At 68.9% G+C, this 113,989-nt stretch carries 103 protein-coding genes and 1 riboswitch (2 of these 104 running past the window's edge); of the genes, 66 read left to right on the plus strand and 37 right to left on the minus strand.

Annotation, left to right across the window (positions count from 1 at the left end; translation table 11 throughout):
* The 3 genes from OB895_RS06440 to OB895_RS06450 all read right to left on the minus strand — a co-directional run.
* Positions 1–432: the 5' portion of an ATP-binding protein gene (locus OB895_RS06440; protein WP_311879519.1), read on the minus strand. It extends 654 nt beyond the left edge of the window; only the first 432 of its 1,086 coding nucleotides appear in the window; it begins with the start codon at positions 430–432; the stop codon falls past the left edge of the window.
* A 137-nt stretch (positions 433–569) separates the two neighbouring features.
* Positions 570–947: an SHOCT domain-containing protein gene (locus OB895_RS06445; RefSeq protein ID WP_311879521.1), complete on the minus strand. Its 378-nt coding sequence runs from the start codon at positions 945–947 to the stop codon at positions 570–572.
* 44 nt (positions 948–991) lie between these two features.
* A complete protein-coding gene (locus OB895_RS06450) occupies positions 992–1,249 on the minus strand; it encodes a DUF8691 family protein (RefSeq protein ID WP_079112478.1) in 258 nt (85 codons plus the stop codon).
* Positions 1,250–1,404: 155 nt separating this feature from the next.
* Here OB895_RS06450 and OB895_RS06455 point away from each other — a divergent pair, with 155 nt between their 5' ends.
* The 6 genes from OB895_RS06455 (at position 1,405) to OB895_RS06480 (ending at position 9,484) form a co-directional block, all read left to right on the plus strand.
* Entirely contained in the window at positions 1,405–3,969 is a 2,565-nt protein-coding gene (locus OB895_RS06455) for a winged helix-turn-helix domain-containing protein (RefSeq protein WP_311879522.1), read from the plus strand.
* Positions 3,970–4,032: 63 nt separating this feature from the next.
* A complete protein-coding gene (locus OB895_RS06460; RefSeq protein ID WP_311879523.1) occupies positions 4,033–4,188 on the plus strand; it encodes a hypothetical protein in 156 nt (51 codons plus the stop codon).
* A gap of 15 nt (positions 4,189–4,203) precedes the next feature.
* Entirely contained in the window at positions 4,204–5,658 is a 1,455-nt protein-coding gene (locus OB895_RS06465; RefSeq protein ID WP_311879525.1) for a hypothetical protein, read from the plus strand.
* 122 nt (positions 5,659–5,780) lie between these two features.
* Positions 5,781–7,079 carry a DUF2252 domain-containing protein gene (locus OB895_RS06470; protein ID WP_311879527.1) on the plus strand — a complete coding sequence of 433 codons (1,299 nt, stop codon included), beginning with the start codon at positions 5,781–5,783 and terminating at the stop codon, positions 7,077–7,079.
* 9 nt (positions 7,080–7,088) lie between these two features.
* A complete protein-coding gene (locus tag OB895_RS06475) occupies positions 7,089–7,865 on the plus strand; it encodes an ion channel (protein WP_311879529.1) in 777 nt (258 codons plus the stop codon).
* Entirely contained in the window at positions 7,862–9,484 is a 1,623-nt protein-coding gene (locus OB895_RS06480; protein ID WP_311879531.1) for an MFS transporter, read from the plus strand. Before OB895_RS06475 ends, OB895_RS06480 begins: the two co-directional genes overlap by 4 nt.
* Before the next feature lie 25 nt (positions 9,485–9,509).
* On the opposite strand, the gene OB895_RS06485 is transcribed toward OB895_RS06480, so the two are convergent.
* Entirely contained in the window at positions 9,510–10,493 is a 984-nt protein-coding gene (locus OB895_RS06485; RefSeq protein WP_376708836.1) for a LacI family DNA-binding transcriptional regulator, read from the minus strand.
* A 160-nt stretch (positions 10,494–10,653) separates the two neighbouring features.
* Between OB895_RS06485 and OB895_RS06490 the strand changes: the two genes are divergently transcribed.
* The 5 genes from OB895_RS06490 to OB895_RS06510 all read left to right on the plus strand — a co-directional run bounded on the left by OB895_RS06490 (position 10,654) and on the right by OB895_RS06510 (position 16,099).
* Entirely contained in the window at positions 10,654–11,571 is a 918-nt protein-coding gene (locus tag OB895_RS06490) for a carbohydrate ABC transporter permease (RefSeq protein WP_309686878.1), read from the plus strand.
* Between the two features lie 46 nt (positions 11,572–11,617).
* Complete coding sequence (locus OB895_RS06495) at positions 11,618–12,463, plus strand: carbohydrate ABC transporter permease (protein ID WP_042542215.1); 846 nt, start codon at positions 11,618–11,620, stop codon at positions 12,461–12,463.
* A 68-nt stretch (positions 12,464–12,531) separates the two neighbouring features.
* Positions 12,532–13,890, plus strand: coding sequence for an ABC transporter substrate-binding protein (locus OB895_RS06500; RefSeq protein WP_042542099.1), 1,359 nt, complete (start codon positions 12,532–12,534; stop codon positions 13,888–13,890).
* Between the two features lie 64 nt (positions 13,891–13,954).
* A complete protein-coding gene (locus OB895_RS06505) occupies positions 13,955–15,697 on the plus strand; it encodes a glycoside hydrolase family 35 protein (RefSeq protein WP_311879535.1) in 1,743 nt (580 codons plus the stop codon).
* Between the two features lie 36 nt (positions 15,698–15,733).
* Complete coding sequence (locus OB895_RS06510) at positions 15,734–16,099, plus strand: HNH endonuclease (protein WP_079113930.1); 366 nt, start codon at positions 15,734–15,736, stop codon at positions 16,097–16,099.
* Positions 16,100–16,104: 5 nt separating this feature from the next.
* Here OB895_RS06510 and OB895_RS06515 read toward each other — a convergent pair whose 3' ends face one another.
* Together OB895_RS06515 and OB895_RS06520 are read right to left on the minus strand one after the other, a co-directional pair.
* On the minus strand, positions 16,105–16,629 hold the full coding sequence (locus OB895_RS06515; RefSeq protein WP_311879537.1) for a GAF domain-containing protein: 525 nt from the start codon (positions 16,627–16,629) through the stop codon (positions 16,105–16,107).
* Positions 16,626–17,123, minus strand: coding sequence for a metallophosphoesterase family protein (locus OB895_RS06520; RefSeq protein WP_042542102.1), 498 nt, complete (start codon positions 17,121–17,123; stop codon positions 16,626–16,628). Before OB895_RS06520 ends, OB895_RS06515 begins: the two co-directional genes overlap by 4 nt.
* A gap of 147 nt (positions 17,124–17,270) precedes the next feature.
* Here OB895_RS06520 and OB895_RS06525 point away from each other — a divergent pair, with 147 nt between their 5' ends.
* Positions 17,271–18,731 carry an MFS transporter gene (locus OB895_RS06525; protein ID WP_042542103.1) on the plus strand — a complete coding sequence of 487 codons (1,461 nt, stop codon included), beginning with the start codon at positions 17,271–17,273 and terminating at the stop codon, positions 18,729–18,731.
* Positions 18,732–18,806: 75 nt separating this feature from the next.
* On the opposite strand, the gene OB895_RS06530 is transcribed toward OB895_RS06525, so the two are convergent.
* The gene (locus OB895_RS06530) at positions 18,807–19,838 is read right to left on the minus strand and encodes a S66 family peptidase (RefSeq protein ID WP_042542104.1); all 1,032 of its coding nucleotides are present in this window, start codon (positions 19,836–19,838) and stop codon (positions 18,807–18,809) included.
* Between the two features lie 93 nt (positions 19,839–19,931).
* On the opposite strand from OB895_RS06530, the gene OB895_RS06535 reads away from it, so the two are divergent.
* Together OB895_RS06535 and OB895_RS06540 are read left to right on the plus strand one after the other, a co-directional pair.
* Positions 19,932–20,138 carry a transcriptional regulator gene (locus OB895_RS06535; protein ID WP_079112468.1) on the plus strand — a complete coding sequence of 69 codons (207 nt, stop codon included), beginning with the start codon at positions 19,932–19,934 and terminating at the stop codon, positions 20,136–20,138.
* A 78-nt stretch (positions 20,139–20,216) separates the two neighbouring features.
* Positions 20,217–22,100: an ABC transporter ATP-binding protein gene (locus tag OB895_RS06540; protein ID WP_079112467.1), complete on the plus strand. Its 1,884-nt coding sequence runs from the start codon at positions 20,217–20,219 to the stop codon at positions 22,098–22,100.
* 151 nt (positions 22,101–22,251) lie between these two features.
* Here OB895_RS06540 and OB895_RS06545 read toward each other — a convergent pair whose 3' ends face one another.
* Complete coding sequence (locus tag OB895_RS06545; RefSeq protein WP_079112466.1) at positions 22,252–24,114, minus strand: phosphoenolpyruvate carboxykinase (GTP); 1,863 nt, start codon at positions 24,112–24,114, stop codon at positions 22,252–22,254.
* Between the two features lie 109 nt (positions 24,115–24,223).
* On the opposite strand from OB895_RS06545, the gene OB895_RS06550 reads away from it, so the two are divergent.
* Positions 24,224–25,666, plus strand: a complete 1,443-nt coding sequence (locus OB895_RS06550) for a helix-turn-helix domain-containing protein (protein ID WP_311879538.1) — start codon at positions 24,224–24,226, stop codon at positions 25,664–25,666.
* Between the two features lie 21 nt (positions 25,667–25,687).
* Here the strand turns inward: OB895_RS06550 and OB895_RS06555 are convergent, their stop codons facing one another.
* On the minus strand, positions 25,688–26,734 hold the full coding sequence (locus tag OB895_RS06555) for a winged helix DNA-binding domain-containing protein (RefSeq protein ID WP_311879540.1): 1,047 nt from the start codon (positions 26,732–26,734) through the stop codon (positions 25,688–25,690).
* Between the two features lie 34 nt (positions 26,735–26,768).
* Positions 26,769–28,217, minus strand: coding sequence for a glyceraldehyde-3-phosphate dehydrogenase (locus OB895_RS06560; RefSeq protein WP_042542109.1), 1,449 nt, complete (start codon positions 28,215–28,217; stop codon positions 26,769–26,771).
* Positions 28,218–28,380: 163 nt separating this feature from the next.
* On the opposite strand from OB895_RS06560, the gene OB895_RS06565 reads away from it, so the two are divergent.
* On the plus strand, positions 28,381–28,605 hold the full coding sequence (locus OB895_RS06565) for a DMT family transporter (RefSeq protein ID WP_376708828.1): 225 nt from the start codon (positions 28,381–28,383) through the stop codon (positions 28,603–28,605).
* Positions 28,606–28,648: 43 nt separating this feature from the next.
* On the opposite strand, the gene OB895_RS06570 is transcribed toward OB895_RS06565, so the two are convergent.
* Positions 28,649–29,179: a hypothetical protein gene (locus OB895_RS06570; protein ID WP_311879542.1), complete on the minus strand. Its 531-nt coding sequence runs from the start codon at positions 29,177–29,179 to the stop codon at positions 28,649–28,651.
* 66 nt (positions 29,180–29,245) lie between these two features.
* Here OB895_RS06570 and OB895_RS06575 point away from each other — a divergent pair, with 66 nt between their 5' ends.
* Both OB895_RS06575 and OB895_RS06580 read left to right on the plus strand, forming a co-directional pair.
* Positions 29,246–29,830, plus strand: coding sequence for a TetR/AcrR family transcriptional regulator (locus OB895_RS06575; protein ID WP_311879543.1), 585 nt, complete (start codon positions 29,246–29,248; stop codon positions 29,828–29,830).
* 135 nt (positions 29,831–29,965) lie between these two features.
* Positions 29,966–31,945, plus strand: coding sequence for a primary-amine oxidase (locus OB895_RS06580; RefSeq protein ID WP_311879544.1), 1,980 nt, complete (start codon positions 29,966–29,968; stop codon positions 31,943–31,945).
* Positions 31,946–32,024: 79 nt separating this feature from the next.
* On the opposite strand, the gene murQ is transcribed toward OB895_RS06580, so the two are convergent.
* Positions 32,025–32,960, minus strand: a complete 936-nt coding sequence (murQ, locus tag OB895_RS06585) for an N-acetylmuramic acid 6-phosphate etherase (protein WP_042542114.1) — start codon at positions 32,958–32,960, stop codon at positions 32,025–32,027.
* Positions 32,950–33,876, minus strand: a complete 927-nt coding sequence (locus OB895_RS06590) for a BadF/BadG/BcrA/BcrD ATPase family protein (RefSeq protein WP_311879545.1) — start codon at positions 33,874–33,876, stop codon at positions 32,950–32,952. Before OB895_RS06590 ends, murQ begins: the two co-directional genes overlap by 11 nt.
* Before the next feature lie 77 nt (positions 33,877–33,953).
* On the opposite strand from OB895_RS06590, the gene OB895_RS06595 reads away from it, so the two are divergent.
* Positions 33,954–34,808: a MurR/RpiR family transcriptional regulator gene (locus OB895_RS06595; RefSeq protein ID WP_042542116.1), complete on the plus strand. Its 855-nt coding sequence runs from the start codon at positions 33,954–33,956 to the stop codon at positions 34,806–34,808.
* An 11-nt stretch (positions 34,809–34,819) separates the two neighbouring features.
* Here the strand turns inward: OB895_RS06595 and OB895_RS06600 are convergent, their stop codons facing one another.
* Positions 34,820–35,926: a DUF998 domain-containing protein gene (locus OB895_RS06600; RefSeq protein WP_042542117.1), complete on the minus strand. Its 1,107-nt coding sequence runs from the start codon at positions 35,924–35,926 to the stop codon at positions 34,820–34,822.
* A 112-nt stretch (positions 35,927–36,038) separates the two neighbouring features.
* On the opposite strand from OB895_RS06600, the gene OB895_RS06605 reads away from it, so the two are divergent.
* Positions 36,039–36,995, plus strand: coding sequence for an AraC-like ligand-binding domain-containing protein (locus tag OB895_RS06605; protein ID WP_079112457.1), 957 nt, complete (start codon positions 36,039–36,041; stop codon positions 36,993–36,995).
* A 45-nt stretch (positions 36,996–37,040) separates the two neighbouring features.
* On the opposite strand, the gene OB895_RS06610 is transcribed toward OB895_RS06605, so the two are convergent.
* On the minus strand, positions 37,041–37,433 hold the full coding sequence (locus OB895_RS06610) for a hypothetical protein (protein WP_052493024.1): 393 nt from the start codon (positions 37,431–37,433) through the stop codon (positions 37,041–37,043).
* A gap of 216 nt (positions 37,434–37,649) precedes the next feature.
* On the opposite strand from OB895_RS06610, the gene OB895_RS06615 reads away from it, so the two are divergent.
* The 7 genes from OB895_RS06615 to OB895_RS06645 all read left to right on the plus strand — a co-directional run bounded on the left by OB895_RS06615 (position 37,650) and on the right by OB895_RS06645 (position 44,143).
* Positions 37,650–38,441 carry a MoaF C-terminal domain-containing protein gene (locus OB895_RS06615; protein WP_079112456.1) on the plus strand — a complete coding sequence of 264 codons (792 nt, stop codon included), beginning with the start codon at positions 37,650–37,652 and terminating at the stop codon, positions 38,439–38,441.
* A gap of 25 nt (positions 38,442–38,466) precedes the next feature.
* Positions 38,467–38,856: a nuclear transport factor 2 family protein gene (locus OB895_RS06620; RefSeq protein ID WP_079112455.1), complete on the plus strand. Its 390-nt coding sequence runs from the start codon at positions 38,467–38,469 to the stop codon at positions 38,854–38,856.
* Between the two features lie 38 nt (positions 38,857–38,894).
* Positions 38,895–40,064 carry an ABC transporter substrate-binding protein gene (locus OB895_RS06625; RefSeq protein ID WP_079112454.1) on the plus strand — a complete coding sequence of 390 codons (1,170 nt, stop codon included), beginning with the start codon at positions 38,895–38,897 and terminating at the stop codon, positions 40,062–40,064.
* A 73-nt stretch (positions 40,065–40,137) separates the two neighbouring features.
* Entirely contained in the window at positions 40,138–40,998 is an 861-nt protein-coding gene (locus OB895_RS06630) for a branched-chain amino acid ABC transporter permease (protein ID WP_079112453.1), read from the plus strand.
* Positions 40,985–42,757, plus strand: a complete 1,773-nt coding sequence (locus OB895_RS06635; protein ID WP_079112452.1) for a branched-chain amino acid ABC transporter ATP-binding protein/permease — start codon at positions 40,985–40,987, stop codon at positions 42,755–42,757. Before OB895_RS06630 ends, OB895_RS06635 begins: the two co-directional genes overlap by 14 nt.
* Positions 42,754–43,446 (plus strand): ABC transporter ATP-binding protein, encoded by a 693-nt coding sequence (locus OB895_RS06640; RefSeq protein ID WP_079112451.1) that lies wholly within the window; start codon positions 42,754–42,756, stop codon positions 43,444–43,446. Before OB895_RS06635 ends, OB895_RS06640 begins: the two co-directional genes overlap by 4 nt.
* A gap of 46 nt (positions 43,447–43,492) precedes the next feature.
* On the plus strand, positions 43,493–44,143 hold the full coding sequence (locus OB895_RS06645) for an HAD-IA family hydrolase (RefSeq protein WP_079112450.1): 651 nt from the start codon (positions 43,493–43,495) through the stop codon (positions 44,141–44,143).
* 256 nt (positions 44,144–44,399) lie between these two features.
* Here OB895_RS06645 and OB895_RS06650 read toward each other — a convergent pair whose 3' ends face one another.
* From OB895_RS06650 to OB895_RS06660, 3 genes are all read right to left on the minus strand, one after another.
* Complete coding sequence (locus tag OB895_RS06650) at positions 44,400–46,154, minus strand: HNH endonuclease signature motif containing protein (protein ID WP_311879552.1); 1,755 nt, start codon at positions 46,152–46,154, stop codon at positions 44,400–44,402.
* Between the two features lie 411 nt (positions 46,155–46,565).
* Entirely contained in the window at positions 46,566–47,381 is an 816-nt protein-coding gene (locus OB895_RS06655; RefSeq protein ID WP_042541621.1) for an SDR family NAD(P)-dependent oxidoreductase, read from the minus strand.
* Positions 47,382–47,491: 110 nt separating this feature from the next.
* Positions 47,492–48,298: an SDR family NAD(P)-dependent oxidoreductase gene (locus tag OB895_RS06660; protein WP_228385663.1), complete on the minus strand. Its 807-nt coding sequence runs from the start codon at positions 48,296–48,298 to the stop codon at positions 47,492–47,494.
* A gap of 185 nt (positions 48,299–48,483) precedes the next feature.
* Here OB895_RS06660 and OB895_RS06665 point away from each other — a divergent pair, with 185 nt between their 5' ends.
* The 3 genes from OB895_RS06665 to OB895_RS06675 are packed head-to-tail and all read left to right on the plus strand — an operon-like array spanning position 48,484 to position 52,462.
* Entirely contained in the window at positions 48,484–49,941 is a 1,458-nt protein-coding gene (locus OB895_RS06665) for an APC family permease (RefSeq protein ID WP_079112448.1), read from the plus strand.
* Between the two features lie 36 nt (positions 49,942–49,977).
* Positions 49,978–50,817: a molybdenum cofactor biosynthesis F family protein gene (locus tag OB895_RS06670; RefSeq protein WP_079112447.1), complete on the plus strand. Its 840-nt coding sequence runs from the start codon at positions 49,978–49,980 to the stop codon at positions 50,815–50,817.
* A 1-nt stretch (position 50,818) separates the two neighbouring features.
* A complete protein-coding gene (locus OB895_RS06675) occupies positions 50,819–52,462 on the plus strand; it encodes an amidohydrolase (protein WP_079112446.1) in 1,644 nt (547 codons plus the stop codon).
* Between the two features lie 78 nt (positions 52,463–52,540).
* Here the strand turns inward: OB895_RS06675 and OB895_RS06680 are convergent, their stop codons facing one another.
* The 3 genes from OB895_RS06680 to OB895_RS06690 form a co-directional block, all read right to left on the minus strand.
* Positions 52,541–54,004 carry a GMC family oxidoreductase gene (locus OB895_RS06680; protein WP_079112445.1) on the minus strand — a complete coding sequence of 488 codons (1,464 nt, stop codon included), beginning with the start codon at positions 54,002–54,004 and terminating at the stop codon, positions 52,541–52,543.
* Positions 54,001–55,446, minus strand: a complete 1,446-nt coding sequence (locus tag OB895_RS06685) for an aldehyde dehydrogenase family protein (RefSeq protein ID WP_042541626.1) — start codon at positions 55,444–55,446, stop codon at positions 54,001–54,003. Before OB895_RS06685 ends, OB895_RS06680 begins: the two co-directional genes overlap by 4 nt.
* Positions 55,447–55,593: 147 nt before the next feature.
* Positions 55,594–56,031, minus strand: a complete 438-nt coding sequence (locus OB895_RS06690) for an Lrp/AsnC family transcriptional regulator (protein WP_042541627.1) — start codon at positions 56,029–56,031, stop codon at positions 55,594–55,596.
* 150 nt (positions 56,032–56,181) lie between these two features.
* On the opposite strand from OB895_RS06690, the gene pdhA reads away from it, so the two are divergent.
* From pdhA to OB895_RS06710, 4 genes are all read left to right on the plus strand, one after another.
* Positions 56,182–57,282 carry a pyruvate dehydrogenase (acetyl-transferring) E1 component subunit alpha gene (gene pdhA / locus OB895_RS06695; RefSeq protein ID WP_079112444.1) on the plus strand — a complete coding sequence of 367 codons (1,101 nt, stop codon included), beginning with the start codon at positions 56,182–56,184 and terminating at the stop codon, positions 57,280–57,282.
* The gene (locus OB895_RS06700; RefSeq protein WP_311879555.1) at positions 57,279–58,307 is read left to right on the plus strand and encodes an alpha-ketoacid dehydrogenase subunit beta; all 1,029 of its coding nucleotides are present in this window, start codon (positions 57,279–57,281) and stop codon (positions 58,305–58,307) included. The genes pdhA and OB895_RS06700 overlap by 4 nt, the downstream gene beginning before the upstream one ends.
* Entirely contained in the window at positions 58,304–59,713 is a 1,410-nt protein-coding gene (locus OB895_RS06705) for a dihydrolipoamide acetyltransferase family protein (RefSeq protein WP_079112443.1), read from the plus strand. The genes OB895_RS06700 and OB895_RS06705 overlap by 4 nt, the downstream gene beginning before the upstream one ends.
* Positions 59,714–59,872: 159 nt before the next feature.
* Positions 59,873–61,192, plus strand: coding sequence for an MFS transporter (locus OB895_RS06710; protein WP_042539398.1), 1,320 nt, complete (start codon positions 59,873–59,875; stop codon positions 61,190–61,192).
* 56 nt (positions 61,193–61,248) lie between these two features.
* Here OB895_RS06710 and OB895_RS06715 read toward each other — a convergent pair whose 3' ends face one another.
* The 4 genes from OB895_RS06715 to dhaK form a co-directional block, all read right to left on the minus strand.
* A complete protein-coding gene (locus OB895_RS06715) occupies positions 61,249–62,544 on the minus strand; it encodes a sensor domain-containing protein (RefSeq protein ID WP_194286012.1) in 1,296 nt (431 codons plus the stop codon).
* Between the two features lie 162 nt (positions 62,545–62,706).
* Complete coding sequence (ptsP, locus tag OB895_RS06720; RefSeq protein WP_079112441.1) at positions 62,707–65,190, minus strand: phosphoenolpyruvate--protein phosphotransferase; 2,484 nt, start codon at positions 65,188–65,190, stop codon at positions 62,707–62,709.
* Complete coding sequence (gene dhaL / locus OB895_RS06725; RefSeq protein WP_311879560.1) at positions 65,190–65,843, minus strand: dihydroxyacetone kinase subunit DhaL; 654 nt, start codon at positions 65,841–65,843, stop codon at positions 65,190–65,192. Before dhaL ends, ptsP begins: the two co-directional genes overlap by 1 nt.
* Complete coding sequence (dhaK, locus tag OB895_RS06730; RefSeq protein ID WP_042539488.1) at positions 65,831–66,823, minus strand: dihydroxyacetone kinase subunit DhaK; 993 nt, start codon at positions 66,821–66,823, stop codon at positions 65,831–65,833. Before dhaK ends, dhaL begins: the two co-directional genes overlap by 13 nt.
* Before the next feature lie 117 nt (positions 66,824–66,940).
* Between dhaK and OB895_RS06735 the strand changes: the two genes are divergently transcribed.
* Positions 66,941–67,750 carry an IclR family transcriptional regulator gene (locus tag OB895_RS06735; protein WP_231567491.1) on the plus strand — a complete coding sequence of 270 codons (810 nt, stop codon included), beginning with the start codon at positions 66,941–66,943 and terminating at the stop codon, positions 67,748–67,750.
* A 5-nt stretch (positions 67,751–67,755) separates the two neighbouring features.
* Here the strand turns inward: OB895_RS06735 and OB895_RS06740 are convergent, their stop codons facing one another.
* Complete coding sequence (locus OB895_RS06740) at positions 67,756–68,367, minus strand: TetR/AcrR family transcriptional regulator (protein ID WP_042539394.1); 612 nt, start codon at positions 68,365–68,367, stop codon at positions 67,756–67,758.
* Positions 68,368–68,478: 111 nt separating this feature from the next.
* Between OB895_RS06740 and OB895_RS06745 the strand changes: the two genes are divergently transcribed.
* Genes OB895_RS06745 through paaK form a run of 6 tightly spaced genes read left to right on the plus strand, consistent with a single transcriptional unit; the run spans position 68,479 to position 75,127 of the window.
* Positions 68,479–69,666: a thiolase family protein gene (locus OB895_RS06745; RefSeq protein WP_311879564.1), complete on the plus strand. Its 1,188-nt coding sequence runs from the start codon at positions 68,479–68,481 to the stop codon at positions 69,664–69,666.
* Positions 69,663–70,394 carry an enoyl-CoA hydratase/isomerase family protein gene (locus OB895_RS06750; RefSeq protein WP_311879566.1) on the plus strand — a complete coding sequence of 244 codons (732 nt, stop codon included), beginning with the start codon at positions 69,663–69,665 and terminating at the stop codon, positions 70,392–70,394. The genes OB895_RS06745 and OB895_RS06750 overlap by 4 nt, the downstream gene beginning before the upstream one ends.
* On the plus strand, positions 70,391–71,320 hold the full coding sequence (locus tag OB895_RS06755; protein ID WP_311879567.1) for a 3-hydroxyacyl-CoA dehydrogenase family protein: 930 nt from the start codon (positions 70,391–70,393) through the stop codon (positions 71,318–71,320). The genes OB895_RS06750 and OB895_RS06755 overlap by 4 nt, the downstream gene beginning before the upstream one ends.
* A complete protein-coding gene (paaZ, locus tag OB895_RS06760) occupies positions 71,317–73,398 on the plus strand; it encodes a phenylacetic acid degradation bifunctional protein PaaZ (RefSeq protein ID WP_311879569.1) in 2,082 nt (693 codons plus the stop codon). Before OB895_RS06755 ends, paaZ begins: the two co-directional genes overlap by 4 nt.
* A gap of 5 nt (positions 73,399–73,403) precedes the next feature.
* A complete protein-coding gene (gene paaI / locus OB895_RS06765) occupies positions 73,404–73,787 on the plus strand; it encodes a hydroxyphenylacetyl-CoA thioesterase PaaI (RefSeq protein WP_052492903.1) in 384 nt (127 codons plus the stop codon).
* A gap of 44 nt (positions 73,788–73,831) precedes the next feature.
* On the plus strand, positions 73,832–75,127 hold the full coding sequence (gene paaK, locus OB895_RS06770; RefSeq protein ID WP_311879572.1) for a phenylacetate--CoA ligase PaaK: 1,296 nt from the start codon (positions 73,832–73,834) through the stop codon (positions 75,125–75,127).
* 29 nt (positions 75,128–75,156) lie between these two features.
* On the opposite strand, the gene OB895_RS06775 is transcribed toward paaK, so the two are convergent.
* Positions 75,157–77,277: a RecQ family ATP-dependent DNA helicase gene (locus OB895_RS06775; protein ID WP_311879574.1), complete on the minus strand. Its 2,121-nt coding sequence runs from the start codon at positions 77,275–77,277 to the stop codon at positions 75,157–75,159.
* Positions 77,278–77,393: 116 nt separating this feature from the next.
* Here OB895_RS06775 and OB895_RS06780 point away from each other — a divergent pair, with 116 nt between their 5' ends.
* The 8 genes from OB895_RS06780 (at position 77,394) to OB895_RS06815 (ending at position 84,075) form a co-directional block, all read left to right on the plus strand.
* Positions 77,394–77,813, plus strand: coding sequence for a hypothetical protein (locus tag OB895_RS06780; RefSeq protein ID WP_042539388.1), 420 nt, complete (start codon positions 77,394–77,396; stop codon positions 77,811–77,813).
* 87 nt (positions 77,814–77,900) lie between these two features.
* On the plus strand, positions 77,901–78,878 hold the full coding sequence (gene paaA, locus OB895_RS06785) for a 1,2-phenylacetyl-CoA epoxidase subunit PaaA (RefSeq protein ID WP_079112435.1): 978 nt from the start codon (positions 77,901–77,903) through the stop codon (positions 78,876–78,878).
* The gene (paaB, locus tag OB895_RS06790; protein ID WP_042539384.1) at positions 78,878–79,183 is read left to right on the plus strand and encodes a 1,2-phenylacetyl-CoA epoxidase subunit PaaB; all 306 of its coding nucleotides are present in this window, start codon (positions 78,878–78,880) and stop codon (positions 79,181–79,183) included. Before paaA ends, paaB begins: the two co-directional genes overlap by 1 nt.
* 29 nt (positions 79,184–79,212) lie before the next feature.
* Positions 79,213–80,022 carry a 1,2-phenylacetyl-CoA epoxidase subunit PaaC gene (paaC, locus tag OB895_RS06795; RefSeq protein WP_042539475.1) on the plus strand — a complete coding sequence of 270 codons (810 nt, stop codon included), beginning with the start codon at positions 79,213–79,215 and terminating at the stop codon, positions 80,020–80,022.
* Complete coding sequence (gene paaD / locus OB895_RS06800) at positions 80,016–80,510, plus strand: 1,2-phenylacetyl-CoA epoxidase subunit PaaD (RefSeq protein WP_079112434.1); 495 nt, start codon at positions 80,016–80,018, stop codon at positions 80,508–80,510. Before paaC ends, paaD begins: the two co-directional genes overlap by 7 nt.
* Positions 80,510–81,691, plus strand: a complete 1,182-nt coding sequence (paaE, locus tag OB895_RS06805) for a 1,2-phenylacetyl-CoA epoxidase subunit PaaE (RefSeq protein WP_311879580.1) — start codon at positions 80,510–80,512, stop codon at positions 81,689–81,691. Before paaD ends, paaE begins: the two co-directional genes overlap by 1 nt.
* Positions 81,692–81,701: 10 nt before the next feature.
* Positions 81,702–82,472 carry an enoyl-CoA hydratase/isomerase family protein gene (locus tag OB895_RS06810; protein ID WP_311879582.1) on the plus strand — a complete coding sequence of 257 codons (771 nt, stop codon included), beginning with the start codon at positions 81,702–81,704 and terminating at the stop codon, positions 82,470–82,472.
* 79 nt (positions 82,473–82,551) lie between these two features.
* Positions 82,552–84,075, plus strand: a complete 1,524-nt coding sequence (locus OB895_RS06815) for an ATP-dependent DNA ligase (RefSeq protein ID WP_311879584.1) — start codon at positions 82,552–82,554, stop codon at positions 84,073–84,075.
* Positions 84,076–84,082: 7 nt separating this feature from the next.
* On the opposite strand, the gene OB895_RS06820 is transcribed toward OB895_RS06815, so the two are convergent.
* From OB895_RS06820 to OB895_RS06835, 4 genes are read right to left on the minus strand one after another with little or no spacing between them, the layout of a single operon-like run.
* Positions 84,083–84,592, minus strand: a complete 510-nt coding sequence (locus OB895_RS06820; protein ID WP_042539374.1) for a phosphoribosyltransferase — start codon at positions 84,590–84,592, stop codon at positions 84,083–84,085.
* Positions 84,593–84,640: 48 nt separating this feature from the next.
* A complete protein-coding gene (locus OB895_RS06825; protein ID WP_042539373.1) occupies positions 84,641–85,486 on the minus strand; it encodes a transglutaminase family protein in 846 nt (281 codons plus the stop codon).
* The gene (locus OB895_RS06830; protein WP_042539371.1) at positions 85,483–86,409 is read right to left on the minus strand and encodes an alpha-E domain-containing protein; all 927 of its coding nucleotides are present in this window, start codon (positions 86,407–86,409) and stop codon (positions 85,483–85,485) included. The genes OB895_RS06825 and OB895_RS06830 overlap by 4 nt, the downstream gene beginning before the upstream one ends.
* Entirely contained in the window at positions 86,403–88,088 is a 1,686-nt protein-coding gene (locus tag OB895_RS06835; RefSeq protein ID WP_042539369.1) for a circularly permuted type 2 ATP-grasp protein, read from the minus strand. Before OB895_RS06835 ends, OB895_RS06830 begins: the two co-directional genes overlap by 7 nt.
* Before the next feature lie 204 nt (positions 88,089–88,292).
* Between OB895_RS06835 and OB895_RS06840 the strand changes: the two genes are divergently transcribed.
* The 3 genes from OB895_RS06840 to OB895_RS06850 are packed head-to-tail and all read left to right on the plus strand — an operon-like array spanning position 88,293 to position 91,398.
* Complete coding sequence (locus OB895_RS06840) at positions 88,293–90,047, plus strand: thiamine pyrophosphate-binding protein (RefSeq protein ID WP_042539367.1); 1,755 nt, start codon at positions 88,293–88,295, stop codon at positions 90,045–90,047.
* A 27-nt stretch (positions 90,048–90,074) separates the two neighbouring features.
* Complete coding sequence (locus tag OB895_RS06845) at positions 90,075–90,929, plus strand: PhzF family protein (RefSeq protein WP_042539364.1); 855 nt, start codon at positions 90,075–90,077, stop codon at positions 90,927–90,929.
* Between the two features lie 34 nt (positions 90,930–90,963).
* The gene (locus OB895_RS06850) at positions 90,964–91,398 is read left to right on the plus strand and encodes an NUDIX hydrolase (RefSeq protein ID WP_042539362.1); all 435 of its coding nucleotides are present in this window, start codon (positions 90,964–90,966) and stop codon (positions 91,396–91,398) included.
* An 18-nt stretch (positions 91,399–91,416) separates the two neighbouring features.
* Here OB895_RS06850 and OB895_RS06855 read toward each other — a convergent pair whose 3' ends face one another.
* Both OB895_RS06855 and OB895_RS06860 read right to left on the minus strand, forming a co-directional pair.
* Complete coding sequence (locus tag OB895_RS06855; RefSeq protein ID WP_042539360.1) at positions 91,417–91,797, minus strand: VOC family protein; 381 nt, start codon at positions 91,795–91,797, stop codon at positions 91,417–91,419.
* Between the two features lie 282 nt (positions 91,798–92,079).
* Entirely contained in the window at positions 92,080–93,951 is a 1,872-nt protein-coding gene (locus OB895_RS06860; RefSeq protein WP_079112426.1) for an FAD-dependent monooxygenase, read from the minus strand.
* 132 nt (positions 93,952–94,083) lie between these two features.
* Here OB895_RS06860 and OB895_RS06865 point away from each other — a divergent pair, with 132 nt between their 5' ends.
* Positions 94,084–94,785 (plus strand): IclR family transcriptional regulator, encoded by a 702-nt coding sequence (locus tag OB895_RS06865; RefSeq protein ID WP_042539356.1) that lies wholly within the window; start codon positions 94,084–94,086, stop codon positions 94,783–94,785.
* Positions 94,786–94,846: 61 nt separating this feature from the next.
* Here the strand turns inward: OB895_RS06865 and OB895_RS06870 are convergent, their stop codons facing one another.
* Entirely contained in the window at positions 94,847–96,226 is a 1,380-nt protein-coding gene (locus OB895_RS06870; protein ID WP_042539354.1) for an MFS transporter, read from the minus strand.
* A gap of 151 nt (positions 96,227–96,377) precedes the next feature.
* On the opposite strand from OB895_RS06870, the gene OB895_RS06875 reads away from it, so the two are divergent.
* The 8 genes from OB895_RS06875 to OB895_RS06910 all read left to right on the plus strand — a co-directional run bounded on the left by OB895_RS06875 (position 96,378) and on the right by OB895_RS06910 (position 104,903).
* Positions 96,378–97,847 (plus strand): fumarylacetoacetate hydrolase family protein, encoded by a 1,470-nt coding sequence (locus tag OB895_RS06875; protein ID WP_042539352.1) that lies wholly within the window; start codon positions 96,378–96,380, stop codon positions 97,845–97,847.
* Positions 97,844–98,530, plus strand: a complete 687-nt coding sequence (locus tag OB895_RS06880) for a GntR family transcriptional regulator (RefSeq protein ID WP_042539350.1) — start codon at positions 97,844–97,846, stop codon at positions 98,528–98,530. Before OB895_RS06875 ends, OB895_RS06880 begins: the two co-directional genes overlap by 4 nt.
* The gene (gene hpaE / locus OB895_RS06885; RefSeq protein ID WP_042539348.1) at positions 98,527–100,023 is read left to right on the plus strand and encodes a 5-carboxymethyl-2-hydroxymuconate semialdehyde dehydrogenase; all 1,497 of its coding nucleotides are present in this window, start codon (positions 98,527–98,529) and stop codon (positions 100,021–100,023) included. Before OB895_RS06880 ends, hpaE begins: the two co-directional genes overlap by 4 nt.
* 14 nt (positions 100,024–100,037) lie before the next feature.
* Positions 100,038–101,201, plus strand: a complete 1,164-nt coding sequence (gene hpaD, locus OB895_RS06890; RefSeq protein WP_042539346.1) for a 3,4-dihydroxyphenylacetate 2,3-dioxygenase — start codon at positions 100,038–100,040, stop codon at positions 101,199–101,201.
* Positions 101,202–101,275: 74 nt separating this feature from the next.
* Entirely contained in the window at positions 101,276–102,061 is a 786-nt protein-coding gene (locus OB895_RS06895) for a fumarylacetoacetate hydrolase family protein (protein WP_042539344.1), read from the plus strand.
* Positions 102,046–102,849 carry an HpcH/HpaI aldolase family protein gene (locus OB895_RS06900; RefSeq protein ID WP_042539342.1) on the plus strand — a complete coding sequence of 268 codons (804 nt, stop codon included), beginning with the start codon at positions 102,046–102,048 and terminating at the stop codon, positions 102,847–102,849. Before OB895_RS06895 ends, OB895_RS06900 begins: the two co-directional genes overlap by 16 nt.
* A 61-nt stretch (positions 102,850–102,910) precedes the next feature.
* A complete protein-coding gene (locus tag OB895_RS06905; RefSeq protein ID WP_079112422.1) occupies positions 102,911–104,158 on the plus strand; it encodes an MFS transporter in 1,248 nt (415 codons plus the stop codon).
* Between the two features lie 22 nt (positions 104,159–104,180).
* The gene (locus OB895_RS06910) at positions 104,181–104,903 is read left to right on the plus strand and encodes a DUF6882 domain-containing protein (RefSeq protein ID WP_079113921.1); all 723 of its coding nucleotides are present in this window, start codon (positions 104,181–104,183) and stop codon (positions 104,901–104,903) included.
* A 20-nt stretch (positions 104,904–104,923) separates the two neighbouring features.
* Here OB895_RS06910 and OB895_RS06915 read toward each other — a convergent pair whose 3' ends face one another.
* Positions 104,924–105,400: a DUF4188 domain-containing protein gene (locus OB895_RS06915; protein ID WP_079112421.1), complete on the minus strand. Its 477-nt coding sequence runs from the start codon at positions 105,398–105,400 to the stop codon at positions 104,924–104,926.
* A 66-nt stretch (positions 105,401–105,466) separates the two neighbouring features.
* On the opposite strand from OB895_RS06915, the gene OB895_RS06920 reads away from it, so the two are divergent.
* Together OB895_RS06920 and OB895_RS06925 are read left to right on the plus strand one after the other, a co-directional pair.
* Positions 105,467–106,027, plus strand: a complete 561-nt coding sequence (locus tag OB895_RS06920; RefSeq protein WP_311879596.1) for a TetR/AcrR family transcriptional regulator — start codon at positions 105,467–105,469, stop codon at positions 106,025–106,027.
* Between the two features lie 55 nt (positions 106,028–106,082).
* Entirely contained in the window at positions 106,083–106,661 is a 579-nt protein-coding gene (locus OB895_RS06925) for a hypothetical protein (RefSeq protein WP_311879598.1), read from the plus strand.
* Positions 106,662–106,798: 137 nt separating this feature from the next.
* Here OB895_RS06925 and OB895_RS06930 read toward each other — a convergent pair whose 3' ends face one another.
* A complete protein-coding gene (locus OB895_RS06930; protein WP_079112419.1) occupies positions 106,799–107,677 on the minus strand; it encodes a bifunctional methylenetetrahydrofolate dehydrogenase/methenyltetrahydrofolate cyclohydrolase in 879 nt (292 codons plus the stop codon).
* Positions 107,674–108,948: a serine hydroxymethyltransferase gene (gene glyA / locus OB895_RS06935; RefSeq protein ID WP_311879599.1), complete on the minus strand. Its 1,275-nt coding sequence runs from the start codon at positions 108,946–108,948 to the stop codon at positions 107,674–107,676. The genes OB895_RS06930 and glyA overlap by 4 nt, the downstream gene beginning before the upstream one ends.
* 36 nt (positions 108,949–108,984) lie before the next feature.
* Positions 108,985–109,069: riboswitch (ZMP/ZTP riboswitch) on the minus strand.
* Between the two features lie 52 nt (positions 109,070–109,121).
* Between glyA and OB895_RS06940 the strand changes: the two genes are divergently transcribed.
* From OB895_RS06940 to OB895_RS06950, 3 genes are all read left to right on the plus strand, one after another.
* On the plus strand, positions 109,122–110,639 hold the full coding sequence (locus OB895_RS06940; protein ID WP_311879601.1) for a beta-N-acetylhexosaminidase: 1,518 nt from the start codon (positions 109,122–109,124) through the stop codon (positions 110,637–110,639).
* Positions 110,636–111,802: an N-acetylglucosamine-6-phosphate deacetylase gene (nagA, locus tag OB895_RS06945; protein WP_311879603.1), complete on the plus strand. Its 1,167-nt coding sequence runs from the start codon at positions 110,636–110,638 to the stop codon at positions 111,800–111,802. The genes OB895_RS06940 and nagA overlap by 4 nt, the downstream gene beginning before the upstream one ends.
* 526 nt (positions 111,803–112,328) lie before the next feature.
* On the plus strand, positions 112,329–113,989 hold the 5' portion of the coding sequence (locus tag OB895_RS06950; protein WP_311879605.1) for a sigma-70 family RNA polymerase sigma factor. Its footprint extends 505 nt past the window's final position; the window shows 1,661 of its 2,166 coding nt (coding positions 1–1,661); the start codon lies at positions 112,329–112,331; its stop codon lies off the right edge, out of view.

Below are 113,989 nucleotides of genomic sequence, written 5' to 3' on the forward strand. Positions count from 1 at the left end.
GGCGTCGAAGTCCGTGGTGCTGACGGGCCAGTAGAGCAGGACGTTGTACTCCTCGGCATCGGCGATCGGGTCGATCTGCAGAACCGCGGCCTTGGCGGCCGGAGACAGATCGATGTATCGGGCGTGCAGCTTGTCTCCCTCTCCGTGACCCGATCGGAACACGCGGATGTCGGTCTGCGCGATGGCGGCCGCATGCTCGGTCGAAGCGCCTGCTCTCGTCTCCGCCAGCCTCACGAAGTCGGCATTCGGATCGAGGATGAGCATCGGCAGTTCGGTGTGCAGCAGGAGCTGCTCGAGCACGACGCCGAGCGCGTATGTCTTCCCGCTGCCGCTCTGGCCGCACCAGAACGTGTGTCGGTTGAAGCGGCGTGCGTCCAGCTGCACAGACGTTCCCGCATCATCCGTCATCGTGCCTATGGTCAGTTCGGTCATGCCCGGCCTCCCGCCCTTCGTCGGCCTCCAGCCTGCCTCGGACTCCCGACGGGGTCATCACACGTCTCGGGTGACGCGGCTCGCCCGTCCAGGTGGTCGACGGACGTCCTCCGCCCGTCGGCCGCTCCCCGGATCGGCTAGGACGCGAGCGCCTTCGCCTTGAGCGTCTCGAACTCGACCTGGGTGATCACGCCCGAGTCGAGCAGACCCCGCGCCTTCGTGATGTCGTCCGCCGGCGAAGAGCCTGCGGTCTCCCGGATGTAGGCGGTCTGAGCCGCTTGCAGTTCGGCGATCTGCTCGCCGCGCCGCTGCGCCATCCCCTGCCCGCGGGCGATGAGATACACGAGTGATGTCAGGAACGGGAGGAAGACGAGGAAGATGATCCACACCGCCTTCAGCCACCCGTTGAGAGAGCTGTCTCGGAAGATGTCGCCGATGATCGTGAAGACGACCATGAGGTACGAGATGAAGACGAAGGCCCAGAAGAACCAGGCCACGAGATCCCAGATGGACATGCGCGATGCCTTTCGGTCGGAGGTGGTGAGTACCAGCTCCGAAGCTAGCCACGTGCGGATGCGCCCGCGTCACCCTGCCCGGGTGACCCGTCCTGCACCGCGGGGACGGGATTCACCGAGATGACCTCGATGTGGAGGTCGTCGAAGGCTCCGAGAAGACCCAGCAGGCGCGGCTGATCGTCGACCGGTCCGAGGATGCTCGTGAGTCCGCCTGGTCGGTCCTGCACCGTGAAGCCGTCCAGCGCCTGTGCGAGCTGCGGGCTCATCCGTCCTCGGACGAGCACTTCGAAGACCCGGGTCATGACGGCAGCCTCTCTGGAGCGCGAGCAACATGGGCGCGAGCGCGATCGTCCCATGATGCACGCGCGGATCACGGCCGTCCTCATCCTCTGCGGATGATCTGAACCGGCTGTGGATGATGCGACCGCGCCCTGCCATACTGACAGCGGAATCGCCGATGACAGCCATACCTCCCCCGCCGGCCCACGCCGTCGAGCGACCACGATTGCGCAGCCGACTCGACGCGACGCTCAACGCGCCCCTCAGCGTCGTCGTGGCCCCGGCCGGCTCCGGCAAGACGGTGCTGCTGTCGCAGTGGGCGACATCGCACCCCGACGTGCGTGTCATCTGGATCGGGCTGGAGCAGGCGGACAGCGATCCGCGCCGTCTCCTCGACCATCTCCTGAGCGCGGTGCTGCCTCCCGGCCATGGGACGACAGATCTCGGACGACCGCACGCAGTCACCGCGCGAGCCTTCGGGCGCCCCGTCCTCGAGTCTCTCGTCGGAGTCTTCCGCGAGCATCCCCCGGTCGTGCTCGTGCTCGACGACCTGCAGCACCTCGCCGGATCGCCGCTGCTGCCAGACCTCTGGTGGCTCGCCGACAACGTTCCCGAGCACACCCACCTCATCTTCTCGTCACGTATCGACTACGGCCTCGGCTGGGGGCGTCACCGGCTGAGCCACTCGCTGATCGAGCTGCGACAGAGCGACCTTGCGCTCGATGAGGCCGCGAGTGCGACGCTGCTCGAACGGATCATCGGCGCTCCCGTCAGCCCCCGCACTCTCTCAGCAGTCATGGAGCGCACCGAGGGGTGGGCCGCCGGCGTGGTGCTGACCGGTCTCGGTCTGCGCAGCGAAGCCGATCCGGAGCAGTTCGCGAGGGAGCTGCGCGGCACCGATCGCCTCATCTCCGAGTATCTGAGCGAACAGGCTCTGGCCCAACAGCCTCCCGAGCGCCGATCACTGCTGCTGCGCCTCTCGGTCCTCGACCGGATGTCCGCAGAACTCGTCGAGTCGATCCTCTCCGTCGACGACGCGACGTCGCTCTTCGAGGAGCTCGAGAGAGAGTCGATGTTCCTCGTCGCCCTCGATCGGAGACGGGAGTGGTTCCGCTTCCACCCGATGTTCCGAGAGCTCCTGCGCTACCGCTTGAGGGCCGAGCACCCCGGAGCGGCGACCGAGATCCTCACGGCCGCGGCCGACTGGCATATCGCGCGGGGCGACGCGTCGTCGGCCATCGACTACCTTCTCGAAGCAGGATCGTGGGAGCGCGCGGCGACCGTCATCTCCGGATGCGGCCGCGAGATGCTCGAACGCAACGACACCGTGTCGGTCAGCCGGTGGCTGGATGCGCTGCCGGCAGAGTTCCGTGCGACCCGTCCTGACGTCGAGATCCTGCGCGGGATGCTGATGATGATGAACGGGGATGCGGCCCGAGCCGAGGACGTGCTCCGCGAACAGGCCGATCGGCCGACCCTCACACCGGGCCGATCGGCGATCATCCACACGTATCTCGCCGCGCGGGTGCAGTTCCGGCCTGATCCCCGCGTCGCACTGCAGGCCGCCGAATCGGCGGTGACGCTGCTCGGCGAGAATCCGGATCTGCGCACGCCCGAGCTGCTGGGTCTCACGCACCCGCACCTGCTGCGCGCGAGTTCGCTGACCTCGGCGGGCCGCGCGCTCTTCCTCGCCGGTGATCTCGGCGCTGCGCGACGACGATTCGACGAGGCGCTGGCCGAGCCAGGGGCCCAGTACAGCCTGTACCGCATCCATCTCCTCGGCTCGCTCGCGCTGCTGGAGGCGTGGGCCGGACGGCTGCGTCTTGCCGCGGCGATCTCGCAGGAGGCACTGGACCTCGCAGCCGAGACCCGCCTGCTCGCACATCCATCACCGGCAGACGCCTTCCTGGCCGCGGCGCTCGCAGCGATCGAGCGGGGCACCCCGTCCGCCGCCGCCACGCCCCTGCACGAGGGCGCACTCCGCGCCGCCGCGAACCACCGCACTCAGCTCATGTGGATCGCGCATCTCACGAGGGTTCTCAGCGAGGGAGACGTCGTCGACCCGGTCGATCCGCTTCCGTCGACGCCGCCGCCGATCGTCGCGGCGGCGCTCGAGGCCGAGGAGGCTCGCACGCTGCGCCTCGCGCATGCGTCGAACGGCGGATTGCGTCATCCGTCGGCAGGACGCTGGTCGCCTCTGGTGTTCGAGGCGACCGCCGCCGCACTCACCCGCAACCGTCTCGACCTCGCTCGCGCCCACCTCGATGCTGTCTCCCCGGAGCCGTCTGAGTCGGTGCCTCGCGCCGGCGTGGAGCAGCTCATCCTCCGCTCCTGGCTCGACGCCCGCGAGGGCGGCGCGGACGCGGACGCCATGCACCGGGCCCTCGACCTGGCCTCGCAGCACGATCTGGTCGCCGTCTTCGTGCGAGCGGGCCCCGAAGTCATGCGTCTGATCGCCGACCTCCCCGGCACCCCGACGCCGTTCCGCGCCAGCGTGCTGGAACGGGCGAGCCTGCTCCGTCGCGCCCGCTCATCCTCGCCCGAGCTGGCCGAGCAGCTCACGGATCGCGAACTCGAGATCCTCGCGTACCTGCCGACCCGGATGACCAACATCGAGCTCGCGGCCCGCTGCTACGTGTCGCCCAACACGATCAAGACCCACATGGCTCACATCTACCGAAAGCTGGCGGTTCCCAACCGCAACTCCGCCGTCGCGCGCGCCCAGGATCTCGGACTGATCTGACGCCGCGGTATATCGCCCTGAAAGGGTGACGCGGCCGCACGCCCTGAGCCCGAGAGTGGCACCGTGAGCCATGCGAACGTGCTTGAGGAGTCACCCCTCATCAGCGGGGCGCTCATCGGCGAGGCCGTGCTCGGTGCTCTGGTGTCGATCCCGATCACCGCAGCGATCCTGCTGGTCATCACGCAGGTGCTTATCCCCGTCAGAACGCGAAAAGTCTGAGGAAGGAGAACCCTCATGGCACGGTCCACGGTCCAGGAGCTGCAACGGCGCCTCGCTGCCCTCGAAGCCGAGAACAGCGCGCTCCGCGGCGGCATCCCGGCGGCCACCCCCGCCCCGACGCCCGGTCCGGTCGAGTCGCGCCGCCGATCCCGCGGGTGGGGACGCACCCTCTCGGCGACCGTCCTCATCGTGCTGGGTGCGCTCATCGCACCCGTCGCCCTGGTGGCCGCCTGGGGCAACGTGCAGCTCACCGACACCGACCGGTTCGTCGCGAGCTACTCCGTGCTCGCGAGCGATCCTGCGGTGCAGTCCGCGGTCACCGATCAGGTGGTCGAGGCGATCGAGGGGCAGGTGGACATACCGACCCTCACCACGGACGTGATCGACGGCGTCATCGAACTCGGCACCGGCCCCGCGGCGACTCGTGCGCTGGAGCTGCTCAAGGGCCCAGCCGCACAGGGACTCCAATCGCTCGTGGGCACCGTGGTCGAGCGCTTCGTCGAGTCCGAGGCGTTCGCGAACGTCTGGGCATCCGCGCTTCGCATCAGCCACTCGCAGGTGGTGTCCGCGCTGCAGAACGATCCCGATGCGACCATCGCGCTCGGGTCCGACGACACGATCGGGATCCAGCTGGCGCCGATCATCGACGCCGCGAAGGACGTGCTCGTCGACCAGGGCGTCGGGTTCGCGGCATCGATCCCGACGGTCGATCGCACCATCACCGTCGCGCAGGTCGACTCCCTCGCCTCCGTCCAGCTCGCCTACGAGCTGGTGGTGGCGGCCGGGCTGTGGCTGCCCTGGGTGGCCATCCTCTTCCTCGCCGCCGGGGTGGTCGTCGCGCGACGACGCTCGGTCGCGCTGGTGACCGCGGCGCTCTCCCTCGGTCTCGTGATGCTCATCGTGCTCACAGGCCTCGCCGTCGGCAGGGTGTTCTTCGACTCGGCCCTGCGCAGCAACGGCATCCCGGCGGATGCCGGCGGCGCGATCTACGAACTGGTCGGCGGCGCCATGCGCGACACCGCCGTGGCTGTGCTCGTGCTCGCGCTCGTCACCGCCGTGGTCGCGTGGTTCGCCGGACCCTTCGACGTTCCTCGACGACTTCGAGCCGTCGTCCACGGTGGTGCCGCCTCGCTACGCGGCGCCCTGGAGCGGCGCGGCCTGAGCACCGGGCGCGTCGGCGCGTGGCTGTACTCGCGACGCGCTCTTTTGAGGGGCGTGATCATCGTGGTGGGTGCGGGGGTCGTGTTGCTCGTGCGGCCGCTCAGCCCCGCGCTCGTGCTGTGGACACTGGCGCTGTCGCTCCTCGCCGTCCTGATACTGGAGGTGGTCGAACGTCCGCCGTCCGCTGATGCCGATGCCGATGCCGATGTCATCGACGTCGTGCCGTCCGAGGACGACGCGCTCCACGACGTCGCGGGTGAGAAGGCGGCCCCCGCCTCCGCCGCCCCCCTTGGTCCGGCCAGCTCATGACCCGGTCGGCTGAGGTCGCGAAGCCGTTCGCAGAGCGACGCGAGAGAGGACGCGCCGCTCGATCGCGGGTGCCTCGGGCGCATCTCGGTGCGTGGTCACCTGCCCCGGACCGACCGGATCCCGTGGCTCTGCTGGAGGAGCAGGGACGGTCACGGGTTCCGGAGCTCACGCCGGTGCGGTACGCACGGATGGCGGTGTCGCCGCTCGCCTTCTACCGCGGCGCGGCTCTGATCATGGCATCGGATCTCGCCTCCTCCGGGCACACCGGGATCATCGCGCAGCTCTGCGGAGACGCGCACCTCTCGAACTTCGGCCTGTTCAGCACCCCGGAGCGGCACCTGATCTTCGATATCAACGACTTCGACGAGACGCTCCCCGGCCCGTTCGAATGGGATGTGAAACGGCTCGCCGCGAGCTTCGCGGTGGCCGGCAGGCACCGTGGATTCAGCGCCGGCGAGGAGCGCGCCTGCGTCGTGGCCGCGGCGCACGGCTACCGGACGGCGATGCGGAGGGCAGCGACGTCGACCGTGCTCGATGCCTGGTACGACCGACTCGACGCAGAGCGTGCGAGAGTGTCGATCCGCCAGGCGCAGCTCGACCAGCTGGTGGGAGACGAGGAGGTGCGTCGGCTGGACGCGACGATCGAGAAGGCGCGAAGACGCGATCAGCGAAAGGCCTTCAAGAAGCTGGTGCGCGTCGTCGACGGCCGCCTGCGCATCGTCGCGGCGCCGCCGTTGATCGTCCCCGTCGAGGAATTCTTGCGCGAAGCGGGGCGTGCCGCAGACGAAGCGGATGTCATGCATCAGGTGCTCGGCGCGTATCGGACGACGCTCGTCGGCGAACGGCATCCGTTCGCCGAGTACCGGTACCGTCATATGGCGCGAAAGGTGGTCGGTGTCGGAAGCGTCGGGACGCGAGCCTGGGTGATCCTCTTCAGCGGGCGCGACGACGACGACCCGCTGCTCCTTCAGGCCAAGGAGGCGCAGGCGTCCGTCCTCGAGCGTTTCCTCGGTCCGAGTGAGTTCGACGACCACGCAGAGCGCGTCGTGCGGGGGCAGCGACTGATGCAGGCATCCAGCGACATCTTCCTCGGGTGGCAATCCGTGGTCGGCCTCGACGGGCAGCACCGTGACTTCTACATCCGGCAGCTGCAGGACGGGAAAGGAGGCATCGATCCGGAGACGATGACCGTGCGGGGTGCGACCCTGTATGCGCGGATCTGCGGCGAGACGCTGGCGCGAGCCCACTCCCGATCCGGAGACCGGGTGCAGATCGCGGGGTATCTGGGGCGGAGCGACACGTTCGAGGAGGCGATCGCGGACTTCGCCGTCGCCTACGCGGATCAGAACCACAGTGACTTCCTGGCGCTGAAGGCAGCTCTGGCGTCGGGGCGTCTGCCGAACGAGCACGGAACCGTGTGAGGCGCCTCCATGGAATCCGGAGACACGATGCGTGAGCCCTCGCCCCTCGGCTCACACGTCGCGAGACAGGTGGTCGGCCGGCCGTCCGGGTACTGGCTCGTGCTCGCACTCCTCGTGCTCAGCTATGTGCTGTGCGCCGCTCAGGGGACGACCGACCCGAGCCCACCGGCGTTCGTGCTGCAGCTGGTCACCGTCGCCGTCGTGCTTCGAGTGACCGAGGCGCATACTCGGGTGCAGCGCATCGCCTGGATCGTGCTCGCGGCGGCAGGCATCGCCGCGGTCGTGGTGTCGGTGTTCGACCTCAAGGGACACGCCCTCGACATCTCGCTGTCCGCCGCTTCGATGCTCGCCTTCCTCATCGCGCCGGTCGCGATCATCCGACACCAGGTGCGGCGCCGGGGCCTGGACGCCGAGGCTCTGCTCGCCGCGATCTCGGCGTACGCCCTGGTGGGCATGTTCTTCGCCCTGGTCTACAACCTCGTCGCACTTCTGACCGTCGCGCCGACCTTCGGCCCGACGGTCGTCGACTCGCTCTCGAGCCAGCTGTTCTTCTCGTTCACCACCCTCACGACCACCGGCTACGGCAACATCGTGCCGGCGAGCCCCACTGTGCAGGGGATCGCCGTCGCCGAGGCGATCACCGGTCAGCTGTTCCTGATCACGGCCGTGGCGCGGATCATGCGCGGCAACCGCCGGCCCGCGTACGAGGCAGCTCCCGCACCCGCACCTGCACCCGCACCCGCGCCCGCACCTGCACCCGCACCCGCATCCGAGGAGACCTCGTGAAGAAGTGGAACGTGGTCATCGTCCTCGGCTCCGCGCAGTTCGTCATGGTGCTCGACGGAACGGTCATGAACGTATCGATCTCGACGGTCGTGAGCGATCTCGACACGTCCGTGACGGCGATGCAGGCGGCGATCACGTTCTACACCCTGACGATGGCGGCGTTCATGCTCCTCGGCGCCAAGCTCGGCGATGTGTGGGGACGACGCCGCGCCTTCGTGATCGGCTCCTGCGTCTACGCCGCAGGCTCCCTCATCACCGCGCTGAGTCCGTCCGTGGGGTTCCTCTTCCTCGGCTGGTCGATCATCGAGGGGCTGGGCGCGGTGCTGGTGATCCCCGCGATCGCCGCACTCGTCGCCGACAACTACCGAGGTGCTGAGCGCGTCACCGCCTTCGCCGTCATCGGCGCCGTGTCGGGTGCGGCGGTCGCGGCCGGTCCGCTCATCGGCGGGGCGGTGACCACGTACTCCAGCTGGCGGTTCGTCTTCGTCGCCGAGGTGGTGATCATGCTGGGCGTCGTCCTGTGCGCTCGCATCATCACCGACTCCACCCCACGGCAGAGTATCCGCATCGATATCGGCAGCGTCCTGCTGTCTTCGGCCGGCCTCGTCCTGATCGTCTTCGGCATGCTGCAGAGCAAGACCTGGGGATGGGTGGTCCCCCTGTACACGCCGGAGATCGCGGGCGTCCCCATCGCGCCCCTCGGAGTCTCTCTGACGACCTGGTGCATCGCGCTCGGAGCCGCTCTGATCGCGCTCTTCATCAGCTGGCAGCGACGGCTGATACGCGACGGCCGCTCTCCTCTCATGCAGCCGGATCTGTTCTCCATCACGACTCTGCGCAGCGGGCTCTCGGTGCTCGGCGCCCAGTACGCCGTGACGGCCGGGCTGTTCTTCATGGTCCCGGTGTACCTGCAGATGACGCTCGGATACGACGCGCTCGAGACGGGCCTCAAGATCTTCCCGCTCTCGGTCTCGCTGATCCTCTTCTCGATCGTCGGCACCGCGCTGTCCCGCAGGTGGTCCCCTCGCCGCATCGTGAGAGTCGGGCAGTCGACCCTCGTGCTCAGCGCCGTGCTGCTGCTCGGTGCGGTGACCGAGGACCTTCGCGGCGTTCTGTTCGCGGCCGGCATGTTCCTCGCCGGCAGCGCCCTGGGGCTCCTCGCCTCGCAGCTCGGCAATGTCAACATGTCGAGCGTCAGTGAGAAGGACACGAGCGAGGTCGGCGGGCTGCAGGGCGTCTTCCAGAATCTGGGCTCATCGCTCGGAACCGCGCTGATCGGATCGCTGCTGATCGGAGCGCTGTCGACCTCGTTCGCGTCCGGCGTCGCCGTGAGCGATCTTCCGAGCGACGTGCGCGAGACCGTGAGCGCTGCGACGGACCGCGGCGTCACGGTGGTGCCCGCGGCGGACGTCGCCGGGATCAGCGAGGCGGCCGGCCTCAGCGACGACGACTCGAGCGCACTCGCCGACATCTACCGAGAGTCGCAGCTCTCGTCGCTGCGCGTGTCGTTCGTGGGACTGATCCTGATCAGCCTGCTGTCGATCCTGTTCTCACGCGGCATCCCGGCGCACGTGTCGATCCGGCGAAGAGAAAGCGCCGGCGCGGCCGAGAGGTCCTGACCGCCGGCGCACCCGCTGCCTGCGGTCAGACGCGAGGCGGCGCCGTGCTCTCGCGGACGACGAGCTCCGTGCCGACGAGCGGGGTCTGGATGCGCTCTCCCCCGTCGAGCTCGGCGAGCAGCGCGTCGACCGCGAGCGCGCCGACCTTCTCAGGATGCTGCTGCACGGTGGTCAAGGGCGGCCACAGCTGCGCGGCATCCGGCAGGCCATCGAAGCCGACCACGCTGACGTCGCTCGGAATATCACGGCCGGCCTCACGGAAGGCCCGCACGACGCCGATCGCCATCTGGTCGTTCGCGGCGAAGACCGCAGTGACGGCGACGTCGTCACGCAGCCGGAGCCCCGCACGGTAGCCCGACTCGGCGGACCAGTCGCCCTGCAGCGGCTCGGGCGCGACGACCCCGCGGGATTCGAGGGTGCGCCGCCAGGATTCGCGACGACGTTCGGCGGAGTACGACTTCGCCGGACCCGCGATATGCCAGACGGTCCGGTGTCCGAGGTCGAGCAGATGCTCGGTCGCGAGCCGCGCGCCCTGCGCCTGGTCGGTGTCGACGAAGGGATGACTCGCTCCACGGTTGGAGTCGACCAGCACGACGGGCAGCCCGTCGGGGATCTCGACCTCGGCCTCATCGAGCTGGTGCGCCTCGATCACGATGATGATGCCGTCGACCGCATGCTCCTCGAGGCGGCGGAAGGCGCCTGCCACGGTGTCACGAGCGCTGGACTCCACGGGGATCAGAGTCAACGCGTATCCCATCTGCGACGCGCGCACCGCGATCGCATCGAGCGTGCGCTGATTGCCGTATGAGCTGAAGGAGAACATGATCACACCGATCGCGCGGAATCGGCCCGAGCGCAGGGCGCGGGCCGCGCTGTTGGGCCGATAGCCGAGCCGTTGCATGGCGTCTTCGACGCGCTCCCTGGTGGCGGCGCCGACGTAGCCGCGCGCGTTCACGACCCTCGAGACGGTCTGCCCGGAGACGCCGGCCTCTCGCGCCACGTCCTCCATGGAGGGGTCTCGCCGCCGCTGCGGCGGCTCTGCCGACTGTTCCGAGGTCACGAGCACTCATCCATTCATGTGTTGACGTTGACACACTAGCAGCGCATCGAATATGTTGACGTTGACACACGGCGCCGTGAGCGCCCGATCTCTAAGAAGGTTCTCGTCAATGACGACTCAAGACTCCGCAGCCCTGGCGGACCACGGCATCCGCCGGCGTGAAAAGCGCGACTGGAAGGGATGGGCCTTCGTCGGCCCGTTCATGGTCGTGTTCGCCCTGGTGTTCCTCACACCGCTCGCCTATGCGCTGTACCTCAGCTTCTTCCAGGAGAAGCTGATCGGCGGCACCGCGTTCGTCGGGTTCGACAACTACGTGCGCGCCCTCACCGACCCGCAGTTCTGGGAGGCGTTCGGCCGCGTCGTGCTGTTCCTCGTCGTGCAGGTGCCGATCATGCTGGTCCTGGCCCTCGCCGCGGCGCTGGCACTCGACAGCGCGCGACTGCGCGGGGCATCCTTCTTCCGCATCCTGATCTTCCTGCCCTATGCGGTGCCCGCCGTCGTGGCGGTGCTCATGTGGGGCTACATCTACGGCGACCAGTTCGGACTGACGTCGAACTTCAACGACCTGCTCGGCAGCGACCTCATCACCCCCTTCGCCCGGGAGTGGATCCTGGTCTCGATCGGCAACATCGTGACGTGGCAGTTCGTCGGCTACAACATGCTGATCTTCTACTCCTCGCTGAAGACGATCCCGACCGACATGTACGAGGCGGCATCGCTCGACGGAGCCGGCGCCTGGCGCACGATCTTCTCGATCAAGATCCCCAACGTCCGCGGCGCCCTCGTGATCGCGACGATCTTCTCGATCATCGGCAGCTTCCAGCTCTTCAACGAGCCCAACATCCTGCGGCCTCTGGCACCGAACGTGATCACGACGTACTTCACACCCAACATGTACGCGTACAACCTCTCGTTCGCCGGACAGCAGTTCAACTACGCCGCGACGATCGCCATCATCATGGGCGTCATCACCGCAGTGATCGCCTACGTCGTGCAACTGCGCGGCTCGAAGTCGGAGGTGCGCTGACATGGCACTCCCCCTCGCCCGCCCCTCGCAGAAGCGCCACGATCTGATGAATCCGCGCAAGTCGAAGATCCTGCTGATCGTGATGGTCGCGTACGCGCTGTACACGCTCGTGCCGCTCGTCTGGCTGCTGTTCAGCTCGACGAAGACGCAGTCGGGACTCTTCAGCTCGTTCGGTCTGTGGTTCTCCGACGACTTCGCGTTCTTCGACAACCTCGTGGCCACGTTCTCGTACCAAGACGGCATCTTCCTGCGCTGGCTCGGCAACACGCTGCTGTACGTGGTCGTCGGAGCCGGCGGCGCGACCCTGCTGGCGACCATGGCCGGCTATGGACTCGCGAAGTACCGCTTCCCCGGCCGCCGCGCCGTGTTCGCCGTCGTGCTCGGCGCGGTCGCCGTGCCCGGCACCGCACTGGCCGTGCCGACCTTCCTGCTCTTCAGCGAGCTCGGCCTCACGAACACGCCGTGGGCCGTGATCATCCCCTCGCTGATCAGCCCGTTCGGCCTGTACCTGATCTGGGTCTTCGCCTCGGATTCGGTGCCGACCGAGCTGCTCGAGGCGGCGCGCATCGACGGCGCCGGCGAGTTCCGCACCTTCTTCACGATCTCGATGCGACTGCTCGCACCCGGAATCGTGACGGTCACCCTCTTCACCGTGGTCGCGACCTGGAACAACTACTTCCTGCCGCTGATCATGCTGTCCGACCCCGACTGGTACCCGCTCACGGTCGGCCTCAACCAGTGGAGCAACCAGGCGATCGGCGCGGGGTCGCAGCCGATCTACAACCTCGTGATCATGGGTTCGCTCCTCACCATCATCCCGATCGTCATCGCCTTCCTGCTGCTGCAGAGGTTCTGGCAGTCAGGTCTCACCGCCGGAAGCGTCAAGCAGTAGCCCCCGGCATCCCTCCGCACCGCACACGTCGGTCCGATGCTGGACCGCACCCCCGAAAGGACACAGCAATGAAGCACCTTCCCTCACCCGCCGCACGGCGCACTCTCACGGTGCTCGCGGCCGGAACCGTGGCAGCGCTCGCGCTGGCCGGCTGCAGCACCGGCGACACCGGCTCAGGCGGCAGCGCTGCCGGCGACGGCTCGTTCGACTCCGTGGAGGCCGCGCTCGAGAAGGGCGGCGAGATCACGTACTGGTCGTGGACCCCCTCGGCCGAAGCCCAGGTCGAGGCCTTCGAGAAGGAGTACCCCAACGTCACGGTGAACGTGGTCAACGCGGGCACCAACAACGAGGAGTACACCAAGCTGCAGAATGCGATCAAGGCAGGCTCCGGCGCCCCCGACGTCGTGCAGATCGAGTACTACGCCTTCCCCCAGTTCGCCCTCACCGATGCGTTCGTCGACCTCTCGCAGTACGGCTTCGCCGACTTCGAGGACGACTACACGGCGTCGACGTGGAACTCCGTCACCGACGGCGACGCCATCTACGGGCTGCCGCAGGACTCCGGCCCCATGGCGCTGTTCTACAACAAGGCCGTGTTCGACGCCGCGGGCGTCACGGTGCCCACCACCTGGGACGAGTACTACGAGGCCGCGAAGGCGATCCACGCCGCGAACCCGAACGCCTACATCACGAACGACACCGGCGACGCCGGCTTCGCGACCTCGATGATCTGGCAGGCCGGCGGCAAGCCGTTCGAGACCTCCGGCACGGATGTCACGATCGACCTGCAGGACGACGGCTCGAAGAAGTGGACCGAGAACTGGAACCGCCTCGTCGAGGAGGATCTGCTCGCCCCCTACGGCAGCTGGAGCGACGAGTGGTTCCGCGCCCTCGGCGACGGCAGCCTCGCCACCCTCGTGATCGGCGCCTGGATGCCCGGCAACCTGATCACCGGCGCTCCCGACGGAGCCGGAGACTGGCGCGTCGCGCCGATGCCGACCTACGACGGCACCCCTGCGACGGCGGAGAACGGCGGCGGCGGCCAGGCCGTGACGACGCAGAGCAAGAACCCGGAGCTCGCAGCCGGATTCCTGTGGTGGCTGAACAACTCGGAGGACAGCATCTCGACCTTCCTCGAGTCGGGCGGCTTCCCGTCGACCACGGCGGAGCTCTCGAGCGAGGAGTTCCTCGCCGACGCTCCCGAGTACTTCGGCGGCCAGAAGATCAACGAGGTCCTCGCGGCTGCGGCCGACGACGTCGTCGAAGGCTGGAGCTACCTGCCCTACCAGGTCTACGGCAACAGCATCTTCGGCGACACCGTGGGCCAGTCGTACCAGAACGGCACCGACCTGAACGAGGGGCTGGTGACCTGGCAGGACGCGCTGGTCGAGTACGGCAACTCGCAGGGCTTCGCCGTCAACCAGTAATCGCACGTCCGGGCCGGACGGGGACTCCCTCCCCGTTCGGCCCTCCCATCGAAAGCACCACATCGTGACCTCCTTCTCCATCGGCGAGACCGACTTCCTCCGCGCGGGGCTCCCCCACCAGGTGATCGCCGGCGCCATCCACTACTTCCGGGTGCACCCCGACCAGTGGCAGGACCGCATCCGCAAGGCCCGCCTGATGGGGCTCAACACGATCGAGACGTACGTGGCCTGGAACGCCCACGAACCCCGCCGGGGCGAGTGGGATGCCACGGGGTGGAACGACCTGGGGCGCTTCCTCGACCTCATCCAGGCCGAGGGCATGGACGCGATCGTCCGCCCCGGCCCCTACATCTGCGCCGAATGGCACAACGGCGGTCTGCCGAACTGGCTCACCGCGGGCGAGCGCGAGCTGCGCTCGTCCGAGCCCACTTTCCTGGCCGATGTGAGCGAGTACCTCCGTCGGGTCTACGAGGTCGTCGCTCCGCGGCAGATCGACCGCGGCGGCTCGGTCGTGCTCGTGCAGATCGAGAACGAGTACGGCGCATACGGCTCCGACAAGGCGTACCTGCAGGCGCTCGTCGCGCTGACCCGCGAGTCGGGCATCACGGTCCCCCTCACCACCGTCGACCAGCCCACCGATCAGATGCTCGACGACGGCAGCCTTCCCGAGCTGCACAAGACCGGTTCGTTCGGCTCGCGCAGCGCGGAGCGCCTCGCGACCTTGCGCAGCCACCAGCCCACGGGTCCACTGATGTGCTCGGAGTTCTGGGACGGATGGTTCGACTGGTGGGGCGGCGTGCATCACACCACCGAGGTCACCGCCGCCGCCGCCGACCTCGACGAGCTGCTCGCTGCCGGCGCGTCGGTCAACATCTACATGTTCCACGGCGGCACGAACTTCGGCCTCACGAACGGCGCCAACCACAAGGGGCGCTACCTGCCCATCGTCACGTCGTACGACTATGACGCGCCTCTGGACGAGGCCGGGAACCCGACCGCGAAGTTCTTCGCATTCCGCGACGTCATCGCGAAGTACGCCCCGGTGCCGGATGAGCTTCCGGCCGCCGCCGAGCCCGCGCCGGTCTTCTCGGTGCCGCTGAGCGCGGCCGGTGCATGGACGGATGCTGCGGCGAGCGCTCCCTCGTCGTCAAAGCCCGTCACGTTCGACGAGCTGGAGCACCTGAGCGCCCTGGTCCGCTACGACGTCTCCCTGCCCGAGGGCCGGGGCGGGCAGCTCGTCCTCGAGGAGGTTCGCGACCTCGCCTGGGTGAGCGTCGACGGCCAGCCCGTCGGCACCCTCTCGCGCACCCGTCATGACCGTTCTCTGCGGATCCCCGCGGGGCGTACGCTCAGCATCCTCGTCGAAGAGGGCGGCAGGGTGAACTACGACCACCGGCTCGGCGAGCAGAAGGGCCTCATCGGCGCTCCTGCACTCGACGGTGTTGCGCTGACCGGCTGGCACTCGACACCGCTCGACGTCGCGGCCCTGGCTGCGGAGATCGGATCCCGCGCCGCAGACGCGTCCGCCGCGGCGACGACCGGTCCGTCGGCATGGGTGGCGGACTTCGACCTCGATGCCCCCGCAGACCTGTTCCTCGACACCGCCGCCTGGAGCAAGGGCTACGCGTTCGTCAACGGCTTCTTCCTCGGTCGATACTGGCGAAACGGCCCGCAGCGCACCCTTTTCGTGCCCGCGCCCGCCACGAAGACAGGAGCGAACCGACTCGTCGTCCTCGAACTCGAGCACCTGCTCGACGCGACCGCCGATTTCGTCCCGTCGCTCGACCTCGGCGACACCGAGGAATAGCCCTCCGGGGGCGACTCGACCCGGTACCGTGTGTCTGTGCCGCGTCGAAGGTTCTCCACTCCCTCACCTGCCGCTCGCGCGCGCTATGCCAAGCGGCGCCAGGGCCGCGTGGCGCGGGCGGACAACGACCTCACCGTCGAGCAGTGGGCTTCGCTGCGAGAGGCCTGGGGAGGATGCGCGTATTGCGGAGCGGGCGACATCGCACTGCAACGCGATTGCGTGATGCCGATCTCGCGAGGCGGGCGGTACACCGTCGAGAACGTCGTTCCTGCATGCGGGTCGTGCAACGCGAGCAAGCGCAACGACGAGGTCACGTCGTGGATGCGACGCAAGCGACTCGACGAACGGGCGTTCCTCACCCGATACGACGCGATCGTCCGCGACCTGCGCCAGGCCGACTGAACGGCTCACTGCCGGCTGCGTCGGGACTTCCAGACGGCTGCCGTGAGACGAGCGGCGTCGGCTCGGGTGATGCTCTGCCAGTTGCGACCGCCGCGCGCGAAGGCCTCGTGCACGCCGGGAGGCACCGCGGCCGCCTCGATCGGACGATCGAGCCAGTCGCACGCGCGCACGTGCACGAGGTCGACATCCCGCGCGTCGGCCGAGGCGTCGTAGCGCCACGGTCCGGTGATCCGTCCCAGCCAGAGGAGGCCATCGGCGTCGCGCGTCCAGACGAAGACGCCCTCGGCGACCGATGCGAACCGCTCGAGTCGGCGTGCCATCCGCTCTCCGTAGACCGCGTCCACCGCGGCGAGCGCATCGGCGATCGAGTGCGGTACGTCGTCGAGTCTGCCGCCCATTCCGCACACGCCGAGCTCCAGTGCCCGCTCGACAGCCGGGCCGTCGCTCACGTCGTCGTCGCGCGAGCGCATCGGAGCGCGGTATGCCGAGGGCACCTCTGCATCGTGGCTTCCGCCAGGTGAGGCGTTCATGCGAGCGGCACGAGCGTGGCATCGATCCGCCGCTCGTCGATCGTGACCCGCATCATCGTGCAGACCGGCTGACGGCGCCGATCGGTCGGCGACCCGGGATTCATCAGGCGCATCCCGGAGGGGGCGACCGTGTCCCAAGGGATGTGCGAGTGCCCGAAAACGAGCAGATCCACGCCGGGGAACGCGACATCCATCCGCTCCTCGCGCTTCTGCCGCTGGCCGGTCTCGTGCACCACCGCGACGTCGACCTGTTCGACGGTGAAGCGAGCGATCTCGGGCAGGCGCTCGCGCAGCTCGGGGCCGTCGTTGTTGCCGTAGACGCCATGCAGGACCCGCGAGCGGGATTCGAGCAGATCCAGCGTCGCGAGGTCGACCCAGTCCCCCGCGTGGATCACGATGTCGGCGTCGTCGACCGCCCGCAGCACGGCGTCGGGGAGCCGCTTGGCCCGCTTCGGAACGTGGGTGTCGGCGATCAGCAGCAGTCTCGTCGTCACGGTCTTCCCCTCGCCCCGGGCATCAGCATCCGTCTCCGACTCTACGCACGCGCGCCCCGCGGACGTCACACGCACCCAGCAAACGTTCAGGAAGGCGTAGGATCTCTCGGTGCCTTGGTATACCGGGCCATGGATCTAAGGAGCAGCATGAGTACGACCACAGCGCCCGCGAATCCGCGCTCGCGCGTCATCACGGCGAGCCTCGTCGGCACCACGATCGAGTTCTACGACTTCTACGCCTATGCGACAGCGGCCGTGCTCGTGTTCCCGGTGCTCTTCTTCCCCACGGGCAACGACACCACTTCGCTGCTGTCGTCGTTCGCGGTGTTCGGTGCGGCGATGGTCGCCCGCCCGATCGGCGCGGTGGTCTTCGGTCACTTCGGCGACAAGTTCGGCCGCAAGGCCACGCTCGTCGCCTCTCTGCTCACGATGGGCATCGCGACGTTCATCATCGGGCTTCTGCCCACGTTCCAGCAGATCGGCTGGTGGGCGGCTCTCCTGCTGCTCATCCTGCGTCTCGCTCAGGGTTTCGCGCTCGGCGGCGAGTGGTCGGGGGCCGCGCTGGTCGCCACCGAGAACGCACCCCGGGGCAAGCGCGCCTGGTACGGCACGTTCCCGCAGCTGGGAGCGCCGCTCGGCTTCATCATCGCGAACTTCCTCTTCCTCGGCATCAACTGGCTGCTGCCGCACTCCGAGAACCCCGCGCTCAAGTCCGAAGCCTTCCTGTCGTGGGGCTGGCGCATCCCGTTCCTCTTCTCTGCCGTCATGGTCATCATCGGCCTGTGGGTCCGACTCAAGCTCGTCGAGTCCGACACCTTCAAGAAGGCCGAGAAGAAGGGTGCGATCCGCAAGCTGCCCCTCGCGACCGTGTTCCGCCACCACTGGAAGCAGCTGATCCTCGGCACGTTCATCATGCTGGCGACCTATGTGCTGTTCTACCTGATGACGAACTTCACCCTGGCGTACGGCACCAAGCCGGCCACGCTCGAGACGGCGTCCGCCGCCGCGCAGGCCGCTGCCGAGGCGACGGGCAAGGACTTCGACGCGTCGGCCTTCGCCGCGCAGTTCTATCCGGGTCTCGGATTCGCCTACACCGACTTCGTGCTGATGCAGATCGTCGGCGTGGTGTTCTTCGGCATCTTCACCCTGCTCTCCGGGCCGATCGCCGATTCGGTCGGCCGACGCAAGCTGCTCCTGTGGGTCACCGGGCTCATCATCGTGTTCGGCTTCACGTTCAACGCCTTCCTGCTGCCTGCGATGGACCCGAAGTTCACGGGCGCACTCGCGCAGGCGTTCCTCGTGTTCGGTTTCATGCTCATGGGCGCGACGTTCGGTCCGATGGGCGCGCTGCTTCCCGAGCTGTTCCCGACGAACGTCCGCTACACGGGCTCCGCGATCTCGTACAACGTCTCCTCGATCCTCGGCGCCGCCGTGGCCCCGCTCATCGCGCTGTGGCTCTGGGAACTCGGCGACGGCGCCCCGTGGCTCGTCGGTCTCTACCTGTCGGCGATGGGAGTGCTGACGTTCATCGCGCTGCTCCTGTCGAAGGAGACGAAGGACAACGACTACGAAGAGGACCTCGGAGTCGCGGCGGCCGTCGAACTCTGACACGTCACTTCACGCGAAAGGGCGGCACCTCCTCGGGGGTGCCGCCCTTTCGGGTGCTCGGGGTGGTCGTCGGGCTCAGTAGGAGGCGGTGATCGTCCGCGTCGACCCGTCGAGCGCCATCGTCCCCCCGTAGGGAACGATCCACTGGGGCCGTGTGTGACCGAACGGCACGCCCACGCAGACGACCGCGTCGGGGTTGTACCGCGAGACCGTCTCGATGACGGCGTCTCGCTGCGCCGCGCGCAGCGCATCGGCCTCTGCCGGCGACGGCAGGAATTCGAAGTCGCTCACCGGCGGACGCGCGACGACCACGCCCGCGACGGCATCGAGGATCCCGCGCTCTCCCAAACCGCGCATCCAGCGTGCCACCCAGCTCGCCGGCGGACGCTCCTCGCTGGTCTCCAGCAGCAGGATGCCGCCGCGCAGGTCGTATGTCGTGGGCAGCCGGTCTGCGAGCGCGAGCGCGTCGATGCTCTCGAGGCACCCGCCCCACGTGCGTCCCTCGACGCGCGATGCCGGCCCGGCCCAGGCCCACTCATCGGTCGCGATCCGGTCGCCGTACTCGGTGAGCGATAGGGGGTCTGTCCAGCGCCGTCCCACGTCCTCCGACTCGCCTGGCTCGGTGATCTCGATCGTGCCGCCGTCGAGCAGCGCAGCGCGCAGTGAGCGCAGATGCACGTCGTCGACCGCCGGCCCAGGCCCCAGGTGCACTGCCGTGGACCCTCCGTAGTAGCCGCGGATGCCAAGCCCCCACAGCCAGTTGAGGATGTTGGTGTTGTCGCTGTAGCCCAGGAACGGCTTGGGATCGGCCTGAGCGAGTGCGGCGTCGAGGTGCGGCACCACCAGGATCTGGTCATCGCCCCCGATCGTCGCGAGGATCGCGCGGATGCCGGGGTCGGCGAAGGCCGCGTTGACGTCGGCGGCCCGGGCTTCAGGGCTCGCGTCGAGCTGCCTGGTGGTCGGATACTCCACCGGGATCAGTCCGGTCAGCTGCTCGAGTCGTCGGAGAGCCTGCTCGTGGATCTCAGGCGCGACCGCAGGAGCAGCGAAGGCGGGCGACAGGACGGCGACTCGGTCGCCGGGGACGGGTTTCGATGCAGACAGCATCGGTCCAGTCTCGCATCGCGCACGCCGCGCGATCCGTCAATTTATGTTGACATCTGCTGCACCGTCAACCAATATTGACGCAGGAGGTTCACGATGACCATGAAGACCGCGATCGCCCAGGATGACGGCGGCGAGCCACTGTCCGAGCTCCACCGCCTCGCCGCCCTGCGCAGTGAACTGGCCCGCGCCGAAGAGACCCAGGTGAGACGCGCGCGCAATCTCGGGTACTCGTGGCAGGCGATCGCGAGCTCACTCGGTGTCTCGAAGCAGGCGGCGCACCGCCGATTCGGCAAGCACTGAAACGCATACAGCCCATCCACAGAATCCGTCCTCGCACGAAGTACGGTCGAACTACCCCCTTTCAGAACGAGGTTCCGCATGTCCAGCACGGCGACATCACGCCGACGCGGACGCGGCGCGCAGCACGACGGTCCGCGCGCCACCTTCCGCCAGCTCCTCCCCTTCCTCTTCGAGCACAAGCGCACGCTCATCGTCGTCGCGGTGCTCAGCGTCTTCGGAGCCGCCACGTCGCTCGCCCAACCACTGCTGGTGGGTCAGCTCATCGAAGCCGTGCAGTCCGATCAGGGACTCGGCATCCTGGTCTGGGCCCTCGTCGGTCTCGTGATCGTGTCCTCGATCATCTCCGGCTACCAGCACTACCTGCTGCAGCGCACCGGCACCGCGGTCGTGTACTCCAGCAGGCGCAAGCTGATCTCGCGCATCCTGCACCTGCCGATCAGCGAGTTCGACGCCCGACGCACCGGCGACCTGGTGTCGCGCGTCGGCACCGACACGACGCTGCTCTACGCCGTGCTCACGCAGGGACTGGCGGATGCCGTCGGCAGCGCGATCCTGTTCCTCGGCGCTCTCATAGCGATGCTCGTGATCGACCCCGTGCTGCTGCTGCTCATCGTCGTCGTGATCGGCGCCTCGGTCGTCGTCGTCACCGCGCTCAGCGGCCGCATCCGCACGGCATCCACCGCCCAGCAGGAGAAGGTCGGCGAGCTCGCCTCGGGCGTCGAGCGCGCGGTCGGCTCGATCCGCACCGTGCGCGCCTCCGGTGCGACGGAACGCGAGACCGAGACGGTGTCGGCCCTCGCCTCCGAGGCCTACGGCATCGGCGTGCGCATCGCCAAGATCTCCTCGCTCGTGGTTCCGATCGCGGGAGTCGCGCTGCAGGTCTCACTGCTCGTCGTGCTCGGCGTCGGCGGCTTCAGGGTCGCGGCCGGCACCATCACCATCGCGTCGCTGATCACGTTCATCCTGTTCCTGTTCATGCTCGTGATGCCGCTCGCGACCACGTTCGGCGCGATCACCTCGGTGAACCAGGCGCTCGGTGCTCTCGGTCGCATCCAGGAAGTGCTGAACCTGCCGATCGAGACCCAGCACGATGCGGAGATCGCCGCGTCCTTCCCGCGCGACACCGCCGACCCTCTCGCCCCCGCGATCGAGTTCCGCGACGTGCGCTTCCGCTACCCCGAGAACGTGGTCGCCGCACGCCTGGCGGCCGCGAAGGAGGCGCAGACGCTTCTCGCCGATGCGCACCTCGAGCCGACGGACGACTCGGCTGTCACGGCAGAGCGTGAGGTCCTCCGCGGAGTCTCGTTCGCAGTGCCCCGCGGTGCTCGCGTCGCGCTCGTCGGCCCCAGCGGTGCAGGCAAGAGCACCATCCTCTCCCTCGTCGAGCGCTTCTACGACCCGACGGGCGGGTCGATCCGCCTCTACGGCCACGACTCGCGCACCTATCCGCGCGACGAGCTGCGCGCGCAGTTCGGCTATGTCGAGCAGGATGCCCCCACGCTCGCCGGGACCCTCGGCGACAACCTGCGTCTCGCCTCGCCGAACGCCTCGGATGAGGACTGCGAGCAGGTGCTTCGCGCCGTGAACCTGGGCGACGTGCTCGAACGCGACCCGCTGGGACTCGAGGCCCCCGTCGGGGAAGACGGCGTGATGCTCTCGGGCGGAGAACGTCAGCGTCTGGCGATCGCCCGCGCCCTGCTCACCGATGCGCCGATCCTGCTGCTCGACGAGTCGACGTCGTCTCTCGACGGCGTGAACGAGCAGCGCATGCGCGAAGCCATCGACGCGGTGTCGACCGATCGCACGCTCATCGTCATCGCTCACCGACTGTCGACCGTCGTCGACAGCGACCTCATCGTGGTGCTGCAGGACGGCGCCGTGGTCGGTCAGGGCACTCACGCCGAGCTGATCGAGTCGACGCCGCTCTACCGCGATCTGGCGCGGCACCAGCTCCTCGCCTGACCAGGGTCACCTCGCGCACACACATGCGCGAAGGCGGGATGTCAGAGACCACTCAGCCATGGGTTCGCCTCAGCCATCCCGCCTTCGCGGTCTGGGGGTAGGGGGATCTGGAGTGTAGAGCGCCGGCTCCCCCGAACCGGCGCCCGGTCTGTCAGGCCCTGTCGAGGCGGTAGCGCAGCGAGGCGAGCTCGGCGCGCAGCGCGGCAGGCACCTTGTCTCCGAAGGTGTCGTAGAACTCCTCGGTGAGGTCGGCCTCGGTCTTCCAGGCTTCGGTGTCGATCGAGAAGAGCTCCTCGAGGTCGGCCTCCGGCACGTCGATGCCGTCGAGATTGAGGTCCTCGACCAGCGGCAGCCGACCGATCGGGCTGTCGATCGTCGACACCTCGCCCGACACGCGACGGATGATCCAGTCGACGACGCGCGAGTTGTCGCCGAATCCGGGCCACAGGAAGCGCCCGTCCGAACCGCGCCGGAACCAGTTGACCTGGAAGATGCGGGGTGCGCGGTCGAACCGCAGGCCCCGTCCGACCTTCAGCCAGTGGCCGAAGTAGTCGGCCATGTTGTAGCCGCAGAACGGAAGCATCGCGAACGGATCCCGACGCAGTTCCCCGACCGTGCCCTCGGCGGCCGCCGTGCGCTCCGACGAGATGTTGGATCCGAGGAACACGCCATGAGTCCAGTCCGTGGCCTCGACCACGAGCGGCACGTTGGTCGCACGTCGTCCGCCGAAGAGGATGACGTCGAGCGGCACCGCCTCTTCCCAGTCCTCCGAGATCTGCGGGCACTGGGCGGCCGAGACCGTGAAGCGCGAGTTCGGGTGCGCGGCGGGGCGACCGGAGTCCGGCGTCCATGCGTTGCCCTCCCAGTCGGCGAGGTGAGGCGGAGCCTGATCGGTCAGGCCCTCCCACCACACGTCCCCGTCGGGGCGGAGCGCGACGTTCGTGAAGATCGTGTTGCCCCAGAGCGTCTCGACGGCCGTGACGTTGGTCGACTCACCCGTGCCCGGCGCGACGCCGAAGAACCCTGCCTCGGGGTTGATCGCCCAGAGGCGACCGTCTTCGCCCGGTCGGATCCACGCGATGTCGTCTCCGAGGGTCTCGACGCGCCACCCCGGAATGGTCGGGCGCAGCATGGCGAGGTTCGTCTTGCCGCACGCCGACGGGAACGCCGCAGCCACGTGGTAGGCCTTGCCCGCCGGATCGATCACGCGGATGAGCAGCATGTGCTCGGCCAGCCAGCCCTCGTCACGGGCGATGACCGAGGCGATGCGCAATGCGAAGCACTTCTTGGCGAGGATCGCGTTGCCGCCGTAGCCGGAGCCGAACGAGTAGACCTCGAGCGTCTCGGGGAAGTGCACGATGTACTTGTCGTCGTTGCACGGCCACTCGACATCGGGCTCTCCCTCGGCGAGCGGTGCGCCGACCGAGTGCACGGTCTTGACCCAGGGCGCGCCCTCGGCGATCTGACGGGTCACCGCGTCACCGACGCGGGTCATGATGCCGATGGATGCCACTGCGTAGGCGCTGTCGGTGACCTGGACGCCGATGTGCGAGAGCGGCCCGCCGACCGGCCCCATCGAGAACGGCACGACGAACATCGTGCGGCCTCGCATCGAGCCCTCGAAGATCTCGGTCATCTTCTCGCGCATCTGCGCGGGAGGCGCCCAGTTGTTGGTCGGACCGGCATCCTCCTCGTTCTCCGACGAGATGTAGGTGCGGCCCTCGGTGCGGGCGACATCGCTGGGGTGCGAGCGGGCGAGGTACGAACCGGGACGCCACTCGGGGTTGAGCTTGATCAGCTTGCCCTCGTCGACGAGCCCCCGCAGCAGCCAGTCATTCTCGGCTCGCGAGCCGTCGACCCAGTGGATGGACGCCGGCTGTGTGAGAGCCGCGATCTCATCGACCCAGGCGGCGAGCTCAGCCATCGCAGGGGTGTCATACGTCGGAGCCGTCCCGAAGGTGCGCACAGGTGCGACAGATGATGCTCGGGGGGTGAAGACTTCGGCGATCGCCATGACTACTCCTTTGAAGTGAGGGGCGTTTCCTCCATCTTCTTCTGGTTCACACCCGACTTTTCGTCATTTCATGCGATAAGAATCGCAGTTCTTTCGATAGGATCAAGGAATGGCTCCTTCCGGCATCCACCTCGCGACCCTCGGCCACCGAATCAGGCACCACCGCCTCGACAAGGGGTTCACGCTCGATGAGCTGGGCGCGCTCGTCGGCGTCGCGGGGTCGCAGCTGAGCCTGATCGAGAACGGCAAGCGAGAGCCGAAGCTCTCTCTGCTGCAGGCCATCGCGCTGGCCACGGGCACCGAGGTCACCGATCTCATCTCCGGCGAGCCGCCGAACCGACGCGCCGCTCTCGAGATCGAGCTCGAGCGCGCGCAGGAGAGCCCGGTGTTCCGGCAGCTCGGCATCGCCCCGGTGCGCGTCACCAAGGGGATGAGCGACGACACGATCGAGTCGCTGCTCGGCCTGCACCGCGAGCTGCAGCGCCGAGAGCGCGAGGCGATCGCGACTCCCGAAGAGGCCAGGCGCGCGAACACCGAACTGCGCCTGCGGATGCGCGCGCAGAACAACTACCTCGCAGACATCGAGAGGCTCGCTGAGAAGCAGCTGCGGTCGGCCGGTCACGTGCAGGGGGCCCTCACCCACCGCACGGTGAGCATCATGGCGGAGAAGCTCGGCTTCGAGCTGATCTACGTCAACGACCTGCCGCACTCGACGCGATCGGTCACCGACCTCGAGAACGGGCGGATCTACCTGCCTCCGGCATCGATCCCCGGAGGCCACGGCCTGCGCTCCATGGCGCTGCAGGCCATGGCGCACCGCCTGCTCGGCCACACGCCGCCGACCGACTACGCCGACTTCCTGCAGCAGCGGCTCGAGATCAACTACTTCGCCGCCTCGTGCCTGATGCCCGAGACGGCCTCGGTCGCCTTCCTGCAGCAGGCGAAGAAGGACCGCAACCTCGCAGTCGAGGACTTCCGCGATGCGTTCGGCGTGACCCATGAAGCCGCCGGGATGCGCATGACCAACCTGCTCACGCAGCACCTGGGGATGTCGCTGCACTTCCTCCGCGTCGATGCCACCGGCGCGATCACACGCGTCTACGAGAACGACGATCTGCCCCTGCCGATGGATGTCACCGGCGCCGTCGAGGGGCAGCGGGTGTGTCGCAAGTTCCAGGCACGGGCGGCGTTCACGCAGCAGAACCGCACGAACGAGCACCACCAGTACACCGACACGCCCTCCGGCACGTTCTGGTGCTCGACGCAGACCGGCGCATCGACCGACGGCGAGTTCTCGATCACGGTGGGCGTGCCCTTCGATGACGCCCGCTGGTGGCGCGGGCGCGAGACCGCCGACCGCGCGGTCTCCACCTGCCCTGACGAGGCATGCTGCCGCCGCCCCTCCGCCGACCTCACCGACCGGTGGAACGGCAAGGCCTGGCCCAGCGCCCGCGTGCACACGCACATGTTCTCGCCGCTGCCCCGTGGGGCGTTCCCCGGCGTCGACGACAACGAGGTCTACAACTTCCTCGGGCGCCACGCGAGCGAGTGAGCTGAGCCACGGCAGGCCGGATCAGCCGCCGAGGAATCGGGTGAATCGCGCGAGAGCGCTGCGCACCGCTTCGTCGTCGGCGTCCGCCACGAAGAGTTCGGGGGCCGAGCCGAGCGAGGCACTCGCGTGCGTCCAGCATCCGATCACCCGACCGTCAGCGATGATCGTCGCCCGCACCATGCCGTTCTTGCCCGGTCCGACCAGCGCGAGATGCTCGGGCGCGCACACCGCCGTGCGGTCGGCATACGAGATGTAGTACTCGTCGAAGGCTCCGAGCGCGAGCACGTCGGCGACGGAGGGCGAGCGACGGGGGCGAGCGCCCGACACGAACAGGCCCTCCTCGATCTCGACCACCCTGCCCGCGGCTCTGTCGCGCGCTTCTCGCGACCGGCCGAGCGTGAGCCCCGACCACCACGCGAAGTCGGCGACCCCGACCGGCCCGTGCCCGTCGACGTAACGCACGAAGAGCTCGGCGAGTGGGTCGTCCGGCGCCGCATGCTCGCGGATGTGCTGTTCGACGAGCACGAAGCGCTGCTCGCGGCTCACCCGCTCTCGAGTGACGACCGGTCCCTGGCAGATCAGGCCGTCGAGGGTCAGTTCGCTCAGCAGGTGGATGCCGCGCTGCCCGCTCGGGTCGATGCCGATACCGGAGAAGACCTCGAACATCTCGGCGCGCGTGAGGCCGCCGTCGCTCAGCCGCGGCACCACTGCAGCCACGGCGGCGTCGACCATCGTCCGGTCGATCCCGAGATCGCGTCGCCTGCCTGCCGCCTGCTGGCGCTGTCGGTCGCCGGTCACCGACAGCACCCAGCGCAGATCGCGGGCCGGGATGATGTGCAGGGTTCCGCGCATCGTCCACGCACGCACCAGGTCTCCCCTGTCGAAGGCGCGATCGACCAGGTGCAGCGTGGGCTCTCTGTGTGTGCGCGCAGCGAGCGCCCAGCGTCCGGCGGTGAAGTCCTGGCTCTGCACCGCGAGCATGTGCGCCGCGGCGTCGGTCACCGAGGCCGCGGGAGCCGTGAGTCGATGCGAGCGCAGACGCTCGGACAGAAGGGATGCGGACTTCATGCCCTCATCATGCCCGGTGCCGCCGACAGCGCCGTCACCCGTGCAGCGTCACCTCTCGGCGCTCGGGGAGCACGATCGGATGCGAGCCGGCCATGACCTCGAGCACGCGGATCACCTGGCACGAGTATCCGTACTCGTTGTCGTACCAGACGTAGAGGACGACGTCCGTCTCGTTGGCGATGGTCGCGAGGCCGTCGACGATGCCCGCGCGGTGCGAGCCGACGAAGTCCGTCGACACGACCTCCGGGCTCTCGACGTAGTCGATCTGCTGACGCAGCTTCGAGTGCAGCGAGACCCGACGCAGGTAGTCGTTGAGCTCGTCCTTGACTGCAGGGCGCTCGAGGCTCAGGTGCAGCACGGCCAGCGAGACGTCGGGCGTAGGCACCCGGATCGCGGAACCGGTGAGCTTGCCCTCGAGCTCGGGGAGCGCCCGTGCGACGGCTTTCGCTGCTCCGGTCTCGGTGATCACCATGTTCAGCACCGCAGAGCGACCCCGGCGATCACCGCTGTGGAAGTTGTCGATCAGGTTCTGATCGTTGGTGAACGAGTGCACCGTCTCGACATGCCCCCGGACGATCCCGTACGCCTCGTCGACGGCCTTGAGCACGGGCGTGATCGCGTTCGTCGTGCACGAGGCCGCCGTGATGATGCGGTCGTCGGGCTCGATCGTGCCGTCGTTGATGCCGTGCACGATGTTCTTCAGTGCGCCCTTGCCCGGGGCGGTGAGCAGCACGCGTGCGACGCCCGTGGATTCGAGGTGGCGGCTGAGACCCGCCTCGTCGCGCCAGCGCCCGGTGTTGTCGACGACGATCGCGTCGTGGATGTCGTATGCCGTGTAGTCGATCGTCGCGGGGTCGTCGGAGTAGATCACCTGGATGCGGGTGCCGTTCGCGATGATCTGGTCGGCGTCCTCGTCGACCGTGACGGAACCGGCGAAGCGGCCGTGCACGGAGTCGCGCAGCAGCAGCGATGCGCGCTTGACGAGGTCGTTCTCCGAGCCTCGGCGCACGACGATGGCACGCAGCCGCAGACCGCTGCCACCGCCGTTGTGCGCGATGAGGATGCGGGCGAGCAGGCGCCCGATGCGTCCGAAGCCGTAGAGCACGACATCGGTGGGCGCCGCGGCGACCGCACCGACCGCGGGCGCGAGGGCGTCGGCCAGATAGACGTCGAGAGGCAGGTCGCTGTCGGCGTGACCTGCGACGAGGCGCGCCAGGTCGAGCGACGATGCACCCGGGGCGAGGTCATGAACGCCCTCGAGCACCGCGAGGGTCTCATCCACTGCGAGCCGTTCGTGCCCGAGCTGCGCCACTCGGTCGTGCACCTCGACGATGCCGGTGGCGGAGAGTCCCAGCAGTCGGTGTCCGTGGAGCGAGGTGACCACGTCACGCTCGCGCTTGAGTGCGCCGATGAGCGGGATCATCCGCTCGGCCAGCTCTTCTCTCGCCGTCCAGTCGTCATGGGGTGCGGCGGTTACGTTCATCTGCGTCCTTGCATGTGTGAGCGCGCCGAGGTCGCCGGCGCGCGAGATTGCCGGGTGAGCTTCGGGGGATGCCTCCAGGGTACGCGCCGCGCGGCGGGGTTCAGAAATCGCGGCCTCCGCCCGCCGTTCACCTGCGCGACAGGGAATCCTGCGGTGGATCCCCGTGATCGTCGTCGGCTACCTCGCCGCCTTCACCCTGCTCGGAGCCATCCTCGCCATGGGCATGCCTGTGGGCGTCGCCTACGGCGTGTGGTCAGCGGCCGGCGTCGCCATCACGGCGATCCTCGGCCGTGTGATCTTCAAGGACCACTTCTCGGTGCTGATGGCGATCGGCGTCGCCCTGATCGCTCTGGGTGTGCTGCTGATCGAATTCGGCGGATCGCACTGACGCGTCCCGCCTGCGGCCCTGCTCATCGAGGCGGCGATCGAATTCAGAACCCCACGCACATCACGCTGACTCCCGCCGCCATCGCCCAGGACTCGACCGTGAGCAGGCGGGCGGTCCGGCCCTGATGCACGGGCACGAGCACCCACTCGGAGACGACCGTCCAGAGCACCACTCCGATGACCCCCGCCACCACGAGCACCGAGAGGACTCCGTCGAGACCGTGGCCGCCGTGGCCGCCCGACTCGACCAGCGCCTCGCCCGTCGACAGGCTCTCGAACGAGCAGATCGCCATCACAAGCGACACCAGCGCGCGGTGGCAGCAGGTGGCCGCCGCCGGCGTTCCCCGCACGCCTGCCGTGCCGAGCATCGCAGACGCGAGAAGGACGATCCCGAGCACGAGACCGATCATCGCGTCGCCGCCGCTCACTGCGATGACGATCATCGCGCCGGCCATGATCAGCGCGCTCTGCCTCCCCTGCCACGGCACGGCCCGCCAGACCGCGACGCACGCCGCGGCCGAGACGACGGCGGCGAGCGCCATCAGCCACGGTGCTGCGGGGAGGAGGTGATCCACACACGCATCATATTGATCAACTGCTCAAAATAGCGATACCTGCGTCGGATGCGCCAGGATGGGCGTGTGCCCCGCGTCGTAGACCACGATGAGCGCCGCCGGCAGATCGCCGAGGCGCTGCTCGCCGTGGCCGCCCGCGACGGGCACGAGGCGGTGTCGTCTCGCGCCGTGGCCAAGGAGCTCGGCGTCGCGACGGGCTCACTCTGGCACTACTTCGACGGATTCGACGACGTGATCCGCGCGGCGGCGGCGGAGATCACCCGGCGCACGGACGAGCGCATCCGATCGGTGACCGCGGGGCTCCGCGGGCTGACCAGACTCGACGCCCTGATGCGGGAAGTCCTTCCCGTCGAGGCGGAGACACGCACCGAGGCGTACGTGGTCGTCGGATTCTGGGGACGCCTCGCGACGCTCGCGTCCTCCCCGGACGCCGGCTCCCCCACGCTCGCGACCTGGCAGGACGGCATCAGCGAGGCCATCGATGAGGCGATCGTCGACGGCGAGCTGTCGGATGCCACGCCGAAGCAGGCGGTGATGTCGCTGCTCCGATCGATCACGTACGGGCAGCAGGTGCTCGAGGTCACCGAGCCGCGCGGCGCCGAGGCGCATCTCGCAGTGCTCGACAGCATCCTCACGCCCTGGCGCGCCTGAACCAGGCGCGCCCACCCCGCGCTCGCGCTCCGCGCAGAGTCGATCGCCAGCAGGCTCTTGTGCACCCCGCCACACCGTCGTAGCATCGAGCCAATCCGTTTATTGAGCGCTCGCTCGAAATAGTGAGGTACGACGATGTCCCACCCCCAGCCCGTCTCCATCGACCGGATCCCGGCGCCACACCCGCTCGACCCGCTCACCGGCGCCGAGATCGCCGCAGCCCGCGCCGTGCTCGAATCCGCCGGGCTGCTCGGCGAGACGGTTCGCGTGCCGATGCTCCTGCCGGACGAGCCCACCAAGCAGGAGCTCGCCGGGTGGACGCCCGGCTCCCCCATCGACCGGCGGGTCGACGCGACCCTGCTCGACACCGCGACCGGCGTCGCCACCGAGGTGGTCGTCTCGATCACCCGCGGCGAGGTCCTGCGCAACGAAAGGGTGCCCAACGACGCGCCCCCCTACGGCCAGCCGCAGTACCTCTTGGAGGAGTACGAGCGCGCGGAGGCGATCGCGAAGGCCTCGCCCGAGTGGCAGGCGGCGATGACGCGCCGCGGACTCGCAGATCACATGGAGCTCGCGTTCTGCGGCCCGCTCGCCCCGGGCTACACCGGCCGTGCCGACGAGGTGGGTCGCCGCGTCATCCGCTCGCTCACGTTCCTGAAGTACGACGAGAACGACTCCCCCTGGGCGCATCCGGTCGAAGGCCTCGTGGTGCACATCGATCTGACCGCGGGCAGCGTCATCCGCATCGACGACGAGGGCGATGTGCCGGTGCCCGCGGGTCACGGCAACTACTACCCCGAGGTGCAGGGCGCGGCGCGCACCACGCTCAAGCCCATCGAGATCACCCAGCCGGAGGGGCCGAGCTTCGCCGTCACCGGATCTCTGGTCGAGTGGGAGAACTGGTCGATGAGGGTCAGCTTCAACGCGCGCGAGGGGCTCGTGCTGCACGACGTCGCGTTCGACGGACGCTCGGTGCTCAGCAGAGCGAGCGTGCCCGAGATGGTCGTGCCCTACGGCGACACCGCGCCAGGTCGCTTCTGGATCAGCTACTTCGATGCCGGTGAGTACCTGCTCGGCAAGAACGCGAACCACCTCGAGCTGGGTTGCGACTGCCTGGGCGTGATCCGCTACCTCGACGGCTACGTCGCCGATGATCACGGCCACCCCGTGCGCATCCCCAACGTCGTCTGCATGCACGAGGAGGACTACGGCATCCTCTGGAAGCACACCGACCTCGCGGGACGCTCGGATGTGCGCCGCTCGCGACGCTTCGTGGTGTCGTACTTCTCGACGATCGGCAACTACGACTACGGCTTCTACTGGCACTTCTATCTCGACGGCTCGATCGAGGTCGTGGCCAAGGCGACGGGAATCGTGTTCGCAGGTGCCGGCGAACCCGGCGTGCAGCAGAAGCACGCCACCGAGCTCGCCCCAGGGGTGTTCGCCCCCGTGCACCAGCACCTGTTCTGCGCTCGACTCGACGTCGCGATCGACGGCGACGAGAACCGCCTGTTCGAGATCGACGCTCAGCGCATCCCCATGGGGCCCGACAACCCGTTCGGCAACGCGTTCACCTGGTCGGAGACTCAGCTCTCCACCGAGTCCGCCGCTCAGCGCGATGCCGACTCGTCCGTCGCGCGCGCCTGGGAGGTGCAGAGCACATCGCGCACGAACCATGTCGGGCGCCCGACCGCGTACCACCTGATCCCCCAGCCGACCGCACTGCTGATGGCCGACCCCGAGTCATCCGTGGCGGCGCGAGCAGCCTTCGCGACCAGGCACCTGTGGGCGACGCAGCACGAGCAGGGGCAGATCTGGCCCGCCGGCCGGTATCCGAACGCGCATCAGGGCGGCTCCGGCCTGCCCGAATACACCGCCGGAGACCGATCGCTCGACGGCGAGGACATCGTGCTGTGGCACACGTTCGGCCTGACGCACTTCCCTCGCCCCGAGGACTGGCCGATCATGCCCGTCGACTACGCCGGATTCTGGTTCAAGCCCAACGGGTTCCTCGATCAGAACCCCGCGATGGACGTCCCGGAGTCGTCTCAGGCGCACGTCTCTGCGGATGCAGGATGCTGCGGAGGCGGCGGATCCTGCACCTGCGACCACTGACCCTCGGCGTCGCTGTCGTAGGTCAGCGCGTCGTCGTCATCCGGAAGCCCCTGGCGGAAGCACGCGGCGAACGTGCCCCTCAAGAGAGTCGGGCGATCGCGACGCGCAGGATTCCGTCAGCCTCGTCGAGCGCCTGAGCCGAGTCATCTGCCGATGCCCCCGTGGAGATCATCAGGATCGCCAGCTTGACGGAGCCGCCGGCCGCGTCCAGCGCGGCGGAGGCTTCGTCGACCCCGGCGCCGGTGAGCTCGGTCACCGTGCGGATCGAGCGCGCGTGCAGCTTCTCGTTCGTGGCCAGCAGGTCGACCATCACGCCGTGGTGCGTCTTGCCGAGCTTGATCATCGACAGGGTGGTGAGCATGTTCACGACGAGCTTCTGCGCGGTTCCCGACTTCAGACGCGTCGACCCCGAGATGAACTCCGGCCCGGTGACGACCTCGATCGCGATCTCGGCGACAGCCCCGATCTCGGATGCCGGGTTCGAGGCGATCGCGACGGTGAGCGCGCCGACTTTCCGCGCGAACTCGAGGCCGCCCACGACGTAGGGGGTGCGACCGGACGCCGAGATGCCGACGACCGTGTCGCGCTCGGTGAGCCCGAGCTCCTGCAGCGAGGCCGCCGCGGCTTCGTCGTCGTCCTCGGCGTTCTCGACCGCAGCGCGGATAGCCGTCTCCCCGCCGGCGATCAACCCCACGACCATCGAGGGGTCCGTACCGAAGGTCGGCGGGCATTCGCTGGCGTCGAGCACTCCGACGCGGCCCGCGGTGCCCGCCCCGAGGTAGATGAGGCGCCCGCCGGCGCGGAAGCGTTCGGTGATGCCGTCGACGGCTGCAGCGATCTCCGCGCTGCGCTCTCCGACCGCGGTCGGGACACGGTGATCCTCGGCGTTCATGCGCCGCACGAGCTCGGCTGTCTCGAGCAGGTCGAGATCGCCCCGCTCCGTCGTCGACGCCTCCGTGCCGAGCGTCGAGAGGACGTCGAGGAGGGCGGTCAGTCTGGCGTGTTCATTCGGCACGATGCACGAACCTTTCATGGGGAAGATCAGTGCGCTCCGCGAGCAGGAGCGCTCCGTCGATGGCGTCACCGGCTGAGGCGGCGACAGCGCGGCCCGCGGCGCCCAGCGCCCGGTCGAGTGCCGAGCGGAACCAGACATGTGCGGTGAGTCCGCCGTGGAGGGCGACATCTCGGCTGTCCGCAGACGCGGCGACCGCCGATGCGACCAGGAGACGGACGCCCTCGGCGACGATCTCCACCGAGACGGGGTCGCCGCTCTCTGCCGCATCGAGCACCAGCGGTGCGAGTGCCGCGAGGCGACGGGGCAGCGGGCCATCGGTCGCGAGCCAGGCGGGAATCGCCGCAGGGCCGCCGATCGTCGCGCCCACGGCATCCGTGAGCACTGTCGTGGGTGCGAGGCCGACCGAGGCACGCAGGACAGCGCGCAGCGCCTCTCGCCCGAACCAGGATCCGCTGCCGAAATCCCCCAGCTCGGGTCCCCACCCGTCGACGAGGGTGGCCACCTCGCCGTCGATGCCGAGGGCCGCTGCGCCGGTCCCGGCGATCAGGAGCACGCCTGCCCCGCCACCGAGCGCTCCTGCGTGGGCGGACACGACGTCAGAGGTCACGGACACCGGCACCCGCATCGCTCGGGCGAGCCCGTGTGCGAGCTCGGATGCGGCCTCGGGGGCCGCCCAGGCTCCCGCAGCGCCCACCGAGACGTCTGAGATCGGCTCATCGAGTCGCTCTCTCAACGGGAGGATCGCGGCGAGTGCTGCGGCGACGCCGTCTGCGGCCGCCAGACCGGGTGCCCCGATGCCGTCGTACACGGGCCGGCGCTGAGGGCGGAGATCGTTCGCGCCCCACGGCCCCGAGATCACCGCACGGCATCGCGATTTGCCGAGGTCGACGGCGACATGGGCTCGCGAAGAAGACATGGAAATAGTCTACGCACCAGCGGTCGGGCATGAAAGAATTGTTCACACGACCGAAACCCGCCCCCGCCAGGAGAGCCATGAGCATCCAGACGACCATCGCGACAGCGGCCGAGAAGCTGCCGCCGTCGCTGGCGCGCATCGCTCGGACGATCGCCGACGATCCCACCCTCGTCGTCGACAGCACGATCACCGAGATCGCTGCGAGGTGCGACACCTCGGTGGCCTCGGTCGTCCGCTTCTGCCGCACGATCGGGGTGAACGGCTACGCCGCGTTGAGAATGGCGCTGGCCACCGAGCTCGGCCGCGAGTCGGTGCAGTTCCCTGCGGCATCCGGTTTCGGTTCCGAGATCTCCGCGGCCGACACGCTGCGCGAAGCGACGGCGAAGCTCGCGGCGCTGGAGCTGTTGGCCATCGAGGAGACGATCGCGAACCTCGATTACGACAGCCTCGCCGCTGCGGTCGAAGCGATCGACGACGCCGATCGCGTGCTGCTGTTCGGCATCGGAGCGAGCGGGCAGGCAGCTGCCGACCTCGGCCGCAAGCTGCTCCGCATCGGACACGCGGCGATCGTGCTCACCGACTCTCACGAGGCGAGCGCCGCCGCATCGCTCGGAGCGAGGAAGACGGTCGCCATCGGCTTCTCGCACTCGGGGACGACCCGCGAGACCGTGCACTTCCTGCAGACCGCGCGTGCCGCGGCCGGCGTCACGATCGGTGTCACGGGAGGATCATCGTCACCCGTCACCGAGAGCTGTGATCACGCCCTGCTGACTCGTGCCCGCGAGCCGCGACTCCGCGCCGGGGCGATGGTCAGCCGGATCGCGCAGCTCGCCGTCGTCGACTGCCTGTTCGTCGGCGTCGCGCAGCGCCGACATGCGCACACGATCCACGCCCTCCAGCGCACCGCCGACGCCACTCAGCCGTTGCGCTGAAGAGGTGACTCTCAGGCCGGAACCGGCTCGTGCCGACGCTCCGGATCGACCGATCCAGCCGTCCGCAGGAACACGATGATCCAGCTGAAGATCAGCACGGCCGCGATCAGCTCGACCGCTGTGAGGTTGTAGTAGCCGACGGCGAAGAACGACGCGAGCAGGATGATCACCAGCACGTAGGCCCAGCCGAACGCCACGAAGACCCGAGGGATCGTGCGCAGGAACCACGGCAGACCCACCACGACGACCGCGAACACGACGACCATGCCGGTGGCCACCGTGTTGTGCACGAGGAAGAACTCGTCGACGGGGAAGATCCCGACGCACGCGAGGAAGATGCCCATCAGGATCAGACCGCCGCGCACGATGAAGCGGCCGCGCCGATCGATCGGGTCGTCCACCGGCAGCCCCGCCGTGGCGTAGCGCGCGATCGTCGTGACCATGACGCCGGCGATGATCAGTGTGATGTTGAAGGCGGCCGAAGCGCTGTTGGTGCTCATACCGAGCGCCGAGAGGTTGTCCTGCCACCAGTGCACATCGCTGGAGGCGAGCATCGCGGCGAATGCGCCGACCACGAGGAACACCGCGAGCACGAGCGACAGCACTGTCGGCGTCAGCGCCACGGCGCTGAGGAATGTCACATAGGCGGTGAGGGCGAACGCCACAGCCACCAGGACCGCGCCCGGAAACGCGAAGACCGGGGCGTCGGTGAAGCTGCGCTCGAGCAGCTCGGCGATGCCGAGCCACCCCAGGTAGGCGATGGCTGCATGCGCGAAGGCGATCGCGGCCAGGTCGTACCAGCGCAACCGATCCCCCGGAACGCTGAATCCGTCGCGGGTGCCGTCCGGCGCGATCGTCGCGGGCCTGACGACGAGGCGGCCGAGCGCGAAGGCGAGCACCGCGGTGATCGCACCCCCATAAGCTGCGAACGCTCCGATCGAGCCGGTGCCGCTGATCGCCATCTCCTGGCCCCAGAAGACCGGCCACCCGATCGCGAACCCGAGCACGAAGAACACCGCCCCGACGATCAGCGCGGTGGCTTCGAACACCGCATCCGCCGTGTCGGGTCCCCGCAGCTGACGCAGGACCTGCATGACCTTGTCACCGAGATATCGCATCGCTGGCCTCCGCCCACATCATAGAAGCCTCGCCCTCTGGACGGTGCCGGTGATAACATCACGGCACGGATCGTATACAACGTCGTCGTTCCACCACCCGAGGTGATCAGTCATGAACGGTGCACTCGCCGCCCCCGCCGAATCGGTGTCGACGCTCGTCGCGCGCAACATCAGCGAATTCCGCGCCGCCGTCTCGGAGTCCTTCGTGCCGCTGCAGGTCTCGACCGCCGGGCCCGACCACTTCCGCGGGATCATCCGCGGCGCGTCGGTCGATGAGGTGCACGTGAACGAGGTGCGCGCCGCGTCGCACGTCGTGGAGCGGACGCCCGAGCTCATCGCGCGCAGCGACCGGTCGTACTTCAAGCTCAGCCTCATGCTCGCAGGCACCGGGATGCTGATCCAGGACGACCGGGAAGCCGTGCTCCAGGCCGGGGATCTCGCCGTCTACGACACCGATCGTCCCTACTCCCTGGTCTTCGACGACGACTTCCGCACGATGGTCGTCATGTTCCCGAAGCATCTGATCAGCCTCCCCTCCGACATGATCGGGCAGCTCACCGCTGTGCGGATCTCGGGTCAGGGCGGTCTCGGCGGGATGGTCGTGCCCTATCTGACGCAGCTCGCCGGCAACCTCGATCAGCTCGCCGGAACGACGGGAGCCCGGCTGGCGCACAGCGCGCTCGACCTCGTCACGACGGTGTTCACCCGCGAACTCGGCCTCGACGAAGTGTCGGCCGATCCTCATCGCGCTCTCGTGCAGCGCATCCGCTCGTACATCGACCGCAACCTCGCCTCGACCGACCTCGGACCTGCGACCATCGCGTCGGCGCATTTCATCTCGACCCGCCACCTGCACGGACTGTTCCAGGAGCAGGGCGTGACCGTCTCGACGTGGATCCGCACACGCCGCCTCGAGCAGTGCCGTCGTGATCTGCTCGACCCGATGCTCGCCGACCGTCCCGTCGCCGCGATCGCCGCCCGGTGGGGCTTCGTCGATGCGGCGCACTTCAGTCGCGCATTCAAAACCGCCTTCGGCATCTCCCCCAGCGAGTACCGCGCAGCGCACTGACCCGGGACCGTTCGGCCCGTCGAACGGCGCTCGGCGTACGGCCTGTCAGGGAACGTAGACCGGCGGTGCGAACATCGTGCCTCCGTAGAGCAGCTGCACCGCGACGAAACCCGGCAGCGAAACCGCAACGACGAGCACCACCGCCAGCGCCAGACTTGCCGGCACTCCGCGCCGTCCACCGTCGTGGACGGCGAAGAACGCTCCGATCGCGACCAGGGCATGGAACACCAGCACCGGCACGAGGCCGACGGTGAATCCCCAGCCCTCCATCGTCGACCCGGCGCTGACGGCCTTGGACTGCTCGCTGAACTGCTCCTCGTAGGACATTCCGCACCACACCCACGCCACGGCGAAGAGGAGCAGAGCGAAGAAGACGGATGCCGTCCAGGCGACTGCCTTGACCGCCGGCGACAGGGCCGGCCGAGGTTCTGTTCGCATGCCTCATCCTGACACCCGAGAGTGCGGCGAAGACGACGGCACGGCATGCTCCCGCCTCATCCTTGCTCTGCAGGGCACGCCGGTTGACTGTCGGCGCGCGATGGCACCGCCTCCCTTGAGCGGATGCCGTGCCCGGCCGGAGCATGGGGCAAGCGCACCGCGATGACGCGATGCCCGGAGCGACGATGCTCCGCTGGATGCGACGTCAGGACCCCTATGATCGCCCCTGTCACGACCGATTCCGCCCTCGACGAATGGCGCACCTACGACGAGTTCGCCGCGGGCATCGACACCTTCCGACTGCCGAACGCCTCGCTGTCGGGCACCGCGCTGGCGCTCGCCCTCGATGACGGCTCGACGCTCTCGTTGACGTTCGACGCGATCGCCGTCACCTGGTCGGGCCTGGGAGCAGACGGCACCGACCCGTACGACGCCGTGGCCGTGCGCGACGATGTGGTGTTCGTGAACATCCCGCTCGAGAGCCGCGAGCGCGAGGCCATCACCGTCGTGTACTCGACGACGACGCACCGGGCGACCGTCGTGCGGTCGCGGATCGCGGCCGAGGCCGTCGAGGGCATCCCGCAGGTCGGGCAGGACTTCTGGGCGGCGACCACCGACGGCGGCACCGCGACGGGCTCAGTGCCCGGGCCGAGCCGAGACCTCATCGGCAAGCGCAACGTCTACCGATACAGCCCGCACCACCTCTACGAGCACGTGTACATCTCGAGCCGCCGCTATGCATGGCAGTGCCTGGAGGGTGTGCAGCGCGGGCACGGGGACATGGACCTCTCGACGGTCTGGAAGTTCGCCGACGGGCTCTACCTGTTCTGCTTCCGTGAGTTCCGCATCGCGGTCGCGAGTGTCTGGCTGCACGACCTCGGCTACCAGCTGATGACGACCGGGATCTTCCTCGGCCTGAACGGCGACGGCGACGCCGAGCACTCACGAGGCGGCGGCCACATCTATCCGCTCGGGTCCGTCGAGTACCCCGACGCTCAGCCCGTCTGACCGACGACTTTCAGGAAGGACTCCGATGAGCAACGCAGACATCATCACCGCGCACTACGCGGCGAGCGACCGCGGCGACCTCGACGGCATGCTCGCACCGCTCGCCGACGACGTGAGCTGGACCGAGGCCGCCGGCTTCCCCTACGCCGGCACATACCTGGGACCGGATGCGGTGGCTGCGGGTGTCTTCCAGCGCATCCAAGACGAGTGGGACGACTACACGGTCGCCATCGATGAGGTCATCGACGGCGGAGACGTGGTCGTGGGCATCGGCACCTACTCGGGTACGTACCGAGCGACCGGCCGATTCTTCGCCGCCCGCGTCGCGCACGTCTGGCGCCTGATCGATCACAGGGTCGTCGCTTTCGAGCAGTTCACCGACACCGAACTGGTCAACCGCGCGTTGCGCGACTGACCGCAGCAGTCCCGAAGCACACGAGAGGCAGGAATCACATGAACAAGCGAGTATCCGGCACTGCGGCGCTCATCGCCGTGGCGGCCCTCACCCTGGCCGGCTGCGCCGGCGGAGACGGCAGCGGGGGCGGCGAAGGCTCCCCCATCGTCGTCGGCTCCGTGAACACGATCAGCGGCCCGGCGACGTTCCCCGAGGCATCCCTCGCGGCCGCCGCCGTGTTCGACGCGTTCAACGAGGCCGGCGGCCTCGACGGACGCACCATCGAGTACAAGACCCTCGATGACAAGGGAGACCCGGCGACCGCGACGGCATCCGCCCGCGAGCTCGTCGGCAGCGACGGGGCCGTCGCCCTGGTCGGATCGGCGAGCCTGATCGAGTGCGAGATCAACGCGAAGTACTACGAGCAGGAGGACATCCTGTCGCTTCCCGGCATCGGGGTGGACACCGGCTGCTTCGCCAGCGACAACATCTCGCCCGCGAACGTCGGCCCGTTCAACGACATGACCCTCACCCTGCAGTACGGCTCCGAGGTGCTCGGGCTCGATGACATCTGCATCCTGCTGGAGATCGCAGGTTCCACGCGCCCGACCTACCAGGCCGCGATCGACAAATGGACCGAGATCACCGGCAAGGAGCCGAAGTACGTCGACGACACCGTGCCCTACGGCGCATCGGACTACACGCCCTACATCGTGAAGGCCCGCGAGCAGGGGTGCAAGGCACTCGCGATCAATCCGGTCGAACCCGACGCGATCGGCCAGGTCAAGGCTGCGAACGCCCAGGGATGGGATGACGTGACCTGGCTCTACCTGACCAGCGTCTACAGCGAGAACTTCGCCGACGCGATCGACGATGCGGGCGCCGGCATCTACGTCCCCGCCGAGTTCTACCCGTTCACGGACGACGACGAGATCAACGCCGACTGGCGGGAGCTGATGGAAGCGAACGACATCCCCCTCACCTCGTTCAGTCAGGGCGGATACCTCGCGGCGACCTACTTCATCGAGGTGCTCGAGGGCATCGACGGCGACATCACGCGCGAGACCGTCACCGAGGCGCTGCGAGGGATGGAACCGATCGAGAACCCCATGGTCGGAACGCCCTATGCCTTCGGCACGCAGAACACCGCCGGCTGGCCGATCATCCTCGAATCCGGCACGAACGCCTGGGAGAAGGTCGCCGACGACTGGCTCCGCATCGGCGAGTAGCCGCCCCTCGCCTGCCGCCGAGCGCATTCTCGGCGGCAGGTCCTCCTCCCCCTCACACCAGAAAGGACGCCTCATGCTGCAAGGCGCCATCGCCGGTCTCGCCGCCGGCGGTCTCTATGCGGTCATCGGAGTGTGCCTGACTCTGATGTCACGTCTCGTTCGTGTCGTCAACTTCGCCCAGGCCGCGACCGGGATGTTCGGCGCCTTCAGCGCCGTATGGTTCGTCAGCGAACTGGGGCTGCCGATCTGGCTCGGCTCCGCGCTCGGCGTGCTCATCGGCGGGGTGCTCTCAGCCGCGATCGGATGGATCGCCGCGACCTGGCTCTCCGAGGCCTCCACCACCACCCGATCGGCGATGACCGTCGGTCCCCTGCTGCTGCTGATCTCGATGTCGTTCATCCTGTTCGGCAACAAGCCGCAGCCCTTCACGCCGATCATCGCCGGTCCTGCGTTCTCCTTCGGCGGGGTCGTGATCAGTCAGGTGACCATCGCCACAGTCGTCATGGCGATCGTGACGGCGGTCGCGGTGCGGATCGTCCTGCGCCGAACGAGGGTCGGCACGCAGCTGCGCGCGCTGTCGGAACGCCCGACGACCGCCGAACTCCTCGGCATCCGATCGCGCCCGCTGTCGATCGCCGTGTGGTTCGTCACCGGCGTGATCAGCGCGATCGCGATCATGATCGTCGCGCCGTCGCAGTCGAACGACGCGACCAGCCTCGCGATGCTCATCGTCCCCGCCGCAGCCGCCGCGCTGCTCGGGGGCTTCCGCCGACTCGATCTCGCCGTCGTCGGCGGAGTCGTGCTCGGTGTGCTCGGCGGTCTCGTCGCGCAGATCGACGAGGTCGCGCTCGTGCGCAACTTCCTCCCGTTCCTGTTCATCGTCGTCCTTCTCCTGTGGACGCAGCGCAAGGAGGTGTGGGATGCCGCTCGCTGATCGTCCCTGGTTCCGTCTGTCCTGGCCTCTCGCCGTCGCCGCCGTCGCGGTCGGGGCGGGTGCCGTCCTGAGCACGGCGCTTCCCGGCTACTTCGTCTTCCTCGCGATCAGCGCGGTCGTCGCGGCCATCGCGATCCTGGGACTCGGCATCGTCACCGGGTCTGCCGGAATGATCGCGCTGTGCCAACTCACCTTCGCCGCGGTGGGTGCCTGGATCGTGTCCCTGCTGAACGTCATGCAGGCCCCGGGCGGGTTCGTCGTCTGGCTCGTGGTGGGCGGCATCGCGGCGGGCCTCGTCGGCATCCTCGTCGGTCTTCCGGCGCTGCGGCTGCGCGGTGTCAACCTCGCCGTCGTCACCCTGGGATTCGCCGCTGCCGCAGACGTCACCCTCGTGCAGATCCAGTTCCCGGGCTCCGCCGACGGCACGGCCGTCGAGCGCCCCACGTTGTTCTCGAACGACCGAGAGTTCTTCTTCCTCTCGGTGGTGGTGCTCGCCGTCTGCGCATTGGGCGTGTTCTTCCTGCAGCGCGGACGCTGGGGCTCGAGCTGGAAGGCCGTCGCCTTCTCGGAACGCGGCACCGCGGCTGCCGGCCAGAGCGTGCAGAGCGCGAAGCTCACCGCGTTCGCTGTCTCGGCCGCACTCGGCGGCATCGCCGGCGGGCTGCTCGCCGGTCAGGTGCAGCTTCCGTTCGCATCGAGCTTCACCCCGCTGCAGTCCCTCGCCCTCTACGTGCTCGCCGTCATGTCGGGAGCGCATCTGATCGACATGGCGATCCTCGGCGGCATCCTCTGGGTGCTGGTCCCCGAACTTCTGAAGCGCTGGGGAGTGCCGCAGGACTGGGCATTCGTCGTCTTCGGAGTGCTCGGCGTGCAGGCGATCACCAGCGGAACCAACCTCGGGCAGGGCATCCGCACCCTCCTCTGGAAACGCGCGGATCGCAAGACGGCGTCGGCGACCCTGACGGCGCTGCCTCCGGATGCCGAAGCGGGCGACACGGTCATCACGACCACGACCACCGCGACCGTCGACGAGCGCGCGCTGGACGGCGCACCCGTGTTGACGGTCGAGGGGCTCACGGTGCAGTTCGGCGCGCTCAAGGCACTCGACGACGTGTCGTTTGAGGTGCCCGCGGCGTCGATCATGGGGCTCATCGGCCCGAACGGAGCGGGCAAGTCGACCTTCGTCGATGCGATCAGCGGATTCCTGCCGAAGCACGGAGGGCGGGTGCTGCTCGGAGATCGAGACCTGGCCGGCCTTTCACCCACGCGTCGCGCACGACTCGGTCTGCGCCGCACCTTCCAGCAGGACAGGGTGCCGCCGGCGCTCACCGTGGGCGCATACGTCAGGTTCGTGGCGCGGCGGCGACTGGCTGCCTCCGACATCGACGAGGTGCTGGAGTTCTTCGGATGCCCCCCGGCGCGTGCGCGTCTCTCGAGCATCGATGTCGGCACCAGACGGCTCGTCGAGGTGGCGGCGAACGTGATCTCGCGGCCGCGACTGCTGATCCTCGACGAGCCGGCGGCCGGCCTGTCGCATGATGAGCACCTCGCTCTCGCGGCGAGACTGCGTGAGCTGCCCGCTCGCTACGGCGTGGCGCTGATCATCATCGAGCACGACCTGGATCTGGTGCGCTCGGTGTGCCCGACGCTCACCGTGCTCGACTTCGGTCGGGTGCTCGCGAGTGGGCCGCAGGCAGAAGTGCTCGCGAACCCCGAGGTCGTGAAGGCCTACATGGGAGAGACGGAGCTGCTGAAGTGAGCGAACTCGTGCTGAATTCGGTGACCGTGAGTCGCGGCGCAGGACCCGTGATCTCGGATGTGAGCCTGACGGTCAGAGGTGGAGAGGTGCTGGCCCTGGTCGGACCGAACGGAGCGGGCAAGACGAGCCTGATCGAATCGGTGTCCGGCGTGACCCCGCACTCCTCGGGGTCGCTGATGCTCGACGGCGAGCCGATCGACAAGCTGTCCCGGGTGTCGAGGGCGCGCCGCGGCATCGTGCACATCGAGCAGGGGCGAGCCGTGTTCCCGTCGCTGACGGTGCGCGAGAACATCTCGCTCACTGCGCGGACGCCTGCGGAACTGGATGCTGCGCTCGCGCAGTTCCCCGAACTCGAGAAGCGCATCGACTCCCCCACCGCTCTGCTGTCCGGTGGCGAGCAGCAGATGGTGGTGCTCGCCCGTGCGTTCGCCGCGAAGCCCCGGATCCTGTTGATCGATGAGATGTCGCTCGGGCTCGCGCCGGTGGTCTTCATGCGGCTCATGCCGATCGTGAAGTCGATCGCCGCATCCGGCGTCGGCGTGCTGCTCGTGGAACAGTTCACGCAGCTCGCCCTCGGGCTCGCTCGGGAGGCCGTCGTGGTCGCCGGCGGCCGCGTCTCTTTCCAGGGCACCGCCGAGGAGTTGAAAGAGGACTCGCAGCTGCTGCATCGCGCGTACCTCGGTGGGTGATGGTCGGTCGCCTCGGACTCAGGCTGCTGCGCAGTAGCCTGAGGGGATGACTGAGACCATCAGCGCCCGCGCCGTCCTGCTCGACATGGACGGCACTCTCGTCGATTCGACCGCCGTCGTGGAACGGCTGTGGCTGGAGTGGGCCGCGCCGCACGGAATCGACCCGGCGACGGTGCTGCATGTCGTGCACGGTCGCCAGGGACATCAGAGCATGGCGATCATGCTTCCGGAGCGGGATCACGAGATCAACATCCGAGAGAACGCCGTGATGCTGGCGAACGAGAGCAAGGACGTCGATGGCGTCATCGCGATCGAGGGCGCCGACGTGCTGCTCGATGCTCTGCGCCCCTATCCGCATGCGATCGTGACGTCCGCCGACGTGACGCTGATGAACGCCCGCATGGGCCAGGCGGGGCTCACGGTGCCCTCGCTGACCGTGACCGCAGAGAGCGTGTCGGCATCGAAGCCGGACCCTGAAGGCTTCCTGCTGGGTGCGAAGCTGCTCGGCATCGACCCCGCCGACTGCGTCGTGTTCGAGGACTCCGGCGCGGGTATCCAGGCCGCCCATGCTGCAGGGATGCGGGTCATCGGCGTGGGCTCTCACGCGACGTCTCACCAGCCGACCTTCCACGTCGACGACCTCACGCAGGTGGCCGTGGTTCCGACCGCTGACGGCTTCGAGCTCACCGTTCGGTGACGCGGTGGCGTGGGCACGGCGGTGACATAACGACCCGCTGACGCTGCTGCGGCGCTGCGGCGCTGCGGCGCTGCGGCGCTGCGGCGCTGCGGCGCTGCGGCGCTGCGGCGAGATCATCGCATCCGGAGTGCGGCGTGACGCCGCTCCGAGGACGCGCTGCGACCCGACACGTCGGAGGCTCGCGAGTAGCCCCTCGGCCGAGCACCGTCGAGGCGTGCTCTGACCGGTCGTGGCGGTGTGGTTGATTTCGCCCATGTCATCCGGTGCGGGTGAGGTGCTTCCGGGGCAGGTCAGCGGGGAGGCTGAGTTTCGGGGTGCGCCAGCGCTGGTCGGGGTCCCACCACGCCGGTCCGCGCACTTGCGGGAGGCCGTCGTTCATCCGGATCTCCCATCCGGAGGTGCCGAGGGAGCGGTGGTGCCACCAGCACAACGGCACACCGTTATCGGTGTGCGTGGGGCCGCCCCTGGCGTGTTCGGTGACGTGGTGGATCTCGCACCATGAGGCGGGGACGTGGCATCCGGGGATCAGGCACTCTTTATCGCGGGCGATGATCGCCCGCCGTTGACGCACGGTGAAGATCCGATCCGTGGTCGTGATCCCGATGATCCGCCCCTCGTCCATGAGCACGCGCTGAATCGCTCCGCTGCACGCGACCTGCGCCGCGACGGAGACGGGAACATGAGCACCGGATCCGGGGATCGTCGCCCACCCACCATTGCCGCGCGCCCCGGCCGCAGCACCGGCACCTCCGAAGGTAGCGCCTCTGAAGGCGGCACCTCCGAAGGCAGCACCGGTGGCAGCGCCTCCGAACACAGCACCGGTGGCCTGAGTGGCGTGGGTGGCGAGGTCGTTGGCGTCGACGGTGACGACGACGACCGGTGATGCACCGCCGAGGGTGGGCATGTCCTTGTGCCGCGCCGCGATCCCGAGCGCTGCGGTCAGGGCGTCGTGGCGTTTCTGCGCCGCGGTGCGGTCATCGAGCACAGACCGCGGGTCGGAGTTGAACGGATCGGTCTCCTCCGGATCGCGCCCCCTCTCGGCGTCAGCGTCGACGCCAGAACCGGCACCAGCACCAGCGCGCGAAGAGTCGGCGTCGCGAGAGTCGGGATCCCAAAACTCGGTATAGCGAGAGTCGGGATCGTGAGAGTCGGGATCGTGAGAGTCGGGACCGCGAGAGTCGGCGTCGGGAGAATCGGTGTCGGCACCGGGGGCCCCGGTCGGGGCGAAGAACACCCCGGGCATCGGCGGTCCGTCGCCCTTCGGGTTGAGGATCGCGTCCAGGATGAGTTGCAACTGGGCGGCGGCATCCGGGGTCAGGTAGCCGCGGATCGCATGCATGCCATCTTTCACCCGGCCGATCGTGATCCCCCGACGACGCCGCGCATCCTCGTCTTTCGGTTCCTCACCATCCGGATCGAACATCGACGCGAGATCCTCCGCCAGAGCCTTCAGATCCTGCACCGTCGGCGACGGACCCGCCGCACCCTCATCAGAGTCCGGGTCGTCGCCGGGTTCCGTGTCGAGGCCGTGGCCGCGGGCGCACCCCGCCAATGCGACATCCGCCGCCAACCGCTGATCGACCGTGAGCCGATCCCACACCTTCTCGATCGGACCCGTCGCCGCCAGAAACCCCGCGACACCGACCACCCCGTCCAGCAGGGCGAGCCGCATCTCCGCCCACCGTGCCGGCATCCTCTCCCCCGCCAGACTCATCGGCCGCCGCACCAGATCGACCACCCTGTCGACCCGGGTCGCACCCCGCACATCCACACCCACCGTCCGCTGCAACAGCTCATTCAGCCCCCGGCAGCCCGCCGAATGCGGAAGGTCGCCCGGATCCCCCGTCGCGATCGTCTCCACGATCACCGCCTCGGCACGCCGGAACGCCGCCCCCGCCCCCTGCAACACCGCAACCCGCTCCGCATCCGACAACCCCGCCAGAGCGTCGTCGGACAGCACCGCGTCGAGGTCGGCGACGACCCGATCCAAAAGCTCCGCGGTGCTGTTCATACCCCCCAGTCAACCGGGGACCACCGACATTCGAGACCCGCACAGTCCCGAATTTTTCCTAGGTCAGGAGGGAATTCCAGTCTTCCGGGATGCTGCTCAACGACAGGGGGCGGCATAGCACCGCTCGCCCGACACAGGTCGGCACGCACAGCCGGCACGGTACGCACGGCCGGCACGACACGGCACGACACGGCACGACACGGCACGGCACGACACGACACTGCACGGCATTGCACGACGCCACATGGAACGGCCAACCCAACCCTGCCCTCCCCTGCCCTGCCCAGTCCAACCCAGTCCAACCCAACCCAACCCTGCCCGGCCCAACCCAACCCAACCCAACCCAACCCAACCCAACCCAGCCCAACCCAGCCCAACCCAGCCCAGCACCGAACACCGAACAGATACTCCCTACATCCCCGCCCGATCGAACGCGATCGTCGGCACATCCACCACGTGGGATCCGCCGTCCGCCACGATCACGGCACCCGTGACGTACGACGACTCCCCCGACCCGAGGAACCGCACGACCGACGCGATCTCGGCGGGGCGAGCCGGTCGCTGCAGCGGCACGTCCGCCGTCACGGTCGCATATGCCTCCTCGCGCGATCCGAGGCCCGCCTGCGTGGCGAACTCGTCCATCTCGTCGTCCGCCATCGGCGTCTGCACCCACCCGGGGCACACCGCGTTCACGCGCACACCCCGTCGTCCGTAGTCGCGGGCGAGGGTCCGTGTCAGACCGATCAGAGCATGCTTGCCCACCGTGTATCCGGCCACAGACGGCCCAGCGAAGAGACCGGCGAGCGACGACACGATCACGATCTGCCCCTTCGCCTCGATCAGCGACGGCAATGCCTCCCGCGCCATGACGAACGCCGTGGTGAGGTTGGCGCGGATCGCCGCATCCCAGCTGTCGTCGTCGGTGTCGGCGACGGGTGAGAACCCGTGTCCGCCGGCGTTCGCGACCAGAACGTCGAGCCGCCCGAACGTCGCGAGCACCTCAGCCACCGCAGCCTGCGCGGATGCCGTGTCGGCGGCGTCCGCGACGATCGGATGAGCGCCCACCGCATCCGCCACGGCGCGCAGCGGCTCAGGCCGCCGCCCGACCACGACGACGTGAGCGCCCTCTGCGGCATACCGTTCGGCGACCGCCGCGCCGATGCCGGTTCCGCCGCCGGTGATGACGACGACGTGCCCCGAGACCGTCGATCCGACTGCAATGCCCATGTCTGCTCCTGTTCCTGATGCGCTCCCGCGCAGTTAACGCGCTCCCGCGCAGTTCACGCGCTCACGCGCAAGTCCACGCGCTCACGCACCATCCGCTGCCCCCGAGGTCATCAGGCGGGGAATCCTGATCGGGCCGAATACCCGAAGTCGCTGACGATCGTCGTGCCGTTGATCGCTCCACTGCGTCGTGACACGAGGTAGAGCACGTGAGAGGCGACGTCTTCGGGCGTCTGCACCGCGAACGATGGATCGACGAACGCATCGGCGCCGAGGTCGCCCCGACTCATCGGCGTGTCGACGATCGACGGCGCCACCGTGTTCACTCTGATGCCGTCTCGGGCGAGATCCACCGACAGCGACCGGCCCAATTGGACGAGCGCCGCTTTCGACGCGCAGTACGGCGCCATGCCCGGCGATGACACGAACGCGGAGTCGCTCGCGAGCAGCACGACGGATGCGGTGGCCGAAGCGCGCAGCGCGGGGAGCGCCTGCGCCAGCACGAGGAACGCGCCCGTGACGTTGACGGCGAACACCGTGTTCCACTCGAGCAGCGAGATCTCATCGATGGGCGACCCGACCGGGCCCGAGATCCCGGCGCAGCAGACGACAGCATCCAACCCACCGAGCTCTTCGACGGAGGTCGAGACCGCATCCGCGACCTGTGCCTGGTCGGTGACATCAGCCACGCGCACCACGGCGTCATGGCATCCGCGTGCCGTCTCAGCGAGCGCAGCACCGTCGCGATCGAGCAGGGCCACACGCACCCCTTCCGCGGCGAGCGCGAGCGCCGTCGCACGCCCGATGCCGCTCGCTGCTCCCGTGATCAGCGCGGTCGTGCCGCTCAGCTGCAGGTCCATGATCTCCCCCGAGACTCCGCGGCAGCGCCGGGCGGCGCTCCTCAAGGACGGCGGTGTCATCACGGTCATCCTGCTCCGCCGTGCGCAAGCCGGGAACACGGCATGGACGGCTGTGCGCGCTGGCACCATCGTCCTTCGCTCAGGGTCAACCGCCGGACTCGCGGCGCGAGCAGACTCGCTCTATCGACGATCCCCCTCATCCTCGATGCCGTTCGACACGGCCGTCACCCAGCAAAGGAGCCGACGTGGCAGACCCGATATCTGCGTCCACGACGCAGCAGGACCACACCTCTCTTCGACCCGGCGCGCTCGGCGTCGCCGGGATCGTCTTCCTCGTGCTCGCCGCCGTCGCACCGCTGACGGGCATCGTGGTCGTCGCCTCCCTGGCGATCGCCCTCGGAAACGGTGGCGGCACACCGATGGCCTTCTTCCTGGTCGCCGCGATCCTGCTGCTGTTCGCCGTGGGATACGCGCAGATGTCGAAGCAGCTCGTGAACGCCGGCGGCTTCTATGCCTTCGTCGTGAAGGGTCTCGGCCGCACGGGCGGTCTCGTCGCGGGCCTCATCGCCACGCTCGGCTACAACTTCTTCGTGGTCGGCACGATCGGCACCAGCGGCTTCTTCATGCAGAACATCATCCGTGACCTCACGGGCCTCGACGTGCACTGGCTGATCTGGGGTCTGCTGTCGATCGTCGTCTGCTTCGTGCTGGCGAGGGTCGGCGTCGACTTCAGCTCCAAGATCCTCGGGGTGTGCCTCGTGCTCGAGGTGCTGATGCTCGTGGTCTTCGACGTCTCGGTGCTCGTGCAGACGGGATACGACGTGGCCGCCTTCAGCCCCGAAGCCGTGTTCTCGGGCTCCCTGCCGATCGGCCTGCTCCTGGCCGCGACAGGCTTCCTCGGTTTCGAGGCGACCGCCCTGTTCAGCGAGGAGGCGAAGCAGCCGCTGCGCACCATCCCGCGCGCGACCTACACCTCGATCATCGCGATCGGCGTGATCCTGGGCGTCACCACGTGGGCCGTCGTGAGCGCGACCGGCGTCGCGCAGGCACAGACCACGGCTCTCGAGCACCTGCCGACGGGCGACCTCATCTTCACCCTCTCGCAGCAGTACCTCGGCGGTCCGCTGACCACGGTGATGATGATCCTGCTGCTCGTCAGCCTGTTCGCGGCGATGCTCGCGTTCCACAACTCCGCCACGCGCTACCTCTACTCCCTCGGGCGCGCGCGGATCCTTCCGCATGCACTGGCCCGCACGCGACGCAACGGCGCCCCGCAGATCGCGGGGATCGTGCAGGCCTCATTCGCCGCGATCGTGGCGATCATCTTCGCGATCGCCGGTGCCGACCCGATCCTCACCCTGGTGCCGGCGATGCTCGGCTTCGGCACCCTGAGCGTGTTGATCCTGCAGGGACTCGCAGCGATCTCGATCGTCGTGTACTTCCGTCGTTCCCGTGACCCGAGGTGGTGGAGCACGTTCATCGCTCCGGGCATCGGATTCCTCGGCATCGCCGCGATCTCGGTGCTCGCGATCGTGAACTTCAACATCGTCGCCGGATCCGAAGAGCTCGCCATCCGCCTCATGCCGCTGCTGCTCGTGGTGGCTCTCATCGGCGGGATCGCCTACGGCGCCTATCTGAAGCGCTCGAGGCCCGCCGTGTACGAGGGCCTCGCATCCGACCTCGAGCGATTCAGCGACCGCTGACGCTCACCCGACCCGCACCCCATCTCGAGGAGAGACATGACGACTCTGAACCCCGCCGACACGTCCACCTGGCTTCCGCTCGAGGGCCTCGCCCCCGGGTTCGACGCCAACAAGGCCCCGCACACGACCGCGCTGAGCGGTCGGGAGATCACGGTCGTGGATGCGCGCGGAACCCGCATCTCGCACCGATTCGCCGACACCACGGTCACGTGGGACTACCGCCCCGGTGCCGAGGATTCGACAGCGCCGGCATCCGACACCGACGACTACGAGGCCTTCGAGGTCGATGACGACCTGTACTTCGTGCAGTTCCACCACAGGTACCTGCCGAACGAGGCCGTGTCGCTCGTCGTCGACCTCCGCCACGGGCGCGCCCTCGCCGTCATCTCGGTGATCCTGCCTGCGCCGGAACAGGGGCGCACCCGCGTGCAGCACGTGTTCGCGCCGAGCATCATCGAAGGCGCGACCGTGACGGGCGCCGAGCCCGCCCCGGCGACGACTCTCATCGGGCGGCGGGTCGAGTGGGTCTACAGCGAGGAGCACGCATACGAGCACGTCTACCTCTCGGAGCGCTGGTACTCGTGGCAGTGCCTCGCCGGCCCCGAACGAGGTCTCGCCGACACCGACGAGAACAGCGTCTGGGAGGTGCGCCCCGGCATCTACATCTTCGCGTGGCGCGAGAAGGTCATCCCGTGCGCGTCCGTCACGATCGCCGACCACCGCGATGTGAACGCGATCCGCTCGCACGGCGTGCTGTTCGGACTCGACGAGTCGGGCGAGGTGCCGACGCACTTCACGTTCGGCGCGCACGGCAGGCTGCTCTCGACGACGCATCACGCAGAGGGTCTCGAACCCGCCCTGTTCGGAGCCGTCTGAGATGGTGTCGGCCGAACTGATCGTCACGGGCTCCGTGATCCGCACGGCGGATCGCCGGAAGCCGGTCGTCGAGGCGTTCGCCGTGCGCGACGGCCGGATCCTCGGCGTCGGGACCAGGGCCGAGATGCAGGCGCACCGCGGGCCGGGCACGCGGATGCTGGACGTCGGCGACGCCGCGGTCTACCCCGGTTTCGTCGATGTGCACAACCATCACGCCATGGCCGGCCGCACAGAGCTGTTCGAGCTCTCGCTGCCGCCGTCGCTCGCTCTCGACGACGTCCTCGACCTCGTGCGCGACAAGGCGCAGACGCTGCCGCCTGACGCGTGGATCGTGGGCGGCCCGGTGTCGACCACGCTGCTGCCGACCCTCGCCAACACTGCGACCAGGCAACGTCTCGATGAGGCGGCCGGAGGGCGACCGGTGGTGCTGGTCGAGGACTCGAGGCACAACAGGTGGGCGAGCACCCGGGCACTCCAGCTCGCCGGCATCACCGCCGACGGCATCCCCTCCGCCGGCGTCACCCTGCTCGATCCCGAGGACGGAACACCGACCGGGGTGCTGCTCGAGGCCGCGGGCATCCCGGTGCAGGAGGCCTACGACCGCAGTGGCGGGCTGACGGCCGAGCAGCACATCGCGGCGTCGCGCCGCGGCGTCGAGATCCTCAACTCCTTCGGCATCACGACGTTCCAGGATGCCGGGGTGTCGACAGACATCCTCGCCGCGCTCGCGGCACTCGACCGGTCTCAGGAGCTCAGCGCCTGGGTCGTGTCGTCGCTGCTGATCAACGACGAGATCTTCGGGTTCGATCCGATCGGCGCGGCGCTCATCGACCTCGGCGAGCAGTACCGGACTCCGCACCATCGACCGGACTTCGTGAAGATCTTCCTCGACGGGGTGCCTCCCGCGCGAACGGCGTCGTTCCTCGAGCCGTACGTGGCGGATGCCGTGCACGGCGCCCACTTCCACGGCGAGACGACGATGGACTTCGACGAGCTGCACACATGGCTGCGCTCGGTCGCGGAGCGCGGACTCGGCGCCAAGGTGCATTGCACGGGTGACGGGTCGGCACGTCTCGTGCTGGACGTCGCCGCACGCATCCGCGCCGACGGCTTCACCACCCCGATCCAGATCGCGCACGGCCAGTTCCTCGCCTCGGACGACATCCCCCGGTTGCGAGCCCTCGATGTATCGGCCGACATCTCGCCGTTCATCTGGTTCCCCGGTGTGATCCCCCAGGCGCTGGCCGAGGTGCTCGGTGATCGAGCCGAGCATTCGCAGCCCAACCGCGCCCTGATCGATGCAGGAGCGCTGGTCGCCGGCGGTTCCGACTGGCCGGTGAGCGAGTCTCCGAACACGCTCGAAGGACTGCAGGGACTCGTGACGCGCGCCGACCCCCTCGGTCGCGCACCCGGCGTCCTCTGGCCCGAGCAGGCGATCACCGCCGAAGAAGCGCTGGAGGTCTTCACGATCAACGCCGCGACCGCGATGGGTCTCGGATCGGAGACCGGGTCGCTCGTGCCGGGCAAGTCGGCGGACTTCGTCGTGCTGGCCCGTGATGCGATCGCCGGCCCCGCCGACGAGATCGTGCACACCCCGGTGCGCTCGACGTGGTTCGCCGGTCGCGAGGTCTACACCGCGGGCTGACAGACACGCACGCCCGACGAGACGCCGAAGCCCCCTCCTGCACTTCGCAGGAGGGGGCTCTTCGCGCGTGCACCCCCGTCAGCGTCCGAGCAGCAACCTCGCCCCGAGCTCGCCGATCATCGCGGCGGGCGCATTGGTGTTGCCCGTCGGAACGGTCGGGATCACCGAGGCATCGATCACGCTCAGCCCCTCGAGGCCGCGGACGCGCAGCAGTGGATCGACGACCGCGTCGGCATCCGACCCCATCCGGCAGGTGCCCACCTGGTGGTGGTAGGTGATGGCGGTGCGCCGCACCCAGTCCTCGATCCCCTCGTCCGGCACGTCGGGGCCTGGATACACCTCGGTCGCTCCCCACGCGTCGGCGAGCGCCGGCTGCCCGCCGATCCGACGGCACTGACGCACGGATGCCGCGAGCGAGGCGACATCCCTCTCGTCCGCGAGCGCAGCGAGGTCGATCAGCGGAGGGTCGGCGAGGTCGGGACCAGACAGGGTGAGCGTGCCCCGGCTGTGCGGCGTCACGAGGCCGGCCATGAGCGTGAATCCGTCGTCTCCGCGAGGTTCGAGGTCGCCCCACATCGGCACCGAGAAGTGGATCGGCTGCGTGTCGGGCTCTGCGAGGTCGTCGTGACTGCGCCAGAAGAGGTGCGACTGGGTGACCGAGACGCCGGGCTGCGGCGGCCCCACCGGCCGCTCCGTCGTGAAGACGACCGGAGAGAGCAGGTGGTCGTGCAGGTTCCTGCCCACGCCGGGCGCATCGACCACGACCGGGATGCCGAGGGCTGCGAGCTCGTCGGCGGGGCCGATGCCGGAGCGGAGGAGGATCACGGGCGATCCGATCGCACCGGCGGACAGCACGACCTCGTCGGCGAAGACATCCTCGGAGTCGACCCCGGATCCGAGCCGGACGCCGACGGCACGACCCTCCTCGACGATCACCGAATGCACCTCGCGTCCGGTGAGGATCGTGAGCCTGTCGGCGACGGGCTGGGCGTAAGCCATCCACGTGTTCACCCGGCGTCCGTCGCGGATGGTCACCTGCTGCTGGGAGACGCCGTCGAGGGTGCCGCCGTTGTAGTCGGGATTGCGGGGCAGCCCTTCTTCGACCGCCGCGTCGATGATCGACGCCTGGATCGGCGAGAGCTCGTAGTCGTCGGTGACGGGCAGCACGTCGTGCTCGAGCGCGTCGAAGACGGGTTCGACGGTGCTCCACCCCCACCCGGTCGCGCCCGCGCGCTCCCACGCGTCGTAGTCGGAGGCCGCGCCGCGCACCCAGATCATGGCGTTGAGCGCGTGAGACCCACCGGTGACCTTTCCGCGCGGAAGATGCAGCCGGCGACCGCCGGCGTGCTCCTGCGGCACGGTGAAGAAGTCCCAGTCATCGGCCGAGTGCCAGAGCTCCCCCGCCCTCGACGGATCGTGGATCGCGGGGTTCGAGTCGTACCCTCCGGCCTCGATCAGCGTGACCTCGACTCCCGCATCCACCAGCCGTCGTGCGACGATCGCTCCCGAGGTCCCTGCCCCGACGACGATCGCGGACTTCATGCCTGAGCCTTCCGCCCCGGACCCGAGACGACCTGGGTCACGGCGACGGACTTGAGCCCCTCGACGCCGAACTCGAGGCCGTAGCCCGAACTCTTCACCCCGCCGAACGGCACCATGGGATGCAGCCCGCCGTGCGAGTTGATCCACACCGTGCCCGACTCCATGCGCGTCGCCGCCTCGCGAGCGGCTTCGGGGTCGCTCGCCCAGACCGATGCGCCGAGACCGACGTCGACCGAGTTGGCGAAGGCGAACGCCTCGTCGACGTCGCTGTACCTGATCACGGGAAGCGCGGGTCCGAACTGCTCCTCCTGCACGAGGGCCGCGTCGTTGTCGATGTCGGCGACGATCGTGGGCCGGTAGAACAGCTCGCCGAGTTCGGGCGCCGCCTCGCCGCCGGTGACGACACGGGCGCCGCGGCCCTTCGCGTCCTCCACCAGCCTCGACACGATGTCGAACTGGGCGCGATTCTGCAGCGGACCCAGCACGTTGTTCTCGTCGAGCCCGTTGCCCATCGGCACGGATGCCGCGATCTCGGCGAGCGCGTCGACGACCTCGTCGTAGACCGAGTCGTGCACGTAGAGGCGCTTCATCGCCGCGCACGTCTGACCGGTGTTGATGAACGCCCCCCAGAAGAGATCCTGGGCGATCGCCGACACCTCGGTGCCGGGCAGCACGATGCCTGCATCGTTGCCCCCGAGCTCGAGGGTGAGGCGGGCGAGGTTGCCGGCCGAGCTCTCGATGATGCGGCGCCCGGTGGCTGTCGATCCGGTGAACATGATCTTGTCGATGTCGGGGTGCGAGGCGAGGCGGGCGCCGACCTCGCGGTCGCCGGAGACGCCGATGAGCACGTCGGCCGGCAGCACGTCGTTCATCACCGCCAGCATCGCGAGCACGCTCAGGGGCGTGTACTCGCTGGGCTTCGCGACGACGGTGTTGCCCATCCGCAGCGACGGACCGATCTGCCAGACGGTGATCATCAGCGGCCAGTTCCACGGACCGATCGCGCCCACGACCCCGGCGGCCTTGTAGACGAGCTCGGCATGCAGGGTCTCGTCATCGACGAGCACCTGCGACTCGATCGGGATCGTCGCGTTGGTGCGCAGCCACGCCGAGCACGCACCCAGCTCGAAGCGCGCGTTGGGGCCGTTCAGCGGCTTGCCCTGTTCGCGAGAGAGGAGGTGCGCGAGCGCTTCGGCGTTCGCGTCGATCGCATCGGCGGCCGCGATCAGCAGCTCGCTGCGCTTCGCGTGCCCGAGAGACTCCCAGCCGGGCTGCGCGGCCCGCGCCCGCGCGATCGCCTCGTCGAGGTCACCGACCGAATGCTCGGGCGCACGACCGATGACGTCACGTGTGGCGGCATCCGGGATGTCTCGTCCGGCGCCCTCCGGCGCCTGGATGCGGTCGAGCAGCGCAGTGGCTGCGGATGCGGCGGATTCGGACATCGGGACTCTCCTTCGAGCGGGACGCGTGCCAAGGAACTGGCGGTCGTCTCATTGTCGGACGCCGTCGGGCGGCCCACTTGTCGAGGAGTGCGCCGCAGATGTCCGAGTGCGAAGGGATGACCTCGGCGTCCCCGCTCGGACACCGGATCAGACGAGGGTGAAGTCCTCGAAGATGAGAGTGGTGCGGGTGGACCTGATCGACGGGATCGCCTGGATGTCCTCCAGCACGATCCGACGGAGGTCGCGCGCGTCGCTCGCTCGGACGAGCAGGATCACGTCGAAGTCTCCGCCGACGAGTGCCATGTGCTCGATCTCGGGGATGGCGCGGAGCCGGGCGCTGACCTCCTGCCACGTCGCCTGCTCGATCGCCAGCGTCACGTATGCGCTGGCGTGGTGGCCGAGCAGCACCGGATCCGTGCGCACCGAGTATCCGGTGATGATGCCCGCATCGGTGAGGCGCTTGATCCGCGCATGCGCGCCCGCCCTCGAGATGTGCACCGCTTCGGCGATGGCGGTCATGGACGCACGCGCATCGGCCCTCAGCTCCGCGAGGATCGCGTGGTCGGTCTCGTCGAGCGTGATCATGGAACCCCTTCGTCCGTGCCTGAATTCTGACATTTCGTCGTACGGATGGGCAACCCGACAGCAATCGTCCACGATCCGTCGATTGTTCTTGGACGACTGTCTCCCGAGGCGCATGCTGTCCTCATCGGGTTCGGCAAGGAGGGCGAACGGATGGAACATGCAGATCTGCTGCCGCGCGACACAGCGGTCCAGCTCATCGATGCAGACGGCAGGGTCATCGAGGACGAGCGCTACGCGCTCCCGGACGCCGACGCCCTGCTCGCCGCCTATCGGGGTCTCGTCGAGGGTCGACGCATCAACGACCAGGCCAGCGCTCTCGTGCGGCAGGGTCGCCTGGCCGTCTACCCGTCGTCGCACGGTCAGGAGGCGTGCCAGATCGGCGTCGCTCTCGCTCTCGCCGATGACGACTGGCTCTTCCCCACGTACCGCGACTCGGTGGCGGTCGTCGCGCGGGGCGTCGCCCCGGCCGACGCGATGGTGCTCCTCAAGGGCGACTGGCATTCGGGCTACGACGTGCGGGCGCACCACGTCGCTCCTCAGGCGACTCCCCTCGCCACGCAGCTCCTGCACGCGGTGGGCTTCGCGTATGCCGCGAAGAGGCGCGGCGAGAGCACCGTGGTCGTGGCCCTGTGCGGTGACGGCGCGACCAGCGAGGGCGACTTCCATGAGGCCATGAACTTTGCCGCGGTCTTCCACGTGCCCGTCGTCTTCTTCGTGCAGAACAACGAGTTCGCGATCTCCGTGCCGCTCAGTCGTCAGACCGCGGCGCCCTCCCTCGCCCACAAGGCGATCGGCTACGGGATGCCGGGGCAGCGCCTCGACGGCAACGACGTCGCCGCAGTGCTGGCAGTGCTCGGCGATGCGGTCGATCGGGCGCGCGCCGGCGGCGGACCGACGCTCATCGAAGCGCACACCTACCGGATGCAGGCGCACACGAACGCCGACGACGACACCCGCTATCGCGAGCGCGCGGAGGTCCAGGCGTGGGTCGCGCGTGATCCGCTGACACGTCTGCGCACGTACCTCACCGGCACGGGCGCGCTCACGGAAGAGCTCGAGGCGGAGTACGCCGACGGAGCCGAGCAGACGGCTGCGGCGATGCGGGAGGCGCTCAACACGGACGCCGACATCGACCCCGAAGACCTCTTCCGCTTCGTCACCGAGTCTCGCTCGCCGCAGCGAGAAGAACAGTGGCACCTGCTGAGGGGCGAGATCGAGCGCACGCACGAACCCGCAGGAGGTGCACGATGACCATCGCCCACGACGACGTCCGCGTCGACATGCGTGTCGCGGCCGTATCTACCATGAGCATGGCCGCCGCTCTGAATCTCGCCCTCGCGGACGCGATCGAGAGCGATCCGGAGGTCGTGGTGTTCGGCGAAGACGTCGGCGCGCTCGGAGGCGTCTTCCGGATCACCGACGGGCTCACCGCGCGGTTCGGCGAGGATCGCTGCTTCGACACCCCGCTCGCCGAATCCGGCATCGTCGGCACAGCCGTCGGCATGGCGATGAACGGCATGAGGCCCGTCGTCGAGCTGCAGTTCGACGCCTTCGCGCTTCCCGCGTTCGAGCAGATCGTCAGCCACGTCGCGAAGCTCGGCAACCGCACGCGCGGCGCCGTGCGGATGCCGCTCGTGATCCGCATCCCGTTCGGGGGCGGCATCGGAGGAGTCGAGCACCACTGCGACTCGTCCGAGGCGTATTACGCCCACACCCCCGGGCTCACGGTCGTGAGTCCGTCGACGCCGCAGGACGCGTACTCGATGCTGCGAGCGGCGATCGCCTCGCCCGACCCGGTGATCTTCCTCGAACCGAAGAAGCTGTATTGGACGAAGGGCGAGGTCGACACCTCGGTGGTCGCCGAGATCGGCACCGCCAGGGTCGCGCGCGAGGGCACGGATGTCACCCTGATCGCCTATGGCGCCTCGGTGCCGCTCGCTCTCGAGGCGGCAGACGTCGCGGCATCCGAGGGGCGCAGCGTGCAGGTCATCGACATCCGCTCGCTGTCTCCCTTCGATGACGAGACGGTGATGGCCGCCGTGCGTGCGACCGGACGAGCGGTCGTGATCGCCGAGGCCCCTGGTTTCGCCAGCGTCGCCTCCGAGATCCAGGCACGGGTGTTCGAGCGCTGCTTCGAATATCTGGAGGCGCCGGTGCGACGCGTCACCGGCTTCGACACCCCGTATGCGCCGCCGAAGCTCGAGCACTGGTACCTGCCCGATGTCGACCGCGTCCTCGACGCGATCGACTCGCTGCACTGGGAGGACGCGTCATGACCGCACTCACCACCCGCGTCTTCCGGCTCCCCGATCTCGGCGAGGGCCTGACCGAGGCGGGCCTCGTGCAGTGGCTGGTCGCGGTCGGCGACACCATCGTCACCGACCAGGCGATCGCCGAGGTCGAGACGGCCAAGAGCATCGTCGAGCTGCCCTCTCCCTTCGCGGGAGTCGTGACCGCCCTGCACGGAGAGCCTGGCGAGACGATCGACGTCGGCGCCCCGGTTCTCGAGGTCTCCGATGCGACGCAGCCGGCGAGCACGACCGACTCGGGCGCACCGAACGGTTCGGATGCCGCAGAGCACGCGGCCTACCGAGAAGAGGAGCGAGCGGGCTCGGGCAACGTCCTGATCGGCTACGGCACCTCCGACCGCGTGACGACCGGTCGTCGTCGTGCGCGGGCGACCGTGGTCCCGACGTCGAGCGTCCGTGATGCCGCTCCCTCAGCAGAAGCGACGCTGCCCGAGCCGACGCCGACGGAGCCTGGCGTTCCCGCCCCGCCGACGACCGCCTCGCGGCGCACGGTGGCCGTGCGCTCACCGCTCGTCCGACGCCTGGCGCGAGATCTCGGGCTCGACGTGCACGAGATCACCCCGACCGGACACGACGGCTCGATCACCCGCGCCGACGTCCTGGCCGCGGCCGTCGACGATGCCGTCGACGGCGCAGCCGCACAGCATCGCAGCGCGAGCGGGCAGAGCCTCGACGGCCTCGCCGTGGTCTCGCGCGAGCGTCTGTCGGCTCTGCGCCGCGCCGTGAGCGCGAAGCTCAGCCGCAGCCGCTCCGAGATCCCCGAGGCGACCGTGTGGGTCGACGTCGACGCCACCGAGTTGTGGACGCTGCGCGCAGGCATGGCTCCCGAGGGCGGCAGATCCCCCTCGCTCACAGCCCTCATCGCGCGCTTCGTGCTGCTCGCCCTGGAGGATCATCCGGTGCTGGCATCTCGACTGAGCGACGACGCCTCAGAGCTCATCTCGTTCGAGGGCGTCAATCTCGGCGTCGCCGCCGACACCGCACGCGGGCTCGTCGTTCCGGTCATCCCCCGCGCCCACGAGCTCTCCGTCGAGCAGCTCGACGCGGCGCTGCGCGAGTTGACGACTGCAGCCCGCTCCGGGTCGATGCCGCCGGAGCGCCTGCGCGGATCGACGTTCACCCTGAACAACTACGGCGGACTCGGGGTCGACGGCTCAGCCGCGATCATCAACCACCCCGACGTCGCGATCCTCGGAATCGGTCGCATCATCGAGCGGCCGTGGGTGATCGACGGGCAGATCGTCCCCCGCCGCATCGTGCAGATCTCGCTGGTGTTCGACCACCGGGTGTGCGACGGCGGATACGCCGCCGGCTTCCTGCGTCGAGTGACCGAGCTCATCGAGCATCCTCTGCGTGCATTCGGGCGGGTGTGAGGGCCGCGCACGTCGCACTCCCGCGCCGCCATGGACGCAGCGCTTGGGCCGCGGGTCGGCGTGCGCTACTCTCGTCAATTACTGACCGATCATTCGGTAAGTGATTCGGAGCGGCACGTCGTCGCTCTCTCCCCCCACCCGCAGAACAATGGAGTTCGCATGACGTCAGCAGTCTCCGCAGACAGCACGAGAACGAGGATGCCCGCCGAGGAACGGCGGGTGCTCGCCAGCACCCTGGTCGGCACCTCGATCGAGTGGTACGACTTCTTCATCTACGCGCAAGCCGCGGGCCTCGTGCTCGCTCCGCTCTTCCTCGCTCCGATCGCCGAGGAGAACAAGGGGTTCGCGCAGATCCTGTCCTTCGCCACGATCGGAATATCCTTCCTCTTCCGCCCCCTCGGAGCCATCGTCGCCGGGCACCTCGGCGACAAGCTGGGCCGCAAGAGGATGCTCGTCTTCACGCTCGTGATGATGGGGCTCTCCACCTCCCTGATCGGCCTGCTGCCGACCTATGCGGCGATCGGTGTCGCGGCGCCGATCCTGCTCATCGTGCTCCGCATCCTGCAGGGGTTCTCGGCCGGCGGTGAATGGGGCGGTGCGGCGCTGATGGCCGTCGAGCACGCGCCCACGAACCGACGCGGACTCTTCGGCGCCTTCCCGCAGATCGGTGTTCCGATCGGCATGATCCTCGCGACAGCGACACTCTGGGTGCTGACGAGCTCGATGTCACCCGAGGCGTTCCTCGAGTGGGGCTGGCGGATCCCGTTCCTCATGTCGATCGTGCTGATCGCCGTCGGCTACGTGATCAGGCGCGCAGTCGATGAGAGCCCGGTCTTCGAAGATCTCCGGCGCCGCCGTCAGGAGGCCTCGGCACCGCTGGGCCGCCTGTTCCGCAAGAACACCAAGCAGGTCGTCCTCACCGCACTGATCTTCATCGGAAACAACGCCGCCGGCTACCTGCTCATCGCGTTCTTCGCCACCTACGCTGTCACCGCTCTCGGCATGGAGCGTCCTCCCGTGCTGCTGGCGACGACGCTGGCCTCGTTCGGATGGCTCATCTTCACGCTCTGGGGCGGTCACCTCTCCGATCGTCTCGGGCGGGTCCGCACCTTCCAGATCGGCTACATCGCACTCGCGCTCTGGGCTGTGCCGATGTGGTTCCTGATCGATACGGCGAACATCTTCTGGTACTTCGTGGCACTGTTCGTGATGACGTTCGCACTCGGGCTCTCCTACGGCCCGCAGGCGGCCCTCTACGCCGAGATGTTCCCGGCCAACGTCCGCTACTCGGGCGTCTCCATCGGATATGCACTGGGTGCCATTCTCGGCGGGGCGTTCGCTCCGATGATCGCAGAGACGCTGATGAACCAGTTCCACGCGGCGTGGACGATCGGCGTCTACATCGCCGCCGCGGCGCTGATCTCCCTCATCGCAGTGACGATGGTGAAGGAGACGAAGGGCGTCGACCTGCACGCCTGACGGAGCCGCTGACAAGGCCGGGCGGCGGGTCGGTCGGTGGAACGACCGGCCCGCCGTCAGCCGAAGACGAGCGGCGTGCGGGCTGTGGCGTCCTCGACCGTGATGCCGACGATCATCGACCCCTCCTCGGCGACATCGCGGTCGGCCTGGAACCGGAAGACCTGGCCGTCGCGCGTCGTGACGGCGTAGAAGTCATCGCCTGCCGCCACGACATCGACGACGGTGCCCCCGGGGTAGGCGGCCATCGCATCCGCCACGGGAGCGCCGAGGCGGATGTCTCCCCGGTGCGGCAGCGCCGCTCCGTCGTCGACCGACTCATCGAGGCTGCGATCGCTTCCGACGGTGATCGACCACACCGCGTCACCGTCCTCGACGGGCTGCACCAGGATGGACCCCGCGCCCCCGGGCGCGACGAGCCTCCACGGTCCGCCGTCGTACTCCGGCTCCATGACCTGCGCGTCCTCGCCCGCCTTGGCGAGAGCGGCATCGACCGAGTCGCCGAGGCGGAGCGGACCCACCCCGCCGACACCGATCTGCCACTCGCTCCACACGGCTCCGGGGTCTCCCGACGGATCGGTCTCGGCGACAGGCGGGTTCTCGGTGAGCTCGTCGATCAGTCCCGACCTCGCCTCACCGGCGCGGGTCTGCAGCAGCAGGGCGGCGGCTTCGGCGTCGAAGTCGCGGTCACCGCTGAAGGGCTGCCAGAGCTGCACGATCACGTTGCCGGTCGACGCAAATGCGTCGAAAGACCGCCAGTCGAGCCCCGCATCGACCAGCGACCCCGCGAAGGCTCGAACGTCCTCGGAGGGTTCCGGAATCGCGGCATCGAAAGTGATGGTTCCCTCCTTGGCGAACTCGGCGCACTGCTCGGCAGCCTGGAGCAGCTGATCCATTCGCCCCTGGGCCTGCGCCTCATCAGCGAACTGCATGATCGTCATCCGACCGGACCCGTTGGCGGGATCCGTCGGCACCTGCCATTCGACCGTTCTCGCCCCCACGCTGCCGAGCGACTGCTCGGCGTAGAGGGCATCGCAGATCGGCGGATCCGCAGGGAGACTTCCGCCATCCGACACCTGCTCGAGCACCGGCGAAGGATCACCGACGTCGGTGGCCTCCGGCACGATCCCCACGATCTCCTCAGGGGTGAGCGCGAACGCGTCGAGTTCGTCTCCGACGAACACGATCGGTCCGGCGTAGGGCTCGGGGGACGCGGTCGACGGCGACGGCGAGGGCGAGGGCGAGGGCGACGACGAGGCCTGAGGAGTCGGGGCGCAGGCGCTCAGGGCGACCAGCGCGCCGATCCCGATCGATGCGAGCATCATTCGCGCTCGCCACGTGGTGAAGACAGTCATGTGCATCCTCCGACTCGTCATGCGCCGCTGCGGGCGCCCCCTCCTCGGAGCCTATGGCGCTGCGGCACCCTCGACCAGGGGCGCGCGCATGTCGAGATCAGAACGAGAGGAAGAGCATGCCGAAGATCGCATATATCCGCCTGATCGGACGACGTGAACTCTTCAGTCGCCACTGAGCACAGCGGCCGCAGCGGCGCGCGCATCGGCCGCCGTCGCCGCTCTCAGCACCGCTTCCGCGGCTGCGTCGCACTGATCACCCGTGACGTCTGCCAGCGCGGCCGCGACGCGGCCCAGCGCGCGGGGCGTCATCGACAGGGAGGTGACCCCGAGGCCGACCAGCACCGCGGCCAGTGTGGGATCGGCGCCGGCCTCGCCGCACACGCCCACCGGCAGGTTCCACCGGCGTCCGGCAGCACCCGCCTGGCCGATCAATCGCAGCACGGCCGGCTGCCACGGATCGTTCAGGTCGCCCAGCTCGCCCAGCAGTCGGTCCACGGCGAGCGTGTACTGGGCGAGATCGTTGGTTCCGATGCTGACGAAATCGACGACCTCGAGCATCTCTGAGGCGAGGAGCGCGGCGGAGGGCGTCTCGACCATCACTCCCACCTTCTCGAGTCCGGCCGCCCGCGCACGGTCCGCGAAGTCGCGCGCCTCATCGACCGTGGCCACCATCGGAGCCATCACCTCGACGAGCGCCGACTCCGCCGCTGCCGCGAGCGCGAGGGCCCGCAGCTGATCATCGAGCAGCGCGGGTGATCGCCGTGCGATCCGCAGACCGCGGACTCCGAGAGCGGGGTTCTCCTCCGTGTCGGCGTTGGCGAACGGCAGAGGCTTGTCGCTGCCCGCGTCGAGCGTGCGCACGACGACCTTCCGCCCCGGGAAAGCCGCGAGGACGCCTCGGTAGGCGTCGACCTGCTCGTCGACCGACGGCGCATCGGTGCGGTCGAGGAAGCAGAACTCGGTGCGGAAGAGACCCACTCCCTCTGCCTTCGATGCCGCAGCCGCCACCGCTTCGGCCGCGCCGCCGACGTTGGCGAGCAGTGCGATCCGGCGCCCGTCCGCGAGCACGCCCTCTCCGTCGAAGGGCACGACGATCGACGCGGCCTCCGCCTCGGCGATCCTGGAACGGCTCGGGTCGACCTCGACCGTTCCCCGGTCGCCGTCGACGAGCAGATCGGCGCCGGATGCGATGCCCGTGGCCCCGCCGACCCCGACGACCGCGGGGATTCCGAGTGAGCGGGCGATGATCGCGGTGTGCGATGTGGGCCCGCCCTGCTCGGTCACCAGAGCGACGCAGTTGCCGCCGTCCAGGGCGGCCGTGTCGGCGGGTGCGAGGTCGGTGGCCACGAGCACGAAAGGCTCATCCCGCTCCGGAACACCGGGCATCTCGACCTCGAGGATCTCGGCGATGATCCGGTCTCGGACGTCACGGATGTCGGCGGCACGCTCGGCCATACGACCACCCAAGGCTCTGAGCGCCTTCTCGTGCGCGAGAGCCGTCTCCCAGACGGCGCGGGCGGCGGTGCGCCCCTTCGATCGGACGAGCGCCGTCGCATCTGCGACGAGCTCGGGGTCTGAGGCGAGCAGACGCGAAGCATCGAGGATCGCCCGAGCCTCTCCGGTCGCCGCCGATGTGCGGCGGCGGAGCTGATCGGCAACCGCGACGGCTGCCCACTCGATCGCCGACACCTCGCTCTCACGCTCAGTCGCATCGACCGTCAGGCCCGGGTCGGGCTCGTCGAGTGGCGCAGCCAGCAGCACGGCCTGCGCCGCTGCCCGCCCGGCGCTCACACCTCGCCCGCTCAGCACCGTCCCGGACACCACGGGCGCCGCACTCACCGCCGACTCGGTCGACCGCGTGTGCACGACCTCTCTCGGGGGCGCGGCGACCGCGGTTCCTTCACCGAACCCCTCGTCGAACAGCGCGACCAGTCGATGGATGGCGAGCTCGGCGTCCGCCCCGGTCGCGGAGAGCCGCACCTCGTCGCCCTGCCTGGCGCCGAGCATCAGCAGTCTCGACAGGCTGGCGCCCGCGGCCTCCGGCCCATCCGGCAGCCGCGTGAGCCGCACATCCGCCCCTGCGGAGGCCTCGGCGATCAGCGCAGCCGGACGAGCATGGATGCCGAGTGGGTTGAGGACGGTGACCACGCGAGTGACCGCCTCGCTCGGCCCGTGCGTCGGTGCGAGCGTCGGTGCGAGCGCCGCGGCGGTCGCGGCGGGCTCGTCCGGGTCGCCGAGCTGGCCGGTCTTCGCGCCGAGCGCAGCGGACGCCTCCTCAGCCACGACCTCGAGCGATGCGCCCGCCGCCGCGGACACGACTGCGGCGAGCAGCCCTTCCACGAACGGCGCGGGCGTGAGGCGGACGGGCACGTCGCTCGTGCGCAGCTCGAGCGCGAGCTCCGCGCTCAGCACCGCCGAGCCGAGGTCCATCAGCACCAGGACTCCGTCGCAATCCGCGGCCAGTTCGTCGATGGCCGCGGCGACCGCTACGGCATCCGTTCCGAGAACGGCTGCGCCGTCGGCATCCGTCCCCGCGCCGGCCGCCACCAGGACGCGCGCTCCCCCGCCTCGCACCATCTGCAGGGCAAGCTCCAGGGCCGCCTCCCCGAGTCGAGCGCTGTGGGAGACGGCGACGATGCCGATCATCAGGACGATTCCGCGGTGGCCCGGGCGAGCGCCTCGAACAGCAGCGTCGTGGACGCCGCACCCGGATCGATGTGCCCTGCGCTGCGCTCACCGAGGTAGCTCGCGCGTCCCTTGCGTGCCACCAGGGGCTCCGTGGCGTCACGCCCCGCAGCCGCAGCATCGGCAGCCGCAGCCGTCGCCGCTGCGAGATCCGCCCCGCCTGCGATCTGCGCATCGAGTGCATCCACGGCGGGCGCCATCGCATCGAACATGGTCTTGTCGCCGGCTTCGGCCTTGCCCCGGGCGACGATCCCGTCGAGACCCGCTCGCAGCGAGGCTGCGAGCCCGGCGGCATCGAGTTCGTCCACCGTGCCGGCCGCCATCCCCATCCGCAGGAACAGCGTGCCGTAGAGCGGCCCGCTGGCACCTCCGACCGAGCTCACGAGCGTCATGCCGACGGTCTTGAGCAGTTCGTCGACGGTGGGCGGCACCGCCGAGTCGAGCTTCGCCACGACCGCGTCCATGCCACGGGCCATGTTCGCGCCGTGGTCCGCGTCGCCGATCGCCGAGTCGAGCTCGGTGAGCCATTCGCGCTTCTCGGCGATCACGTCGCGGAACCGCCGGATCCAGTCGACGAGGGCCGCGGTGTCGATCGCCGCCATCATGCTCCCCATCGCAGTCCTGGCGTGTTCACCGGGGCATCCCACAGCCGCAGCAGCTCGTCGTCCGCCTTGAGCACCGTGAGCGAGCACCCGGCCATGTCGAGCGACGTGATGTAGTCGCCGACCAGGTTGCGGGCGATCTGCACCCCCGCCTTCTCGAGCAACGACGCGACCTCGCCGTACATCAGGTACAGCTCGATCAGCGGCGATCCGCCCATGCCGTTGAGCATCACGATCGCGGGTCCGGCGGCGTCGAGGTCGGCGAGGATCGGCTCGACGAGCTGGCGGGCGATCTCGGATGCGGGGGCCAGCGGCTCGCGATGCCGACCGGGTTCGCCGTGGATGCCGATGCCGATCTCCATCTGGTCCTCCGGCAGGTCGAACGTGGGTCTGCCCGCTGCGGGAACCGTGCAGCTCGTGAGCGCCATCCCCATCGAGCGACCCTGGCCGTTGATGCGCTGGGCGAGTTCGACGACCGCGGCGAGATCCTGTCCTTCTTCGGCCGCCGCGCCGACCAGCTTCTCGAGCAGCACGGTCAGTCCGACACCGCGACGCCCGGCTGTGTAGAGAGAGTCCTGCACGGCGACGTCGTCGTCGACGATCACGGTGCCGACCTCGATGCCCTCCATCGATGCGAGCTCGGCGGCCATCTCGAAGTTCAGCACGTCGCCGGTGTAGTTCTTGACGATGTGCAGCACGCCGGCGCCGCGGTCGACGGCCTTGGTCGCCGCTTGCACGCGGTCGGGCGTCGGTGACGTGAACACCTCGCCGGCGACCGCGGCATCGAGCATGCCCACCCCCACGTATCCGCCGTGCAGCGGTTCATGGCCTGACCCGCCACCGGAGACCACCGCGACCTTGCCCTGCGCCTTCGGCGTCGCGCGCGTGATCACGTGCGTCTCGAGGTCGACCGACAGCTCGGGATGCGCGAGGGCGACGCCTCGCAGCGACTCGACCAGCACATCGGCGGGGTTGTTGATGAGCTTCTTCATCGTTCGATCTCCCTTGATCTCTGCGGTGGCGATCTTTCGCAATATTGGAAAGTCATTCGTCAATGTCGAATATGCTCGGGCGCAGTCGAGTTGTCAAGATCGACTCGGACACACGACATGACGGCCCGGCTCGACGACGAACCGGAGGGAGGACGCACCGTGATCCAGGCCATCGATCGCGCCGCCAAGGTGCTCGAGCTGCTGCAGGGTGCGCGCCACCTCGGCATCACCGATCTCGCTCTCGCACTGAGCCTGCCGCCGTCGACCGTGCACGGGATCGTCAAGTCGCTGCGAGAGCACGGGCTGGTCGCGAAAGAGCGCGGCGGACAGCGCTACATGCTCGGACCGACGCTGCTGCGCCTCAGCAACGTGTACCTCGACACGCTCGATGTCAGGGCACGGGCGATGCGGTGGACGCAGGAGCTCGCGCGGCGCACCAATCTGCCTGTGCGCCTCGGTGCTCCGCATTTTCACGAGGTGCTCGTCATCCACCACGATCTGCGCCCGGACGACAGCCAGCAGATGCTCGAGACCGGCGTCGCGATCCCCGCTCACGCCTCGGCGATGGGAAAGGTGCTGCTCGCACATGACCTCGGCTTCCAGCGCACCGTCTTCGAACGACCGCTGCCCAGCCTCACCGGAGACACGATCACCGACATCGCCAGGCTGATGCTCGAGCTCCCCGCGATCGCCGAACGCGGCAGTGCGTCCGAGACGGACGAGGCGGTGCTCGGAGAATCGTCCGTCGCCGCACCGGTCTCCGACGCCTCGAACGACATCGTCGCCGCGGTCGCGGTCGTGATGCCCACCTCGCACGCGCCCGCCTCCGACGCCGTGCTGAACGCGCTCCGAGAGACGGCCCGCAACATCTCACGCGAGCTCGGAGCGACCAGCTGGCCGCCTCGGGTGGCTCCGGCCGACGACTAGTCGGCTCAGCGCGACTGCAGTCCGTCCAGGCTCACCCGCAGGATGTCCTCGCCCAGCTCATCGGGGTCGACGGGCCCGCCGGGGCGATACCACTCCACGACCGAGTTGATCATGCCGAAGATGAGCCTGGTCGCGACCGCGGCATCCACGTCGTCGCGGATCAGCCCCTCGGCCTGAGCCTCGGCCACGATCGCCGTCACCCGCTGATCGAACGCGCGCCGACGCACGAGCGCGGAGGTCTCGACGTCGCCGTTGCCGCGCACACGCAGCAACAGCGTCACCGAGGGCAACTTCTCGGTGAGCACACGCACGGCCCCGCGGATGATCGATCGCAGGCGATCGGAGGCGAGCGGATGCCGCGCCGTGGCGTCGTCCACGACGGCCTCGAGAGCGTCGAGGGCATCGTTCAGCGCGAGCTCGAGGATCGCCGACTTCGACTCGAAGTGGTGGTACAGCGCCGACTTGGTGAGGCCGAGAGTGGCACTGAGATCGGCGACGCTGGTCGCGTCGTAGCCCTGTTCGTTGAACACCTTGACCGCGACCGCGAGCACCTGCTCACGGTCGTAGCCTGGCCGGCCGCGTTTGGGGGCCGGCGCGTCGAATCCGAGCTGCGCCATGGCCCCAGTCTGTCAGTCCCGATGAGTTGCCATCCGTCCGAGGATCTGAGATCGTATTCCTGACCGATCGGTCTGAAATTATCGCCAGCGTGGGCGTTCGAGAGGATGACGATGTCCGAGGCCTATCTCGTCGACGGGGTCCGCACCGCCGTCGGTCGGCACGGCGGCGCACTCGCCGGCATCCGCCCCGATGATCTGGCAGCCCTCGTGGTCGGCGAGACCGTCACCCGGTCGGGGATCCCCGCCGAGGCGATCGACGAGGTCATCCTCGGTGCAGCGAACCAAGCGGGCGAAGACAACCGCAACGTCGCCCGCATGGCCGTGCTCCTCGCCGGCCTGCCCGATTCGATCCCCGGGCTCACCGTGAACCGGCTGTGCGCCTCGGGGATGTCGGCCATAGCTCTCGCCGCGAACGCCGTGCGCGCGGACGACGCCGACCTCATCGTCGCCGGCGGCGTCGAGTCCATGACACGAGCCCCCTGGGTGCAGGCGAAGCCCGAGCGCGCATGGGCCAAGCCCGGCGCGGCCTTCGACACGTCGATCGGATGGCGCTTCACCAATCCGCGGCTCGCCGCGCGCGAGAAGGCCACCTTCTCGATGCCCGAGACGGCGGAGGAGGTCGCACGCGTCGACGGCATCAGCCGGGCGGATGCCGATGCCTTCGCCCTGCAGAGCCATCTGCGCGCCGTCGCCGCGATCGACGCGGGGCGCTTCGCCCCCGAGATCGTCGGGGTCGAGACCGACCGCGGAATCGTCGACACCGACGAAGGACCGCGACGCGACACCACCCTCGACGCTCTCGCGAAGCTGCGCGCCGTGGTCGCAGGCGGCGAGGTCGTCACGGCCGGCAACTCCAGCTCGCTGAACGACGGTGCCTCCGCGATCGTCGTGGCGAGCGCCGAGGCCGTCGAGCGACACGGACTGCGACCGCGTGCACGCATCATCGCCTCGGCGACCGCCGCACTCGCCCCCGAGATCATGGGACTCGGCCCCGTGCCCGCGACGCAGAAGGCTCTCGCGAAGGCAGGGCTGCAGATCGCCGATCTCGGCGCCGTCGAGCTGAACGAGGCCTTCGCGTCACAATCGCTCGCCTGCATCCGTCGCCTCGGCCTCGACCCGGCGATCGTCAACGCCGACGGCGGTGCGATCGCGCTCGGGCATCCGCTCGGCTCCAGCGGATCCCGCCTGATCGTGACCCTGCTCGGTCGGCTCGAACGCGAGGGCGCTCGCTACGGCCTCGCCACGATGTGCGTCGGAGTCGGACAGGGCACGGCCATGATCGTGGAGCGTCTGACGTGAGCCTGCAGATCGAGGAGCAGCGCGACAGGGTCATCGCGACGCTCGATCGCCCCGAGAAGCGCAACGCGATCGACCAGGAGACGGTCGACGCGCTGCACGAGCTGTGCGCAATGCTCGAACAGACCCCCCGCACCCTCATCCTCACCGGCTCCGGCGGTGTCTTCGCGGCGGGTGCCGACATCGCGCAGCTGCGCGATCGCACCGCAGATGACGCCAGGCGCGGCATCAACGCGACCGTGTTCATCCGCATCAACGAGCTGCCGATGCCGGTGATCGCGGCGATCGACGGCTACGCACTCGGGGGCGGAGCCGAGCTGGCCTACGCCGCCGACATCCGCATCGCGACGCCGTCCCTCCGAATCGGCAACCCCGAGACCGGACTCGGCATCATCGCCGCGGCCGGTGCGACGTGGCGGCTTCCCGAGATCATCGGCGCGGCGCGAGCGAGCGAGATGCTTCTCACCGGTCGAGCGCTCGATGGCGAGGAGGCACTGCGATGGGGACTCGTCTCGTCGCTGCATCCGTCCGACGAGCTGATCGCGACCGCGCACGCGATCGCCGATCGCATCGCGAAGAACGACCCGCTGGCCACGCAGCACACGAAACACGCTCTGCGCACTCCGCGCTCGGGACATCCTGCGATCGAGCTCGAGCTGCAGGCCGAGCTCTTCGAGTCGCCGGAGAAGCACCGTCGCATGACCGCGTTCCTCGAGAGGAAGAACCGATGAGCGAGCAGCCCTCGTCCTCGAGCGACCCCCACCCCGGGACCTCGAGCGAACGGAGCGTGACGAGACGCCCGGACCACGTGCCCGCGGCCGTCGGCGTGCTCGGCGGAGGACGAATGGGCGCCGGCATCGCGCATGCCTTCCTGCTCGCGGGATCCCGTGTCGCGGTCGTCGAACGCGACACGGCGAGCGCGGATGCCGCACTGCAGCGGATCCGCGAGAGCACCCGCCGATCCGTCGCCCGCGATCCCGCTCTGAACGAGGTCGAGATCACCGGCCGCCTGACGACTGGTCGCGACATCGCCGCCTTCGCCGTGGTCGACCTCGTGATCGAAGCCGTTCCCGAAGACCGCGAACTCAAGGAACACGCGCTCGCCCGTGCAGAGGCGGCGATGCCCGCCGACGCCACCCTGGCGAGCAACACGTCGTCGATCTCGATCGACGATCTCGCCGCGAGCCGCCGTCGTCCGGAGCGCTTCCTCGGCCTGCACTTCTTCAACCCTGTGCCCGCGTCTGCGCTCGTCGAGATCGTGCGAGGCGCAGCGACCGACACCGCGGTCGTCGAGAACGCGGCCGGATGGGTGAGCTCCCTCGGCAAGACCCCGATCGTCGTCACCGACTCCCCCGGGTTCGCATCGTCTCGACTCGGCGTCATGCTCGGCCTCGAGGCGATCCGGATGCTCGAGGAGGGCGTCGCGTCGGCCGTCGACATCGACGCGGCGATGACGCTCGGATACCGGCATCCGATGGGGCCGCTGCGCACGACCGACGTCGTCGGACTCGATGTGCGGCTCGGCATCGCCGAGGAGTTAGAACGCACTCTCGGTGAGCGGTTCTCTCCGCCGGATCTGCTGCGGCGGATGGTCGCCGAAGGAAAGCTCGGCCGCAAGAGCGGCGAGGGGTTCTACGCATGGAACGAGGAGAGATGACCGAGTATCTGCCGAGCTACATCCAGGGCGAGTGGTGGACGCCGACTTCGCCCGCACGATTCACCGAGGTCCGTGACGCGTCCACCGGCGATGTGGTCACGCTGGTCTCCACCGACGGCCTCGACCTCGCGGGGGCGCTTGCCCATGCCCGATCCGTGGGGCAGAAGAGCCTCGGTGCGCTCACCTTCCATCAGCGCGCGGTGCTGCTCAAGCAGTTCGCCCTGGCGCTCACCGAGCGCAAGGACGAGCTCTATGCGCTGTCGGCGCGCACGGGCGCGACGAAGAGCGACTCCTGGGTCGACATCGACGGCGGCATCGGCGTGCTGTTCTCGTATTCCGGCAAGGGGCGGCGCGAACTGCCGAACAGCCGCGTGCACGTCGACGGCCCCGTCGAGCCGCTCTCGAAGGACGGCTCGTTCCTCGGGCGCCACGTCTACACGACGCTGCCGGGAGTCGCCGTGCAGATCAACGCCTTCAACTTCCCCGTGTGGGGGTCGCTGGAGAAGTTCGCACCGGCTTTCCTCGCCGGCATGCCGACGCTCGTGAAGCCCGCGACGCCGACCGGATATCTCGCCGAGGCGATGGTGCGCATCCTCGTCGAGTCGGGCCTGCTGCCGGACGGATCGCTGCAGCTGGTGAGCGGCAGCGTCCCCGACCTCTTCGAGAACCTGCGCCTCGGCGACATCGTCGGCTTCACCGGCAGCGCCTCGACAGCCGAGAGCCTGAAGGCCCACCCCGCCGTGCAGACCGGCGGAGTGCGGTTCACCGCGGAGACCGACTCGATCAACGCCTCGGTGCTCGGCACCGACGCCATCGAGGGCACCCCGGAGTTCGACGCCTACGTCCGCCAGCTCGTCACCGAGATGACCACCAAGGCCGGGCAGAAGTGCACGGCGATCCGCCGGGCGATCGTGCCGACCGGGTCGGCGGATGCCGTGATCGCCGCCGTGCAGGCGCGCATCACCGAGAGGACGGTGCTGGGCGATCCCCGCGCCGAAGGTGCGACGATGGGCCCCCTCGCCTCGACCGCGCAGCGCGACGAGGTGCTGCGTCAGGTCGCGAAGCTGCAGGACGCCGGCGGACAGATCGTGGTGGGGTCGACGGATGCTCCCGAGGTGCGGCTCGCAGACGGAACCACCGCGCTCTCGCCCGACGGCGCGTTCGTCTCGCCGCTGCTGCTGCGCTTCGACGATCCGCAGTCCGACGCCGCGCACTCGGTCGAGGCGTTCGGTCCGGTGTCGTCCCTGCTCACCTACGACACCATCGCCGACGCCGCCGCACTCGTCGCCCGCGGCGGCGGCTCGCTCGTCACCAGCATCGCGACGCACGATCCGGTGCAGGCGGTCGAGCTGGCCACGCGCATCGCGCCGTTCAACGGTCGGATGCTGCTGCTCGACCGCGACGACGCGCGCTCCTCGACCGGTCACGGGTCTCCCCTGCCGAACCTCGTGCACGGCGGGCCCGGTCGGGCAGGAGGCGGCGAGGAGCTCGGCGGCATCCGCGCGGTGCTGCACCACATGCAGCGCACTGCGGTGCAGGGATCGCCCGAGATGCTCACGGCGTTGACCGGTGTCTGGCACGCGGGAGCCGCGGCGCGCAGCGGCGGTCGGCATCCGTTCCGCAAGTCGCTCGCGGAGCTCCTGATCGGAGATCAGATCGTCTCGGCATCACGCGAGGTCACCCTCGACGACATCGAGACCTTCGCGCACTTCACCGGTGACACGTTCTACGCCCACATGGACGACGCGGCGGCCGCAGCGAACCCGTTCTTCCCCGGCCGTGTGGCACACGGGTACCTGCTGGTCTCGTGGGCGGCCGGTCTGTTCGTCGACCCCGAACCGGGCCCCGTGCTCGCGAACTACGGTCTCGAGAATCTGCGGTTCATCACGCCGGTCTCCCCCGGTGACACGATCCGCGTCGAGCTCACCGCCAAGCAGATCACCCCCCGCGAGACCGATGACTACGGCGAGGTGCGCTGGGATGCGGTGATCCGCAACCAGGCCGACGAGCTCGTCGCGACCTACGACGTGCTCACGCTGGTCAGCAAGGAGTCCACCTCCGAGGTCGCGGCAGCATGAGGGCCATGATGCAGCGCGATGCCGCGTCGGCGATGCTCGGCATGACCGTCGAGCTCGACGAGCCCGGCGAGGCCGTGGTGTCGATGACGGTGCGCGACGACATGCTGAACGGCTTCGCGATCACGCACGGCGGCCTGGTGTTCACTCTCGCCGACACGGCTTTCGCGATCGCCTGCAACGAGGACGAGCGCGTCACGGTCGCGGGCGGCGCGGACATCACCTTCCTGAAGTCGACGACCTCCGGGCAGCGGCTCACGGCACGTGCGAGTCGCCGCGTCGTCAGCGGTCGCAACGGCATCTACGACGTCACGGTGACCGATGAGTCCGGCGACGTCGTCGCCGAGGTGCGCGGCCGCTCGCTCACCACGAACCGATCGCACCCGGGCTGACCGGCACACCTGACATGGCCCTGCCCGCGACGAAGGAGTCGACGATGACCCACACCCGTGCCGAGATCGGCACCGAGATCGAGCTGCACTCCGCCAGTGCACTGGCCCAGCTGCAGCTGCAGCGCCTGCAGTGGACTGTGCGCCACGCCTACGAGAACGTGCCGACGTACCGTCGCAAGTTCGACGAGCACGGTGTCCACCCCGACGAGATCCGCACCCTCGACGACGTGCAGAGGCTGCCGTTCACCACCAAAGCCGACCTGCGAGAGAGCTACCCGTTCGGGATGTTCGCCGTGCCGATGGCCGACGTGCGCCGCATCCACGCGTCGTCCGGCACGACCGGGCGGCCGACCGTCGTCGGCTACACCGAGGGCGACCTCGACAGGTGGGGCGACCTGATCGCGAGGTCGCTGCACGCCGCGGGGATCCGCGCCGGCATGAAGGTGCACAACGCCTACGGATACGGGCTGTTCACCGGTGGACTCGGGGCGCATGCCGGCATCGAACGTCTCGGCGCCACGGTGATACCCGTCTCCGGTGGTCAGACCGCGCGCCAGGTGCAGCTGATCGCCGACTTCGAGCCGGACGCCATCCTCTGCACGCCGAGCTACCTGCTCACGATCGCCGATGCGATGGAGGCGGCAGGCGTCGACCCGACGCGGACCTCGTTGCGGGTGGCCGTGCTCGGAGCCGAGCCGTGGACCAACGAGATGCGCCGCGAAATCGAGAAGCGACTGAACATCGACGCCGTCGACATCTACGGGCTCAGCGAGGTCATGGGGCCGGGCGTCGCAAGCGAGAGCGTGCTCACCAAAGACGGCCCGCACATCTGGGAAGACCACTTCCTTCCGGAGATCATCGATGGCGACACCGGCGACCGCCTGCCGGACGGCGAACTGGGCGAACTGGTCTTCACCTCGCTCACCAAAGAGGCCTTCCCGGTGATCCGCTACCGCACACGGGATCTGACCCGCCTGCTGCCCGGAACGACGTATCCCGCCCTGCGGCGGATCGAGAAGATCACCGGGCGCAATGACGACATGATCATCCTGCGCGGAGTGAACCTCTTCCCCACACAGATCGAAGAGCTCGTGATGGGCATCGAGACCCTGACGCCGCACTTCGTGCTGGAGCTGCACCGTGCGGGCCAGCTCGACACCATGACGGTGCGCATCGAGCGGCACCCGTCGTTGAGCATCGAGGAGTGCGACGCCGCCGCTGCAGTGCTCACGCATCGCATCAAGGTGCACATCGGCACCAGCGTCGACGTCAAGGTCGAGGAGCCCGGCGCTCTGCCGCGCAGCGAAGGCAAGTACAAGCGCGTGTACGACCTGCGCTGAAGTCTTCCCATCGGAATGGATCGCCGACCTCAGCCGCGAAGCGCGAGCACGAACGGAAGCACGTCTGTGGCGCCGGCCTGGCGCAGTGTGCGGGCGGCGACCGTCAGAGTCCACCGGCTGTCGGCCAGGTCGTCGACGAGGAGAACCGGCCCCTCGGGGATGTCGAGGCCCTGCGCGCTGAACCTGTCCCACAGACCTGCGAGACGGAACACGCTGTTGCCTCCGGGTTGACCGCTCGGGCCGCCATCGACCGGGTCGAGCGCACCGAGGTACGGCAGCCGACCGATGTCGGCGATCCCTCGGGCAAGGGAGTCGACGAGCAGCGGATGCGACCGTGAAGGCATCGCGACCACCGCGACAGGGCGCTCTGTCCAGCCCCAGTCTGCGAGCACTCGCACGCAGCCGCCGAGCACCTGGGGCGTCACGGCGGCATCGGGCGCTCCGGCGGCGAACAGCTCGCGCAGGGTGCCGCCCCAGCCGAGGTCGGTGAGCCGGGCGAGCGCCCTCCCCTCTCCCGCCTGCTCACCCGGCGCGATGCGCCCCTTGACGGGCACGTCGAGCTTGTCGGCGCCGGTCGGCCAGGCCCGGCGCGGCTCGACGGGAACGCCCACTCGGTCGAGCGACTCCGCAGCCTGAGTCGTCGCCGATTCGCCGATCTCGCTCGGGAACCAGATGCCGGCGCAGTTGTCGCATCTGCCGCAGGGCGCTGCCGTGTCGTCGTCGAGCGAGCGCTGGAGGAACTCCATGCGGCATCCGTCGGTCTGCTCGTAGTCGATCATGTGCTGCTGCTCGGCTCGGCGCTCGCCCGCGATCCGCTCGTAACGCTCGGCGTCGTAGCTCCAGGGCTCGCCCGTGGCGACCCACCCGCCCTGCACACGTCGCACCGCGCCGTCGACATCGAGCACCTTGAGCAGCAGCTCGAGAGGTGTGCGGCGGATGTCGACCATCGCCTCGAGCGCCGGCGTCGAGATCGGCTGATCGCCGAGCGCAGCGATCACCCTCTCGGCGCGCTCACGGTCGGGCATCGACGCGGTGGCGAAGTAGTGCCAGATATCGCGGTCTTCGACGCCCGGCAGCAGGAGCACGTCTGCGCTCTCGCTCGCGCGCCCGGCGCGACCGACCTGCTGGTAGTACGCGACCGGCGACGACGGCGCACCGAGGTGCAGCACGAATCCGAGGTCGGGTTTGTCGAAGCCCATGCCGAGTGCGCTCGTCGCGACGAGGGCCTTGACCTCGTTGCGCTTCAGCATCCCTTCTGACTCCGTGCGCTCGTCGGTGTCTGTCTGCCCCGTGTACGCACGCACGTCGTGGCCGTGGTCGCGCAGCAGCCGAGCGGTGTCGACCGCTGCAGCGACGGTGAGCGTGTAGATGATGCCCGAGCCGGGCAGGTCGTCGATGTGGCTCAGCAGCCAGGCGAGCCGGCTCGCCGAGGTCGGCAGACGCAGCACCCCGAGCCGCAGCGAGGTGCGGGCGAGCGGGCCACGGATCGTGAGCACCTCGGAGGCCCCGTCGCCCGATGAGCCTCCCGTGCCGAGCTGCTCGGCGACGTCGGCCACGACCCTGCTGTTGGCGGTCGCCGTGGTCGCGAGCACCGGAACCTCTGGCGGCATCTGCTCGATGAGATCGCGCAACCGACGATAGTCGGGGCGGAAGTCGTGCCCCCAGTCGCTGATGCAGTGCGCCTCGTCGACCACCAGCATGCCGATCCGTCGCACGAGCGCCGGCAGCTGCTGCTCGCGGAACGCCGGGTTGTTGAGTCGCTCGGGAGAGACGAGCAGCACGTCGACCTCGTCTCGGTCGAGCTGCTGCATCACCTCCGACCATTCGTGCGCGTTGGTGGAATTGATCGCCACGGCTCGGACGCCTGCGCGCTCGGCGGCGGCGATCTGGTCGCGCATGAGAGCCAGCAGCGGCGAGACGAGCACGGTCGGTCCCGCCCCCTGCCGACGCAGCAGCAGCGTCGCGACGAAGTACACCGCCGATTTGCCCCAGCCGGTGCGCTGCACGACGAGCGCGCGGCGGCGCCCCTCGACCAGCGCCTCGATCGCCTCGTACTGGCCGTCGTGGAAATCGGCGTCGGGGCGGCCGACCAGTTCGCGCAAGGCGGCGAGCGCAGCAGTGCGGGTGTCGACAGCAGAGGGGGAAGTCATGTCTCCACTGTGCCTCATGTCACCGACGTCGGGCCCGAGGCCGCCGACACCCGGGGCATCGTCATCCACTGGTGAGATCCGCGCCACCGACCCACCCCGTCGTCTAGCGTGGAACGATGATCACCCGAGAACTGGCCGTATCCCTGCGCGATGCCGGGCTCGTGTGGCATCCCTCCGAGGGCGATCGCTTTCAGCTCGACCTCCCGAACGATGTCGAGCTCGAAGCCGAGGCCGACGTCTTCACGGTCAGCGCGATGACGATCGAGGCGAGGCAGACTCCGAGCGGCACCGACCTCGCCTTCAACGGCACCACAGAGTGGGCGCTCGACGCGGTCACCCTCGCGGACGCGGTGTGGCTGCCCCGCGAGGATCAGCTGCGCGAACTGCTGCGGGGCACGTTCCGGGCACTCACCCGCCTTCCCGACGCCTTCGTCGTCGATGTCGAGATCGCCGGCGAGACGCTGCGTTTCGAGCACCCGGACCCCTCGGAGGCCTACGGGCTCGCCCTTCTCGACCTGGTCTCCCGCTCGCGCTGAGCGCCGCTTCTTGCGCACGGCGGACCGGCATGTCAGAATTACCTAACGACCGGTCAGTAAAGCGGATCGGATACCGAGGAGTCGATGATGACAAGCCCCGCAGATCTCTCCCTAGTCGATGGCGAGCTCTCAGACGACGAGCGCCTATTCGACGAGCTCATCGCGAACGAGCAGCGCATCGAGCCGCGCGACTGGATGCCCGACGCCTACCGCAAGACGCTGATCCGTCAGATCTCGCAGCACGCGCACTCCGAGATCATCGGCATGCAGCCCGAGGGCAACTGGATCACCCGGGCGCCGAGCCTCAAGCGCAAGGCGATCCTGATGGCCAAGGTGCAGGACGAGGCGGGCCACGGCCTGTACCTCTACTCGGCGGCGCAGACCCTCGGCATCACCCGTGACGAGATGATGGACCAGCTCATCAGCGGCAAGGCCAAGTACTCCTCGATCTTCAACTACCCCACCCCCACCTGGGCCGACATGGGCGCTATCGGGTGGCTCGTCGACGGCGCCGCGATCTGCAATCAGGTGCCGCTGTGCCGCGCCTCCTACGGCCCGTACGGCCGCGCCATGGTGCGCGTGTGCAAGGAGGAGTCGTTCCACCAGCGTCAGGGTTTCGAGATCCTGCTCTCGCTGATGCAGGGAACCGACGAGCAGAAGCAGATGGCGCAGGACGCCGTGAACCGCTGGTACTGGCCGAGCCTGGCGATGTTCGGCCCGCCCGACGACCAGTCGCCGAACTCGGCCCAGTCGATGAAGTGGAAGATCAAGCGCTTCACCAACGACGAGCTGCGCCAGCGCTTCGTCGGGATGCTGGTGCCGCAGGCCGAGATCCTGGGCGTCACCCTGCCCGACCCCGATCTGCGCTTCGACGACGAGACGGGCCAGTACGTGATCGGCGAGATCGACTGGGACGAGTTCTTCGAGGTGCTGCGGGGCAACGGCCCCTGCAACGCCGAGCGTCTCGAACGTCGCCGCACGGCGCACGAGGAGGGCGCGTGGGTGCGCGAGGCCGCAGCCGAGTACGCCCGCAAGCAGGCGCTGAAGACGAAGGCGGCGGCGTGATGGCGACGCCCGGTGCCGACGAACGCGAACCCTGGCCCCTCTGGGAGATCTTCGTCCGTGCGAATCGCGGCCTGAGCCACGTGCACGTCGGATCGCTGCACGCCCCGGATGCCGATATGGCGATCCGCAATGCCCGAGACCTCTACACGCGCCGTGGCGAGGGCGTGTCGATCTGGGCCGTGCCCGCCGACGCGATCACCACGAGCGACCCCGACGCCAAGGGCGCCTACTTCGAGAGCCCCGCGGGCAAGAACTACCGGCACGCCGTCTATTACACGGCCTCCGAGGGGGTGCCGCACCTGTGAACGACATCCGCACGGACGTCCATGGAGACATGCACGGGGATGTCTCGGTCGACGAGCTACGACTGAGCGAGGAGCTCACGGGAACCGGCTCCGCGGCGGCATCCGCCGACATCGCCGAGTACGCACTGTGGTTGGGCGACGACGCCCTGATCCTCTCGCAGCAGCTCGGCGAATGGATCTCCCGCGCGCCCGAACTCGAAGAGGATGTCGCGCTCGGCAACATCGCCCTCGATCTGCTCGGTCATGCCCGCTCGTTCCTGCACTTCGCCGGTTCCTACGACGGACGCTCCGAAGACGACCTCGCGTACTTCCGCGACGAGCCGGAGTTCCGCAGCGCCTGGATCGTCGAGCAGCCCAACGGCGACTTCGCGCAGACGATCGGACGTCAGTTCGTCGTGTCGACCTACATGTTCGAGCTGTACTCCGGGCTGAGGGCCAGCACAGACGAGACGTTCGCGGCGATCGCCGAGAAGTCGCTCAAAGAGGTCGACTACCACCGCGACCACTCGGTGCAGTGGGTGCTGCGCCTCGCCGGAGGCACCGACGAATCGCGGCAGCGGATGGTGCGCGCGCTCGGCGACGTCTGGCCGTACGTCGACGAGCTCTTCCGCGATGAGCCACTGATCGACCGTCTCGGCGATGCCGCCGTGCGCCCGTCCACCCTTCGCGCCGGTTTCGACGCGGTCGTCGACACCGTCTTCACAGAGGCGGAGTTGACCGCGCCCTCAGTGGCGGCATCGTCAGCGGGAGGGCGCCGAGGTGCGCACGCGACCCCGATGGGCCATCTGCTCGCCGAGATGCAGGTTCTCGCGCGACGTCATCCGGGGGCGTCATGGTGACCGACACGCTGCAGACCGACGCCTGGCGGATCGCCGCTGCCGTGGCGGACCCCGAAGTCCCCGTGCTCACGATCGAAGACCTCGGAGTGCTCCGAGCCGTCACGGTCGACGGCGACGTCGTGCGTGTCGACATCACCCCCACCTACAGCGGGTGCCCGGCGATGGACACGATCCGCGACGATGTCATCCTGGCCCTCACCGCTGCCGGTCACTCGCAGGTCGAGGTGCGTCTCGTGCTCTCCCCCGCGTGGACGACGGACTGGATGTCGGATGCCGGCAAGCAGAAGCTCTCGCAGTACGGCATCGCGCCTCCTTCGGGGCGCTCCGCGCTGTCGTCCGGCCCGATCCGCCTCGCGATCAGCGTGCGCTGCCCGCGGTGCGGCTCGCTCGACACCCGCGAGGTCTCGCGCTTCGGTTCCACCTCGTGCAAGGCGCTGTTCGAGTGCCGCGCATGCCTCGAACCCTTCGACCACTTCAAGGTGCACTGATGTCGCTGTTCGCCCCGTCCGGTGCCGTCGCACCGACATCCGTTCGTTCGCCCTCCGCATCGACGGCGAAGAAGCGCGCGCGGTTCCACACTCTCGTGGTCGACGAGGTGAGGCCGCTCACCGAGGACTCGGTCGAGGTGTCCTTCACGGTTCCCGCCGAGCTCGCCGACGACTACGACCACCTGCCGGGCCAGTACGTGGCGCTGCGCACCACCCTCGACGGCACCGAGGTGCGCCGATCGTATTCGCTGTGCCGCGCGCCCGAGCATCGCACGGCCGAGCAGATCGCGGCGGGCACGCCCACCCGGCTGAGTGTCGCGGTGAAGCGCGACGAGGGCGGCCTCTTCTCCACGTGGGCCCAGACCGGGTTGCACGCCGGGTTCGAGATCGACGTGATGAGTCCGCAGGGCACATTCACCTCGGGGCTCGACGATCTCGATCATCGCCACGTCGTCGGCATCGCCGCGGGCTCGGGCATCACCCCGCTGATGGCGCTCGCGCACACCGTGCTGACGCGCTCGGACTCGTCGCGCTTCACACTGCTCTACACGAACCGGTCGACACTCGACGTGATGTTCCTCGAGGACCTCGCCGACCTCAAGGACCGGTATCCGACGCGAGTGACGCTGCACCATGTGCTGTCCCGTGAGCAGCGCACGGCTCCCGTGCTGTCGGGGCGTATCGACGAGGAGAAGCTGCGCACCATCCTGAGGATGCTCATCGACCCGAGCGACGTCGACGAGTGGTTCCTCTGCGGTCCTCTCTCGCTCGTCGACCTGTGCCGTGAGGTGCTCGCCGACGTCGGCGTGCCGCGGGAGCACATCCGGTTCGAGCTCTTCACCACCGGCGACGAACCTGTGCGCGCCGCGCGCCCGGTCGAGGTGCGGGCGGGCGCGAAGACGATACGCATCGAGGTGAACCTCGACGGCGTCTCGTCGACCGTCGAGAGCCCCGTCGACGCGCACGAGTCGGTGCTGAACGCGGCTCTGCGGGTGCGGCCGGACGCCCCGTTCGCGTGCGCCGGCGGCGTGTGCGGCACGTGCCGCGCCAGGGTCATCGAGGGCAGCGTGACGATGACGGAGAACTATGCGCTCGAGCCCGACGAGCTGGACCGCGGCTATGTGCTGACCTGCCAGTCCCACCCGACGAGCGACCGCGTCGTGGTCGACTACGACGTCTGAGGAGCATCCGATGATCGATCTCACCATCTCCGACGACGTCGCGACGGTCGTGCTGAATGCACCGTCCACGCTGAACTCCCTCGACGAGCAGGCGCTGCGCGATCTCGGCCGTGCATACGACGAGGCCGACGCGGCGGGAGTGCGCGCACTCGTGCTCCGGGGCGAGGGGCGCGCGTTCTGCGCCGGACGCGACATCTCGGCGGTCGACCCGCGCGACGACGACGTGATGGGCTACCTCGGCGGGCTCGTGACTCCGCTGCTGCAGCGGATGGCGCGCTTTCCCGCGCCGACGTTCGCGGCCGCCCACGGTGCATGCCTGGGCGTCGGGCTGGGACTGCTGATCGCCACGGACGTCGTCTACGTCGCGGAGTCGGCGAAGATCGGCTCGCCGTTCGCAGCGCTGGGCGCCACGCTCGACTCGGGCGGACACGCCCTGTTCGTCGACCGCCTCGGCGCGCACAAGACGCTCGACCTCATCTACACGGGGCGCCTGATGAGCGGCACCGAGGCCGTGGCCTCGGGTCTCTTCTCACGTGTGCTCCCCGACGACGAGGTCCTCCAGACGACGACGGATGCCGCCGCCACCGCCGCGCGCGGTGCCACCGCCGCGTTCCTCGCGAGCAAGCAGCTCGTCTCGCGCATCCGCGACGAGAGGCTGGCGCTGTGGGAATCGATCGAGGTCGAGAACACCGCTCAGGCGGCGCTGTGCGACAGCGACGACTACCGCGAGGGCTTCGCCGCCTTCCAGGAGAAACGGAAGCCTGAGTTCCACGGGCGCTGAGCTCTCGCTGCTCTACTGCGACGGAGAGGGCGAAGGCAAGGGCTTCGCCGATGTCGGATGCCGGTGACAGACTGCATCCATGTTGCTCTCGGAGCTCGTCTCCACCGCTGAAGAGGTCACCGCCACCGCATCGCGTCTCGCCAAGGTCGATGCACTCTCGCGGTTGCTCGCGCGCGCGGACGCGGACGACGTCCCCGCCCTCGTAGGGCTGCTTCTCGCGACGCCGCGTCAGGGACGCCTGGGTGTGGGCTGGCGCGGGATCTCCGCCCTCGAGGTGATGCACGCCGACGAGCCGTCCCTGTCGATCGGTGACGTCGACGCGGCGTTCGAAGCGCTGGCCGGCGCTTCGGGCTCGGGGTCTGCGGCCGCCCGGACAGATCTGCTCTCCGCTCTCGCCGGCCGCGCCACGGCCACCGAATGGGACTTCCTGTCGCGCGCGATGCTCGGCGAGCTGCGCACCGGTGCGCTCGGCGGCGTGCTGCTCGATGCGATCGCTCGCGCCTCGGATCGCCCTGCGGCATCCGTGCGACGAGCAGCGATGCTGTCCGGCGACCTGGGTGACACGGCGGTCATCGCCCTCACAGGCACCGCGGCCGAGCTCGACGAGGTCGGCCTCGTGGTCGGCCGTGCCGTGCTGCCGATGCTGGCCTCGACCGCGGCGACTCCGACTGCGGCTCTCGAGGTCACGGGCAGGGCATCCGTCGAATACAAGCTCGACGGAGCGCGCATCCAGGTGCATCGCCGCGGAGACGACGTGAGCGTGTACACCCGCAGCCTGGCCGACATCACCCACCGCGTGCCCGAGATCGTCGAGATCGTGCGAGGCCTTCCCGCCCACGACCTGATCCTCGATGGCGAAACGCTGTCGCTCGATGAGGACGGCGGTCCGCGGCCGTTCCAGGAGACGATGTCACGGTTCGGGGCCGACGTGTCGCGCGAGCTCGTGCTGCGCCCCTGGTTCTTCGACATCCTGCACATCGACGGACGCGATCTGCTCGACGAACCGCTCTCGATCCGGCTGGCCGAACTCGAGAAGACCGTCGGCGAGTGGCGCATGCCGGGGGTCGTCACCGACGACCCGGCTGCTGCCGAGCAGCTGTCACGAGAGGCGCTGGCGGCCGGGCACGAGGGCGTCGTCGTCAAGGGCGTCGATGCGCCCTATGCGGCGGGCAGGCGCGGCAAGTCCTGGGTCAAGGTCAAGCCCGTGCTCACCTATGACCTCGTCGTGCTCGCAGCCGAGTGGGGCTCGGGTCGACGACAGGGGTGGCTGTCGAATCTCCATCTCGGCGCTCTCGATCCGAACGGAGAGTTCGGCGAGCCGGGCGGACTCGTGATGGTCGGAAAGACGTTCAAAGGTCTGACCGACGAGCTGCTGCGCTGGCAGACCGAGCAGTTCCCGTCGTTCGAGACACGACGCACGCAGTCGACCGTGTTCCTGCGCCCCGAGTTCGTGGTCGAGATCGCGATCGACGGGGTGCAGCGCTCTCCGCGCTACCCCGGTGGCATCGCGCTGCGCTTCGCACGCGTCAAGGCCTACCGCCCCGACAAGAGCGTCGCAGACGCCGACACGATCCAGACTCTTCGCGCACTGCAGCGCGGCTGAGACGAGGTCAGGCCGACGGCGCGAGCCCGAGATCCTCTTCACGCACCGTGCCCTGGAACGACCAGGGGAAGTTGATCCACAGATCGGTGTCCTTCCACGCGTAGTCGGGCTGGATGATGGTCGACGGCTTCGTGTAGATCGTCACCGAGCGCACGTCGGCGCCCTTGTCCTTCAGCAGCTGCACCGCGAGCGCGAGCGTCCGGCCCGAGTCGGCGACGTCGTCGACGAGGAGCACGCGACGACCGTCGAGATAGGCCATGTCGAGTTCGGGCGGCAGCACCTCCGGGGCATCGAGCACGGTGCCGATGCCGGTGTAGAACTCGACGTTGATCGCGCCGCAGTTCTTGACACCCAGGCCGTACGCGATGGCGCCGGCGGGAAGCAGACCACCGCGGGCGATGGCCACCACGACCTCGGGCACGAAGCCGCTCTCGAGGATGCTGCGCGCGAGATCTCGCGTCGCGGATCCGAAGCCGTCCCAGGTGAGCGTCTCGCGCTCGATCGATGCATCCGTCATCGTCTCATTCTTCCCCACTGCCGTGCGTCGTCAGGCCATGCAGTCGCCTCAGCCGAGGCGCGTGATCTCCACCGAGACGAACAGCTCCGACGCGCTGGGTCCGGCATACACCCCGCGGAGCGGAGCCACATCGGCATAGTCGCGGCCGTGGCCGACATAGACATGGGATTCGCCGATGTCGACGAGGTTGGTGGGGTCGTATCCGCGCCACTCCCCGGAGTACCACTCCACCCAGGCGTGCGATTCCCCCGTCACGGCCTGCCCGATCGCGGCCGTCGGGTCGGGGTGCAGGTATCCCGACACATAGCGTGCCGGAATCCCCGCGGCGCGCAGCACCCCGAGAGCCACGTGAGCGATGTCCTGGCAGACCCCTGATCGCGCAGGCCAGGCGTCACGAGCCGTCGAGCTCACGCCGGTGACGCCGCTGCGGTACTCCATCGCCTCCCCGACCGCGCGGCAGATGTCGAGGGCGGTCTCGTCCACTCCGCCGCCCTCCGCTTCGAAGTGCAGGGCGAGATCGCGCATCTCGTCATCCGGGGCGGTGGCGGGAGTCTGCGCGACGCACTCGGCCAGAGCGAGCGACTGCGGGATCCGGGATTCGAGCTCGTCCCAGTCGATTCCGGCGGTCGCCGTCGGGAGCGGCCTGACGTCGACCACGCTCGTCGCGGTGACCGAGAGCACCTGATGAGGGGTCAGCAGCTCGAAAGTCGAGACCCGCGTGTCCCAGTAGTCGGAGTACGAGTGCTGGGTGGCCGTCGGCGAGATGTCGAGCGTCGCCTGCAGCACGAACTGCCCCTCTCGGGAGTGCGGCAGCATGCGCGCCTCGTTGTACGACGCCGTCGCCGGCTGCTCGTAGCGGAAGCCGGTGCGATGCACGATCTTGAGGCGGCTCACAGCGCCTCTCCGATCCACACCGGCATCGCGATCGACGGGAAGTACCGCTCCCTGATCGCGTCACTCGCCACTGACATCCCCACCTGGACCTCCTCCATGCTCTCCGACAGACGATGCACGGTGTCGCCGATCGGTCGGTACTCCAGCTCCGACCGCATGCGACCGAGCACGCGATGAGCCCGGTCGGGCACGCCGAATGCGCCGGCCGGATCGATGCCGCGCAGGCATTCCTCGGCCTGCAGGATGCTCGAGAGCACCGATCGGGGGAACAGGCGGTCGATCAGCAGGAACTCCACTGCCGACGCGCCTGTCGGCACCGCTCGGTGGCTGCGCAGGTGGGCTTCGTATGCGCCGCAGCTGCGCAGCAGCGTCGTCCAGCTCGGCCCACCGGCCTCGGTCAGCGAGCGCGTCGCCAGCAGACGCGCGGTCATGTCGGCGCGCTCGATCGACCGGCCGAGAACGAAGAAGTGCCATGCCTCGTCACGGCTCGTCGAGGAGTCGACGACGCCGAAGGCCAGCGCCGAGCGGTCGCGCACCCAGCGGAAGAACGGATGCGTCTTGTCCGAGGCGATACGACGTGGCATGCGCGCATTCGACTCGTTGAGCGTCTCCCAGAGGTCGGTCGAGATGATCTCCCTGGCGCGCCGGGCGTTCTCCCTGGCGGATGCGATCGAGTGGGCGATCGACGCCGAGTGCTCGCGGTCGAGCGCGAGAAGCCGCACCACGTCGTCACGACTCAGCACGGTGTCGGCATCCGCTGTGGTGCCCATCACCGAGAGCAGCGCACGGCAGGCCGTGTCCTCCTCGACCCACGGGTCTTCGAGCAGCAGCTGCAGGTGCACGTCGAGGATGCGCGCGGTGCCATCGGCCCGCTCGACGTAGCGGCCGATCCAGAACAGCGCCTCGGCGATGCGGCTCAGCATCCTGTTCCTCCCCGCTGCTGTTGCTGCTGTTGCTGCTGCTGCTGGTGATGGCGCAGCTCGAGGTCCTCGTCCTGCGGCGATGACAGGAACGGCGGGTGCGGTTCTTCGCGCGCCGGCGCCACGACGGCGATCGCCCCGGTGGCGAGCGACACCTCGTCCGCCGCCGCATCGGGGTCGCCCTCCACGGTCGTCGTCGGCCCGGTGAACAGCGAAGGGTCCAGCACCCAGGTGTCCTTCGAGCCGCCACCCTGGCTGGAGTTCACGACGAGCTGTCCCTCGGGCAGAGCGACCCTGGTGAGACCGCCGGGCAGCACCCAGATGTCGTGCCCGTCGTTGACGGCGAAGGGACGCAGATCGACGTGCCGCGGGCGGAATCCGTCTTCCACGAGTGTGGGAATGGTCGACAGCTGCACGACCGGCTGGGCGATCCACCCCCGAGGGTCGGCCCGCAACGACTTGCGCAGAGCCTCCAACGTCTCGCGCGACGCATCGGGCCCGACGACCAGCCCCTTTCCTCCCGAGCCGTCGACCGGCTTCACCACCAGCTCGTCGAGCCTGTCGAGCACCTCCTCGAGCGCACCCGGATCCTCGAGCCGCCAGGTGTCGACGTTCGGGATCACCGGCTCCTCGCCCAGGTAGTAGCGGATCAGGTCGGGGACGTACGTGTAGACCAGCTTGTCGTCGGCCACGCCGTTGCCCACGGCGTTGGCGAGCGTGACATTGCCGAGGCGAGCAGCGAGCATCAGCCCGGGGGCGCCCAGCACGGAATCGGGGCGGAAGCTCTGCGGGTCGAGGAACTCGTCGTCGACCCGTCGGTAGATCACGTCCACCCGCGTGGGGCCGGAGGTGGTGTGCATCCACACCCGCCCGCCCGAGCAGAACAGGTCGCGCCCCTCGACGAGCTCGATGCCCATCATCCGCGCGAGCAGGGTGTGCTCGTAGTACGCGGAATTGTGCACGCCGGGGGTCAACACCACGACGGTCGGATCATCGACGCCGTCAGGCGCGGCGGCACGCAGCGCCTGCAGGAGGCGGCTCGGGTAGTCGACGACCGGGCGGACTCTGAGACTGGTGAACAGCTCGGGGAGCGTCTGCGCCATCACGCGGCGATTCGCCAGCACATAGCTCACACCGCTCGGCACGCGCACGTTGTCTTCGAGCACACGCCAGGCTCCGCGCTCGTCACGGATGACATCGATGCCGGCGACATGGATGCGCACCCCGTTCGCCCCGACGATGCCGGCCGCCTGACGGTGGAAGTGAGCGGACGAGCTGATCAGCGACGCGGGGATCACACCGTCCTGCACCGCGAGCTGCGGACCGTAGACATCGGCGAGGAATGCCTCGAGAGCCCGCACGCGCTGCTTCACCCCCGACTCGACATAGCGCCAGTCATCGGCGGCGACAACGCGCGGAACCACATCGAGCGGGAACGGACGCTCCTCCCCGGCGAAATCGAACGTGACTCCCTGTGCGAGATACGAGCTGGCGAGGGCGTCGGTGCGAGCCCTCAGCTCTGCGTCGTCCATGGCCGCGAGCGCCGGATACATGTCCTGGTAGGGCAGGCGCACGCCCTCGCCGCCGGATGGCGCGTCTGAGGGGAACATCTCGTCCCACGGTGCGGCGCCTGCTCGGCGCGGCGACCGGCGCGAGGTGTATCCGTCGAACAGTGACTCCATGACGGCATGTTTCCGCGTCGCGGTTTCGGCGGTGTTACGCGCGCAAGTCGGCGCCGCGTCGGCCCGGGAGCGATAGGATCTACCTGTCCGGCGCTCTCTGACGCCGGTGCCTGAAAAAGAGGCACGAAGCTCCCCACGAAGACGCGGGGGCGAGACACATACGGAATACGAATGTTCTCCGTCCCTGTCTCGAAAGGCTTTCGCATGCCCTCCGTCTCCGCGCACGTCGCACTCACTCTCGCTCAGCACATCGACGCCGTCTTCGGCGTGATGGGCAACGGCAACGCCTACTTCCTCGACGCGATCGAGACCCGGACGGACGCGGTCTTCACGGCCGTCCGCCACGAGCAGGGCGCCGTGGTCGCCGCCGACGCGCACTTCCGCGCCTCCGGGCGGATCGCCGCCGGCACCTCGACCTACGGCGCAGGCTTCACCAACACCCTCACGGCCCTCGCCGAGGCCGTGCAGGCCCACGTGCCGCTCGTGCTCGTGGTGGGCGACGAGCCGACCTCCGGCCCTCGCCCGTGGGATGTCGACCAGATCGCCCTGGCATCCGCCGTCGGTGCCCGCACCTATACGGTCGGGCGTGCCGATGCCGCAGCGACCACCGTCATCGCGATCGAGCACGCCCTGACCTACCGCGTGCCCGTCGTCCTCGCCATCCCCTACGACGTCGCATCGCTCGAGGCCGGCCCTGTGCCGGAGGCGCCCGCGCCCGGCATCCCGGCGCCGCTCGCTCCGCGCGGGGAGTTCGCCGAGGGCACGCTCGACGATATCGCCGAGGCGCTGCGCGGCGCATCGCGCCCGTTCCTGCTCGCCGGCCGCGGCGCCTGGTTGGCCGGAGCCGGCTCGGCGCTCGGCGAACTGGCGGCGCTGACCGGCGCACTGACCGCCTCGTCCGCTCTCGGTCGCGGCGTCTTTCCCGAGACGCAGTACGACCTCGGAGTCACGGGTGGATTCGGCGCGGACGGCGCGATGGAGCTCGTGCGCACGGCAGACGTCGCCGTCGTCTTCGGCGCGTCACTGAACCAGTTCACGATGCGGTTCGGTGAACTCTTCGCGCCCGGCACCAGGGTCTTCCAGGTCGACATCGCGCCGGCGGCCACGCACCCGCACGTCGGCGGCTTCGTTCGTGCCGACGCGCGTCTCGCCGCGGAGGCGCTGGTCGCCAGGGTCGGCTCGCTCGGCTCCGCTCTCAGCCCCGCAGTCGAGCACGACTGGGGAGCAGCGGCCCGCCCCGCCGAGACGACGGCGATCATGCGCGGCGCGTCGACGCCGGCATCCGACGCCGTGCCCGGGCAGCCGTGGCGCGAGACCGTCGATGTCGCGGCCGCCCGAGCCTACGACGAGGGAGACGAACTCGCCCCCGACGGCCGTCTCGACCCCCGCTCGGCCGCGCGCCGCATCGCCGAGCTGCTGCCCGCAGACCGGGTCGTCGTCTCGGACGGCGGTCACTTCATCGGCTGGGCGAACATGTACTGGCCGGTCGAGGCACCCGATCGGATGATGATGGTCGGCACCGCCTTCCAGTCGATCGGCCAGGGCTGGCCGAGCGTCGTCGGTGCGGCTCTCGCCCGCCGGGATTCGACGGTCGTCCTCACCTCGGGCGACGGAGGCGGGCTCATGGCGATCGCCGACCTCGAGTCCGCCGTCCGCGCGGCAGCGGGACGCGGCATCGCCGTGATCTGGAACGACGCCGCCTACGGCGCCGAGGTCAACCTCTACGGGCTGAAGGGACTCGCCGAAGGTCCGATGCTGATCCCCGAGGTCGACTTCGCGGCGTTCGGTGCTGCGGTCGGCGCAGAGGGCGTCGTCGTCACGTCCCTCGCCGACCTCGAGCGGCTCGGCACGTGGGCGCAGGAGGATGCCGCGACACGGCGCTTCCTGCTGCTCGACCTCCGGATCTCGGGCGAGGTCATCGCGCCCTACCAGCAGGAGATCATCCGCGTGAACTCGTGACCCCGAGGCATCGCTAGGCTCCTCGTCATGACCGATGATCTGAGTGTCCTGCGATACAGCGCCTTCGCCGCGACTCCGGAGGGCGGCAACCCCGCGGGAGTCGTGCTCGATGCCGGCGGCATGACGGAAGAGCGGATGCAGCAGATCGCCGCGGACGTCGGATTCTCAGAGACCGCGTTCCTCGTCGGTCGCACGGACGAGTCCGGTGTGCCGCGATATCGGGCACGCTACTTCTCGCCCGCGGCGGAGGTGCCGTTCTGCGGACACGCGACGGTGGCGACGGCTGTCGCCCTCGCGGAGCGTGACGGACCGGGCGAGGTGGTGTTCGACACGAACGCGGGTGCCGTGACGCTGCGGTCGGTCGTGGACGCGCACAGCGGTGTGACCGTGTCGTTCACCAGTGTCGAACCCCAGGTGCGCGACCTCGACCCCGACGTGCTCGAGCGCCTGCTCGGAATGCTCGGCCTCACCGGGTCAGACCTCGACGACCGCTTCCCTGCGAGGGAGGCGTTCGCCGGGAACTGGCATCCGATCCTGGTCGTCGACGACCGCGAGCTGTTCGACCAGTTCCGCTTCTCCCCCGACGAGGTGGCCGCGCTCATGCGAGAGAACGGCTGGCTCGGCACCATCACCGTGCTGCATTCCGTCGGCCCCGCCGACTTCGACGCCCGGAACCTCTTCCCGGTCGGTCGCATCACCGAAGACCCGGCGACCGGCTCGGCCGCGGCATCCACCGGGGCCTACCTGCGCGCGCTCGGCCACCCGGAGACGACCGTGCGAATCCATCAGGGAGCCCATGTGCGCCGACCGAGCCTGCTCACCGTGACCATCCCTCCCCGCGGCGGGATCGTCGTGTCCGGAGGCGCGACGCAGATCGTCTGAACCTCCGAGCCCGGCGGTGCGTTAGTGTTCCGGGATGCCTGCCATCCGGAACATCGCTGTCGGCCTGCCTGTGAAGGACGGGCACCTGCTCGCCCTCGAGGGACACGACAGCTCGCGCCGGCTCGATTTCCTGCGCGCGATCGGCGGAGGCATCGAGTTCGGCGAGACGGCGGGCGACGCGCTGCGCCGTGAATTCATGGAAGAGCTCGGCGTCACACTCGAGGATGCCGAGCCACTCGGCGTCTTCGAGAACATCTTCACGTACGAGGGCGAACCCGGACACGAGATCGCCCACGTCTTCGCCGTGACCTGTTCGGAGCTGGACGCGGTGCCCCTGGACGCCGAGCTCCGCATCCTCGACGAGGGCAGCCCTGTGCGCTGGGTGCCCATCGACGACATCCGCTCCGGCGCACGAGTGCTGTTCCCCTCGGGCGCACCCGAGGCACTGTTCTCAATCGCCGGACGCTGAACTCGACGCCCGCGGAACTCAGGCCTGAGCGCTGTAGTCCGGCAGCTCCTGCAGCGTCCACGTGTTGCCGTCGGGGTCGTCGAAGGTCACGAACCGGCCCCACGCCTGCTCATCGACACCCTGCGCTGCGACCCCGAGCCCCTGAAGATGGGCGAGCGCCTCATCGGCATCCGGAACGACGACCTGGATCGTGTTCTGCTGCCCGGGCAGCAGCCCCTCGCCCAGATTGGTGCCGAAGGCGATCGAGCAGGCTGAGCCGGGCGGGGTCATCTGCACGAACCGCAGGCCCTCGTAGGGAACCTGATCGTGATCGGCATGGAAACCGATCTTCTCGTAGAACTCCTTCGACCGGTCGACATCCGAGACCGGGACGAAGATCAGCTCGATCTTCCAGTCCATCACACGCTCCTCCTGTCGGGGCGACTTCGCCCATCGGCCCTCAGAGTACGCGCGGGCTCCGACGCTCGCCAGAGGTGCCTCACTCGCCGGAGATGACTCGCTCGTGCGAGGCATCCGACCCGTGCGAGGCATCCGGCCCTCGCGAGCCGTCTCCCCGACCAGTGCGTCGCCGCACCCGTACGCCCTCGGGAGGAGAACTGCGCCTCGGGAGGAGATCCCGCTGGAGATCCTCCTCCCGAGGGGATATCTCCTCCCGAAGGACCCAGGGCCCCCGCGGCAGAGTCAGGATGCCGGCAGCAGTGCCCCGCCGAAGAAGTCCCCCAACTGGTCCGTCGCATCCAAGGGCAGGATCGCGGCGACGTACTGGTCGGGACGCACCACGATCACGACGCCGTCGCGCGACAGCTCCCGCGCGTCGAAGATGTCGGTCTCCGTCCACTTCGACGGCCCCGCCGCATAGACCTTCTCCCAGTCGGTGAGCCCGAGCGGACCGGTCTTCGGCTGGAACAGAGCCGGAGTCGAGGTCACCTCGATCTCTTCATACGGCTGCTGGTAGATCGCCTTCACATCGAACACCGCATCGGTGTCGGCATCTGCGGGCGTGAACCGTTCGAAGACGGGCGCAGCTGCGGCCGCCCACGCGTCGAGCGTCGCGGCTTCGCGGCCCGCGAAGGCGTACACGCGCCAGCGACCGTCGGCCTTCGCGTGGTGGCCGAGGTGGATCGCGTTGCCGTCGCCGACCCTCACGACCTCGGCGGACTTGAAGCGCTTGCCGAGCGGGTAGCCGACCGCGAGACTCTGATGCGCGTCCGAGCCGGTGATCATCGACGACGTGTACTGGGTCATGAACCCGGAGGGGAACTCGGCCGTGGCGAGATAGTACGTCGCGAGGTCGGTCGGGTCGGTGATCTCCGAGGGCTTGCGCGCCATGAGCGTCGACCACTCCCGGTCGAAGTCGATGAGCTGCTGGGCGACGGGCCGACGCTCGGCACCGTATGTCGCGAGCAGCGCCTCGGGCGCGCGCCCGGTGAGCACCGACCCGAGCTTCCACCCGAGGTTGAAGCCGTCCTGCATCGACACGTTCATGCCCTGGCCCGCCTTGGCGCTGTGCGTGTGGCAGGCATCGCCCGTGAGGAACACTCGCGGCGTGCGGCCCGACCCGTCGATCACGTCGTCGAACCCGTCGGTGACCCGGTGCCCGACCTCGTAGACGCTGTGCCAGGCGACCTCCTTCACATCGAGCGTGTAGGGGCTGAGGATCGCGTTCGCCTTGGCAATGATCTCGTCGATCGGCGTCTGGCGCACGCGGTGGTCGTCGTCCTCGGCGACCTCGCCGAGGTCGATGTACATGCGGCTGAGGTAGCCGCCCTCGCGAGGGATGTGCAGGATGTTGCCCGCCTCCGAGTTGATCGCGCACTTGGTGCGCCAGTCGGGGAAGTCCGTGTTGACGAGCACGTCCATGACACCCCAGGCGTGCGCGGCGCTGCCGCCGACGTGCGTGCGTCCGATCGCCTGGCGTACGCCGCTGCGCGCGCCGTCGCACCCGGCGACGTACTTGGCACGGATCGTGCGCTCCTCCCCCGCCCGCTCACCCGCGACGTAGCGCAGCGAGACCTCGACCGGGTACTCGCCCTCGTCGTGCACGGTGAGTCCTGCGAACTCGATGCCGTAGTCGGGGGCGATGCGGCCAGGGCCGTTCACCGCGGCCTCGGCGAAGTAGTCGAGCACGCGCGCCTGGTTGACGATCAGGTGCGGGAACTCGCAGATGTCGTAGGCGTAGTCGGCGGTCCGCGAGGTGCGGACGATCTCGTTCGGCCGCTCGGGGTTCGGGCCCCAGAAGTTCATCCAGCCGATGTTGTAGGCCTCCGCGATGATGCGCTCGGCGAAGCCGAACGCCTGGAACGTCTCGACGCTCCGCGGCTGGATGCCGTCTGCCTGGCCGAGCACCAGACGACCCTCGCGCTTCTCGATGATGCGCGTCGAGACATCGGGGTATTGCGACATCTGGGCGGCGAGCAGCATGCCGGCGGGGCCGGAGCCGACGATCAGCACATCGATCTCGTCGGGGATGTCTGCGGGCCGCTCGGTGCCGATGCCTGCGGCATCCTTCACACGCGGGTCTCCCGAGACATAGCCGTGGTGGTGGAACTGCATCGTCGTCGATTCCTTCCGGACGTCACTGTCGGGTGTTGCGATCGAATCGATCGTGTTCTATATTCGAACACGACGTTCTACTATTGAACACAGCTTAGGGACGCCTGTCCCGAAACGCAAGGGAGCGCACGCATGCCCGAAGGCACTCCGGCCTCGCAGACCCTCAGCCGTGGCATCCGGATCCTCGAGGTGCTCGCCGATGCGCGGATCCCGCTCACGATCGACGAGATCGCCGTGAGACTCGACGTCCATCGCTCGGTCGCATACCGGCTTCTGCGCACGCTGGAAGACCACCGACTGATCGGGAGAGACGCGTCAGGCGCTGTGACGCTGGGCCCGCGCATGGCAGCGCTGGCCGCCGGCGTCGCCCACGATCTGCAGGCCGAGGCGATCCCCGAGCTGACCGCGATCGCGAACGAACTCGGCATGACCTGCTTCCTCGGCGTGCTCGACGGAGACGACTGCATCACACTCGCGAGCATCGAGCCTCGTCACGCGATCGCGAGCGTCGCACAGCGGCCGGGCGCCCGGCATCCGGTCACGGTGGGGGCACCTGGCAAGGCGATCCTCACGCAGCTCCCGATCTCGCAATGGCCGGGTGATGCCCGCGCGGCCCTGCACGCAGAGGTCGACGAGGCGCGCGTGCGCGGATACGCGACGAGTCACGACGAGGTCATCCCCACCGTGCAGTCGGTCGCCGTGCCGCTCGCGCTTCGCGGTCAGCGCCCTGCGGCGATCGCGGTCGTGCATGTCGCCACCGACCTCGACGACGCAGAGATCGCGGCGCGTCTGCGACGCTCTGCAGCATCGATCCGCGAAGCCCTCGACGGCTGAGTCGCAGATAAGCCGAACGCACGCCCGCGAGGCGGACGTGCGTTCGGCGTGAGGGCGTGCGTCAGACCTTGGCGAGCCCACGGATCGGGCTCACCGACTGCTCCTCCTCGTGATCCGGACCCAGGGGGATGCCGGAGCGATCACGCAGCAGCAGCGTCGCGATGAGTCCGAGCAGTGTCATGCCGGCGAGGTACCAGGTGACGGCCTGCGTCGAACCGGTGGCCTGCACGATCGCGGTCGCGATGGTCGGCGCGAACGCCCCGCCGGCGATCGCGCCGATGGCGTACGAGATCGAGACGCCCGAGAAGCGGATGCTCGCAGGGAAGAGCTCGGTGTAGAGAGCCGCCTGAGGTCCGTACGTGAAGCCGAGACCGATCGTCAGGATCGCGAGCCCTGCGAAGAGCAGCCCGACGTCGCCGGTGTTGACGAGCGGGAACAGCGCGAACACACCGACGAGCTGCATCACCCAGCCGATGATGTAGGTGGTGCGTCGGCCGATGCGGTCCGACAGCCACCCTGCGATGAGAGTCGTGATGAGCCACGTGACGGCCGACCCGGTGACCGCCCACAGCACGGGTCCGCGCTCGAGGCCGATCGGGCCCTCGGGGTTGGTGGCGTATCCCTGGATGTATCCACCGGTCGTCATGTAGCCGACCGCGTTGTTGCCGGCGAAGACGAGTGCAGCGACGATCACGAGCAGGAGGTGCTTGCGGAACAGCTGCACGATCGGCATGCTCGCCTTCTCCTTGCGCTCCGCGAGCTCGATGAAGACCGGGCTCTCCTCGACCTTCCGGCGCACGTAGTAGCCGACGAGGATCAGGACGACGCTCAGGAGGAACGGGATGCGCCAGCCCCACTGCAGGAACTGATCTCCCGGTGCGATCGCCGTCATCAGCGCCATCACTCCCGACGCGAGCAGCAGGCCGAGCGGCACGCCGATCTGCGGCGATGCGCCGAAGATCCCGCGCTTCGCCTTGGGAGCGTGCTCGACGGCCATCAGCACCGCGCCGCCCCACTCGCCACCGGCCGAGATGCCCTGCAGGATGCGCAGCAGCACCAGCAGGATCGGCGCAGCGACACCGATCGCGTCGTATGTCGGCAGCACACCGATGAGGGCGGTCGCGGCACCCATCAGGATCAGGGTCCACATGAGCACGGCCTTGCGGCCGAACTTGTCACCGTAGTGGCCGGCGAGGAACGCCCCGAGAGGACGGAAGAGGAAGCTCACGCCGACGGTCGCGAACGCGACGATGGCGCTGTTCGCTCCGAGCGGCTCGAAGAACAGCTGCCCGAAGACCAGGCCGACGGCCGTGGCGTAGATGAAGAAGTCGTACCACTCGACGGTGGTGCCGACGACGGTGGCGAAGACGACGCGGCGCCGATCCGCCGGTGTCGCGATGGTTCCGGTGGGCGTGAACCCAGCCTGTGACTGCCCGCTCATGGGGTGTCTCCTTTGATTGTGACCGCATTGTCACGGCTCGCGCACGAGGTGTTCGAGTTGCTTGCCGAGGGGTGACACGATGATATATGATTTCGAATACGACGCACAAGGCGTCGACCAAAGCGCGAGGAGGCGCCCCGTGACGGCATCCATGACCCGCCCCGGCAAGATCATCGCGATCCACCTGAGCTACGCCTCCCGTGCCGATCAGCGCGGCCGTCGCCCCGCAGCCCCCTCCTACTTCTTCAAGCCGGCCAGTTCGGTCGCCGCCTCGGGCGGCACGGTCGAACGCCCGGCCGGCACGGAGCTCCTCGCCTTCGAGGGGGAGATCGCGCTCGTGATCGGGACCCCCGCGCGTCGCGTCTCGCTCGACGACGCCTGGAGCCACGTCGGCTGGGTCACCGCCTCGAACGACCTGGGGCTCTACGACCTGCGCGCCAACGACAAGGGCTCGAACGTGCGCTCCAAGGGCGGCGATGGCTACACGCCTCTCGGCCCGGAGCTCATCGACGCCCGCATCGTCGATCCCGCCGCACTGCGCGTGCGCGCCTGGGTCAACGGCGACCTGCGTCAGGACGACACCACGGCCGGACTCATCTTCCCTCTGGCTCAGCTCGTCGCGGATCTCTCTCAGCACTTCACACTCGAACCGGGCGACGTCATACTCACCGGCACCCCCGCTGGGTCCTCCGTGATCGTCCCGGGTGACGTGGTCGAGATCGAGGTCGATGCTCCGGATGCCCCGGGCGCGCCGTCCTCCGGTCGGCTCGTCACGACGGTGACACAGGGCGACGTGCCCTTCGACGGCGATCTCGGATCGCTTCCGGCCGTCGACGACCTGCAGCGCACCGAGGCCTGGGGGTCGCGCGAAGAGGCCGGCCTGCCCGCCGAGGCGACAGCGCCGGCCCTCTCCCCCGAGCTGCGCGCCAAGCTGCTCGAGGCCCCCACCGCCGGTCTCTCGGCGCAGCTGCGCAAACGAGGACACCACTCGTGCTTCATCGACGGGGTGGCCGCGAACATCCCGGGCAGCAAGATCGTCGGCACGGCCAAGACGCTGCGCTTCGTCCCGTTCCGTGAAGACCTCTTCAGGACCCACGGAGGCGGCTACAACGCCCAGAAGCGCGCGTTCGACGCCGTCGACGAGGGCGAGATCATCGTGATCGAGGCCCGCGGCGATGCGACCACAGGCACGCTCGGTGACATCCTCGCGCTGCGCGCTCGTGCCCGCGGCGCAGCCGGCGTCGTCACCGACGGCGGTGTGCGCGACTTCGACGCGGTCACCGAGATCGGGCTCCCGGTGTTCTCGCAGGGCGCGCACCCCTCGGTCCTCGGCCGCAAGCACGTGCCGTGGGACTCCGACATCACCATCTCCTGCGGCGGCGCGACCGTGCAGCCCGGCGACATCATCGTCGGCGACAGCGACGGCGTCATCGCCATCCCGCCCGCTCTCGCCGAGCAGATCGCCGACGACACTCTCGCGCAGGAGATCGAGGACGCCTGGATCGCCGAGCAGGTCGCGGCCGGGCACCCCGTCGACGGGCTGTTCCCGCTCAATGCGGAATGGCGCGCCAGATACGAGGCCGCGACGGGCGCAGGGTCCGACACCGGGTCCCGCTCATGACCACGGTTGCGAACTCGAGCAAATCGGAGCAGGCGTACGTCTGGATCCGTTCGCGCATCTCCGGCCACACGTTCGGCCCCGGCTACCGCCTCGTTCTGGGGTCGCTGGCCGAAGAGCTCGGCATGAGCGTCGTGCCGGTGCGCGAAGCCATCCGCCGCCTCGAAGCCGAAGGCCTCGTGACCTTCGAGCGCAACGTCGGCGCCCGCGTCACCCTCGTCGACGAGAGCGAGTACGCGCACACCATGCAGACGCTCGGGCTCGTCGAAGGCGCGGCCACCGCCCTCTCGGCACCGCTGCTCGACTCCGAGACGCTCGATGCGGCCGAGGCGGTCAACGAGCGGATGACGCAGATGCTCGGTCACCTCGATGCGCACGCGTTCACCGAGCTCAACCGGCAGTTCCATTCGCTGCTCTTCGAGCCGTGCCCGAACCCGCATCTGCTCGACCTCGTCCACCGCGGCTGGGCGCGACTGTCCGGCATCCGCGACTCGACGTTCGCCTATGTGCCGGGCCGCGCGCAGCACTCGGTCGAAGAGCACACCCAGATCCTCGAGCTCATCCGAGCGGGTGCCGACCCGCTCGAGATCGAACTCGCCGCCCGCAACCACAGGCTGCGCACGAGGGACGCGTTCCTCGACGCGCTGCACGCCCGTTCTCACCACAACTCAGGAGACGAGTCATGACCGATTCCCGCATCCCCGCCGATCTGCCCGACCACATCCAGCACTACATCGACGGCGCGTTCGTCGACTCGGTCGACGGCGACACGTTCGATGTGCTCGACCCCGTGACCAACAAGACCTACACGACGGCCGCCGCCGGCAAGAAGGCCGACATCGAGCTCGCCGTCGCCGCAGCGAAGCGCGCGTTCGACGAGGGCCCGTGGCCGCGGATGCTCCCCCGTGAGCGCTCGCGCGTGCTGCACAGGATCGCCGACCTCGTCGAGTCGCGCGATGCCCGTCTGGCAGAGCTCGAGTCCTACGACTCGGGCCTCCCGATCACCCAGGCCCTCGGCCAGGCCCGCCGCGCCGCCGAGAACTTCCGCTTCTTCGCCGATCTGATCGTCGCGCAGTCCGATGACGCCTTCAAGGTGCCCGGCAAGCAGATGAACTACGTCAACCGCAAGCCGATCGGCGTCGCGGGGCTCATCACGCCGTGGAACACGCCCTTCATGCTCGAGTCATGGAAGCTCGGCCCCGCACTCGCGACCGGCAACACCGTGGTGCTCAAGCCCGCCGAGTTCACACCTCTCTCCGCCTCGCTCTGGGCCGGGATCTTCGAGGAGGCCGGTCTGCCGAAGGGGGTCTTCAACCTCGTGAACGGCCTCGGCGAGGATGCCGGAGACGCGCTCGTGAAGCATCCGGACGTGCCGCTCATCTCGTTCACGGGCGAGAGCTCGACCGGACAGCTGATCTTCGGCAACGCCGCCCCGTTCCTCAAGGGACTCTCGATGGAGCTCGGCGGCAAGTCGCCCGCCGTCGTCTTCGCCGACGCCGACCTCGAAGCGGCGGTCGACGCCACGATCTTCGGTGTCTTCTCGCTCAACGGCGAGCGCTGCACCGCAGGATCCCGCATCCTCGTCGAGCGCTCGATCTACGAGGAGTTCGTCGAGAAGTACGCCGCGCAGGCGAAGCGCGTCAAGGTCGGCTACCCGCACGACCCCGCGACCGAGGTCGGCGCCCTCGTGCACCCCGAGCACTACGACAAGGTGATGAGCTACGTCGAGATCGGCAAGACCGAGGGTCGGCTCGTCGCCGGTGGAGGACGCCCCGAAGGATTCGACGAGGGCAACTTCGTCGCCCCCACGGTGTTCGCGGACGTCTCCCCCGACGCCCGCATCTTCCAGGAGGAGATCTTCGGTCCGGTCGTCGCGATCACCCCGTTCGACTCCGACGACGAGGCGCTCGCCCTCGCGAACAACACGAAGTACGGCCTCGCCGCCTACATCTGGACGAACGATCTGAAGCGCGCGCACAACTTCGCGCAGTCCGTCGAGGCCGGCATGGTGTGGCTGAACAGCAACAACGTGCGCGACCTGCGCACCCCGTTCGGCGGCGTCAAGGCCTCGGGCCTCGGCCACGAGGGCGGCTACCGGTCGATCGACTTCTACACCGACCAGCAGAGCGTGCACATCACGCTCGGCGGCGCTCACAACCCGACCTTCGGCAAGAACTGATCAAGGACCCTGACATGACCGACAAGACTGCGAAGACGCTGACCTCATCGGGCTACTACGTGAGCCAGGAGGCTCCGATCCAGACCGACAACCCCATCGCGACGCCCGAGAGCACGCCTCCGGATGTGCTCCGTTGCGCCTACATGGAACTGGTCGTGACCGACCTCGCCGCCTCGCGGGTGTTCTATGTCGACGTCCTGGGCCTGTACGTCACCGAGGAGGACGACGAGGCGATCTACCTCCGCTCGACGGAGGAGTTCATCCACCACAATCTCGTGCTGCGCAAGGGCCCGATCGCCGCAGTCGCCGCGTTCTCGTACCGCGTCCGCGACGCCTCCGACCTCGACCGGGCCGTCGCGTTCTACACCGAGCTCGGCTGTGACGTGCGCCGCAACCCCGACGGCTTCGTCAAGGGCGTCGGCGACTCGGTGCGCGTGGTCGACCCGCTCGGCTTCCCGATCGAGTTCTTCCACCAGTCCGACCACGTCGAGCGCATGTCGTGGCGCTACGACCTGCACATCCCGGGCGAGCTCGTGCGTCTCGACCACTTCAACCAGGTCACCCCCGACGTCCCCCGTGCGGTCAAGTTCATGCAGGATCTGGGCTTCCGCGTCACGGAGGACATCCAGGACGACGAGGGCACCGTCTACGCGGCGTGGATGCGCCGCAAGCCGACCGTGCACGACACGGCGATGACCGGCGGCGACGGACCGCGCATGCACCACGTGTGCTTCGCGACCCACGAGAAGCACAACATCCTCGCGATCTGCGACAAGCTCGGAGCCCTGCGCCGCTCCGACGCCATCGAGCGCGGCCCCGGCCGCCACGGCGTCTCGAACGCGTTCTACCTGTACCTGCGCGACCCCGACGGCCACCGCGTCGAGGTGTACACGCAGGACTACTACACCGGCGACCCCGACAACCCCGTCATCACGTGGGACGTGCATGACAACCAGCGCCGCGACTGGTGGGGCAACCCGGTCGTGCCCTCCTGGTACACCGAGGCCTCGCTCGTGCTCGACCTCGACGGCAACCCCCAGCCCGTCGTGGCTCGCACCGACGACTCCGAGATGGCCGTGACGATCGGGGCGGACGGGTTCTCGTACACTCGCCCGGACGACGACAAGGACATGCCCGAGTACAAGCAGGGCGAGTACAAGCTCGGTCACCAGCTCTGAGACGCTTCGTGCCCCGCTCATCGAGCGGGGCACGAAGCACCGAGACGAAACGCACCCACAGGAAGCAGGAACGGATGCTGTCAGCAGACACCGTCGCGCAGATCGCCGCGGAACTGGCCGAGGCCGACCGGAACCACGCGGTGATCCCGCGCATCACGGCGCGCTACCCCGAGGCCACCGTCGAGGACTCGTATGCGATCCAGGGCGTGTGGCGCGATTCGCAGATCGCCACAGGGCGTCGTCTCGTCGGTCGCAAGATCGGGCTGACGTCGAAGGCGATGCAGCAGGCCACGGGCATCACCGAGCCCGACTACGGCGTGATGTTCGACGACACCGTCTACGAGTCCGGCGCCGAGATCCCGGTCGACCACTTCTCGAACGTGCGCATCGAGGTCGAGCTCGCGTTCGTGCTCAAGCATCCGCTCGAGGGCCCTGACTGCACGCTCGAGGACGCACTCGCGGCGATCGACTACGCGGTTCCGGCGCTCGAGGTGCTGAACTCGCACATCGAGCTCGAGGGCCGGACGATCGTCGACACGATCAGCGACAACGCCGCGTACGGCGCGATGGTCCTCGGCACGGTGCGCAAACGCCCGGACGAGATCGACCTGCGCTGGGTGCCCGGAGTGCTGTCACGCAACGGCGAGATCGAGGAGACCGGCGTCGCGGCCGGTGTGCTCGGTCATCCGGCGACAGGTGTGGCGTGGCTCGCGAACAAGTTCCACCAGCACGGCGCGCGGCTCGAGGCCGGGGAGATCATCCTGGCAGGATCGTTCACACGCCCGATGTGGGTGTCGCGCGGCGACGAGGTGCTGTGCGACTACGGACCGATGGGAACGATCGCATGCCGCTTCATCTGAGCCCCTCCTTCCGCGAGCAGCTCGCCGCCTCCGACCGATCGCTCGTCGGGATGTGGGCGTGCTCGGGCAGCCCGCTCGTCACCGAGGTCGCCGCCGGATCCGGTCTCGACTGGCTGCTCATCGACATGGAGCACTCGGCCAACACGCTCGAGTCCACTCTGCTGCAGCTGCAGGTCGCGGCCGCCTACCCCATCGTCCCCGTCGTGCGCGTCCCGTTCAACGATGCCGTCGCGATCAAGCAGGTCCTCGACCTCGGTGCGCAGAACATCATCGTCCCGATGGTGTCGTCTGCCGATGAAGCGCGCGCCGCGGTCGCCGCGACGCGCTACCCGCCGCACGGTGTGCGCGGAGTCGGCAGCGCGCTCGCCCGCAGCGCCCGCTGGAACCGCGTCGACGGCTACCTGCAGGATTCGGCACGGCACACCTCGCTGACCGTGCAGATCGAGACGAGGGCCGGAGTCGACGCCGCCGCCGAGATCGCTTCGGTCGACGGCGTGGATGCGGTGTTCGTCGGCCCGTCCGACCTCTCGGCATCGATGGGGCTCCTCGGCCAGCAGACGCACCCTGATGTCGTCGGCGCGGTCGAGCGGGTCTTCGCTGCAGTCAAGGGCGCGGGCACTCCCGTGGGCGTGAACGCCTTCGACCCCGCCACCGCCGATTCGTACATCGCAGCCGGCGCCGATTTCGTGGCCGTCGGCGCCGACGTGGCGATGCTCGCACGAGCATCCGAGGCTCTCGCCGCGCGCTTCATCCCGGCCTCCGACGACGCCGCCCGCGCCAGCTACTGACGCCGACCGCCCGGCCAGGGGCGTGGCAGGATTGACGGATGCAGAGAAGCGAGGCGCCGTCATGATCCGCGCCCTCGCCGCGATGCAGGACCGCGGATTCCGCTGGTTCTTCCTCGCCCGAGCCATCACCCTGATCGCCGGCTCGATGTCGTCGATCGCTCTCGCCTTCGCGGTGCTGGAGATCGACAACGATGCGCGATCGCTGTCGCTCGTGCTGGCTGCCTTCACGGTCAGCAACATCGTGTTCCTGCTGTTCGGCGGGGTGATAGCCGACCGGCTCCCGCGCGCGCTGATCATCCAGTCCTGCTACGTCATCGACATCATCACGGTCGGGGTCATGGCCGCGCTGCTGTTCACCGGCACGGCCACGGTTCCGCTGCTGGCGCTGCTCTCCGTCGTCAACGGCGCATCGACCGCGTTCGTGCTGCCGGCGATGCAGGGCATCATCCCGCAGCTGACCTCTGCTGAGCACCTGCAGCAGGCCAACGCCATGCTCTCGTTCGTGCGCTCGGCGACGACGATCGGCGGGCCGATCATCGCGGGCATCGTGGTCGCCACCGCAGGGCCCGCCTGGGCGATGGTCGTGCAGGCGATCGGATGGGTCATCGCGATCCCCGTTCTCGCGATGGTGCGGCTGCCGCCACCCGATCACGGCGGCGGGACCACGATGTTCCACGACCTCCGCGTCGGCTGGCAGGAGTTCTGGAGCCGCACGTGGCTCTGGGTCATCGTGATCGCGTTCATGGTGATGAACGCGATCCACATCGGGGCGTGGGGTGTCGTCGGCCCGTACATCGCGAAGAACGACGAGCGACTCGGCATCGCGGGCTGGGGGTGGGTCGTCAGCGCCGAAGGCGTCGGCATCCTGCTGATGACCCTCATCCTGATGTGGCTGCCCCTGAAGCGACCGCTGCGCTACGGGATGATCGGCATGGCCGCGTTCGCGATTCCCCTGACTGTTCTCGGGGTGCACCCGGCCGTGGTCCTCCTGGCGATCGCCGCGTTCATCGCGGGTGCCGGCGTCGAGCTCTTCAGCACCGGCTGGAATCTCGCGATGATGGAGAACATCCCCGGAGACAAGCTCTCGCGCGTCTCGAGCTACGACATGCTCGGCAGCTACGTCGTGATGCCGATCGGCACTCTCGTTTACGGCTGGCTGATCACCCACAGCGACGTCGAGACGGTGCTCGTCACCTCGGCGATCCTCTATGCGTCGATCGCCGTCGCAACTCTGATCGTGCCCAGCGTCTGGCGCATGGGTCGGCCGGCAGGTGCCCTCTCCGCACAGGAGAAGTTGGCGGATTCATAGCAATCCGGGCGAGACTGTGGGCATGACCTTCGCCGCGCTCCAGCCGCTCGCAGACCGTGCTGCACTGTTCTCCGCCCTCCGTCAGGATTCCCTGGCCACCGCCCTCGAGGACCTCGGCGACAACCGCTGGGATGCCGACATGGCCGCCGGAACGCTGACCTTCACGTCGAACGCCGACTCCGCGCGCCAGCTCGTCACCCGCGCCCACCTCGTCGCGACGATCGCTCCGGGGCCGCGATCGCTGCTCTGGGCATGGGCGCACCCGCAGGGCGACCCTGCAGGCGTCGCAGCCCAGCTCCGCGACTACGGCGTCCAGCACGGCATCGTCGAGCTGAGCGAGACCGAGCTCCCCTTCCCCGCCGACGCCGCGGGCGACGCCGAGTGGATCGCCGCCGCCGCCCACACCGTCGGCACGGTGGCCGTCGAGCTCACCGGCCGCGCCCCCTACTACCTGGCTCCGGTGGGCGGTGGCACCTACGCGGTGTTCCTGCTCGATGCACCGCTCCCGCCGCTCACGGTCGCCTCTGCCGCGATCGTCCTCCCTCGCATCCTCTCGACCGTGGCTCTGCCCGATGCCCGCACGGCCGTGTGGGATGCCGCGCGCCTCGCCGGGTGGAACCTCACCTGGTCCGACGAGGCCTTCTCGGGCGCCACGGTCGCCGATGCGACAGGAACCGCGACGTTCCGCTTCGACGAGCAGGCGCGCATCACGAACATCGAGAGCAGCCTGCACCCGCAGGCCTGACCCCTCGCGAGAACAGCGCGTCAGCGACCCAGTCGCTGGCGCGCTGTCTTCGTCCCGGAGCCGACCGGCGCATGTGCCGTGGCCGCCGCCAGCCCGAATGCCGGCATGTCGACGTACACCGCCTCGAGGTCGGCGACGGGCACCTGGTAGGTCTCATGCCAGACGCCCACGCTTCCCGTGCCCTGCAGCGTCCGCATGAAGTCCCGCCAGGGCTGCAGATGCGGCGCATCGCGGTCGGCCGCGAATCGCTGCAGGTGCTCCGGACTCTCCCAGTACGACAGCAGGATCGTCGTGCGCCCGAACCAGCTGTGCGCACCGAGCATCCCCGCGTCCGGATGGGTCGCGAGGTGCTGCAGCATCGGCGGCATCTTGCTGGCGGTCCACCACACCTTGCCGAGCTGCCGCCAGCGGTTGGCACGCATCCCGATCAGGAAGACCGTGACATCCGATCGGTCGGGGGCCGCGGTGAATCGACCGGGGAAGACCTGCTGAGCCATGAGCCACTCCTTGGAACGTCGTTATGTAACTGCGTTATGCAACAACGTTACGATAGGATCGATCGCATGGCAAGACCTCCTCTGTATGACGACGCTCTGCGCGATCGTCTGCTCGCCGCGACAGCCGAGATGGTCGACGACAAGGGGCCCGAGCGGATCAGCCTGCGCGATATCGCACAGAACGCCGGCACGTCGACCTCGGCCGTCTACGCCCTGTTCGGCGGCAAGGCCGAGCTGCTCGTCTCCGTCATCGAGCACGGCTTCGCCTCGTTCGGTGAGGCGCAGGCTGCGGCCGAGTCCGAGGGGCTGCGCGCGCTCGGACTCGCCTATCGGTCATGGGCGATGGCCAACCCTGCGCTCTACCGCCTGATGTTCGGCGGGGGCGTGGCGACCGAGGACTGCCGACCCGACGAGGCGACCATGAGCACGGCGATGGCTCCGCTGATGCGCGCACTCGCGGCACGCGTCGATGAGCCGGACGTAGCGACCGCCGCCCTCACCGTCTGGGCACAGGTGCACGGCGCTGTGAGCCTCGAGCTCGCCGGTGTGACTCCCCCGCTGGTTCCGTGGGACTCGGTCTACGGCGCGGTGGTGGATGCGGTCGAACGCGCCTTTCCTGCACGCTGATCCGTCTGCACCATCGGAGATGCCGCGGCACCCGAGAGTGTGGAATTCTGGTCAAATGAAGAACGGAATCGTCCGATTCGCCGCGCTCTACGTGTTCAACGTGGCGGTCCTGCTGCTCATCGGCCTGCTGTCCGCCGGGGTCTCGGTAGGATTCAACGCGCTCTGGGCCGCGGTCGTCCTCACCCTTGCGGCGCTCTTCGTGAAGCCGCTGCTCACCGGCGCGTTCCGCAAGGCCGCGGCCAAGTCCGCCGCCGACCGCACGAAGACCGGAGAGAAGGTCGTCCAGTACGTCCTCGTCTACCTCGTCGAGCTCATCATCTGGGTGGCCGTCGTGTGGCTGAGCGGCGTCCGAGCCTCCGGATTCTGGAGCTACGCGCTTCCCCCGCTCTTCCTGCTGTTCGGCTGGATGATCTACGACCAGGTCGACGACAGGCTCCGCGCGAAGGCGAATGAACTGTACGACGTCGTGCAGGCGAAGGTCTCGGGTTCCGGAAAGAGGTCCGCGCCCGCCTCCACCGCCGCGCCCGCTTCCACGGCACCCTCCGCGGAGTCACCCGCCACCGCCGACGCGCGCGCGGAACTCTCCGACGGACTGACCCCCGAACAGCGTCGGATGCTGGACGAACTGGGTTGACCGCCCTATCGGATCCTCGGCATCCGCGTCGCCTCGCAGGTATGCAGAGAGGTCGCAGGGATCCGTGGATTCCCTGCGACCTCTCTGGTGTCCTGGGGCTGCTCCGATCTTCTGGAGCTCCGAGACCGCCCAGCGACTCAGACGAGCCGCTCGGCCGCCTCCACGACGTTGGTCATGAGAAGCGCGACCGTCATCGGGCCGACGCCGCCGGGGTTGGGTGAGACCCAGCCCGCGACCTCCGCGACATCGGGATGCACGTCTCCGAAGACCAGGTTCTTGCCCGTCTCGGGGTCGACCTCGCGCGTCACCCCCACGTCGAGCACGGCGGCTCCCGGCTTGACATCCTCGGCACGGATGAGGTGCTTCACGCCGGCTGCGGCGACGATCACATCGGCCTCCCGCAGGTAGCGCGGCATGTCGACCGTGCCGGTGTGCGTGAGCGTGACCGTCGCGTTCAGGTCACGCCTCGTCAGCAGCAACCCGATCGAACGACCGATGGTCACCCCGCGTCCGACCACCACGACGTGCTTGCCCGTGAGGTCGTAGTCGTTGCGCAGCAGCAGCTCGATCACACCGCGCGGCGTGCACGGCAGCGGGGTGTGGATCGGGTTGTTGACGTTGAGCACGAGCCTGCCGAGGTTGGTCGGATGCAGACCGTCGGCATCCTTCGCGGGGTCGATCCGCTCGAGGATCGCATCCGTGTCGATGTGCTTCGGCAGCGGCAGCTGCACGATGTAGCCGTGGCACTCCGGGTCGGCATTGAGCTCGTCGATCAGCGCTTCGACGTCGGCCTGGGTGGCGTCGGCCGGCAGCTCGCGCTGGATCGAGTTCATTCCGATCGCCTCGGACTGACGGTGCTTCATGCCGACGTAGAGCTGGGATGCCGGGTCGGCGCCGACCAGCACGGTCGCGATGCCCGGGACGATGCCCTTCGCCTTCAGTGCGGCGACACGCTCGGTCAGCTCGGCCTTGATCGCGGCCGACGCCGCCTTGCCGTCGAGGATCTTCGCGGTCACTGCTGCAGGTCCGGGTAGAGCGGGAAGACGGCGGCGAGCGCGTCGACACGAGCACGGAGCGCCTCGACGTCGGCCCCGGGCAGCAGCGCGAGAGCGATCACATCGGCGACCTCGGTGAACTCGGCGTCGCCGAAACCGCGGGTCGCGAGTGCCGGAGTTCCGATGCGCAGGCCCGAGGTGACCATCGGCGGACGAGGGTCGTTGGGCACGGCGTTGCGGTTCACCGTGATGTGGATGTCGTGCAGCAGGTCTTCGGCCTGCTTGCCGTCGATCTCCGCCTCACGAAGGTCGACCAGCACCAGGTGCACGTCGGTGCCGCCGGAGCGCACTCCGATGCCGGCATCCTTCACATCCTGCTGCGACAGACGCTCGGCGAGGATCGCTGCTCCGCGCAGCGTGCGCTCCTGGCGTTCCTTGAACTCGGGGGTGCCTGCGAGCTTGAACGCGGTCGCCTTGGCGGCGATCACGTGCATGAGCGGGCCGCCCTGCTGTCCGGGGAAGACTGCCGTGTTGATCTTCTTCGCGATCTCGGGGTCGTTCGTCAGGATGAAGCCCGAACGGGGTCCGCCGATGGTCTTGTGCACGGTCGAGGAGACGACATGTGCGTGCGGCACCGGGTTCGGGTGCAGGCCTGCGGCGACGAGGCCGGCGAAGTGCGCCATGTCGACCCAGAGCAGGGCGCCGACCTCGTCGGCGATCGCACGGAAGGCGGCGAAGTCGAGAGTGCGGGGGTAGGCCGACCAGCCGGCGATGATGACCTTGGGCTTGTGCTCGACCGCGAGGCGACGCACCTCGTCCATGTCGATCGTCGAGGTCTCGGGGTCCACTCCGTAGGCGACGATGTCGTAGAGGCGGCCCGAGAAGTTGATCTTCATGCCGTGCGTCAGATGACCGCCCTGGTCGAGAGCGAGGCCGAGCAGTGTGTCGCCGGGGCGGGCGATCGCGTGCAGCACGGCGGCGTTGGCCGATGCTCCCGAGTGCGGCTGGACGTTGGCGAACTCCGAGCCGAAGAGGTTCTTGGCACGCTGGATCGCCAGTGACTCGGCGACGTCGACCTCTTCGCAGCCGCCGTAGTAGCGGCGTCCGGGGTAGCCCTCGGCGTACTTGTTGGTGAGCACCGAACCCTGCGCCTGAAGCACAGAGACGGGGACGAAGTTCTCGGATGCGATCATCTCGAGGAACGTCTGCTGACGCTTCAGCTCGCGGTCGAGAACCTGTGCGATCTCGGGGTCGACCTCGGCGAGCGGGGCGTTGAAGTAACGATCGGTCATGACTTGCTCCTCTGACGACGGATTCGAAGGGGTATACCTATCGGCCCAGGCGCGCGGTCGAATTCCGTGGTCAGTCGCTCCCCGGTGGTAGTCCACCCAGACGCCAGTCGCGACGTGAGAAAGCATAGCGGATTTCCCTGTGCTGCCGACTCGGCGCAGGGTAGGTTTTGTTCATGGTCCTTCCCCATTCCATGCCCCTTGTTCCCCTCCCCTCCTCCGCCGTCGCCGGCGACGGCCGGTGGCCCGTCTCCGAGAACACGCGAGTCATCGGTGACTCGCCGGCCGCGCGGCAGCTGATCGATGCCGCAGAGCGACGCAGCGGCATCCGCTTCTCCCACTCCACGGACACGACAGACCCGACTTCGGCGATCGTGCTGCGCGTCGACCCCGCCGTCGCCCCCGAGGGCTACACGCTCACGGTCGCCGACTCCGTCGAGGTCGTCGGCGGCGACGAGGCAGGACTCTTCTACGGGGTGCAGACTCTGCTGCAGCTGCTCCGAGACGGCGACGAGGGGTGGGCGCTGCTGCACGCCGAGATCACGGACGCGCCGCGATTCGAGCGCCGCGGCGTGATGCTCGACGTCACACGGCACTTCTTCGACGTCGCCGAGGTCAAGAAGTTCATCGACAGCACCAGCGCTCTGAAGTTCAACCATCTGCACCTGCACCTCAGCGACGACCAGGGCTGGCGCATCCAGATCGACTCATGGCCCAAGCTCACCGAACTCGCGTCATCGACCGCATCGCTCGGCGATCCCGGAGGTTTCTACACGAAGGACGACTATCGCGAGATCGTGGCCTACGCGGCCGAGCGGCACATGCTCGTCATCCCCGAGATCGACCTTCCCGGCCACACGCACGCCATCGGCGTCGCGTATCCCGAGCTCGTCGAGGACCCGGTCATGAACGACAGCCTGATCGCCGAATCGGCGCGCCTCGGTCAGCCGCTCCCCGTGGCCGGCGAGCCCTACCTCGGGTGGGGCGTCGGACACTCGAGCGTCCGCATCCACGAGGAGCGCACGTACGAGTTCGTGCGCGACGTGGCGCGGGAGCTCGCCGAGATGACACCCGGTCCGTTCATCCACATCGGCGGAGACGAGTCGCTCGGCACCCCGCAGGCCGATTTCGATCACTTCGTCGAGCGCGCGACCGCGATCGTCTTCGAGGAGGGCAAGATCCCCCTGGCGTGGCACGAGGTCGGCGCGGCGAAGGACATCGCCGAGGGCACGATCGGCCAGTACTGGGGCAAGACCACGCCCGAGGGATCGCATGCCGCGGAGGCCGCGCACTTCGTCGAGCGCGGCGGCGCGCTCATCATGTCGACCGCCGACGTCGCCTACCTCGACATGAAGTACTCCGCGGACTTCCCGCTCGGGTTGACCTGGGCCGCGATCATCGACGTCCGCACGGCATACGAATGGGAACCGACCGCGGCGCTCGACGTGCCTGAGGCGGCGATCCTCGGCATCGAGGCTCCGTTGTGGAGCGAGACGACCCGCAGCCTCAGCGATGTCGAGCGGCTCGTGTTCCCGCGGGCCGCCGCCCACGCCGAGGTCGCCTGGTCGCCACAGCGCGCGTCCGGCCGCGACTGGGAGTCGTTCCGCGCACGGCTCGGCGGGCTGGCCCCGTTGTGGAAGGCTGAAGGCGTCGATTTCCACCCCGCAGCCGAGATTCCCTGGAGCGAACGATGACCACCGATTCCGCAGCGACAGGATCGCTCGTCATCCACTCCGCCCGACTGATCGACCACGGCGCCGAGGTCGCAGACTCCTGGGTGCGGATCGAAGACGGCCGAGTCGTCGCCGTCGGAACCGGACAGTCGTGGAGCAGGGCAGACGAGGTCGTCGATGCGACCGTCGTCGCCGGACCGGATGCCGTGCTCACGCCCGGCTTCATCGACATCCACTGCCACGGCGGCGCGGGCGCCTCATTCGACGACGGCGCGGAGGCGATCCGCGCGGCTCGTGCTCTGCACCGTTCGCACGGCACCACGCGATCGGTGATCTCGCTCGTCACGGCACCGGTCGACGCCCTCGCGCAACGCGTCGCCGAGATCGCCGACCTGATGGAGACGGATGCCGACATCCTCGGGTCGCATCTGGAGGGACCGTTCCTCGACCCTGCGCACCACGGAGCACATGAGCCGACGTTGCTGCTGGCTCCGGCGCGCGACGATGTCGCCCGACTGCTCGATGCCGGCCGCGGCACGATCCGGCAGGTGACGATCGCGCCCGAGCTGCCCGGTGGCCTCGACGCGATCCGGCTGATCGTCGATGCCGGCGCTGTCGCTGCGGTGGGGCACACGAGCGCGGATGCCGAGACAGCGGTCGCCGCGTTCGACTCAGGCGCGACCGTGCTGACACACGCATTCAACGCCATGCCCGGCATCCACCATCGCGCGCCAGGACCGGTGCTGGCCGCGGCCGGCGACCGCCGCGTGGTGCTCGAGGTGATCGCCGACGGCGTTCACCTCGATCCGCACGTGATCAAGCTCGTGTTCGACTCGGCACCCGGCCGCGTGGCGCTCGTCACCGACGCCATGGCCGCCGCGGGCAGTGCCGACGGCCACTACGACCTGGGCGCCGTGAGCGTGACGGTCGAAGACGGCGTAGCGCGCGCGGACGACACCGGCTCGATCGCCGGATCGACCCTCACCCAGGACGACGCGCTGCGCCGGGCGGTCGCTGCGGGGGCACCGCTCACGGAGGCCGTGCGCGCACTCACGGAGACTCCGGCGGCCGCCATCGGATACGGTGACCGACTCGGCCGCCTCGCGGTCGGGTACCTCGGTGACGCCGTGCTCATGGATGCGCAGCTGCAGGTCGTGCGCGTGTGGGTGGGCGATCGCCCGTAGTCGGATGTCGCGAGCGTGATGTCGAGCGACCCGGTGTCGCGCGGTCCGACGCCGCGAGCGAAGCGAAGTGCAGTGGTGCTCTGCCGCCACGCCGCCGAAGTGGGTGAAGGGCCGCCGTTCCCCAGATCGGCGGCCCTGTCACATTTCCCTCCCCTGCGCGAGAGCTGGCGGGCCGAGCGCTCCTCCCCCGAGGTGCCCGACCCGCCATGCCGGTGCACTTACCCCTTGCACCAGCGCCTGAGCTCCGCCCCCCGGTGGAGCCCCATGGCTGCCTCACCTGATGAGACGAAGGCGATGCCGATTCATTACGCGGTTCCCCGGATCTTTTTTTGAGGTTGTTCTCCAGAATCGATCGATCTGGGCGTGACCAGGGCTTTATCGGGGCGGGCAGTTCGCGGCCAGTTTCTCGGAAGGGGTGGCAAGCCTGGGAGATTGGAGAGAGAATGGGAGACGGCGCGTGATGAAAATGGGGTTCACGCGTCTCTTCATGTGGACGCGCACTCGCGCTCCACGACAGATGGACGACATGGATCAGGACAGCACTTCGCACGAGGAAACGATCGCCGACGCCGATCTCGTCCTGCGCACCCGCTCGGGTGACGCAGCGGCCTTCGGCGAACTCTGGAGGCGGCACTACCCCTCCGGCATGTCCGTCGCCCGGTCGATCACGTCGTCGATCGACCCGGACGATCTCGTGCAGGAGTCCTACACCCGCATCTATCAGGCGATCGTCAAGGGCGGCGGGCCCAACGGCTCGTTCCGCGCGTATCTGTTCACGAGCATCCGCAACACCGCCGCGGCCTGGGGCCGCTCTCGCCGCGAGTCGGCCATCGACGAGCTCGACAGCGTGGCCGACCCCGACAGCACCGACCAGGCGGCCAACGAGGCCCTCGATCGCAGCCTGACCGCGCAGGCGTTCCGCAGCCTTCCCTCCCGTTGGCAGGAGGTGCTCTGGTACACCGAGATCGAGCAGATGAAGCCGCAGGAGGCGGCGACCCTGCTCGGCATGAAGGCGGGCGCCGTCTCGCAGCTCGCGTTCCGCGCGCGCGAAGGGCTTCGCGAAGCATGGATCCAGGCCCATCTCCGCAGCGCAGCCGCGGGCTCCGACTGCCAGTGGACCATCGAGCATCTGGGCGCCTACTCGCGCGGCAACCTCAGCAATCGAGACCACAACCGTCTCGAGCAGCACCTCGAAGAGTGCGCACGCTGCATGATCGTCGCCGCCGAGGCCAAGGACGTGTCGAAGCGGCTGGCGCTCGTGCTGCTCCCGCTCGTCCTCGGCATCACGGGTTCCGCAGGTTATCTCGCCACGCTGCAGGGCGGCGGCACCCCGATCGTCGCGCTCGCGGCCATGCCTTCGGGAATCACCGAGGGCGCGGTCGTCGTCGCCGGAGGCGCGACAGCGGCGTCCTCGAGCGGTGCAGCAGGCAGCGGCACGACGGGCGGTGGCGGGGCAGCAGGCGGCGGGGCAGCAGGCGGCGGTGCAGCAGGCGGCGGAGCCGGTGGTGCGACCAGCGGCGGCATCTTCAGCGGTGTCGGCGCGCTCGTGGGCGCTGGCTCAGCCGCTCTCGTGGTCGCGGGTGTCGTAGCGGCTGCCACCATCATCCCGAGCCTCACCGGCGCGTCACCAGCGGCATCGCTGCCCAGTGCCGGCGACAGCGACTCCTCGTCGATCAGTGCCGATGTCGGACCCGACGAATCGATGTCCGACGAGAAGACGCCGATCGTCGACGATGCGGAGACCGAACCCGAACCGGTCACGCCGCCGGTCGAGGCGCCCGTCACCCCTGAGCCAGCCGAGGACATCGCGCCCGCTATCGTCGCGCCGTCGGCTCCGGTCGAGACATCGGAGCCGGCTCCGGAAGAGGATGTCCCCGGAGAAGAGACTCCCGGTGAAGAAACTCCCGGAGAAGAGAACCCCGGCGGCGAAACCCCCGGAGAAGAGAACCCCGGCGGCGAAACCCCCGGAGAAGAGAACCCCGGCGGCGAAACCCCCGGAGAAGAAAACCCCGGGGAGGAGAACCCCGGCGAACCGGCGGTCCCGACGACTCCGATCGTGGTCAGCCTCGCCGACCTGTGTCTCGACGCTCGAGCCATCACCTATGTGACCCTGAACGTGTCCGGTGAAGCGGGCGCCGACATCGAGGCCCTGCTCGGTGGCAGTCACGGTGGTGCCGACAGCACATC

Source organism: Microbacterium forte, assembly GCF_031885415.1.
Taxonomy (GTDB): Bacteria; Actinomycetota; Actinomycetes; order Actinomycetales; family Microbacteriaceae; genus Microbacterium; species Microbacterium forte.

Coding starts and splice junctions, on each gene's coding strand:
- OB895_RS06445 (WP_311879521.1), bottom strand. CDS start 947: ATGTCCATCTGGGATCTCGTGGCCTGGTTCTTCTGGGCCTTCGTCTTC.
- OB895_RS06450 (WP_079112478.1), bottom strand. CDS start 1,249: ATGACCCGGGTCTTCGAAGTGCTCGTCCGAGGACGGATGAGCCCGCAG.
- OB895_RS06455 (WP_311879522.1), top strand. CDS start 1,405: ATGACAGCCATACCTCCCCCGCCGGCCCACGCCGTCGAGCGACCACGA.
- OB895_RS06465 (WP_311879525.1), top strand. CDS start 4,204: ATGGCACGGTCCACGGTCCAGGAGCTGCAACGGCGCCTCGCTGCCCTC.
- OB895_RS06475 (WP_311879529.1), top strand. CDS start 7,089: ATGGAATCCGGAGACACGATGCGTGAGCCCTCGCCCCTCGGCTCACAC.
- OB895_RS06485 (WP_376708836.1), bottom strand. CDS start 10,493: ATGGAGGACGTGGCGCGAGAGGCCGGCGTCTCCGGGCAGACCGTCTCG.
- OB895_RS06490 (WP_309686878.1), top strand. CDS start 10,654: ATGACGACTCAAGACTCCGCAGCCCTGGCGGACCACGGCATCCGCCGG.
- OB895_RS06495 (WP_042542215.1), top strand. CDS start 11,618: ATGAATCCGCGCAAGTCGAAGATCCTGCTGATCGTGATGGTCGCGTAC.
- OB895_RS06500 (WP_042542099.1), top strand. CDS start 12,532: ATGAAGCACCTTCCCTCACCCGCCGCACGGCGCACTCTCACGGTGCTC.
- OB895_RS06515 (WP_311879537.1), bottom strand. CDS start 16,629: ATGAACGCCTCACCTGGCGGAAGCCACGATGCAGAGGTGCCCTCGGCA.
- OB895_RS06525 (WP_042542103.1), top strand. CDS start 17,271: ATGAGTACGACCACAGCGCCCGCGAATCCGCGCTCGCGCGTCATCACG.
- OB895_RS06530 (WP_042542104.1), bottom strand. CDS start 19,838: ATGCTGTCTGCATCGAAACCCGTCCCCGGCGACCGAGTCGCCGTCCTG.
- OB895_RS06535 (WP_079112468.1), top strand. CDS start 19,932: ATGACCATGAAGACCGCGATCGCCCAGGATGACGGCGGCGAGCCACTG.
- OB895_RS06540 (WP_079112467.1), top strand. CDS start 20,217: ATGTCCAGCACGGCGACATCACGCCGACGCGGACGCGGCGCGCAGCAC.
- OB895_RS06545 (WP_079112466.1), bottom strand. CDS start 24,114: ATGGCGATCGCCGAAGTCTTCACCCCCCGAGCATCATCTGTCGCACCT.
- OB895_RS06550 (WP_311879538.1), top strand. CDS start 24,224: ATGGCTCCTTCCGGCATCCACCTCGCGACCCTCGGCCACCGAATCAGG.
- OB895_RS06555 (WP_311879540.1), bottom strand. CDS start 26,734: ATGAAGTCCGCATCCCTTCTGTCCGAGCGTCTGCGCTCGCATCGACTC.
- OB895_RS06560 (WP_042542109.1), bottom strand. CDS start 28,217: ATGAACGTAACCGCCGCACCCCATGACGACTGGACGGCGAGAGAAGAG.
- OB895_RS06580 (WP_311879544.1), top strand. CDS start 29,966: ATGTCCCACCCCCAGCCCGTCTCCATCGACCGGATCCCGGCGCCACAC.
- OB895_RS06590 (WP_311879545.1), bottom strand. CDS start 33,876: ATGTCTTCTTCGCGAGCCCATGTCGCCGTCGACCTCGGCAAATCGCGA.
- OB895_RS06595 (WP_042542116.1), top strand. CDS start 33,954: ATGAGCATCCAGACGACCATCGCGACAGCGGCCGAGAAGCTGCCGCCG.
- OB895_RS06600 (WP_042542117.1), bottom strand. CDS start 35,926: ATGCGATATCTCGGTGACAAGGTCATGCAGGTCCTGCGTCAGCTGCGG.
- OB895_RS06605 (WP_079112457.1), top strand. CDS start 36,039: ATGAACGGTGCACTCGCCGCCCCCGCCGAATCGGTGTCGACGCTCGTC.
- OB895_RS06610 (WP_052493024.1), bottom strand. CDS start 37,433: ATGCGAACAGAACCTCGGCCGGCCCTGTCGCCGGCGGTCAAGGCAGTC.
- OB895_RS06615 (WP_079112456.1), top strand. CDS start 37,650: ATGATCGCCCCTGTCACGACCGATTCCGCCCTCGACGAATGGCGCACC.
- OB895_RS06620 (WP_079112455.1), top strand. CDS start 38,467: ATGAGCAACGCAGACATCATCACCGCGCACTACGCGGCGAGCGACCGC.
- OB895_RS06625 (WP_079112454.1), top strand. CDS start 38,895: ATGAACAAGCGAGTATCCGGCACTGCGGCGCTCATCGCCGTGGCGGCC.
- OB895_RS06630 (WP_079112453.1), top strand. CDS start 40,138: ATGCTGCAAGGCGCCATCGCCGGTCTCGCCGCCGGCGGTCTCTATGCG.
- OB895_RS06635 (WP_079112452.1), top strand. CDS start 40,985: ATGCCGCTCGCTGATCGTCCCTGGTTCCGTCTGTCCTGGCCTCTCGCC.
- OB895_RS06645 (WP_079112450.1), top strand. CDS start 43,493: ATGACTGAGACCATCAGCGCCCGCGCCGTCCTGCTCGACATGGACGGC.
- OB895_RS06650 (WP_311879552.1), bottom strand. CDS start 46,154: ATGAACAGCACCGCGGAGCTTTTGGATCGGGTCGTCGCCGACCTCGAC.
- OB895_RS06655 (WP_042541621.1), bottom strand. CDS start 47,381: ATGGGCATTGCAGTCGGATCGACGGTCTCGGGGCACGTCGTCGTCATC.
- OB895_RS06660 (WP_228385663.1), bottom strand. CDS start 48,298: ATGACACCGCCGTCCTTGAGGAGCGCCGCCCGGCGCTGCCGCGGAGTC.
- OB895_RS06670 (WP_079112447.1), top strand. CDS start 49,978: ATGACGACTCTGAACCCCGCCGACACGTCCACCTGGCTTCCGCTCGAG.
- OB895_RS06675 (WP_079112446.1), top strand. CDS start 50,819: ATGGTGTCGGCCGAACTGATCGTCACGGGCTCCGTGATCCGCACGGCG.
- OB895_RS06680 (WP_079112445.1), bottom strand. CDS start 54,004: ATGAAGTCCGCGATCGTCGTCGGGGCAGGGACCTCGGGAGCGATCGTC.
- OB895_RS06685 (WP_042541626.1), bottom strand. CDS start 55,446: ATGTCCGAATCCGCCGCATCCGCAGCCACTGCGCTGCTCGACCGCATC.
- OB895_RS06690 (WP_042541627.1), bottom strand. CDS start 56,031: ATGATCACGCTCGACGAGACCGACCACGCGATCCTCGCGGAGCTGAGG.
- pdhA (WP_079112444.1), top strand. CDS start 56,182: ATGGAACATGCAGATCTGCTGCCGCGCGACACAGCGGTCCAGCTCATC.
- OB895_RS06700 (WP_311879555.1), top strand. CDS start 57,279: ATGACCATCGCCCACGACGACGTCCGCGTCGACATGCGTGTCGCGGCC.
- OB895_RS06705 (WP_079112443.1), top strand. CDS start 58,304: ATGACCGCACTCACCACCCGCGTCTTCCGGCTCCCCGATCTCGGCGAG.
- OB895_RS06710 (WP_042539398.1), top strand. CDS start 59,873: ATGACGTCAGCAGTCTCCGCAGACAGCACGAGAACGAGGATGCCCGCC.
- OB895_RS06715 (WP_194286012.1), bottom strand. CDS start 62,544: ATGACTGTCTTCACCACGTGGCGAGCGCGAATGATGCTCGCATCGATC.
- ptsP (WP_079112441.1), bottom strand. CDS start 65,190: ATGATCGGCATCGTCGCCGTCTCCCACAGCGCTCGACTCGGGGAGGCG.
- dhaL (WP_311879560.1), bottom strand. CDS start 65,843: ATGGGGAGCATGATGGCGGCGATCGACACCGCGGCCCTCGTCGACTGG.
- dhaK (WP_042539488.1), bottom strand. CDS start 66,823: ATGAAGAAGCTCATCAACAACCCCGCCGATGTGCTGGTCGAGTCGCTG.
- OB895_RS06735 (WP_231567491.1), top strand. CDS start 66,941: ATGACGGCCCGGCTCGACGACGAACCGGAGGGAGGACGCACCGTGATC.
- OB895_RS06740 (WP_042539394.1), bottom strand. CDS start 68,367: ATGGCGCAGCTCGGATTCGACGCGCCGGCCCCCAAACGCGGCCGGCCA.
- OB895_RS06745 (WP_311879564.1), top strand. CDS start 68,479: ATGTCCGAGGCCTATCTCGTCGACGGGGTCCGCACCGCCGTCGGTCGG.
- OB895_RS06755 (WP_311879567.1), top strand. CDS start 70,391: ATGAGCGAGCAGCCCTCGTCCTCGAGCGACCCCCACCCCGGGACCTCG.
- paaZ (WP_311879569.1), top strand. CDS start 71,317: ATGACCGAGTATCTGCCGAGCTACATCCAGGGCGAGTGGTGGACGCCG.
- paaI (WP_052492903.1), top strand. CDS start 73,404: ATGATGCAGCGCGATGCCGCGTCGGCGATGCTCGGCATGACCGTCGAG.
- paaK (WP_311879572.1), top strand. CDS start 73,832: ATGACCCACACCCGTGCCGAGATCGGCACCGAGATCGAGCTGCACTCC.
- OB895_RS06775 (WP_311879574.1), bottom strand. CDS start 77,277: ATGACTTCCCCCTCTGCTGTCGACACCCGCACTGCTGCGCTCGCCGCC.
- OB895_RS06780 (WP_042539388.1), top strand. CDS start 77,394: ATGATCACCCGAGAACTGGCCGTATCCCTGCGCGATGCCGGGCTCGTG.
- paaA (WP_079112435.1), top strand. CDS start 77,901: ATGACAAGCCCCGCAGATCTCTCCCTAGTCGATGGCGAGCTCTCAGAC.
- paaB (WP_042539384.1), top strand. CDS start 78,878: ATGGCGACGCCCGGTGCCGACGAACGCGAACCCTGGCCCCTCTGGGAG.
- paaC (WP_042539475.1), top strand. CDS start 79,213: ATGCACGGGGATGTCTCGGTCGACGAGCTACGACTGAGCGAGGAGCTC.
- paaD (WP_079112434.1), top strand. CDS start 80,016: ATGGTGACCGACACGCTGCAGACCGACGCCTGGCGGATCGCCGCTGCC.
- paaE (WP_311879580.1), top strand. CDS start 80,510: ATGTCGCTGTTCGCCCCGTCCGGTGCCGTCGCACCGACATCCGTTCGT.
- OB895_RS06810 (WP_311879582.1), top strand. CDS start 81,702: ATGATCGATCTCACCATCTCCGACGACGTCGCGACGGTCGTGCTGAAT.
- OB895_RS06815 (WP_311879584.1), top strand. CDS start 82,552: ATGTTGCTCTCGGAGCTCGTCTCCACCGCTGAAGAGGTCACCGCCACC.
- OB895_RS06820 (WP_042539374.1), bottom strand. CDS start 84,592: ATGACGGATGCATCGATCGAGCGCGAGACGCTCACCTGGGACGGCTTC.
- OB895_RS06830 (WP_042539371.1), bottom strand. CDS start 86,409: ATGCTGAGCCGCATCGCCGAGGCGCTGTTCTGGATCGGCCGCTACGTC.
- OB895_RS06835 (WP_042539369.1), bottom strand. CDS start 88,088: ATGGAGTCACTGTTCGACGGATACACCTCGCGCCGGTCGCCGCGCCGA.
- OB895_RS06840 (WP_042539367.1), top strand. CDS start 88,293: ATGCCCTCCGTCTCCGCGCACGTCGCACTCACTCTCGCTCAGCACATC.
- OB895_RS06845 (WP_042539364.1), top strand. CDS start 90,075: ATGACCGATGATCTGAGTGTCCTGCGATACAGCGCCTTCGCCGCGACT.
- OB895_RS06850 (WP_042539362.1), top strand. CDS start 90,964: ATGCCTGCCATCCGGAACATCGCTGTCGGCCTGCCTGTGAAGGACGGG.
- OB895_RS06855 (WP_042539360.1), bottom strand. CDS start 91,797: ATGGACTGGAAGATCGAGCTGATCTTCGTCCCGGTCTCGGATGTCGAC.
- OB895_RS06860 (WP_079112426.1), bottom strand. CDS start 93,951: ATGCAGTTCCACCACCACGGCTATGTCTCGGGAGACCCGCGTGTGAAG.
- OB895_RS06865 (WP_042539356.1), top strand. CDS start 94,084: ATGCCCGAAGGCACTCCGGCCTCGCAGACCCTCAGCCGTGGCATCCGG.
- OB895_RS06870 (WP_042539354.1), bottom strand. CDS start 96,226: ATGAGCGGGCAGTCACAGGCTGGGTTCACGCCCACCGGAACCATCGCG.
- OB895_RS06875 (WP_042539352.1), top strand. CDS start 96,378: ATGACCCGCCCCGGCAAGATCATCGCGATCCACCTGAGCTACGCCTCC.
- OB895_RS06880 (WP_042539350.1), top strand. CDS start 97,844: ATGACCACGGTTGCGAACTCGAGCAAATCGGAGCAGGCGTACGTCTGG.
- hpaE (WP_042539348.1), top strand. CDS start 98,527: ATGACCGATTCCCGCATCCCCGCCGATCTGCCCGACCACATCCAGCAC.
- hpaD (WP_042539346.1), top strand. CDS start 100,038: ATGACCGACAAGACTGCGAAGACGCTGACCTCATCGGGCTACTACGTG.
- OB895_RS06895 (WP_042539344.1), top strand. CDS start 101,276: ATGCTGTCAGCAGACACCGTCGCGCAGATCGCCGCGGAACTGGCCGAG.
- OB895_RS06900 (WP_042539342.1), top strand. CDS start 102,046: ATGCCGCTTCATCTGAGCCCCTCCTTCCGCGAGCAGCTCGCCGCCTCC.
- OB895_RS06905 (WP_079112422.1), top strand. CDS start 102,911: ATGATCCGCGCCCTCGCCGCGATGCAGGACCGCGGATTCCGCTGGTTC.
- OB895_RS06910 (WP_079113921.1), top strand. CDS start 104,181: ATGACCTTCGCCGCGCTCCAGCCGCTCGCAGACCGTGCTGCACTGTTC.
- OB895_RS06915 (WP_079112421.1), bottom strand. CDS start 105,400: ATGGCTCAGCAGGTCTTCCCCGGTCGATTCACCGCGGCCCCCGACCGA.
- OB895_RS06920 (WP_311879596.1), top strand. CDS start 105,467: ATGGCAAGACCTCCTCTGTATGACGACGCTCTGCGCGATCGTCTGCTC.
- OB895_RS06925 (WP_311879598.1), top strand. CDS start 106,083: ATGAAGAACGGAATCGTCCGATTCGCCGCGCTCTACGTGTTCAACGTG.
- glyA (WP_311879599.1), bottom strand. CDS start 108,948: ATGACCGATCGTTACTTCAACGCCCCGCTCGCCGAGGTCGACCCCGAG.
- OB895_RS06940 (WP_311879601.1), top strand. CDS start 109,122: ATGGTCCTTCCCCATTCCATGCCCCTTGTTCCCCTCCCCTCCTCCGCC.
- nagA (WP_311879603.1), top strand. CDS start 110,636: ATGACCACCGATTCCGCAGCGACAGGATCGCTCGTCATCCACTCCGCC.